The organism is Paraburkholderia sp. EB58 (assembly GCF_050436665.1).
GTDB lineage: Bacteria > Pseudomonadota > Gammaproteobacteria > Burkholderiales > Burkholderiaceae > Paraburkholderia.
Genome location: NZ_JBNDMQ010000026.1, coordinates 57,672 through 143,331, shown reverse-complemented (window position 1 = coordinate 143,331; position 85,660 = coordinate 57,672). Strand labels below are relative to the sequence as shown.

General features: G+C 60.9%; 72 protein-coding genes and 1 pseudogene (1 of these 73 running past the window's edge). 43 read left to right on the top strand and 30 right to left on the bottom strand.

Going from position 1 to position 85,660, the window contains the following annotated elements; all coding sequences use genetic code 11:
• Positions 1-368 precede the first annotated feature (368 nt).
• Entirely contained in the window at positions 369-2,057 is a 1,689-nt protein-coding gene (locus P3T40_RS30865) for a long-chain-fatty-acid--CoA ligase (RefSeq protein WP_429271494.1), read from the top strand.
• A 20-nt stretch (positions 2,058-2,077) separates the two neighbouring features.
• Here P3T40_RS30865 and P3T40_RS30860 read toward each other — a convergent pair whose 3' ends face one another.
• The 4 genes from P3T40_RS30860 to P3T40_RS30845 all read right to left on the bottom strand — a co-directional run bounded on the left by P3T40_RS30860 (position 2,078) and on the right by P3T40_RS30845 (position 7,902).
• Positions 2,078-3,751, bottom strand: coding sequence for an FAD-dependent oxidoreductase (locus tag P3T40_RS30860; protein ID WP_429271493.1), 1,674 nt, complete (start codon positions 3,749-3,751; stop codon positions 2,078-2,080).
• A gap of 182 nt (positions 3,752-3,933) precedes the next feature.
• A complete protein-coding gene (locus P3T40_RS30855; RefSeq protein WP_429271492.1) occupies positions 3,934-6,174 on the bottom strand; it encodes a xanthine dehydrogenase family protein molybdopterin-binding subunit in 2,241 nt (746 codons plus the stop codon).
• 35 nt (positions 6,175-6,209) lie between these two features.
• Positions 6,210-7,217 carry an FAD binding domain-containing protein gene (locus tag P3T40_RS30850; RefSeq protein ID WP_429271491.1) on the bottom strand — a complete coding sequence of 336 codons (1,008 nt, stop codon included), beginning with the start codon at positions 7,215-7,217 and terminating at the stop codon, positions 6,210-6,212.
• 13 nt (positions 7,218-7,230) lie between these two features.
• Positions 7,231-7,902 (bottom strand): (2Fe-2S)-binding protein, encoded by a 672-nt coding sequence (locus P3T40_RS30845; protein WP_429271490.1) that lies wholly within the window; start codon positions 7,900-7,902, stop codon positions 7,231-7,233.
• A gap of 453 nt (positions 7,903-8,355) precedes the next feature.
• On the opposite strand from P3T40_RS30845, the gene P3T40_RS30840 reads away from it, so the two are divergent.
• Entirely contained in the window at positions 8,356-9,756 is a 1,401-nt protein-coding gene (locus tag P3T40_RS30840) for a sensor histidine kinase (RefSeq protein ID WP_429271489.1), read from the top strand.
• Here the strand turns inward: P3T40_RS30840 and P3T40_RS30835 are convergent.
• Positions 9,725-10,696, bottom strand: a complete 972-nt coding sequence (locus P3T40_RS30835) for a mechanosensitive ion channel family protein (RefSeq protein WP_429271488.1) — start codon at positions 10,694-10,696, stop codon at positions 9,725-9,727. The genes P3T40_RS30840 and P3T40_RS30835 overlap by 32 nt on opposite strands.
• A 447-nt stretch (positions 10,697-11,143) precedes the next feature.
• Here P3T40_RS30835 and P3T40_RS30830 point away from each other — a divergent pair, with 447 nt between their 5' ends.
• The 4 genes from P3T40_RS30830 to P3T40_RS30815 all read left to right on the top strand — a co-directional run bounded on the left by P3T40_RS30830 (position 11,144) and on the right by P3T40_RS30815 (position 17,877).
• Positions 11,144-14,311 (top strand): efflux RND transporter permease subunit, encoded by a 3,168-nt coding sequence (locus tag P3T40_RS30830; protein ID WP_429271487.1) that lies wholly within the window; start codon positions 11,144-11,146, stop codon positions 14,309-14,311.
• Positions 14,312-14,313: 2 nt separating this feature from the next.
• Positions 14,314-15,498, top strand: a complete 1,185-nt coding sequence (locus P3T40_RS30825) for an efflux RND transporter periplasmic adaptor subunit (RefSeq protein ID WP_429271486.1) — start codon at positions 14,314-14,316, stop codon at positions 15,496-15,498.
• Between the two features lie 9 nt (positions 15,499-15,507).
• Positions 15,508-16,986, top strand: coding sequence for an efflux transporter outer membrane subunit (locus P3T40_RS30820; RefSeq protein ID WP_429271485.1), 1,479 nt, complete (start codon positions 15,508-15,510; stop codon positions 16,984-16,986).
• A 117-nt stretch (positions 16,987-17,103) separates the two neighbouring features.
• Entirely contained in the window at positions 17,104-17,877 is a 774-nt protein-coding gene (locus P3T40_RS30815; RefSeq protein ID WP_429271504.1) for an SDR family NAD(P)-dependent oxidoreductase, read from the top strand.
• 162 nt (positions 17,878-18,039) lie between these two features.
• Here the strand turns inward: P3T40_RS30815 and P3T40_RS30810 are convergent, their stop codons facing one another.
• On the bottom strand, positions 18,040-18,825 hold the full coding sequence (locus tag P3T40_RS30810; protein ID WP_429271484.1) for an AraC family transcriptional regulator: 786 nt from the start codon (positions 18,823-18,825) through the stop codon (positions 18,040-18,042).
• Positions 18,826-19,102: 277 nt separating this feature from the next.
• Here P3T40_RS30810 and P3T40_RS30805 point away from each other — a divergent pair, with 277 nt between their 5' ends.
• The 7 genes from P3T40_RS30805 (at position 19,103) to P3T40_RS30775 (ending at position 26,559) form a co-directional block, all read left to right on the top strand.
• Positions 19,103-19,897 (top strand): acetoacetate decarboxylase, encoded by a 795-nt coding sequence (locus tag P3T40_RS30805; protein ID WP_429271483.1) that lies wholly within the window; start codon positions 19,103-19,105, stop codon positions 19,895-19,897.
• A 15-nt stretch (positions 19,898-19,912) separates the two neighbouring features.
• Complete coding sequence (locus tag P3T40_RS30800; RefSeq protein ID WP_429271482.1) at positions 19,913-20,695, top strand: 3-hydroxybutyrate dehydrogenase; 783 nt, start codon at positions 19,913-19,915, stop codon at positions 20,693-20,695.
• A 10-nt stretch (positions 20,696-20,705) separates the two neighbouring features.
• Positions 20,706-21,959 (top strand): DUF3734 domain-containing protein, encoded by a 1,254-nt coding sequence (locus tag P3T40_RS30795; RefSeq protein ID WP_429271481.1) that lies wholly within the window; start codon positions 20,706-20,708, stop codon positions 21,957-21,959.
• Positions 21,960-22,082: 123 nt separating this feature from the next.
• Positions 22,083-22,871, top strand: a complete 789-nt coding sequence (locus P3T40_RS30790; protein WP_429271480.1) for a DUF3348 domain-containing protein — start codon at positions 22,083-22,085, stop codon at positions 22,869-22,871.
• Between the two features lie 10 nt (positions 22,872-22,881).
• Entirely contained in the window at positions 22,882-25,236 is a 2,355-nt protein-coding gene (locus P3T40_RS30785) for a DUF802 domain-containing protein (RefSeq protein ID WP_429271479.1), read from the top strand.
• Positions 25,233-25,880 carry an OmpA family protein gene (locus P3T40_RS30780; protein WP_429271478.1) on the top strand — a complete coding sequence of 216 codons (648 nt, stop codon included), beginning with the start codon at positions 25,233-25,235 and terminating at the stop codon, positions 25,878-25,880. Before P3T40_RS30785 ends, P3T40_RS30780 begins: the two co-directional genes overlap by 4 nt.
• 4 nt (positions 25,881-25,884) lie before the next feature.
• On the top strand, positions 25,885-26,559 hold the full coding sequence (locus tag P3T40_RS30775; protein ID WP_429271503.1) for a DUF2894 domain-containing protein: 675 nt from the start codon (positions 25,885-25,887) through the stop codon (positions 26,557-26,559).
• 109 nt (positions 26,560-26,668) lie between these two features.
• Here P3T40_RS30775 and P3T40_RS30770 read toward each other — a convergent pair whose 3' ends face one another.
• A complete protein-coding gene (locus P3T40_RS30770) occupies positions 26,669-27,637 on the bottom strand; it encodes a LysR family transcriptional regulator (RefSeq protein WP_429271477.1) in 969 nt (322 codons plus the stop codon).
• Positions 27,638-28,032: 395 nt separating this feature from the next.
• Here P3T40_RS30770 and P3T40_RS30765 point away from each other — a divergent pair, with 395 nt between their 5' ends.
• Together P3T40_RS30765 and P3T40_RS30760 are read left to right on the top strand one after the other, a co-directional pair.
• On the top strand, positions 28,033-28,761 hold the full coding sequence (locus P3T40_RS30765) for a response regulator transcription factor (RefSeq protein WP_429271476.1): 729 nt from the start codon (positions 28,033-28,035) through the stop codon (positions 28,759-28,761).
• Positions 28,762-29,313: 552 nt separating this feature from the next.
• Positions 29,314-30,435, top strand: coding sequence for a porin (locus P3T40_RS30760; protein ID WP_429271475.1), 1,122 nt, complete (start codon positions 29,314-29,316; stop codon positions 30,433-30,435).
• Positions 30,436-30,582: 147 nt separating this feature from the next.
• On the opposite strand, the gene P3T40_RS30755 is transcribed toward P3T40_RS30760, so the two are convergent.
• Positions 30,583-31,674 carry a porin gene (locus P3T40_RS30755; RefSeq protein WP_429271474.1) on the bottom strand — a complete coding sequence of 364 codons (1,092 nt, stop codon included), beginning with the start codon at positions 31,672-31,674 and terminating at the stop codon, positions 30,583-30,585.
• A 653-nt stretch (positions 31,675-32,327) separates the two neighbouring features.
• Between P3T40_RS30755 and P3T40_RS30750 the strand changes: the two genes are divergently transcribed.
• Positions 32,328-33,995 (top strand): ankyrin repeat domain-containing protein, encoded by a 1,668-nt coding sequence (locus P3T40_RS30750; RefSeq protein ID WP_429271473.1) that lies wholly within the window; start codon positions 32,328-32,330, stop codon positions 33,993-33,995.
• 45 nt (positions 33,996-34,040) lie between these two features.
• Here the strand turns inward: P3T40_RS30750 and P3T40_RS30745 are convergent, their stop codons facing one another.
• The 4 genes from P3T40_RS30745 to P3T40_RS30730 all read right to left on the bottom strand — a co-directional run bounded on the left by P3T40_RS30745 (position 34,041) and on the right by P3T40_RS30730 (position 38,378).
• On the bottom strand, positions 34,041-35,501 hold the full coding sequence (locus P3T40_RS30745; protein ID WP_429271472.1) for an MFS transporter: 1,461 nt from the start codon (positions 35,499-35,501) through the stop codon (positions 34,041-34,043).
• 120 nt (positions 35,502-35,621) lie between these two features.
• Positions 35,622-36,008 (bottom strand): VOC family protein, encoded by a 387-nt coding sequence (locus P3T40_RS30740; RefSeq protein ID WP_429271502.1) that lies wholly within the window; start codon positions 36,006-36,008, stop codon positions 35,622-35,624.
• Positions 36,009-36,195: 187 nt separating this feature from the next.
• Positions 36,196-37,311 carry a porin gene (locus P3T40_RS30735; protein WP_429271471.1) on the bottom strand — a complete coding sequence of 372 codons (1,116 nt, stop codon included), beginning with the start codon at positions 37,309-37,311 and terminating at the stop codon, positions 36,196-36,198.
• A gap of 167 nt (positions 37,312-37,478) precedes the next feature.
• Complete coding sequence (locus P3T40_RS30730; protein ID WP_429271470.1) at positions 37,479-38,378, bottom strand: LysR family transcriptional regulator; 900 nt, start codon at positions 38,376-38,378, stop codon at positions 37,479-37,481.
• A 257-nt stretch (positions 38,379-38,635) separates the two neighbouring features.
• Here P3T40_RS30730 and P3T40_RS30725 point away from each other — a divergent pair, with 257 nt between their 5' ends.
• The 3 genes from P3T40_RS30725 (at position 38,636) to P3T40_RS30715 (ending at position 42,932) form a co-directional block, all read left to right on the top strand.
• Positions 38,636-38,998: a DUF2946 domain-containing protein gene (locus P3T40_RS30725; protein ID WP_429271469.1), complete on the top strand. Its 363-nt coding sequence runs from the start codon at positions 38,636-38,638 to the stop codon at positions 38,996-38,998.
• Between the two features lie 182 nt (positions 38,999-39,180).
• Positions 39,181-41,421 (top strand): TonB-dependent receptor, encoded by a 2,241-nt coding sequence (locus P3T40_RS30720; RefSeq protein ID WP_429271501.1) that lies wholly within the window; start codon positions 39,181-39,183, stop codon positions 41,419-41,421.
• 47 nt (positions 41,422-41,468) lie between these two features.
• The gene (locus tag P3T40_RS30715) at positions 41,469-42,932 is read left to right on the top strand and encodes a PepSY-associated TM helix domain-containing protein (protein ID WP_429271468.1); all 1,464 of its coding nucleotides are present in this window, start codon (positions 41,469-41,471) and stop codon (positions 42,930-42,932) included.
• A 38-nt stretch (positions 42,933-42,970) separates the two neighbouring features.
• On the opposite strand, the gene P3T40_RS30710 is transcribed toward P3T40_RS30715, so the two are convergent.
• Together P3T40_RS30710 and P3T40_RS30705 are read right to left on the bottom strand one after the other, a co-directional pair.
• Entirely contained in the window at positions 42,971-43,390 is a 420-nt protein-coding gene (locus P3T40_RS30710; protein WP_429271467.1) for a secondary thiamine-phosphate synthase enzyme YjbQ, read from the bottom strand.
• A 114-nt stretch (positions 43,391-43,504) separates the two neighbouring features.
• Complete coding sequence (locus P3T40_RS30705) at positions 43,505-43,891, bottom strand: hypothetical protein (RefSeq protein WP_429271466.1); 387 nt, start codon at positions 43,889-43,891, stop codon at positions 43,505-43,507.
• A 282-nt stretch (positions 43,892-44,173) separates the two neighbouring features.
• Here P3T40_RS30705 and P3T40_RS30700 point away from each other — a divergent pair, with 282 nt between their 5' ends.
• Entirely contained in the window at positions 44,174-45,160 is a 987-nt protein-coding gene (locus P3T40_RS30700) for a chemotaxis protein CheV (RefSeq protein ID WP_429271465.1), read from the top strand.
• A 16-nt stretch (positions 45,161-45,176) separates the two neighbouring features.
• Here the strand turns inward: P3T40_RS30700 and P3T40_RS30695 are convergent, their stop codons facing one another.
• Positions 45,177-45,977 (bottom strand): hypothetical protein, encoded by an 801-nt coding sequence (locus tag P3T40_RS30695; RefSeq protein ID WP_429271464.1) that lies wholly within the window; start codon positions 45,975-45,977, stop codon positions 45,177-45,179.
• Positions 45,978-46,166: 189 nt separating this feature from the next.
• Here P3T40_RS30695 and P3T40_RS30690 point away from each other — a divergent pair, with 189 nt between their 5' ends.
• The 3 genes from P3T40_RS30690 to P3T40_RS30680 all read left to right on the top strand — a co-directional run bounded on the left by P3T40_RS30690 (position 46,167) and on the right by P3T40_RS30680 (position 49,082).
• Positions 46,167-46,454, top strand: a complete 288-nt coding sequence (locus P3T40_RS30690) for a DUF1330 domain-containing protein (protein ID WP_429271463.1) — start codon at positions 46,167-46,169, stop codon at positions 46,452-46,454.
• Between the two features lie 571 nt (positions 46,455-47,025).
• Positions 47,026-47,766: a response regulator gene (locus P3T40_RS30685; protein WP_429271462.1), complete on the top strand. Its 741-nt coding sequence runs from the start codon at positions 47,026-47,028 to the stop codon at positions 47,764-47,766.
• Positions 47,763-49,082: a sensor histidine kinase gene (locus tag P3T40_RS30680; protein ID WP_429271461.1), complete on the top strand. Its 1,320-nt coding sequence runs from the start codon at positions 47,763-47,765 to the stop codon at positions 49,080-49,082. Before P3T40_RS30685 ends, P3T40_RS30680 begins: the two co-directional genes overlap by 4 nt.
• 80 nt (positions 49,083-49,162) lie before the next feature.
• Here P3T40_RS30680 and P3T40_RS30675 read toward each other — a convergent pair whose 3' ends face one another.
• From P3T40_RS30675 to P3T40_RS30665, 3 genes are all read right to left on the bottom strand, one after another.
• On the bottom strand, positions 49,163-50,008 hold the full coding sequence (locus P3T40_RS30675) for a carbohydrate ABC transporter permease (protein ID WP_429271460.1): 846 nt from the start codon (positions 50,006-50,008) through the stop codon (positions 49,163-49,165).
• A complete protein-coding gene (locus P3T40_RS30670; RefSeq protein WP_429271459.1) occupies positions 50,005-50,892 on the bottom strand; it encodes a carbohydrate ABC transporter permease in 888 nt (295 codons plus the stop codon). Before P3T40_RS30670 ends, P3T40_RS30675 begins: the two co-directional genes overlap by 4 nt.
• 145 nt (positions 50,893-51,037) lie before the next feature.
• The gene (locus P3T40_RS30665) at positions 51,038-52,270 is read right to left on the bottom strand and encodes an ABC transporter substrate-binding protein (RefSeq protein ID WP_429271458.1); all 1,233 of its coding nucleotides are present in this window, start codon (positions 52,268-52,270) and stop codon (positions 51,038-51,040) included.
• Between the two features lie 395 nt (positions 52,271-52,665).
• Here P3T40_RS30665 and P3T40_RS30660 point away from each other — a divergent pair, with 395 nt between their 5' ends.
• From P3T40_RS30660 to P3T40_RS30635, 6 genes are all read left to right on the top strand, one after another.
• Positions 52,666-53,439, top strand: a complete 774-nt coding sequence (locus P3T40_RS30660; protein WP_429271457.1) for an SDR family oxidoreductase — start codon at positions 52,666-52,668, stop codon at positions 53,437-53,439.
• A 56-nt stretch (positions 53,440-53,495) separates the two neighbouring features.
• Positions 53,496-54,572: an ABC transporter ATP-binding protein gene (locus tag P3T40_RS30655; RefSeq protein WP_429271456.1), complete on the top strand. Its 1,077-nt coding sequence runs from the start codon at positions 53,496-53,498 to the stop codon at positions 54,570-54,572.
• 75 nt (positions 54,573-54,647) lie between these two features.
• A complete protein-coding gene (locus tag P3T40_RS30650) occupies positions 54,648-55,517 on the top strand; it encodes a MurR/RpiR family transcriptional regulator (RefSeq protein WP_429271455.1) in 870 nt (289 codons plus the stop codon).
• 341 nt (positions 55,518-55,858) lie between these two features.
• Positions 55,859-56,818, top strand: a complete 960-nt coding sequence (locus tag P3T40_RS30645) for an MBL fold metallo-hydrolase (protein WP_429271454.1) — start codon at positions 55,859-55,861, stop codon at positions 56,816-56,818.
• A gap of 46 nt (positions 56,819-56,864) precedes the next feature.
• On the top strand, positions 56,865-58,586 hold the full coding sequence (locus P3T40_RS30640; RefSeq protein ID WP_429271453.1) for an FAD-dependent oxidoreductase: 1,722 nt from the start codon (positions 56,865-56,867) through the stop codon (positions 58,584-58,586).
• A gap of 30 nt (positions 58,587-58,616) precedes the next feature.
• Positions 58,617-58,826 carry a DUF2783 domain-containing protein gene (locus P3T40_RS30635; RefSeq protein WP_429271452.1) on the top strand — a complete coding sequence of 70 codons (210 nt, stop codon included), beginning with the start codon at positions 58,617-58,619 and terminating at the stop codon, positions 58,824-58,826.
• A 264-nt stretch (positions 58,827-59,090) separates the two neighbouring features.
• Here the strand turns inward: P3T40_RS30635 and P3T40_RS30630 are convergent, their stop codons facing one another.
• Entirely contained in the window at positions 59,091-59,564 is a 474-nt protein-coding gene (locus P3T40_RS30630; RefSeq protein ID WP_429271451.1) for an Lrp/AsnC family transcriptional regulator, read from the bottom strand.
• Between the two features lie 737 nt (positions 59,565-60,301).
• Here P3T40_RS30630 and P3T40_RS30625 point away from each other — a divergent pair.
• From P3T40_RS30625 to P3T40_RS30610, 4 genes are all read left to right on the top strand, one after another.
• Positions 60,302-60,499, top strand: a complete 198-nt coding sequence (locus P3T40_RS30625; protein ID WP_429271450.1) for a hypothetical protein — start codon at positions 60,302-60,304, stop codon at positions 60,497-60,499.
• Between the two features lie 274 nt (positions 60,500-60,773).
• On the top strand, positions 60,774-61,304 hold the full coding sequence (gene phaP / locus P3T40_RS30620; RefSeq protein WP_429271449.1) for a TIGR01841 family phasin: 531 nt from the start codon (positions 60,774-60,776) through the stop codon (positions 61,302-61,304).
• 62 nt (positions 61,305-61,366) lie between these two features.
• Positions 61,367-62,110 (top strand): acetoacetyl-CoA reductase, encoded by a 744-nt coding sequence (gene phbB, locus P3T40_RS30615; RefSeq protein WP_429271448.1) that lies wholly within the window; start codon positions 61,367-61,369, stop codon positions 62,108-62,110.
• 242 nt (positions 62,111-62,352) lie between these two features.
• Positions 62,353-63,828 (top strand): NCS1 family nucleobase:cation symporter-1, encoded by a 1,476-nt coding sequence (locus P3T40_RS30610; protein WP_429271447.1) that lies wholly within the window; start codon positions 62,353-62,355, stop codon positions 63,826-63,828.
• Between the two features lie 31 nt (positions 63,829-63,859).
• On the opposite strand, the gene P3T40_RS30605 is transcribed toward P3T40_RS30610, so the two are convergent.
• The 4 genes from P3T40_RS30605 to P3T40_RS30590 form a co-directional block, all read right to left on the bottom strand.
• Positions 63,860-64,243: a hypothetical protein gene (locus P3T40_RS30605; protein ID WP_429271446.1), complete on the bottom strand. Its 384-nt coding sequence runs from the start codon at positions 64,241-64,243 to the stop codon at positions 63,860-63,862.
• 160 nt (positions 64,244-64,403) lie between these two features.
• On the bottom strand, positions 64,404-65,753 hold the full coding sequence (locus P3T40_RS30600) for an ATP-binding protein (protein WP_429271445.1): 1,350 nt from the start codon (positions 65,751-65,753) through the stop codon (positions 64,404-64,406).
• Complete coding sequence (locus P3T40_RS30595; RefSeq protein WP_429271444.1) at positions 65,750-66,463, bottom strand: response regulator; 714 nt, start codon at positions 66,461-66,463, stop codon at positions 65,750-65,752. The genes P3T40_RS30600 and P3T40_RS30595 overlap by 4 nt, the downstream gene beginning before the upstream one ends.
• Positions 66,464-66,600: 137 nt before the next feature.
• Positions 66,601-66,897, bottom strand: a complete 297-nt coding sequence (locus P3T40_RS30590) for an EF-hand domain-containing protein (RefSeq protein ID WP_429271443.1) — start codon at positions 66,895-66,897, stop codon at positions 66,601-66,603.
• Positions 66,898-67,252: 355 nt separating this feature from the next.
• Here P3T40_RS30590 and P3T40_RS30585 point away from each other — a divergent pair, with 355 nt between their 5' ends.
• Entirely contained in the window at positions 67,253-67,606 is a 354-nt protein-coding gene (locus P3T40_RS30585; protein ID WP_429271442.1) for a hypothetical protein, read from the top strand.
• Between the two features lie 333 nt (positions 67,607-67,939).
• On the opposite strand, the gene P3T40_RS30580 is transcribed toward P3T40_RS30585, so the two are convergent.
• The 3 genes and pseudogenes from P3T40_RS30580 to P3T40_RS30570 form a co-directional block, all read right to left on the bottom strand.
• Positions 67,940-69,043, bottom strand: a complete 1,104-nt coding sequence (locus tag P3T40_RS30580) for a glycosyltransferase family 9 protein (RefSeq protein WP_429271500.1) — start codon at positions 69,041-69,043, stop codon at positions 67,940-67,942.
• 118 nt (positions 69,044-69,161) lie between these two features.
• Positions 69,162-69,986, bottom strand: coding sequence for a class II aldolase/adducin family protein (locus P3T40_RS30575; protein WP_429271499.1), 825 nt, complete (start codon positions 69,984-69,986; stop codon positions 69,162-69,164).
• Positions 69,960-71,597, bottom strand: a pseudogene (locus P3T40_RS30570) (acyl-CoA synthetase); the annotation flags it as partial. The gene P3T40_RS30575 and the pseudogene P3T40_RS30570, both read right to left, overlap by 27 nt.
• Positions 71,598-71,817: 220 nt before the next feature.
• Between P3T40_RS30570 and P3T40_RS30565 the strand changes: the two are divergent.
• Positions 71,818-72,762 (top strand): LysR family transcriptional regulator, encoded by a 945-nt coding sequence (locus P3T40_RS30565; RefSeq protein ID WP_429271441.1) that lies wholly within the window; start codon positions 71,818-71,820, stop codon positions 72,760-72,762.
• Positions 72,763-72,955: 193 nt separating this feature from the next.
• Positions 72,956-73,207 (top strand): hypothetical protein, encoded by a 252-nt coding sequence (locus P3T40_RS30560; RefSeq protein WP_429271440.1) that lies wholly within the window; start codon positions 72,956-72,958, stop codon positions 73,205-73,207.
• Between the two features lie 294 nt (positions 73,208-73,501).
• Here the strand turns inward: P3T40_RS30560 and P3T40_RS30555 are convergent, their stop codons facing one another.
• On the bottom strand, positions 73,502-74,863 hold the full coding sequence (locus P3T40_RS30555; protein ID WP_429271439.1) for a leucine-rich repeat-containing protein kinase family protein: 1,362 nt from the start codon (positions 74,861-74,863) through the stop codon (positions 73,502-73,504).
• A 75-nt stretch (positions 74,864-74,938) separates the two neighbouring features.
• On the bottom strand, positions 74,939-75,541 hold the full coding sequence (locus tag P3T40_RS30550; protein WP_429271438.1) for a TetR/AcrR family transcriptional regulator: 603 nt from the start codon (positions 75,539-75,541) through the stop codon (positions 74,939-74,941).
• Between the two features lie 232 nt (positions 75,542-75,773).
• Here P3T40_RS30550 and P3T40_RS30545 point away from each other — a divergent pair, with 232 nt between their 5' ends.
• The 5 genes from P3T40_RS30545 to P3T40_RS30525 all read left to right on the top strand — a co-directional run bounded on the left by P3T40_RS30545 (position 75,774) and on the right by P3T40_RS30525 (position 81,615).
• Positions 75,774-76,667, top strand: a complete 894-nt coding sequence (locus P3T40_RS30545; protein WP_429271437.1) for an NmrA family NAD(P)-binding protein — start codon at positions 75,774-75,776, stop codon at positions 76,665-76,667.
• 377 nt (positions 76,668-77,044) lie between these two features.
• Entirely contained in the window at positions 77,045-77,698 is a 654-nt protein-coding gene (locus P3T40_RS30540; protein ID WP_429271436.1) for a peroxiredoxin, read from the top strand.
• Between the two features lie 194 nt (positions 77,699-77,892).
• Entirely contained in the window at positions 77,893-78,963 is a 1,071-nt protein-coding gene (locus P3T40_RS30535) for an MBL fold metallo-hydrolase (RefSeq protein WP_429271498.1), read from the top strand.
• A gap of 165 nt (positions 78,964-79,128) precedes the next feature.
• Positions 79,129-79,902 carry an SDR family oxidoreductase gene (locus P3T40_RS30530; RefSeq protein WP_429271435.1) on the top strand — a complete coding sequence of 258 codons (774 nt, stop codon included), beginning with the start codon at positions 79,129-79,131 and terminating at the stop codon, positions 79,900-79,902.
• A 15-nt stretch (positions 79,903-79,917) separates the two neighbouring features.
• On the top strand, positions 79,918-81,615 hold the full coding sequence (locus tag P3T40_RS30525; protein ID WP_429271434.1) for a long-chain fatty acid--CoA ligase: 1,698 nt from the start codon (positions 79,918-79,920) through the stop codon (positions 81,613-81,615).
• A 21-nt stretch (positions 81,616-81,636) separates the two neighbouring features.
• Here the strand turns inward: P3T40_RS30525 and P3T40_RS30520 are convergent, their stop codons facing one another.
• Positions 81,637-83,088, bottom strand: a complete 1,452-nt coding sequence (locus P3T40_RS30520) for an ATP-binding protein (RefSeq protein WP_429271433.1) — start codon at positions 83,086-83,088, stop codon at positions 81,637-81,639.
• Between the two features lie 13 nt (positions 83,089-83,101).
• Positions 83,102-83,815 (bottom strand): response regulator, encoded by a 714-nt coding sequence (locus tag P3T40_RS30515; RefSeq protein WP_429271432.1) that lies wholly within the window; start codon positions 83,813-83,815, stop codon positions 83,102-83,104.
• A gap of 170 nt (positions 83,816-83,985) precedes the next feature.
• Here P3T40_RS30515 and P3T40_RS30510 point away from each other — a divergent pair, with 170 nt between their 5' ends.
• Positions 83,986-85,218, top strand: a complete 1,233-nt coding sequence (locus P3T40_RS30510) for an ABC transporter substrate-binding protein (RefSeq protein WP_429271431.1) — start codon at positions 83,986-83,988, stop codon at positions 85,216-85,218.
• A gap of 11 nt (positions 85,219-85,229) precedes the next feature.
• On the top strand, positions 85,230-85,660 hold the start of the coding sequence (locus P3T40_RS30505) for a FecCD family ABC transporter permease (RefSeq protein ID WP_429271430.1). It continues 640 nt past the right edge of the window; 431 of the gene's 1,071 nt are visible here — the first part of the coding sequence; the start codon lies at positions 85,230-85,232; its stop codon lies beyond the right edge, outside the window.

Genomic DNA, 85,660 nt, shown 5'->3' with positions numbered 1-85,660 from the left:
AGTCTTACCCATGGCTGAAAGAGCCTCGTCACATCGCACGCGAGCGCATCCGAAAATATGGGCACGCGCCACGGGCTTAAGTAAGTGCCATTCGCACTAGAAGTTGATAGCATGGATTGGTGTCAGGAAGGGATGACCCATGTTGTTTGCGATTGCCGGCGATCTGGGCCGCCACGGTTGTCGATTCTCGAGATATTACAGGCGATGCCGTTCGAGCCCTTCGAACTGCTATTTGTCTGATGATGCCATAACCGATCATCGCTCCTCCTGATACTGGGGCCACCTTCGATACTGTGTCACGTCGCGGTTGACGTACTAAGCTTAATCAACCGCTGCAGGCAGCCGGGATCCCGCTGAAGGAGGCAAACGTGAACTATTCACCGTACTGGCCAGACGGCCTTGCCCACCACCTGTCATCGCCGCAGCCTTCGCTGTATGAAAACCTCGAAACCTCCGCCAGCCGATATCCCGGTAAAACAGCGCTTTACTACTACGGCGGGGCGCTGAGTTACGCGCAATTGCAGCAAGAAGTGGAGGCGCTGGCCGGTTTTCTGCAGCGTCAATGCGGCGTCGCGCGTGGCGATCGCGTCGCGCTGTATATGCAGAATAGCCCGCAATACGTCATCGGCTACTACGCAATCCTGCGAGCTAATGCCGTGGTGGTGCCGGTGAATCCTATGAACATTACCGACGAGCTTCGGCACATTATTGAGGACTGCGGTGCAAAGATCGTTCTGCTGGGTGAGGAGCTCTACGAGCATGCCCGGCCGCTTCTCGGCGACGCAATCAGTCATGCGATTGTGGCGCGGTACGCCGACTATCTTGCTCACAACACCGACCTGCGACTGCCGGCCGTGCTAACCGAGGCACCGCCCGACCTCGATGTCTATCCCGAGTTCTCCGCGACTTCGGCGCCGAGAGCCATACGCTGGCGCGCCGCGCTTGCGGCCGCCCAGCAGCCGTCGGCGTACGTCGCATCGGCAGAGGATCTCGCGGTGATCCCCTACACGTCCGGCACGACTGCTGCCCCGAAAGGATGCATGCACACCAATCGCAGCGCCGCGCACGTGGTCGCGGCTTCCGTGCAATGGTGTCAGTTGTCGCCCGACTCGGTCTTTCTATGCGCGATGCCGATGTTCCATGTCACTGGCATGCAGCAATCCATGAATGTAGCGATCTCTCTCGGTTCGACCATGGTGGTGATGACGCGATGGGACAGCCGGTGTGCCGCGCTTTTGATCGAGCGTTATCGCGTTGGGTTCTGGATTGCCATATCGACGATGATGATCGACTTCATGAGCCAGCCCGATCTCGAACGTTTCGACCTGAGTTCCATCGAGCGCCTGGCCGGTGGTGGCGCCGCCATGCCGAAGGCATTGGCGCAACGCATTGAAGCCCGTCTGGGCGCGCCCTATATGGAGGGTTACGGACTGTCCGAGACGATCTCGGCGACGCACATCAACCCGCCACAGCGCTGCAAGCGGCAGTGTCTGGGCATACCGATACAGGATACGGAATCGATTGTGGTCGATCCGGCCACGCTCGAGGTTCTCGGCCCGCAGGTAACGGGCGAGATTCTGATCAGCGGCCCGCAGGTGTTCAAGGGCTACTGGGGACGCCCCGACGCCACGCGCGACGCCTTTGTCGAGGTCGCGGGGATACGTTATCTGCGCACGGGTGACCTCGGCTATATCGACGAGGACGGATATTTCTTTTTTGTCGACCGGCTGAAGCGAATGATCAATGTGTCCGGTTATAAGGTGTGGCCCGCGGAAGTCGAGACCATGCTGTTTGAACACCCCGCGATTCAGGAAGCCTGCGTCGTGGCAGCGCGCGACGCGCGCCGCGGTGAGACGGTAAAGGTCTGGGTGGTCTTACGCGCCGGTTACGATGTCTCGGCAGAGCAGATCATTGAATGGGCGCACGCGCATATGGCTTCGTACAAGGTACCCCGGATCGTCGAATTCGTGGCCAGCCTGCCCCGAACAGCCAGCGGAAAGGTTCAATGGCGGCTGTTGCAGGAGCGCGAAAACACGTCATCCGCGCTCGCCCGCTGACTTAACGACGGCGGCAGATCTCACGCGTAGAGAGCAAGATATTGATGAACCGCCTGAATGGCGGCCGCTCCCTCGCCAACGGCTGCGGCTACCCGCTTGACGGAGCCGCTGCGCGCATCGCCGGCAGAAAAGACTCCAGGCCGGCTTGTCTCGAGATCATGCGGCGGCCGATTTGCTTTCCACTTGTCGCCGGTATCGGCGCCTGTCAGCACAAACCCATCCTTATCGAGCGCGACACAGTCGCCAAGCCAGCGGGTATTGGGCTGAGCCCCAAGAAAAAGGAAAACATGCCGGATAGGCTTGTGTTCGATCTGCCCCTGTCGATTCCACTTGATTCCCTCAAGTCTCGACTCGCCGCATAACTCGACGATCTGGGTCCTCGTGTGGAGCGTGATGTTAGACGCGGCGTCGATTCGTCTGATCAAATAGGTCGACATGCTCGCACTAAGTCCATCGCCACGAATCACGACGTGAACATGCCGCGCGAATCTCGCAAGGAATACCGCAGCCTGTCCGGCCGAATTTCCGCCGCCCACCACGATCAGCTCTTCGTTGTTGCAGAACGCACCCTCCATGAATGTCGCACTGTAATAGATGCCGCGACCCTCGAAATGCTCGAGACGGGGCAGGTCCGGCTTCCGATAGCGCGCGCCGGTGGCAATGACGACAGCACGAGCGTAGACGCACTCGTCCTGATTGAGGCCGATGTGAAACGATTGGGTGTCCGTGCAGTCGATGGCCAGCGCCTCGATCGGCACGCCGACCTCGGCACCGAACTTGCGGCATTGCGAAAGGCCGCGGCCGGCCAGCGCCTGCCCCGATATGCCCGTCGGAAAGCCAAAGTAATTCTCGATCTTCGAACTGGTTCCGGCCTGGCCGCCCGGCGCCTTGGCATCCAGAACCGCCACCTTCAATCCCTCCGACGCGGCATAAACGGCGGCCGCGAGCCCTGCGGGCCCCGCGCCCACCACCACGAGGTCGAAATGCTCGCCATCGAGCCTGTCCGGACTGAGGCCAATTGCATCTGCGACGGCCCTGTGGCTGGGTTGCTTCAGCGCAACGCCTTGCAACGTGATTACAACCGGAATGTCGGCTTCCGTTGCGTCATAGTGCGAAAGGAGTTCTTTAGCCTCGGTGTGCTCGACGATATCGAAGTAGGCGGAGGGCTGACCGTTGCGGCTCAGGAAGTGGCGCAAGCGTAGCGTGGGGCCGGAGGATGTACTGCCAATCACCACAACGCCTACATGCTGGCCCTGAATGAAAGCGACCCGGCGCAAGATATACGCGCGCATGATGGTTTCGCTCAACTCGGCCTCGGCGATTACGAGCGCGCGGAGCGATTCTTCATCAATGACGATGACCTCGCAATCGGAGATGGCGCGTGTCGTGGCGACCGCAGCCCGGCCGGCGAGTGTGGCGACCTCGCCGGTGAAACTGCCGGGGCCATGTGTGCCCAATAATACCGGCCCTTCAACGGACGCTCTGTACGCCTCGATCGTTCCGGAGAGAATGGCGAACATCCCGGTGTGCCGGTCGCCTTCGGAATAGAGGATGTCGTCGGGCTTCAGCTTGCGGCGCTGGCCGTATCCCTCCAATATCGCCAGCTGCCTCTCATCAAGCGTGGGATATACCTGATGGTAGCGGCTCCCTCCTGAAGACAGGTCGGGGATATTGCCTAAAGAGTCTTTGCCCATGGCGGATTCCATCAAGTCAGGACGCGGTCCTTGCAGTGAACTGCTGCGTCCGGTCTGACTATGATATCGCCGTTTGCGGGTGCTACTGAGACCGGGGCCTGTCTTGGCCTGCGGAGCAAGTGCTTAACCCACCGCTTTCGCAAGCGGTGGGTCGAACAACGGTTCAGGGCGGGGTGTTCCGGTTACACGGAGGCTTGAGTCGCTAACAGGTCCTCGATCCGAACCGGCAGATTGCGCACCCGTACACCCGTTGCGTGGTACACGGCGTTTGTAATGGCCGGCGCAATCCCCGCCATGCCAATTTCGCCGACGCCGCGCGCGCCGAGCGGGTTCAACGCGAGGTCCGGATAGTCGAGGAAGGTCACGTCGATCTTCGGCGCATCGGCATGCGTGGTCATGACGTAGTCGGCAAGGTTGCGGTTGATCGGGGCACCGCTGCGCGCGTCGTATTGCGTTTCCTCAAACAGCGCCATGCCGAGACCCATCACGACGGCTCCTTCGATCTGGTTGCGGGCCGTGCGCGCGTTGATAATCCTGCCGCCGTCGATCATGCTTACTACGCGGTTGACTCGCAACCGTGCCGTTTCAGGCTGCCACGTGACCTCGATGAAATTCGCGCAATACGAGTGAATCGACACTTTGGACGCGTCCGCATCGTTCGCGCTCGCGCCGGACCGTCCCCTTCCGACCACCATGTTGACGTTTGCCGGCGCAAGGATTCGCTCGAACGGTACGCCCGCGCCTGGCGATGTGCCTTTCCGGTAGACCATGCCACGTTCGAAGGCAAGCTCGGTGACCGGCTGGCCGTTGAACGGGGAATTGTCCGCCTGAGACGCTGCGACCAGAATCTGTTGCATCGCTGCTTGCGCCGCCTGCTCCACGGCCGGAATGACCGATGCGGTGGCCATCGAGCCGCCGGACATTGGCCCGGGCGGCAAGCGTGTGTCCCCGATGACCACGGAAACCCGCTCGAGCGGAATGCCGGTCACACTAGCGACCAACTGCGCGAGGATGGTATAGGTGCCTGTGCCGATATCCTGGGTCGCTGTCGACACGCGCGCCGTTCCATCAACGTGAAGTTCAACAATGGTTTCTGTCACAAGCCGCCGCGCGGCCCACGACCCCGCTGCCATGCCCCAGCCCACCACCAGGCCGTCACGCCGCATGGACCCGACCCCCGGAGTACGCTGTGCCCAGCCGAACTTTTCGGCGCCGGTCGTGATGCACTCCTTCAGGTGACGCGAAGAGAACGGCACCTTCAAGCCTTCGTCGATCGCGGGCTCGTTCATCAGGCGGAAGCGGACCGGATCAATATTGAGCTTGATGGCGAGTTCGTCGACGGCCGACTCGATGGCGAACAGGCCGGGAACGGCGCCTGGTCCTCGCATGGAGGTACTCGGTGCGACGTCCCGGCGGGCATACGCTGCGGTCGCGCGCAGGTTAGGCGAGCTGTACAGATAGCCTGTTGTCTCGCCGCAATTCTCCTTGCGCAATTCCCTGCGAGAGGTTTGGTAGACGTAGTCCTGCTGGAACGATGTGAAATGTCCCTCGGGCGTTACCGACAGGCGCATGCGCTGCTGCGTGTTGGTACGGTGGCCCACGTTGTGGAACATCATCTCGCGGGTCACCACCAGCTTGACGGGCCGCCGCAGATTGCGGGCCGCAGCGCCAGCGAGCAAGGAGTGCGACCACGGAAACAGCTTGCCGCCAAATCCGGACCCCAGGTATTTCATGATCACGCGTACCTGGTCTTGCGACACGCCGAGCATCTGCGCCATGACGAGGCGCTGGTTGACGATCGATTGCGACGTTTCGTAAAACGTATAGTTCGAGCCATCGAACACGGCCACTGTCGCATGCAGTTCGATGGGGTTGTGCGTTTCAATGGGCGTCGTATAGGTCTGGTCCAGCTTCAGCGCATCAGGGGCGGCCGCGAAAACGCTGTCCACGTCGCCTCGCTGCGTATCGACGCTCGGTGTCTGCTCTGCCGACATTTCAATGCGGACATCGGGGCGACTTGATTCGTACGCGACCTTGACCACTCGCGACGCCGCGGTTGCCTGTTCGAATGTGTCCGCCACCACCACACCGATGTACTGGCCGTAGTAGTAGATGTTGTCATCCTCGAACGGAGGGCGCTTTTCGTCGATGTGGATGTCGGTTGCAAAACTGACGCGATAGAACTTGCCGATGTTCTCGCGCGTATAGACGGCCCGGACTCCCGGCATGCCTGCAGCCGCGGCTGTGTCCAGACGCGTGATACGCCCCTTGGCGATCGTCGCGCAAACAGGCACGGCATAAAGCGTCCCGGGCAAGTTGATATCCGAGCTATAGGTGGCGGTGCCGCTGACCTTGAACGGCCCGTCAATTCGAGTAATCTCGCCGCCGATTATCGGCTGCGTTTTATTGCTGGCTAATTGCATATTCTCTCCGCGTCACGACCGTTGCGACCGTCGCATCAGGCAGTCTGTGTGGCAAGTGTGAGTGCGTGCTGGATGCACCGCTTGGCGAGTTCGACCTTGAAGCCGTTTTGGCTTTGTACGCGGGCCGACTGTAGCGCTGCTTCGGCCGCGGCCCGGAAGGCCGTGGCGTCTGGGCTTCGCCCGAGCAGTTGGGCTTCGGCCTCTTTTGAGCGCCACGGCTTGACGCCGACGCCGCCTAACGCGATGCGGATGTGATCGATCTTGCCCGACGAGACCCGCACGACGACCGCCGCCGAGGCCAGAGCGAATTCATACGATGCGCGGTCGCGTAGCTTGAGATAAACGCTGCGATTGCCGGGCACCGGCGCGGGGAGCGTCACGTGGGTAATGAGCTCGCCGGGGTTGAGCGTGGTTTCACGTTCGGGCGTGTTCCCGGGCAACAGGAAGAAATCGTCAATGGCGATGTCCCGCTTGCCCTGCGCGTTTTGCACGTGGATCGTGGCCTCGAGCGCGGTCATCGCGACGTTCATGTCCGAGGGATTAGTCGCAATGCAATGCTCGCTGGTCCCGAGGATGGCCAGATTCCGGTTATATCCATCAATCGCGGAACAGCCCGTGCCAGGTTCGCGCTTGTTGCAGGGCGTGACGGTGTCGCGAAAGTAGACACAGCGTGTGCGCTGCAAGAGATTGCCGCCGGTGGTCGCCATGTTGCGCAATTGGGCGGATGCGCCGGATAGCAACGCCTGCGACAGAACCGGGTAGTGGCTCTTGATTAACGGATGATTGGCGAGGTCGGAATTGCGTACCGTTGCGCCTATCGTGACGCCACCGCCGTCGATTGCCTCGACCTGATCGAGCGGCAGGCGATGAATGTCGATCACCTGCGTCGGACGTTCGACGTCGAGCTTCATCAGATCGAGCAGCGTCGTTCCTCCAGCGAGGAAGCGGGTCGACGCACCATTGGGTTGACCGCTAGCGGCAGGCTGTGCGAGTCCGATCGCCTGATCGACATTGGCGACGCGTTTAAGCTGAAAGGTTTCCATGTGTAAGCTCCGCTTAAACCTTGCGACGAACTTGCTGGATCGCGCACACGATGTTCGTATAGGCCCCACAGCGGCAGATGTTCCCGCTCATGGCTTCCTTGACATCGTCGTCGCTGTGACCGTAAGGCTCGTGGAGAAGCGCGACGGCAGACATGATTTGCCCAGACGTGCAGTACCCGCACTGGAAGCCGTCGTGTTCAACGAAGGCTGCCTGCATCGGATGGAGCGCGCCCGGCTTGCCGATGCCTTCAATAGTCGTGATTGCCTCTCCCTCATGGGTGGCGGCCAAACTCAGGCACGAGTTCACTCGCCTGCCATCGACATGGACCGTACACGCGCCGCACTGGCCGTGATCGCAACCCTTCTTGGTGCCGGTGAGGTGCAGATGCTCGCGCACGCAGTCGAGCAAGCTTGTGCGTGGATCGATATCCAGCTCGTGATTCGTACCGTTGACGTTCAACCGGACGTGTATATTGGCACTATCGTCAGACGCAATCGCCGCTGCCGGCGCTTCCGCTTCCTGGTTGGTATCGGAATCCGCGAGGGCAACTGAATGAAGCTGCCCGGTGCCGATTGCGACTCCGGCAGCACCCACGCGGGTCAGGAACGATCGACGCGTCGGACGTTCAAGCACCGCCGTAGAATCGTCTGCGCTGGGGTCCGGTTTCTGGGGCTCTTTGCTCATGAATCTAATTCTCCGCTGAACCACGGTGGATGGGATGCGGATGCCGCTTTAGTGTTCGGCACTCGGTCTGCTCATCATACAAATTTCAAGTGGCGCGAAAATGGCCGGGAACTGACGGTTATTTAAAACGCCGCGATTTGTGGGCTACATCCGTGCATATTCGGGCGCTGGCGTTGTTAGAAAAGATTCTTGTCGACGCGGACAATAGTGTTTCGCCCAATCACCCGTTAAATTTTATTTAATCAGGCGGCCACGCGGCTGTCCGGGTGAGGCCACTAATCTGCACCCTGTCCGCTGCAGAGCGAGATTTCGCAAAATGTGCTTTCCTACTGACCGTCGATTGTCTATCCGAATTCAGCGTGAATGATGCAAGGTAGGTGAATCGCGTAGCAGGTCGCGCAATATCGCATGCGATGCGCTGCGAAATCCACTCCCGCACGAACCATGGTTTCGATGAAATCTCCCTTCCCGACCGAACCGGCGGAGCGTCAGCGTCGCTGGACCTCGATGACCTCCCGGCTGTTATTCATCTATACAGTCACCTTTCTGTTTTCGTTGTTATTGCTGCTGGTCTTCGTCGAGCATGCGGTAACGGCGCAGATGGAACACGAGGTTGATGTTGTGATGGACTGGCAAATGATCTATTTCGATTCGACGCCGGACAACGTGCTGCCCGATTCGATCCGTAACCGCCTCGAAAACTCGCGCACGCACGAGAATTACTACGGTTTGTTTACGCCGGACGGCAGATACATCGCGGGCGACGTAACGGCGTTTCCTTCACAGTTAGCCGTCGACAGGGTTTGCGAGACGCTGACGCACACGCTGACGATTACCGGCAACCAACCGGCACCGTTGGTGCGCGCCATGGCGGAACGGCGCAAGAACGGAGACATTTTGTTAGTCAGCCGCGATGTCTCCCACATCTTTCGCGTCCGTAAGGCGATAATCAACGCATTCGCGATGGGCGGCATGTTTTGCCTGGCCGCAGGCATCGCTTTAGGCCTCGCCATGAGTGCGCGGCAGATGCGGCGCGTGAGGGCGATCCGTCGCGTCACGCAGCGTATCTCGCAGGGCGATCTGAACCAGCGTCTGCCGACTGGCGGCCGCGATGAAATCGACATGCTGTCGCATCTCGTCAATCGCATGCTCGATGAGATCGAGCGCCTGATTGCCGAGGTGAAGGGCACGTGCGATAGCATTGCCCACGATCTCCGCACACCGCTTGCGCATGTCATTGTGCTGCTCGGCAACATGGTGCAACGAGCCGAGTTCCTCAACGACCGGCCAATGTTGGACCTGATTGCGCGCGCGCGATCCGATACGGATCGTCTGCTGGAGCGGTTCCGGGCAATTTTGCGCATCTCGGAGATCGGGGCGCTGAAACGTCGCGAGGGGTTTGCGGACATCCAACTGGACGCACTCGTGCGGGAAGTCGGCGAGCTTTACGAGCCGCTAGCCGAAAGCCGGTCGATTCAATTCATCATGCACGTAGAGCCGATGCCGGACATCCACGGGGACCGCAACCTGCTGTTCGAGGCGCTCAGTAATCTGGTGGATAACGCAATCAAGTTCACCCCAGAGGGCGGCACCGTAAAGATGGAATTGCGGAAGACGCCAGGTGGCCCGCAGGTCAGCATCGCCGACACGGGTCCGGGTATTCCAGCCGCTGAGCGCGAGGTGGTGCTGCAGCGCTTTTACCGGAGCGAGAAGACGCAACATCTTCCTGGTTCGGGAATTGGTTTAAGCATTGTGTCAGCGGTGCTTCGTGTGCACGACTTTAAAATGAAGATGGCGTGCGCTGAACCGGGCGTCCGGGTGATCATTGATTGCTGGTCGCGGAGTCTGGGGTAAGGCCGATGGGAGATCGCGACACGCCAAGGGAGTCCAGATGCTGAAACGCCATGTCGAGGTATTGCGTTGATGCCTGCGCTTCGTTGGCCTGCCGCGAAATGAAAAAGCGCACCTCATAGTCGACGAAGCTGACCGTCGAGGATCGGATCGAAATTTGCGGCTCGGGCGCTTCAAGAATCTCGCTATGCTCCCCGGTGGCGCGAGTGAGTGCCGTGATGGCAGTGTTAGGGCGCACGTCGGGCCGCAACTGTAGACGGACAGTGACACCGCGTGGCGCCGCGGATGTACTCGTATTGATGAAGCGCGTCTTGGCAATCACGCTGTTCGGGACAATGGCGACGTTCCGCTCAACCGTCATGAGATGCGTCGCTCGCCAGTTCGTCTCGATGACCTGCCCCTCAAGCGTTGAGTCGACAACGATCCAATCACCAATCCGGTACGGCCGCGTCAGATTAAGCACGATTCCGGAAAACGCATCGCCTAACGCGCTCTGCAACGCTAGGCCCACCACGATCGCAACGGCGCCGGAAGTCGCAAGCAGTGCGCCTACCGGCAGGCCGAACACCTTGTCGCTGATCTGTAGCGCTGCGAGGATATAGGCGAGTGTCGCCACGATGTCCTGGATCAGCCGCTCGCGTGCGGGGCACCCGCGAACTATCAGTGATGCTCTAACGACGCTGTTGACGACGGCGGCGCCACCCAACCACCAGAACCCCACCAGTATCTCACCCACCCCGTGGCGGATGACCGACGGCCACGCGGGTATAGACCGGGTTGGCGAAATGCCGGCATGCAGCAGTGCGGCGGTCAGGACTGCAAATACGCTAATACGCAGCGCGGCCCGCAGAAACGGCAATTTCAGCGGACGCACAAACAGCGCGATTCCAAACAGCACGGACGCTACGCATGCCTGCGTAAGTGGATCGTTCAGATCGACCATTGTTTATTCTCCCGACGCGCCGCTGCGCTCGAATTCCGAGTCTGAAAACCTTCCTTTCATCGCCGGCACCTGGCTATACATCAAAAAGGGCTCACCCAAAAACAAGAGGGAGTCTAAAGGTGAGGTTTGTTACCACACATATTCCGCACGGAAAGTGATTCTTGTCGCTTCGGATAACTGTCGCTGCGCGGACTGGAAGAGTGCCCGTGCCTAGGCCCTTTGCCGGCGAACGGGCGGTTCACGGAGAAGCTTCAGCGCGGCCCGCGTGGCAGAGATACAGAAGTGTTTGTCCGGCCGACTCTTAGTAGGCCAAATACACTCCGGTCACTGATTCGACCTCTTTTTACCCTGCAGTTCAGTTGCCTGAGCCTGCCTGCCCCAATGATCAATCGCAACAATGGCGGAAGCGTTCAAGCGAAGGACTGACTTCTTAGGTGACCGAATGCCATGTGGATCGTCAATATCGCGTTACGGAGACCGCTGACATTTATTGTCGCGGCCATCCTCATTCTGCTAGCTACACCATTCGTACTCCTGCGGATGCCAACGGATATTTTTCCGGAAATTAACATACCCGTAGTCAGCATCATCTGGAGTTACAACGGACTCGATGCGACCGATATGGCGCAGCGAATCGTGACCGTGAGCGAGCGGAGCCTTACCACAACCGTGAACGACATCGATCACATCGAGTCATCGTCTCTCGCCGGCGTTGGGGTGATCAAGCTTTACCTGCGCCCGGGTGCCAGCGTACCGATGGCTGTGGCTCAGGCCGTCGCCAACGTGCAGCAGACGCTGCGTGTATTGCCGCCTGGCATCACCGCGCCACTCGTCATCAAATATTCGGCTTCGAGCGTACCGATTATCCAGTTGGGCCTGTCCAGCGACACGCTGTCAGAGCAGCAGTTGAACGACCTCGGGATGAACTTTCTGCGTCCCCAGCTCGTGACCATTCCCGGCACGGCAGTCCCGTATCCGTACGGCGGGAAATCGCGCGTCATTGCGGTCGACCTCGATACCCAGGCATTGCTGGCGAAGGGTATGACGCCGGCTGACGTCGTGAACGTCGTGACCGCGCAGAACCTGATCTTGCCGTCGGGAACAGCGAAGCTCGGCGCTACGGAGTACCAGGTCGACGTGAATGGTGCGCCTGAGGCCATTTCCGAGTTGAATTCCATTCCGGTTAGTACGAAAAATGGTTCGACCACCTACCTCAGCGAGGTGGCCCACGTGCGCGATGGCTTCTCGCCGCAAACCAACGTCGTCCGCCAGGATGGACGACGCGGCGTGCTTCAGCCAATCCTCAAGAATGGCGGTTCGTCGACACTGCAGATTGTGAGTGACCTGCGGAAGATGTTGCCGCTGGCGGCAGCCTCCTTGCCCAAGGAGTTGCGCATTACGCCGCTCTTTGACCAATCCGTGTTTGTCAAAAGTGCCATTACGGGCGTGATCCGCGAAGCGGCGATTGCCGCGGCGCTGACAGCTGCCATGATCCTGATGTTCCTCGGCAGCTGGCGCAGCACGGTGATCATCGCCGTATCAATCCCGTTGTCGATTCTGTCGTCCATCATCCTGCTCAGCATCTGTGGACAGACCATCAACCTGATGACACTCGGTGGTCTGGCGCTGGCCGTGGGGATTCTCGTCGACGACGCGACCGTGACGATCGAAAACATCGAGCGTCACCTGCATCTCGGCACACCCCTGGAAGAAGCCATCCTCACGGGTGCTGGTGAGATTGCGGTGCCGGCACTGGTTTCGACACTGTGTATCTGTATCGTTTTCGTGCCAATGTTTTTCCTGAGCGGCGTGGCGAAGTACCTCTTCGTGCCGCTCGCCGAGGCCGTAGTGTTCGCGATGATGGCTTCTTACCTGCTGTCGCGTACGCTCGTGCCGACGCTGGTCAAGTTTCTGATGGCCAACGTGTCGCACCATGAAGTCAATTCCAGCCCCAACCTGTTCCACCGTGTGCAGGGCCGCTTCGAAGCGGGCTTCGAGCGCCTGCGTGCTGGCTATGTAGCAGTGCTGCAGGCGGTGTTGGCTCGCCGTTCCCTGTTTGTCACGATCTTCCTTGGCGCTTGTATCGCCTCCTGCGGGCTCTTCCTGACGCTGGGACGCGATTTCTTCCCGAGTGTCGACTCGGGTCAGATCCGTCTGCACATGCGTGGACCGACGGGCATGCGGATCGAAGAGACGGCCAAACTGGCTGACGAAGTTGAAGGCACCATCCGCCAGGTCATTCCTGCTAGTGACCTCGACACGATCCTGGACAACATCGGCTTGCCGGTCAGCGGTATCAATCTGGCTTACAGCAACGGCGGCACGATTGGCAACGCGGATGCGGAAATCCTGATTGCCCTGAAGGAAGGCAAGCACGGCAACACGCGCGATTACGTTCGAACCTTGCGGACCGAACTGGCCAGGAAGTACCCCGGCGCCGAGTTCTTCTTCCAGCCGGCGGACATGGTGACGCAGATTCTCAACTTTGGCTCGCCGGCGGCAATCGACGTTCAGTTTGCCGGCAACGACCCGGTGAAATTGCGCAGTATTGCGAACAATCTGTCTTATCGGATGCGCAAGATTCCCGGTGCAGTCGATGTGCACGTCTACCAGCTGGATAACAACCCCGGTATCGACTTGCGCATGAACCGCACCCAGATCCAGCAAGTTGGGCTGAACGCGACGGACGTCGCGGAGAATATGCTCGATTCACTGAGCGGGAGCTTCCAGACTTCGCCGTCATTCTGGCTGAGCAAGAACGGGGTGGTCTACAACGTTGCCGTGCAGTCGCCGCAATACCGCATCAATACGCTGGATGATCTGCTGCGCACACCGGTGTCGCACGTTGGATCAGGGTATCCGACCCAATTGCTCGCCAATCTCGTGCAGGTCAAGCCGGAGATTCAGCCTGCTGTTGTGACGCACTACAACATCATGCCAACGGTCGATATCTACGCGGACGTCGACGGACGCGATCTGGGCTCAGTTAGCGGCCAGATTCAGAAATTGATCAAGCAGGTTCAGCCCACCTTGCCCCGTGGGGCACGTGTCACGCTGCGCGGCCAGGTTCAGACCATGAACTCGTCGTTTCTGGCGCTCGGCGTGGGGCTCGTGATGGCGATCGTGCTCGTCTATCTGCTCATCGTGGTCAATTTCCAGACCTGGGTTGACGCTTTCATCATCATCACCGCGCTTCCTGCTGCATTGGCCGGCATCGCCTGGATGCTGTTTTTCACTGAGACCACGCTGAGCGTCCCTGCATTGATGGGGGCAATCATGACGATGGGCGTGGCGACAGCCAACAGCATTCTGCTCGTCTCGTTTGCACGCGAACGCCTGGCGGCAGGTTGCGATGCGCTGACGGCGGCATACGAAGCGGGCGCTACGCGGATACGCCCCGTAATGATGACCGCGCTTGCCATGATCATCGGGATGATTCCGATGGCACTCGGCATGGGTGACGGCGGCGAGCAGAACGCGCCATTAGGGCGCGCGGTGATCGGCGGCCTGCTGTTCGCCACGTTCTCGACCCTGCTTTTCGTTCCTTCTGTTTTTGCGCTCCTGCACAGGAAGCGTTCCCAACACAATGCCGAAGCTCCGGCGCTTGGAGAATGACCATGTCCAATATCCATGATTCTGTTGTGCCGGTGTCCAGTCGCGACGCTGGGTCGAACAATGATTCAACCGCAGTAAAACGCGCCTCAAAGATTGCAGTGATGGTGGCTATTGCGTTTGCGCTGCTAGGCGTGAAGGCGATCTGGGATCGTTCGTCGCACGCCAATGCGCTCGAGAGGACGGCTAGCGAGAACGCCGAACAATTCGTGACGGCGGTCAAACCGAAAGCCGGACCCGCCGATCGGACGGTCACGCTGCCTGGTACGCTCATGGGCTACACGGAGTCGCCGATTTACGCCAGAAGCACGGGTTATATCGCGCACTGGTACAAAGACATCGGCGATACGGTCAAGCAAGGCGATCTGCTAGCGACGGTGGACACGCCTGAAGTTGACCGGGAACTGGCCGCGGCCGAAGCGTCGCGCGAGCAGGTGAAGGCACGCCTCGACCTCGCGAACATTTCGGCCAAACGCTGGCAGACCTTGCGTTCGGATGACGCGGTGTCGCAGCAGGAACTTGACGAGCGGCAGAGCGCACTCGCGCAGGCCCAGGCCGATTTCGACGCGGCGAATGCGGAAGTCGGCCGGCTCCAGGAACTCGAACGCTTCAAGAGCATCGTGGCTCCATTCCCCGGCGTGATCACGCGACGCAATATCGACGTCGGTGCGTTGGTCGATGCGGGTGCGGAAGGGGCGGGTAAAGAGCTGTTCATGCTGGCCAAAAACGACGTGCTGAAGACTTATGTGTACGTGCCCGAGGCCTTTTCGCAACGGGTGAGCAACGGCGATCGAGTGCGTGTCACGCTTAACGAACTTCCTGGAAAGAACTTCTACGGGGCCGTCGTGCGCACCGCTGATGCGATCGATACCGTCACTCGCTCGATGCAGATCGAGGTCGATCTTCCCAACCCCGACGGTGTGCTGAAGCCCGGCGCGTACGCTGACGTGCAACTGGATCTCCCGTCAACCGGTGCCGTCGTGATTCCGGCCAATACATTGCTGTTCCGCGCCGAGGGCTTGCGCGTCGCGGTGATTGACGCCAATGGCCAGGTTTATCTGAAACCCGTGACGGTCGGAGAAGACTACGGCACCACTCTGCAGATTACTCAGGGCGTGAATGCCACAGACCGTCTGGTACTCAATCCTCCTGATTCGCTCGAGGATGGCCAGCATGTCTCCGTCCGCTAAAGGTGCGCTATGAAACAGTCTGTCAAACACGCGTTGTCACTGGCATTGGTCGGTGCCTGCATGGGCTGCGCCGTTGGCCCTGACTACGTCAAACCTGTCGTTCAGACGCCTGCAACGTGGCATCCGGAGGCGCCGTGGCAGGCCGCGCAACCTCAGGACGATGCGATCCGGGGCGACTGGTGGACCCTCTTCAATGATCCGGCGCTCAACGGTCTGGAACAGAAGGCCGCTGCGGCAAATCCGACGCTGAAGTCCGCTTTCGAGCATTACACGCAAAGTGTGGCCGAGCTAGGCGAGGTCAAATCTGCCGAGATGCCGTCGGTGGGTCTGGGGGCGCAAGGAGACCGCAGTCGGATTTCGGCAAACCGGCCCTCGCAGGACTACGCGTTTCCCACTCCCTCAACCGTACAGAACAATATCCAGGTTGGCGTGCAGGCCAGTTATGAGGTTGATCTGTTTGGCCGTGTACGGCGGGAAGTTGAGGCGTCGAAAGCCGACAGCGAGCAGTCGAAGGCGGACTTCCAGAATATGGAGCTGGTGATTGCCGCAGAGGTTGCCACGACCTATTTCGATGTCCGAGAACTGGACGAAGAGACGGCGGTGGTGGATTCGATGGTGAACTACGAGCAGGCGGCGCTCAAATTCGTCACCAGTCGGTATCGCGATGGGGATGCGTCGGGTCTTGACTTGTCCCAGCAACAGGCCGAACTCGAGGCGACGACGACACAGCGGGAACTGCTCGCCGAGCAGAGATCGCGCGCGGAACATGCGCTCGCGACGTTGACTGGCACGCCCGCACCTGAGTTTCACTTGGCAGCGGGCACCATGCCGACGAGCATTCCGTCCGTTCCGGTTGGGATTCCTTCCGAGTTGCTGCAGCGGCGTCCAGACATCGCCGCCGCGGAACGCGCAGTGGCAGCCGCGAACGCCAGGATTGGCGTGGCACGCAATGCCTACTATCCGAACATCACGCTGAGCCCGTCTATTGCCTTCGAGTCCGTCGCCGGCGGCTCGCTGTTCACCGCGTCGAGCCTGCTGTGGTCACTGGGTGGCTCGGCCTTCGAGAACGTATTTGAAGGCGGCAAGATTGTTGCGATGAACCGCTTCGCCGAAGCGGGGTACCGGGCCTCCGTCGACGACTATTCGGCCACTGTCCTGAAGGCATTTCAGGAAGTCCAGGATGGCATGTCGAGCATGAATTATCTGGGCAAGGCGTCTGACGAGTCGGTCGCGGCGACCCACAGCGCGGATCACGTTCTGTCAATCGCCACCGAGCGCTACCGTGATGGACTTGCCAACTATCTCGACGTGATCGATGCCCAGCAGGCGCTGCTGACCCAGCGCCGTCTGAATACCACCATCCGCGGCGAGCAACTGGCTCAGAGCGTGTTTCTCATCAAGGCCTTGGGAGGCGGCTGGAGCGCTTCCTCGGCTGCGGTGAAGACGCAGCATGCTTCTCAGAGGGCTGGACACAGCCCGGCTTCGTAACGCGGCTGGCGACCTGGAGGAAACCCTGGGCTGGCAGAAACTCGAAAGTGGTTGTCCGCCCCGCGTTTCCTGAGGGGATAGCATCCAGATATGGCCTCGCGAAATTCATTGGAACCGATGGCCGATAACGCGGAGACTAAAGTGTCCAACGATCTCGAAGGAAAAGTGGCGGTCATTCTTGGCGGTACGGGTGGAATCGGCGCCGCTACGGCAACCCGGCTCGCCAATGCCGGCGCCACCGTCGTCGTCACAAGCCAGTCTGGTGTCGCCAAGGCGCAGCGTGTGGTCGATTCGTTGCCCGGCAGCGGTCATCTCGCGGCGGTAACGGCGATTACGGACAGCGCGTCGCTCGTCGAACTCGCGAGTAGCGTGAAGGCTCAGCTAGGACGGGTTGACATCCTTGTGAATACAGCCGGGTTTACGAAGCCGGTCAAGCACAGCGACTTCGATGCGCTGACCGACGAATTGATCGACGAAATCATGAAAGTCAACTGGCGCGCGCAGTTTGCGGCCATCCGGGCCTTTCGCGCGCTGCTCGACGAGTCCGGTGACGGTCTGGTCGTGAACGTCTCGTCGATTTCCGCTAGCACGGGCGTGGGCAGCAACATCGCCTACTGTGCGGCGAAGGCAGGGCTCGATGTGATGGCCGCGTCGCTGGCGCGCGCGCTTGCTCCACGCATCCGGGTTTTGAATGTTTCCCCCGGCGTCGTCGACACGAGCTTTGTGCCGGGACGTGGCGTGGACTTCAACGACAAGGTCGCTGCGACAACGCCCCTCGGACGCATCGGTACTCCTGAAGATATTGCCGCGGCGATCGAAGCGTGCGCGACCCACTTGCAATTCAGCACCGGCGTCACGATCGTGGTCGACGGTGGACGACGCCTGAACTGAGCTTAATCGTCTTGTCGCTCGGCGGCGAGGCTGCGACGGCACGCGAAGCGCGCGAACAACTGGGGTTGGTGAAATGAGCGGGATCACCGACTCTGATCGGCAGTCAGGTCACGATGGGGCATGGTGCGATTCTGCATGCGTGCACTATCGAAGACCTGGCTTTTAGTCATCGCGCAGTGTTTCGTCGGGGCGGAAATCGCTGGGCGCCACGCCCAGTTCCCGGCGGAACATATCGCTGAAGCTGCTCGGCCGATAGCCGAGCGAGCGTGCCACCGAATTGACGGGCTGGCCCCCCGCAAGCTTCGAGACGGCAATGGCCAATTGCACCTGGCGGCGCCACTCCGCAAATCCGAGGCCGAGCGCACGAGTGAACAGGCGCGAAAGCGTGCGTACGCTGGCGCCGACCGAAGCGGCATGTTGCTCGAAGCTGATGCCGACCGACGGGTTCTCGATCACCGCGCGGCAGAGTACATCGAGGCGCCGGTCTGATTCGTCGGGCAGTGGAATTCTCATTGAATAGCGCGCCGCGTGCCCGAGTTCCATGGCTGCGAAACGATAAGCGGTCTGCAGATACTCGTTGTCGCGCTCGAACTCCCGCTCCGCAATGGTGGTGATGAGCTCTCTCAACAGCCCATTGATCTCGAAGACGTCAGAGTGCTTGCTGAGATGCCGGACGTTGTCCTCGTGAAGATAGATGTTGCGCATCTTGACCGCGCTCATCATGTGAATGGAGTGCACGGTCCCCGGTGGCAGCCAGACTGCACGCTGCGGCGGGACGAGAAGCGCCTCCCGGCCCACCTCGACCCACATGACACCCGCGACCGCATAGAGGACCTGGGCCCAGGTGTGAGCATGAGGATCGATTCGCAACCCCTGAGGGTAATGCCGCGCCAGAGAGTGCCCTTGACCGGGTTCGTGGTGCAGATCAGGAGGTGTAGCGGTGGGCATGGTCGGGGGTTTGCATCGTGACGGTCAGATAGAACCTTAGCCAATCGGACGGCAGTTGAATGGCCAATCACTTTCGCGTTTCGGACAATTGTCTGTTGTCAACTCCGAATCGCCGTCCACGAATTGGCTGAAAGTTGAAAGTGATTTTTGCAGAAGTTCCATTCTCAGCGTTGCAGTTTAGTTAACGGTCTATTGATAAATGACGGCTCTTCTTGCGTAAGGATTGCCTCTAACATTGCACCGGCGCTGCATGCGTCGTTAGTCATAAAGGAGTCTCATGAATCTCGCTTCGATCCGCAAAGACGCCTTTGCGATGCCCGTTCACAATCCTGCTTATCCTCGGCCGCCGTACCGTTTCGTCAATCGGGAATACTTCATTATTTCCTATGAGACGGATTTCGATGCGCTGCGCGCCATCGTGCCGGAGCCGTTGCATCCGGAAAACGATCTTGTGCACTACGAATTCATTCGCATGCCGGACTCGTCGGGCTTCGGTGACTACACCGAAAGCGGTCAGGTCATCTCGGTGCGCGACCAGCAAGGGCGCCTTGGCAACTACACCCATTCGATGTATCTCGATGACGAAGGCCCGATTGCGGGCGGCCGTGAAATCTGGGGTTTTCCGAAGAAGCTTGCCCGGCCGACCTTGAGCGTCGACGGCAACGACACGCTGCTCGGCACGCTCGACTACGGCACACAACGTATCGCAACCGGCACGATGGGCTTCAAGCATGTGCCGCTCGATATCGAGGCTGAACGCAAGAAGCTTGCGGACACACCCAATTACCTGTTGAAAGTACTCCCGCACGTGGACGGTTCGGCGCGCGTATGTGAGCTCGTGCGCTTCTATCTGCGTGACGTGAGCGTGCTCGGTGCGTGGTCGGGTCCGGCTGCGCTCGAACTGCATCCGCACGCGTTGGCGCCCGTCGCCGATCTGCCGGTGAAGCGGGTGGTCGGCGCGCGGCATGTGATTGCCAATCTCACGCTAGATATTGGCGAGGTCGCTTTCGACTATCTCGCCTCTACTGAGTTGGCCTCAACCGAAACCGTGAAGCTCGCGGTCAATCAATAAGGGAAGGAAAGCAATATGTCGTTGAAAAATAAAGTCGCGCTTGTAACCGGCGCAGCAAGCGGTATTGGTGAGCAGTGTGCACGCAAACTCGCGAGTCTCGGCGCCGCAGTGGTGATCGCCGACCTGAATCTCGAGAACGCGCAGAAGGTGGCCAGCAGCATCGTCGCTGCAGGCGGCAAGGCGCTCGCAGTTGCCATGGATGTCACCAGCGAAGAGGCGGTGAATAGCGGCATTGAACGCGCGGTGAAGGAGCTCGGCAGTATTGATGTGCTCGTGTCGAACGCGGGTATCCAGATCGTTGCTCCCATCGAAGAGTATGAGTTCTCCAACTGGAAGAAGATGCTGGCGATCCATCTGGACGGCGCCTTCCTCACCACGAAGGCCGCGATCAAACATATGTACGCCGGCGGCAAGGGCGGTTCGATCGTCTACATGGGTTCGGTACATTCGCACGAGGCGTCGAAGCTGAAGGCCCCCTACGTGACCGCCAAGCATGGTCTGCTGGGACTGGCGCGAGTGGTCGCGAAGGAAGGTGGTCCGCGCGGCGTCCGCGCGAACGTGGTGTGTCCGGGCTATGTCCGCACCCCGCTCGTCGACAAGCAGATTCCCGAGCAGGCCAAGGAACTCGGTATCTCCGAAGCCGAAGTCGTCAAGAACGTGATGCTTAGGGAAACCGTCGACGGTGAATTCACCACGGTCGAGGACGTCGCCAATACGGTGGCGTTCCTTGCGGGCTTCGAATCGAATGCGCTCACCGGGCAGTCGGTGATCGTCAGCCACGGTTGGGCAATGCAATAAGGGGTTACGTATGCGCAGCAGCACAACAAAAACTAACCGGCAGCCGGATGCGTTCGTGCTGCCGCGCTACGACGAAATTGCCCTGGTGCTTCAGGGCGGCGGTGCGCTCGGGTCTTATCAGGCCGGCGTCTACGAGGGCCTCGCCGAAGCCGGTGTGCAGCCGCACTGGATTGCGGGCGTCTCGATCGGCGCACTGAACACCGCGATCATTGCCGGCAATGCGCCGGAGAAACGCGTGGAAGCGCTACGCGGTTTCTGGAATTCGATTTGCCATCCGCGCGACTGGGTGGGTGATCTGGGTGCGTGGATGCTTCCGGGGTTCGGCACGCAAGACCTGTCGCGCAAGTGGGCCAGTTTGTGGGCAGCCGGGCGCGCGCTGACAGAGGGCCAGCCGGGCTTTTTCTCACCGCGCAGGCCGTTGCCGATGGCCGGTTTCGGCAAGCAAAGCCCCAACGTGGTCAGCTACTACGACACCGCGGAGCTGAAGGAAACACTGCTGAAGTTCGCCGATTTCGATCGCATCAACGACGGTGACATCCGCGTTTCGGTGGGCGCAGTGAACGTGCGGACCGGCAACCTGGTGTACTTCGACAACACGAAAATGCGCCTGGAACCAGAGCATTTCATGGCGTCGGGCGCGTTGCCGCCGGGTTTTCCGGCGGTTGAGATCGACGGCGAGTACTACTGGGACGGTGGCCTCGTTTCCAACACGCCGCTGACCGAGGTGCTTCGCGACGCCGACCACAAGGATGCGCTGGTTTTTCAGGTCGACCTGTGGAGCGCGCGAGGCAATGCACCGGGGGACTTCCTCGACGTGTCCGAGCGTGCCAAAGACATCCAGTACTCGAGCCGCACGCGGGCGATTACCGGCATGTTGGCGGATCGTCAGAAACATGCACGTTTCATCAAGGAACTGCTCGCACACGTGCCGCCGGAGCTGCGCAAGACCGATCCGCTATTCCGTCTCGCCGAAGAAGCGGCCGACGGCAGCGCGATTAATGTGGTGCACCTCATCTATAAGAACAAGCCCTATGAAGGGCATTACAAGGACTACGAGTTCAGCATCGATACGATGCACGAGCATTGGGAAAGCGGTCTTGAAGACATCCGCGATTCGTTTGCGCATCGGGAGTGGTTCGATGTGCCGAGCCGCGAACAGGGTTTCGTGACGCACGACGTGCATCGCCGGCCTGGCTCGGTGCCGCAGTCGGATCGCAACCTGCCTGAATTGCCGCTCGGAGCGGAACGCAAAGTCGCCGCCTGAACTGGCGGGCGGCGTCTGGTCACAGACGCCGCACAAATCCCCTTTTACCTACCCCATTCCTCAAGGTTCGGCGGCGTCCCCCTCGACAGCGTGTAAACTGCTGACTTTTTAGAATCGAGTGGTATGTTGCAAGCCCCACAGCGCACAGCCTTCAGTGGTCCGGCGCTTATTCGCGTCCTTGCTCGCCTGACGGACCACGATGTCCCCGAATCAAGCCAATCGCTTTCGGACCGGCTCAGCCAATGGCTCGGCTGGACCGACGCCATTGGGCTGTCGACGGCGCTGAGCGGCCAGCTACCGAGCGGCACGCCCCAAGGCGGCCAGCCGCGGGGCGGTCAACCGCCGGCCGTGGCCGCTGGCGCGCGAGCCAACGGTCACGCTGAGGAGGCCGAGTGCACTCGCGTGCGCACCTCGCTGGCGAATGCCATCGTCGGCGATAGCACGTTCGCCGTCGCGAGGCGGCGAACGTCAGCGCAAGCCGCCGCCCAGGATGCCTCCGCGGATACGGCCGTCGACTACGCGGTTTTTCGTCAGCGCTATCTCTCCATTCAGCAGACGATTGAGGCGGCAGTCGGCAACCTGCGCGGTCGCCTACGCACCGTGCTGGCCACGCGGACGCCCGCCATGGCGCGGCTCGCGGTGGTGGATGCCGTGATGGAGCGCGCGCTGAGTGCCCGCGAGCACAATCTGCTCGCCACCGTGCCCGGGATGCTCGCAGGGCACTTCGAGCGTCTGCGCGAGGCCGAGCGGGAGACGCTGGCGGCCGCGGAGGCCGCGGGGGAGGTGGCAGGGATCAGAACCGGCGCATGGCTCGACGTGTTCCGCAAGGATATACAGAGCGTATTGCTCGCCGAACTGGATCTTCGTTTTCAACCGGTCGAAGGGTTGCTCGCGGCCCTTCTCACCCGCTAACTGAGACACTATGTCCAGATATCTCAATCTGTTTGTTTTCTTCGCAGGTCTGGCGGCGGTTTGCTGGATCGGCGCCGGCTACGTCAGCTCCAATCCGCTTGCGCTGGCCGTCACGATGTTGATTGGCGCCTGCTATCTGGTGGGTGCGCTCGAGTTGCAACGCTACAGTCAGGCCACCTCTACGCTGGCGCGCGCCGTCACGGACTTGTCAGAATCCCCGCGCAGCCTCGGCGCGTGGCTCGAGCCATTGGATCCCAGCTTGCGCAATGCAGTGCGGCTGCGCATCGAAGGCGAGCGCTCGGCGCTGCCGGGGCCGGCGCTCACGCCGTATCTGGTCGGCCTACTGGTGTTGCTGGGCATGCTCGGCACGCTGCTGGGCATGGTGGCGACCCTGAGGGGCACCGGGATGGCGCTGGAAAGCTCGACGGACCTGGAGGCTATCCGCGCGTCGTTGGCTGCGCCGGTTAAAGGGCTCGGGTTTGCCTTCGGCACCTCGATTGCGGGCGTGGCCGCTTCCGCCATGCTCGGGCTGCTTTCGGCGTTGTGCCGGCGCGAGCGGATCGGCGCGGGGCAGATGCTCGACGTGAAGATTGCTTCGGCGTTGCGCATTTACTCGCAGACCCATCAGCGTGAGGAAACTTTCAAGCTCCTGCAGCGACAGGCCGAGGTGATGCCCACGCTGGGCGACCGGCTGCAGGCGATGATGGCGACCATCGAGCGCCAGAGCCTCGCCATGAACGAGCAGCAGATCGCCGCCCAGAACGCTTTCCACGGCAGGACCGAGGCCGCCTACATGCGCCTTGCTGCCAACGTGGAGCAGTCGTTGAAGTCGAGCGTGGCCGACAGCGCCCGCGCCGCGAGCGTGGCGCTGAAGCCGGTCATGGAGGCCACGATGGCAGGTCTCGCACGCGAGACCGCCGCGTTGCACGACACCGTCACGCACGCCGTGCAGCGCCAACTGGACGGCCTGTCGACCGGTTTCGAAGAGACCACCACGACCGTGGCGAATATCTGGAGCCAGGCATTGGCCGGGCAGCAGCGCTCGAACGAGGCGCTCACCGAGCATCTGCGTGGCTCGCTGGACCGCTTCACCGAAACCTTCGAGCAACGCTCGGCCGGCCTGCTGGACGGCGTCTCAGCGCGTCTGGACGCCACGGCGGGCAGGGTGTCGGAAGCGTGGAGCGAGGCGCTGACGCGGCAAGAGCAGGTCAGCGAGAAGCTGGCGAGTCACAACGAGCAAGCCCTGGCGGCCGCAGCAGCGACCTTCGAGCAGCACTCGGCGTCGCTGCTGCGCACCGTCGGCAGCTCACATGCGGACTTGCAGACCGAATTGGCTTCGCGCGACCAGCAGCGGCTGGCGGCCTGGACCGAGACGCTCGGTTCGATGGCAGCCACCTTGAGCCGCGAGTGGGAGCAGGCAGGTGCACGCACCGCGAGCCGCCAGCAGGAGATGAGCGAGACGCTGGCGCAGACCGCACGCGATATCTCGGCCCAGACGCAGGCGCACGCCAGCAACACGATCGCCGAAATCGACCGGCTCGTGCAAGCGGCTTCGGAGGCTCCCAAGGCTGCGGCGAACCTGCAGGCCGAATTGGCCTCGCGCGACCAGCAGCGCCTCGCCGCCTGGACCGAGACACTCAGTTCGATGGCTGCCACGTTGAGCCGCGAGTGGGAACAGGCGGGCACGCGCACAGCGACCCGCCAGCAGGAGGTTTGCGACACGCTGGCGCAGACCGCGCGCGATATCTCGGCCCAGACCCAGGCGCACGCCAGCAATACCATCGCCGAGATCTCCCAACTCGTGCAAGCTGCCTCGGAAGCGCCGAAGGCCGCTGCCGAAGTCGTCGCCGAACTGCGCCAGAAGCTCTCGGAGAGCATGGCTCGCGACACCGCCATGCTGGAAGAGCGTAGCCGCCTGCTCGCTACGGTGGAGACCCTCCTCGATGCCGTGAACCACGCCTCCACCGAGCAGCGCTCGGCCGTCGACGCGCTGGTCACCACGACGGCGGATCTGCTCGATCGTGTCGGCACGCAGTTTTCCGACAAGGTCGAGCTCGAGACCAGCAAGCTGGGTACCGTTGCTGCACAGGTCACCGGCAGTGCGGTGGAGGTGGCGAGCCTCGGTGATGCGTTCGGCGCGGCGGTCCACGTGTTCGGCGAGTCGAATGACAAGCTGGTGACCCATCTGCAACGTATCGAAGCCGCGCTGGACAAGTCCCTCGCGCGCAGTGACGAACAGCTCGCCTATTACGTGGCGCAGGCACGGGAGGTCATCGATTTGAGCATGATGTCGCAGAAGCAGATCGTCGAAGACCTGCAGCGGCTTGCCGGCAAGCGGGCGTCCGCCGGAGTTGGGACGGCATGAGCGAGGAAATTGACGGCGGCGTGGAGACGACGGCGCCGATATGGCCCGTCTTCGCCGACCTGATGTCGGTGCTGCTAGGCGCCTTCGTGCTGATCCTGGTGGGCGTCATCGGCGTGCAACTGGAACTCTCGACCCGGCTCGATCAAGAGGTCAAGCAGCGGCAGATGGAAACGCAGCGCCGCAAGACGCTAGAGCAGGCGTTGGCGGTGCCGCTGGCAGCGGGTCGAGTGACGTTGGTGAACGGGCGCATCGGCATTAGTGGCAGCGTGTTGTTCGCGCTCAACTCCGCTCAACTGCAGCCCGAAGGCCGGGAAGTCCTGAAGAGCCTCGCTGGGCCGCTGACCGCGTATCTCCAGGCGCGTGGCGAGATCCTGATGGTGAGCGGCTTTACCGACGACCGCCAGGTGGGCGAGGCCAACCGTCGCTTTGCCGACAACTGGGAACTGTCGGCGCAGCGCGCGTTGACGGTGACGCGGGCCTTGATCGATGACGGTATTCCTGCCGCGTCGGTCTTTGCGGCCGCGTTCGGTTCGCAGCAGCCCGTGAGTTCGAATGCCGATGACCAGGGCAGGGCCAGGAACCGGCGAGTCGAACTGGCGCCGGTTCCGAGGCCGTCTACCGCAACGGCGAAGCCCGGTGAGTAGCGGCATGGGTGTCGAGAGTGATGTGACAGGCGCGGCCCGCGCGACGCTCGACGCATGGCGCGAGCGTGGCGCCGATCACATGGATCCCATGCGCTTTCATTTCATCGAGGCGCTGGACCGGCGTGCGGCCGGCCATAGCGGCGAGGCGCGACGCATCCTGGACGACCGGTTGGCTAGCCTGCTCACGGCTTATGCCGAAGATCTTGAGAAAGCTGCATTCACGTCTGACGACGTGGGCGCTGCAGACAGCGCGGCACAGCTAGGCACGCCCGCTCGCGGAGCGCTAGGCGAACTGCTTGATCATATTGCCGGCCGTGCAACGACCGCGAAGGCAGACGGCCCCGCAGCGGGTCATGTCGCGCCCCAGTCGGCCCGCTGGCCGGAACCCGAGGTGCTCGATTACTTCAGGGAAGTCTGGTCGAGGCTCAGTACGGAGAGACAGCTGCGGCAGTCGCAGCAGCAAGTGCCGGGCAATGCTGGTCCGCTCAACTCGAGCAGCCTCGTGCATCGGTCGCTCTCGCTGATGCGCGAGTTGTCGCCTGGGTATCTCCAGCAGTTTCTCTCGTACGTCGAGGCCCTGTCTTGGATGGAGCAGATGAGCTGGGGCGCGGCGTTGCCGGGTAAAGAAGTGCCTCGCGCTACGGGGGCGAAGAAGGGTACGCGCGGCACGTCGCGCTAGCGGAGTGAGCCCGGAGGCAAGCGCGGTTGCGTCGCCGTGCGCTCCGACCAGGCAGGTTGGCCCACGCTGGTGCAACGAATGCGTTCCGGCTTCGGACTGCCGGGCAGCTTCAGATCGAATACGGTTCGCGCACGAGGCTCTGGTTCTCCCCAAGCGCCAGCAATTCCCCATCCTGTTCAGCCAGCGCAAGCGGCACCTGGTCCCGCAAGAACTCGACGAACGTCTTGATCTTGGCGTCGAGGTAGCGTCGCGATGCATACATCGCATAGATGTTATTGGCCCGCAGGCGATGGCTGGGCAACACGCGAACCAGGCTGCCGTCGCGCAAGCCCGGCAGTGCCACTGCGATCGGCAAAGGCCCGATTCCCATGCCCGCGCGAATGACCTCTCCGAGTGCCTCCGCGACATTGACCGTGAGCGGTGCGGGCCGCACATGACGGAACACCGATTCCTCCACGCCCTCGAAATACCATTGCCCGAGCGGAACATCGGGCAGGATCAGTTGCAGGCAGGTGTGTTTGTTCAGGTCGGCTAGCCGGACCGGCGTGCCGTGTTTCGCCAGGTATCGCGGGGAGGCGCAGAGAATCGTATACACACTGCCAATGCGTTGCGACACCAACGCCGAATCCGCCAGTTCCCGCGCCACCACCACCGAGACGTCGAACCCTTCGTCGACGAGATCGGGCACCCGTTGCGCGAGCACGAGATCGATCACAACTTCGGGGAAGCGCTTGCGGTACCGCGCGATGAGCGGCGCCAGATGATGCTGGCCGAAACTCGTCGTTGCATGAACCCGCAACTTGCCGGAAGGCTGGGCCCCGGCCCCGGCCGCCTCGGCCTCCGCCAGATCGACTTGCGCCAGAATCTGTTCGCAGTGTTGCAGATAGCGTTCGCCGGCTTCGGTGAGCGACAGATGCCGCGTTGTTCTGTGCAGCAGTCGTGTATGCAGCCGCGACTCCAGATCGGTGATCGCGCGTGATGCCTGGGGCGTGGTCACGGACGCAAGGGACGCGGCCTTTGTGAAGCTGCCGGCCTCTACGACGCGAGCGAACATTCGCATGCTTTCCAAAGTGTCCATCGGAATCCTGACTGCAAATAGAAGGTTTGGCACAGGCCCACATCATGGCGATGGGCTTCCGGCCGTTTCCGTCACGAGGGGGACCCTGGCTGCGCATACAACTGCAATGCATTGAGCCGGTGGGCGGGTTGAACAGTTGGGCGCTCAGGCGGAGAAAGCGCCAAGGCGCTCATTCGGAGACGGCATTATTGTATCTTGATGACGATTTTCCTAATTGCTGCGATATCCGGCAAAACAGTTTTTCACGCAATGGCAATAATATCGTCTAAATGACCATGCTGCTCGTGGCCCTCGGCTTGACACCTGAATTGAATGCGCCTAAATAAATCTACGCAGCGACGTACTACGCTTCCCGCGCGTGCGGTTCATGCGAGTTTATATATGCGATTAGACCGATGAAACTGGTAACACTCGAAAATGATCCCGATAATTCGTGGTCGATGAACAATACGCTTCGACAAGCTGGTTATCACTGTCGAGGCTATTACAGTATTGATGCGTTGCTCGAAAGCCCCTGGGCCGCGGAGTCCGATCTGGCCATTATTGATAGCGATGGGCTCGACAAGGGGCTGCTCGCGTACGTTGCGCAAACGCTCTCGCCGGACCGGCCGATGCTTTTCGTCGGCAATGACGAGCGCCAGCCAGGCGGATTGCCCCGGGACGAAGACGCCTATCTCCTCAAGCCCGTGTCCGCGCGAGGGCTGGTTGCGAGCGTCAAGAGCACCCTCAGCAGGGCGTGGGACGGGTACGCGACTTCGGGGGCGACGGAGTTCGGCGGGTACGTCTTCGAGACGCACGGGCACAGCGTCCTCGTAGGCGGAAGGCGCGTCCCGCTTACCCACAAGGAGTTCCAGCTGGCCTTGCTGCTGTTCCGGAACCTCGCGAGGCCCGTTTCGCGGGTCTATCTCGCGGGTTCTGTCTGGCGTCACGATGAAAGGATCAATGCGCGCACGATGACGGCGCATATCTCCGCGATCCGCTCGAAGCTGGAGTTGCGCGCCGACGCCGATTTCGCCATTACCCCGATCTACAACTACGGTTACCGGCTCGATCCGGTCCGCCGGAACCGGACGCTGAACACAAGGCAAGCCATGCCCTTGATGCCTGCCGCAGCATCCCGCTGATCACGGCGTCCCGCGTTCGCCTACGCAAAGCGCGTTGCGTCCGAATACTCGCAGAACACGAAAATATCTATTCCTGAATTAGAAATAAAATTCGTGTGAGGGTGTTCTTTTATCCAATTGTTATCAAATTCGATAATCCTCTTTTTCGAAATCTTCGCACAATCGCCACATTGCGAAAAATTTGGTCGATTTTTACGAATGCTTACCGTGTTTCACCACTATTTAGGTATTCGGGGCGATACCCCGCATTCGGCTAGTCTGTGTTGCGGGATTGGGACATCTATTCGATTCGCGTGTGCCCAAAAGAGTGTTTTGGTAGACTCGAAATCAAAGTAGTAAACGAATCCCAAATAAATGTAGTTTCGCTCCACGCTGGGCGGAGCGCAGACAGGAGACCGGATGCGGGTGCAACGCCTGCAAATCCGTGACGAATTCTGTGTAGTCCCTCCGTGAGCGCCCGTGAATAAATTGATGCCTGCCCGCGCCGCCAGCGTCGGCAGTATCCCGCGTAGTTGGTGTTTCATTTAACAGGGTATGGAGGAGATGATGAGGTTGAAGAGGACTTTGCTTGCCGTCGCGCTGATGTCGGCCGGCGCTGTTGCACACGCTCAAAGCAGCGTGACGCTGTATGGCCGCCTGGATGCCGGTATCGAGTACATGAGCGGCTTGCCGGGCAATAACGGTACGGGTTCCACCTCGCGCTGGCGGCAGGAAAGCGGGGACTGGGGCACCAGTCTGTGGGGTTTGAAAGGGGTAGAGGACCTGGGTGGCGGAAATAAGGCCGTTTTTCAACTGGAAGGAGCGTTTAGTACTGCTACAGGCTCTCTGGGTCTATCGGGTTCGCTGTTCGACCGGATCGCAAACGTAGGCCTTGCCAATGACACCTTCGGTACGGTGCTGTTGGGTCGGCAACTGCAGATCGCCAACGGCGACTGGGACTTCGATCCGTTCGGCCAGTCCAACTGGTCGTCGGCTTCACTGGTTCGCGGCCGTAACTGGGAGCACACCAGTAACAACATTTCGTATCAGTCGCCCAAGATCGACGGCTTCGACGTATACGGTCAATATGGACTGTCGAACTCGACGGACTTCAACGCCGGCGTCCCGGGCGCAGCAACCGGCCGTACGGACGGCGCGCAAGTGACCTATACGAATTCGTTGTTCCAGGTCCGCGGCATCTACGACGAAATTCGCGACCCGCTCAATGGTCAGTTGGACAATCCGTTCACGGCATCGCGTGAGTACTTCGTCGGCGCGAACCTGTTTCTGGGGCAATTCAAGGTGCAAGCCGCTTACACGGCTGAGCGAACCTCGGGTGGTGTGATCACGCCGACAGGCTCGCCGACTGCACCGACGACGGCCGATATGGAATGGGGTGGTGTAACGTACCAGGCCACGGCGGCTGCTGCGCTGATCGCAGCGGTCTATCACGTCAATACGAACAACGGCGGCGGCAACGCGACCATCTATACGATTGGTGGCGCGTATAACCTGTCAAAGCGGACATTGTTCGATATCCAGATCGCTACGGTGCGTAATAGCTCGACGGCGAACTTCGGTCTTGATGCCAACAACGAAGGGCCTGGTGGCCTGACCGACGGCGCGTTCAATGAGAATCCGGTGCCGGGACACAGCCAGACCGGCGTGTACGCGGGTATTCAGCACTCGTTCTAACTTTGTACCGGCAGCCTGGCTGCCGATGCTTTTCACGCAGCCACGAGAGGCGCGTCTCGGCGTATTGCCATATGGCAATGCGCCGTTTTTTATGCCCGACGAGACGGCGTGAATCAAACCGTCGCCCGTCGGCCAGGACGTGTTGCGTTAGAAAATATTGCGCAGGCCGATTGCGACACCGGTCTGGTTATTACGGCCCGGGTAGTCGGCGAGGAACGCGCCGTTGCCGCGGGTGAAGTCGACCGTGCCGTACACTTCGGTGCGCTTGGACAGCGAGTATTCGGCGAGGAACGTGGCGGAGTAGTTGATACCCACGCCGAGGCCGCCGTCGAGCATGGCTGCGTTGCGGGCGTGGTCATAGTAGCCCGCCAGCGTCAACGCGAGCGGCGGCGTCACCTGCCAGGTCGAACCGACGTAGAGGCTGTCGTCGATACGGTTCGGGCTCACGCTCGGGAGCGTCGGCGCGCCGGCCTGCTGCATGTCGACATCGGCGAGGCCGGTTTGATCCTGCGAGTGCAGCCAGCCTGCGAGCACTCTCACGGTCGGGGTAAACGTGTAGACGGCGCCCACGTTCACGATGTTGAACTTCTTGCCCGAGACGTCGTTCTGCTGGAAGCCTACGTCGGCCGACAGCGGCCCCAGCGCATACGATGCGGTCAGGCCGTACATGCTGTTCTCGCCCGTGCTGCCCGGCACACCGCCGAAGCCATACATGCCCTCGACATTCAGGCCGCCGAAATGACCGTTGTATTTGACGGAGCTGTTCGTGAACAGGAACGGACCGACCGGGTTATACACCCAGCTGTCTTGCCAGAAGTCACCGACGGTCAGCGGATCGTAGGTGTTGCCCATCTGGTCGAAGAACGGAGTCTGCTGGCGACCCAAGGTAAGCGCGCCGTACTTGTCGCTCGACAGCCCAACGTAAGCATTACGCTGGAACAGCGTGTTATTGCTGTTGTCGAGCTTGCCCGACCAGAGCTGGAACTGGTTTTCCAACTTGAAGATAGCCGACAGGCCGCCGCCCAGATCTTCGCTGCCCTTCAAGCCCCAGCGGCTAGGAGTTTCAACGCCTTCGCCCATCGCGACCTGGCCGTTGTTCGCCGAATCTGCGTTCGTCAGGTAACGGACGGTCGTATCGACGAGGCCGTACAGCGTGACCGAACTCTGGGCGAACACATTGGGGGCAAACAGGATGAGTGCCGCTGCACTCGTGGCTGTCATGATGTGGGTTTTCTTCATCTGTCTCTCCATCTGTTTCTTGTAGAAGAATGGGTTTCTTTTGGATGGCGTTCGAGACACCTGCGATGGCCCTGTGGGTGAAACGGCGAGGCCGTGATCACCCACCATCGCATGCGCTTGATGCTCATTGAATTTGAGCGAATTGAATTTCAGGGCATGCCTGACTGGCTGGCGCAAGGGTCCGGGCAACTTCCTTCGAGGGAAGTTACCAATGGACATTAGTGCCTTTTTGCACGAGCGCGACATGGTCCCCTTAGTGTCTCTTTAGCCGCGGTCAGATTTTACGATAAGGATGTGCATTGCAATAAGTTCCGGTAAGGAGTGTCGTTTTTTTGACAAAAGCCTGCTGAAAATGTCCCACGTTGTTAACGAACTAGTGCGGACCATCATCATCCCCATCTTTAGCTGCGTATATTTAGCCGCGTAAATTGTTAAGACGTCCGAACGGAAACAGACCCGGATTCGTGGCGGTTTGATCGCATCCGGGTTGACGCAGTTGCGTGCCATCGCATAGCATTCCGAGTAGCGGTGCAGGCCGCTTCCGGGTCCGCGGAAAGGGTTGAACCCACCTGTTGCAGTGCGTCACATATCTCACCATCCTTTGTGCTGGCGGTATTGCGGACCTTCGGCCATTCAATGCACGAGGATTCGCAATGAAAAAGCTGCCTCCCAAGGCCAATCTCGATCATTTGAAGAAGCAGGCGAAGGAGTTGTTGCGTCTCTATCGCAACGGCAACGCAACAGCGAGCGCGCGCTTCGCCCAAAACCTTCCCGCCGCCGCGCACCGCACAGATAGTGAAGTCATGGCTCTGCAACTTCGGTTGCATGATGCGCAGTCCTGCATCGCGCGCGAATATGGCTTTTCTTCCTGGGCGGATCTCACCCTGTATGTCGAAACAAGCGCCTTCGCGCATCACGAACAGGCGGTGCTGATTCGCCGCTGGCTTGGCCTCGCCTATGGCGGCGACGTCACCGGCACCTATAACGCGGCACGGCCACGCGTCGCAGTTCAGCTTTTGCGGGAACACCTTGACCTTCTCGCGACCGACGCTTATGTCGCCTGCGCAGCGGGGCAGCTCGAGGTGGTGTCCCGGACAATCACAGCCGATCCGGATTGGATCAACCGCGCCGGGGGAGCGCTGAACCTGCCGCCGCTTGTCGCCGTGACACAGTCGAGCCTGGGACTACTGCCGGAGTTCACGGCACGGCTGCGCGAGTGCGCGCAGCATGTTCTACAGGCCGGGGCCGATCCCAATCAGCGTATCGGTAACCGGCTTCCACCGGCCTCCCTGGCATCCCCCGACGAGATGGAGCCACTGTCTGCCCTTTACGGTGCGGCTGGCGTTATCCGCGATCCGACTCTCACCGAGATGCTCCTGAAGGCCGGCGCCGATCCCAATGACGGGGAATCGCTCTATCACTCGCTGGAGAACCCGGATTGCACGCGCCTGCTGCTCCGGTACGGCGCGCGCGTTGCCGGCACGAATGCGTTACGGCGAGCGCTTGATGTGCCGGATCCGGTCGCGCTCGAACTGCTGCTGGCTCATGGCGGCGACCCTGACGAACCGGCCGGAGAGGGGCCCACGAAAGTGTGGGGGGCTCCGCTCCTCCGTGCGATCGCCGTGAGCCGATCGCCTCGCCATATTGCCGCGCTGCTTGCGGCCGGCGCCGATCCCACGGCGCGCACGCCTGCTGGCGTCAGTGCCTGGCGGCTGGCGACGCAGGTCGGTCTAACGGAGGTCGTGGAGCTCTTGCGCGCCTACGGGGTAGAGGAGAGCCTAAGCGTGGACGATGAGTTCGTGGCGGCTTGTTCCCTAGCTGACGCGATCGAGGCGCGTCGCATTCAGGCCCGCCATCCGGAGCTGCCGGGCTCGCTGCCGGAGGATCGGCTTAGGCTACTGCCCGACGCCGCAGCATGGGGATCCAGCGCTACGGTCAAGGTCATGGTCGAACTCGGCTGGCCGATCGCCGCGCGGGGAGGAGACTGGGACGCCACAGCGCTAAACCACGCGGTCTTTCGTGGCGATGCGGAGCTCACGGCCTTTTTGCTCTCTCACGGAGCAAGCTGGCGTGAGACGCAGGGCTTCGGAGACGATGTGCTCGGTACGCTGTCGTGGGCCTCGGTCAACGAGCCAACAGGGCCAAAGAACCCCGACTGGATCGGTTGTGCCCGCGCGCTTGTGGCTCATGGACTCCCCAAGGTGGAGCGGGATCCGTCAAACCCGGAACGGCTACTTGTCGAAGGTCGGCCCAAACGGTTTTCCGAGGAAGTGACGGAGGTGTTGCTGGGAGGCGCAGGCGCAAGCCGTGAATCGAGTTGATCCGTGTCATGGCTATGTCGGGCACGCCGCGGTTGCCTGCGCTCTTCACACCGGATTAATCTCGTCCTGACTACGCCGCGTGGTGCAAGGGCCCAGCACGCGCACGGTGATGGCCACCGTCAGCAATGCAGCGGCAATGATGCCGAACATTGCACCTGCGCCCTGATCGTTCAATACCGGAAGCAGGACGAATGGCAGAATGCCGCTGACGATGCGCGACAGCGAATAGGTGCTGCCGATAGCAGTGGAGCGCACGCCCGCCGGGAATATCTCAGACTGATACACATGGTATGCATTACTGAATACATTCGATGCGCAGGTAGTCAACAAGCCAAAGAAAACGATCAACGCGGAGTTGTTCGAATAGGCGAAACATAAGCCACAGGCTGCGATGGACAGGATGGATGCGATCACCAGGGTACGGCGTTCCATCCAGTTGAGAAGCGGAATCGAAAGCAGAGAGCCGACTGGGTAACCCAGAAACGATAGCGCAATAAACAAGGTTCCGTCGGTGACATCGTATCCGCGGCTTTTCACTACCGTGCTGGCTAATGTGCCAAAGCCGTAGTAACCGAATCCCTGCAGCAGGTGGAAGATGGTCAGCATCAGGTAGCGCTTGCCGTAGGGTGAGCGGCACAGCAAGCCTACGCGCTCGCTCAACGTAATCGGGTGCTGCGTGTTCGGCGCTTCAGGGAGGATGCCCGAAATGGTCACTCCCGCGCTTGCGGCGAACCGCCGAAGCATGGCGTGCGCCTCCTGAACGCGTCCTTGCGCCAGAAGCCAGCGCGGGCTTTCGGGCAGTTTATGCTGCACGATCAGAACCAATACGGCACCCAGGCTGCCGATGGCCAGAATAACCCGCCAGCCCGCCACTGCGCCGAAGTGCATCGGATTGAGCCACACTGCGAGAAATCCCACCAGCGGCACAGCAACATATGACGTGGTGTAGGCCCACGCGGCCAACCGGCCTCTGCGTTCCTTGGGCAGGATCTCGGACAGGAAGCTATCGGCGACGGGGTAAATCGCACCCACGCCGATGCCTGTCAGCACACGGCAGATCACCAGCATCTCGGCGTTCACGGAGAACGCGCCGGCCAATGAAAAGGCGCTGTACCAGACCAGGTTGAACAGGAATGCCTTGCGCCGGCCAATCCGGTCGGCCATGCTGCCCAGACAAAGGGAACCGAAAAACATGCCGATGAAAGCTGATGCTAGCAGGAGCTTAAAGTCGGTGCTGTGCCTGTCGATACCGTATTCGCCCTGCAGCGCCGTGCCGATAGAGCTGACGAGGAAGATCTCGTACATGTCGAAGAACAGGCCGATGCCGATCACCAGCACGACAAATCGATGCAGCGAGCCCACCGGCATGTTGTCCATCCAGCCGCCCACCGTCAGCGCATCGGAGTTCGGCGAGGGTGCCGCATCGAGTGCTGCGCCGGGGGCGGACGCAGGGGAAGCGGACTGGGCGCTCGCTCCGCGGCCCAGGTCCAGATTGTTGGCGCTCATGGCGTCTCCTTGATTTATCGGGTCATGCTGTTATGCCGCCCACGGTCTTATGCCTGGTGCGGTGCTGGCTGTGCAATCAATCGATCAGCCTGGCGACTTCAGTTGAATCGAAATGGCGACTCAGTTCAAAAGCTCTGAAATTTCGATCAGGTTGAGATCAGGGTCTCGCACGTACACCGAGCGGATTTTCTGCGTGGCACCGGTTCGTTCGACCGGTCCCTCGATGATTGGCCACTCCACCTGGTTCAGATGCTTGATCACGTCGTCGAGCGGAACCGAGGCAATGAAACACAAGTCGAGTGCGCCAGGCACAGGGACGTGCGCCTTGGGTTCGAATTCGGATCCCCGGACGTGGAGGTTGATCTTCTGGTTGCCGAACCGGAACGCCAGCCGGCCGGCGCCGAACGTCTCAAGCTCCATTTGCATGACCTTTGTGTAGAAATGCCGGGTCGCGTCGGGGTCGACGCAAGTCAGGACTAGATGATCAAGGTGGTCAATCAATGGCATTGCAAACTCCCTGTTGAACGAAAGCACGCTGTTCCGGAAGACCGCGTCTTGGCTTTCATCCTGCTGCATTTCAAGGGGCGTGATAATCGATGGATTCTCAAGCAGGGTTTCCTGCCAGGAAAGGCTACGGCGGAGGCATGCTGGAAGGGCGCTGCAGGGAGGTGGCGGTCGAGGTGGACGTGCGGCGTCAGAAGGTGGTTTGCATGCCTATACGTCCAATCGCCTGGCGCGTTGAACTGGACGGATCGGTCCCGTTGATCCATGCGTTGTGTCCACCGCTCACGTCGCCGCCAGTCCACTGATAGGCGCCCTCGACATAAAGGATCGTCCGCTTCGACAGTGAGTACTGCAGCGCGGTGGTGATCTGCTGCGCCTTGTTGTGTTCAAGCTGGGCGTTGCCTGACCAATACTGATAATTGGCGCCAAGGCGCAGCACATGGTTGAACGAGTAGAGGCCGCCGACCTGCTCGACCTGGACGACGCCGCCGGTTAGCGTGTTCTTCGTACTGGTATAGAGGCCACTCAGATAGAGGTTGCCAAAGGTCTCGTGAATGCCCGCTCCAAAGTTGCGGATACCGTCGTGGCCATCGTCAAGCGATGCATAGCGGGTCTCGTTGTACGCCGCGCCAAACCCGAAATTGCCGCGAGTGTAGTCCGCCGCAAGGCCGACTGTGTTGTCCGTCGAGAGCGAGCCGGCGGCACCGCCGAAACCATACAGGGCGGCGAATTTAAAGCCGTCGAATGTCGCGCTCGTGAACTTCACCGAGTTTGATACGCGGGAGGTTTGCCCCATCTGGTCGAGATCCGAGGCCCCGGTTGGATTGTCAGGAATGCCTAGCGCGGCGAAAGGCCCTTGGCGCATGTTGTAAAAGCCACCATACAGGAACGACGCATCAAATTGGCCTGGTGGAAAGAACAGAAAGTCCGCCATCAGGTTGTACTGCTGGCCAAACGTGAGCGTGCCGAGGTCGTTTCGACCTAGTCCTACGTACGCTTCACGGCTGAAGTCGGCGCCCGGACCGGGAATGCCGGCACCCGTATCTGGCGAAAACTGCGACATGAATTCGAACACCGCCTTGTAGCCACCGCCCAGATCCTCCGAGCCACGTAATCCGATCAAGCTTGGCGTGTAGATGGAATCACTCGCTTCGAGGGCGTGGCCGCCGCCCTCATTCGACACATAGCTCACACCTACGTCGAGCATTCCGAACAGCGTCACACTGCTCTGTGCATGGGCGTTTGAACTAACGAGGAGTGCTGCTAACGAAGCCAGCACCGCCATTCGTATTGGTGCGTGTTCCATGGGATCGCGTTTTAAATTTAGAAATGAGCGGCTGTCGCGCCGATACTTCTCGCATGGGAAATTGTCTGTTGTCCGCGCGCTCATTTTTCGACGATCGTAGATTTCGTAGACTCCTCTCATCGAAGCGAAATCAATAACGCCGACGCGGCGTGCGCAGAGCAGCAGCTTTATTCGTTTGCCTGACGGAAATGCTCGACGGCGATATCGATGAATGCCTTGACTTTGAGCGACTGGAATTTCCGCGACGAGTAGACGATTCGAAACTCTCTATCGGCCAGGTGATACTCAGGCATGATGCGTTGCAAGCGGCCCGTTCGTATGTCGTCTTCAACGAGGTAGGCTGAGAGCGTAGCGATACCCATCCCAGCCAGTGCGCTCTCACGCACCATGCCGATGTTGTTGCACACAAAGGCCGTTTTTGGCTGCACCACGATCGGCGTACCGTCGGCCGCATGGAAAACCACGTCTTCGCTGCTGTGCTCGGTGCGGAAGGCGAGATACGGATGATTGGCCAACTCCGACGGGTGCACTGGGGATCCGTGCTCGGCGATATAGTTCGGTGCCGCGCAGATGTAATAGTCCGTGGTCGCGAGGTGGCGCGAGACGAGGCTCACGCTATTGATGCGACGCGCAGCGAGAATGCCAAGATCGAATTCTTCTTCGATCAGATCCACGGGGCGATCCGCAAGGACAAGGTCCACGATGACATCGGGGTAGGCGCGCTGGTAAGCGGCCAGCACTGGAGCGAGCTTGCGCTGGGCAAAGAGCGCAGGCGCGGCGACCCGGATACGTCCAGATGTGCTGACCGCATTCGCCGAGAGCATGAGGTATGTCTCTTCGATTTCGCCAAGGATCTGCCGGCAGCGCTCCAGATAGATCCGCCCGGGCTCGGTCAGCGACATCTTGCGTGTGGTTCGTTGCAGCAACCGGGTGCCAAGGTGATCCTCGAGTTCGGAAATGACCCGGCTGGTTCTCGGCACGGCCATATCAAGCGCTTCCGAGGCCCGCGCGAAGCTGTTGAACTCCGCGACTTTTACAAAGACTCGCATCGAATTCAAAGCATCCACGTTGCATTCTCCCGAGCGTAGTTGAGCGTGGGCAGGTTGGTGCGTTACCGTGCCCTGATTACCTGACGCACTCTATCGCGCGGGGTTTCGGTCGATAGGTCAAGCACTTTCGAATTTCGGACATTTGACGTTCCGGGGCGTTCTACAGGCCGCCAGGCCGGTCAGGCAGCGTGTCAAAATGCCGCGCAACCAAACCTTTCATCTAGAAATGTTCGTATCGAGGTGATAGACTTCGCCGCGTTATTGCGCCCAAAAACATGACCTTCTACAACCGCAAATACCTGACCGCATGGCTTGGCCTGATCGCCATGTGGCTCATCGTATTCGCGCCGGTCGTAAGCCAACTGGTCGCCTCGGCACGCGCGGATGAACCCGTCGCCGCGCTCTGTTCTGCCGCTCAATCCAGTACTCCCGAACATCACGACCCCGTCACTTCACTGGACGCCTGCGGTTATTGCAACCTGCTGACGCATCATGTGGCGGCGCCGCCAATTCCCTCCGTCGCGCTCTCTATCCTGGTGCTCGTCAGCGCGGCTGCCACGCCGGTGCTGGACACCCGTTTTACGCCACTCGGCGCCTTCCCTTCCGGTCGTCCACGCGACCCGCCTGCCGTTTCCTGATCGCCGTTATTACTACTGGCCGTGCATAGCCATGCGTCCATGGAGGGCGCGCGCGGCCGCTTGTCCAATGCACTCAGGAAACTTCCATGTTCAACTTCGCCTGGCGAAGGCGGACCCTTTGCGCGCGCAAAAGGGCGCGCCATGTCGCGCCTGTCACACTTGGTCTGCTGCCGCTTTCCGTCATGCCGTCATTCGCTCAGGCCGACAATACGGCGAGCGGCGTTACGTTGCCCTCGGTGACCATCACGGCGAGCGCGCCCAACCCGGTCACAGTTGACCCTAACCTACCGGCCACGGTTGAAACGGTGACGCCCGCCCAGTTTCAGAACTGGAATGTGGTGAACAGTGAGGACGTGCTGCAGTACATGCCCAACCTCGCGGTTCGCAAGCGTTTTATCGGCGACCTGAATTCGATCATCGCCGTTCGCGGTACCAGCAACAGTCAAAGCGCGCGAGGACTCGTCTACGCGGACGGCATGTTGCTGAGCAATCTGCTCGGTAACAGCTATTCGTTTCCGCCGGAATGGTCGATGGTGTCGCCTGATGAGATCCAGCAGGTAAGCGTTATCTACGGCCCGTTCTCCGCCGCTTATCCGGGCAATTCGCTCGGCGCAACGGTGCTCATTACCACGCGCATGCCGACGCATTTTCAGGTCGAGGCGGACATCAAGGGATTTACGCAGCATTTCAATCTGTTCGGCGTGAACGGGAACTTCAACGGCGGCGAGACGAGTGCGTCGATCGGCGACAAGATCGGCAAGTTCTCGTATCTGCTCGACGTGAATCACCTCGAAAACAGCAGCCAGCCGCTGCAGTTCGGGACAATTGCCAAATCGAATACGCCGGCGACTGCCAGTGACATTCCCGTTACCGGCGCGTATTTCTACAACAACCAGACCAACACGCCGACAGCGGTACTCGGTGTGAATGGAGAAGGTGTCGAGCACTCGATCAATGACCAGTTCAAGCTGAAGATGCAGTACGACTTCACGCCGACGCTGCAAGGCGGTTTTACGCTTGGCTACTGGCATCACAGCTATAACAGCCAGACGTCGACGTTTCTGCGCAATGCCAACGGCAACCCGGTCTATAGCGGCAACGTCAACATCGGCGGCTATGAGTACAAGATTCCCGCGGCCGAGTTCGCCCCCAGTTCGGGCTACAGCGAAAACTGGCTCTATGGCGTGACGCTGAAAACGCGCAACACGACGGGCTGGAATGGCGAAGCAATTGCCTCCTACTACGATATTGGAAGCAGCGTCGCACGCACTGCCAATTCTGGGGCGCCGGGCAACGGCCCTGGGAGCGTGACGTTCGGCGACGGCACTGGCTGGAAGACGCTCGATCTGAAGACAGCCTATATGCCCGCGACGCCGGCCGCGGGTCTTGCGAATCATGCGCTGAGCTTCGGCTACCACTACGACAACTACTTCCTCGACAACGCCACGTACAACACGCTCAACTGGCGCGACGGTGCAGGCGCCGCATTTGCCAACGCGTTTGCGGGCAAGACCCAGACTCAGGCGCTATATGCGCAGGACGCATGGCGTTTTCTACCTCGCTGGAAGCTCGTGTATGGAGTGCGATATGAGGATTGGCGAGCCTACGATGGCTCACAAGCGATCGCCGGCGCGCGGGTTCCCTACAGCAATGTGAGCGACCAGCATGTCTCACCCAAAGCATCGCTCTCATTCGACCTCACCGACGATCTGACGTTACGTGCATCTGTCGGTCGGGCCTACCGGTTTCCGACCGTCAGTGAGCTGTTTCAAGGGCAAATCAACGGTTTCTCGATCGTCAACAACAATCCGAACCTGAAACCGGAAAACGATCTTTCGAAGGAGCTCACCGCAGAATGGGCTCACTGGAACGGCTTGTTTCGCTTCACGCTGTTCCAGGACGACGTCAAGAATACGATCTTCAGCCAGACCGATACGACGGTCGTGCCTAACGTCACCAACTTCCAGAACATCGGCAAGGTGCGCTCGCGCGGCGTCGAGACGAGCTATGAGGGGGAGGACGTGTTGGTGCGAGGGCTCGATCTGATGGCGAGTCTCGCCTATACGCAATCGAAGATCCTTGCGAATGCCCAGAACCCAGCAACGGTCGGCAAGTACTTCTACCGCATCCCGCTGTGGCGTGCCGACCTCGTGGCGAGTTACCACCTGGACGGCCGCTCGACGATCACCGCCGGCGTGCACTACTCGGGCCGGCAATACAACACGTTGACCAATACCGACACCAATCCGGACGTCTTCGGCGGGACCAGTACCTACACCGTTGCCGACGTGAAATACACCTTCAAGCCTTCGAAGCTCAGTGAGATTGGTATCGGCATCGATAACCTCTTCGATGAGCGGTACTTCGTCTATCACCCGTACCCAGGCCGCATGTTCTACGTCGAAGGCAAATTGCGGATGTGAAGTTTGGTCCGAGTACCGGCCTACGTATAGCTAATCAGGAGAATTGAATGTCTGTGACCACGACGCGCCCGGTATCTCCGGCAAGCAGCATGACCGGTTCCGGCTATCGAACCTTATGGCGATGGCATTTCTACGCAGGTCTGTTCGTGATGCCGTTCCTGGTGATTCTCGCGATCACTGGCACGCTTTACTGCTTTCAACCGCAGATCGAACCGCTGTTGTATCAGGATCGGTTGATCGTTGAACCGCAAGCGGCGCCGCGACTGAGCGAAGACGTGTTGCTGAATCGCGCCCGCAAGGCGATGCCCGAAGGCGCGCTGTCGACGACCGCTACTATCAACCAGGATCCGGCGCGCAGTGCCGAATTTGTGTTTCGCTTACCCAGCGGGGAAAAGCAAAGCGTCTATCTGAATCCGTATACGGGAGAGCTGCTCGGGACGCTTAGCGTCGAGCACCGTTTCATGCAGGTGGATCGCATGCTTCATCGCAAGCTGCTGCTGGGCAAACCCGGCGAACTGCTGATGGAACTGGCCGCCTGCTGGACGCTCGTGATGATCGGTACCGGCATCGCCCTGTGGTGGCCCCGCGAGACAACGACTCTGCGCGAAACGCTATGGCCGCACTTTGCGCTCAAGGGCCGTGCGCTCTGGAAGAGCGTGCACGCGGTGCTAGGCATCTGGCTTGCGCTTGGCGCACTGGCTTTCGTGCTGACCGGGCTGCCCTGGTCGGGGTCATGGGGAAAGCAGTTCAAGGCGCTAGCGACCAGCGCCAACCTCGGTGCGCCGCCCGGCTCGTGGGGTGGGCTGCCGATGCAGTCCACGCTGCCTGGGAACCATGCGGAAGCTACCCCTGCAACTACCGCTCATCACGAATCCACCATGGAGTCGATGCCCGGTATGACGATGGACGACCTGCCGCTGCCCACTATGCCGTGGGCGGTCGGTAACGTCCCCGTGCCCCGCTCGCGTGGCGATGACGCTCAAGGGCGTTTTCCGCTCGAGCGCGTAGTGGCGCTGATGGCGTCGCTCGGTGTGGCAAGAACGAGCGGCTACGAAATCGTGCTGCCCGCATCGGCGACGGGCGTCTACACCGTCTCCTACTTTCCGCCTGACCCGAAGCAGGAGCGCACGCTTTATATCGATCAATATAGCGGCTCCGTGCTCAAGGACATTCGCTATGGCGACTATGGTGCGGTGTCGAAAGCGGTGTCTTACGGCACCTCGCTTCATATGGGTCGCTATTTCGGCTTGGCCAATCAGATGTTGTGCGCGCTGATCTCGCTGGGTCTTGCAGCGATGGCCGTGACGGGTTGCGTGATGTGGTGGAAACGCCGCCCTGCACGTTCTCTCGGCGCACCAGGCCGCGAGCGCACTGCACCGCCCATGCGTGCATGGAAAGCGGGTCTGGTATTCCTTGGCGTCCTGTTTCCGCTGATGGGCACTAGCATGCTCGCAGTATGGATTGCCGATCGAACCTTGTTTGGACGTGCGGCGCAGCGTCTGGGCTCCTAAGTGTCCTGACTACGACCGATATCGTCCCTCGTCGCCGCTCATTCGCCGATGATATGCGCGACGATGTCGCGGCTTTGAGGGTGGCGCCGATGTTCGAACAGGTAGATGCCTTGCCATGTGCCGAGCGTCAAGCGCCCGTGTTCGATCGGCACGGATAGCTGCACCTGCGTGAGGGCGGTACGCAGATGCGCGGGCATATCGTCCAGCCCTTCCGTATCGTGCTCGTAGCGATTGCGGTCTTCCGGCGCGAGCGTGCCGAAGTAGGTTTCCAGATCGCGTCGCACGGACGGATCGGCATTCTCCTGAATGAGGAGCGAGGCCGATGTATGACGGCAAAACAGCGTCAGGATGCCAGTCTCGATCGACTGCTCGTGGACAAACTCGCGTACGTCCGCCGTGAATTCGACGAGTCCGCGTACGGGCGCCTTGACGTGCAAATGGCGAATGGCTTGCTGCATTGAATCGACTCCTGCCTGGCCGGTTTCATGGGGTGCGAGGCACGGGCGCCGGCACTCGATGATGAGGGCGGCAACCGCGCCAGATGCTCAAACGAGTATGCCACGCCACGTGGCTTACAGCGCCGGACACGACAGCACGTTCAGCGGCTGAAGCGTCGTGCCGGGCTGTCCGTCGCCGGCAGGTTCACCTTGCGGTGGCGTCGAAATCAGGCGGGTGCTATTGGTGCCGGCGCTCGCGAGGACATAGAGTTCGTGGCTACCCTCGGGCTTCCAATAGGCGCGATACACGCTGCCGTCAAAGAACACCTGCAACGCCCCGTGCACGGTTCTGCCGCCGCCGACGAAGTCGACAGTTTCGCCGCCGCGCAGCCGGAAGCTGCCGCCGGGCTGTGCCGCGCCGCTTGCGCCTACGAGCCTGCCGCACGCGGAGCCTTGACCCTCGGCGAGCGCAACGGATGAAACCAACGCAAGAACCAACGGGGCAAGCGTGCAGAGTTTCATGACTTCCCTTGTCGATATCGTCGTAATTTCAAAGAACGCCAGCAAGAATCGTGACTGCCCTTTGATCAGGACTCCCGGTACTTTTGTCTAATGATTGACCGTAGAGCGCAATCGTTTGCGCGTTGCTCGCACTCTGAATCTGCGCAAAAAGCCGTATCAAATGACTTTCAGCGCTGAACTTTGCGCGTTCCGGGCCGATAACCCACTATGAGGGAGGCGTTCGATCGGTGTCGCGGCGACATCAATGCGCTGTGCCCGGAAATCGAACCCGGAGAAAAAGGTATGGCGACAGATCTGCGCGTGGCTGACGAACGCACAAGCTTGACCAGCTCGAACAAGTTCGAATTGCTGCTGTTTCGCCTTGGATCGGTCCCCGACAGCGATGCGCACGAGCTATACGGAATCAACGTCTTCAAGATCCGCGAGATTTCGACGATGCCGTCTGTGACGCCGATTATGGGCGCATCGGAGTTTGTGATGGGCGCGGTCGACATTCGCGGCCAGATCATTCCCGTGATCGATCTGCCGCGGCTGATGGGGTGCGAGCCGACGCGTGGCTTGAACATCCTGCTGGTGACGGAATTTGCGCGCTCCACGCAGGCGTTTGCGGTTGAAGAGGTGGACGACATCGTGCGCCTCGAGTGGAATCAGGTGCTGACCGCCGAAGGCGCCACCGCCGGTAAGTCGATCACGAGCATCGCGCGTATCGACGGCAACACCGGCGACTCGCGTCTCGCGCAGGTCATCGACGTCGAGCAGGTGTTGCGCGATGTCTTCCCGGCACAACATCCGGCGGTCGATCCCAAGGCGGTCGGCGATCACCTGCGCATGCCTGTTGGCGCAAAGATTCTCGCGGCCGACGATTCGGGATTTGCACGCAAAATGATCGAGCAGGCCTTAGGCGCGATCGGCGCCGAGTACATCATGGCAAAGACCGGGGCAGAGGCGTGGACCATGTTGCAGCAGATCGCCCGTGAAGCCCAGACCGAGAAGGTGAGGGTGCGAGACAAGATTGCACTCGTGCTCACCGACCTTGAAATGCCGGAAATGGACGGCTTTACGCTGACGCGGCATATCAAGGGCGATGCGCGGACCCGCGACATTCCGGTGGTGATTCATTCGTCGCTTACGGGGGCGGCCAATGAAGCGCACGTCAGGAACGCAGGCGCGAACGGTTATATCGCCAAGTTTGCCGCCGGCGAACTGGCGCAGGCGCTGCGCCAGGCACTCGCGGGGACGACAGCGGAGTTCCAGATTCAACCGGCCTAAGACGTGGCGGGGGCGCTCAATTCGACAAATGCAGGTTCTTCGATAGCACCATGCCCGTCTGCGGGCTGATCAACCAGACCGCGTGAACGTCGGTGTAGAGGAACGAGGTGCGGGTCGTGATGTCGGTCGGTTCGTCGTCGGTCGGATCGCTATGTTCGCTCTGATCGTTCAGGTAAGGCGGGCTCAGGCTGCATATCAGTGCAATCGCGAAGTCGCCATCCACTTTGCTGAACACCGACTGCGGGAGCGTGAGGTGTCCGCGGATCCGGGTTTTGCTGGTTGCGTCGACCTTGAGCCCGATGAGATCGACCTGCTGGATGTATCCCTTCGCCTTCGCTTCCGCCGCCACTGTCAGTCCCCGGCCGTCTGGGCCGGTGACGGTTTTCTTCAGCAGTATTGCGCCCGGGGCGTCCTCGCTTGACAGGTCCACGTTGATCGTCAGCACGTGGGTCTGCGAGCGGTACAGCACGCCGTAAGGTATCGGTACGACGAAGACCAGTTCACGGTCGAGGCTGGCTTTTGTCAGGTCGCGCTCTTGCGGGGTCTTTCGGGACGGAATCAGCGCGCGGATGCGGTCACGCAATGACGGTGCGTTGCCATGGATGCTGTGTTTCGCCAGGGCGTCTCTGATGACAACGGGGTCGTCGCCTACGATGGGCCGAGCCGACAGGACCTCCGCGATGGCAGCGCTCGCTGCCGCGCTCGTAGCACTGGCGGTGGAGGCCGCCGCTGGCGACGCAGCATGCGCAAGGACCGATACGCAGGCCAGGATGCAAGCAATGTTGCAGCGAAGCAGTCTGGATTTTAGGTTCGACACAGTGACACCCTCCGGTACGACTGCAGTCTATCGCAACGGCCGGGCATTCGTGGCGGCATGCGCCGCGCGGCGGGCACGCTCCACATGCGTGAATGCCCTTGCCTGAACCGCTGACTGCGCGAGCCGACGCGAAATCAGCCTTCGTGGCATCATCTAACGCACCTTCACAGCACGGCAGGAGCGTACGCCATGGCGACTTATATCGTCTTCACACGGGAAAGCACGCAGGACCAGAGCGAACTCGATATTTACCAAAGCAAGGTCGGCCCCACGTTCAAGGGTCATCCGGTCAAGATTCTCGCCGCCTACGGGCCGCAGCAGGTGCTCGAGGGCGACGCGCCCGAAGGTGTCGTGATCGTGGAATTTCCTTCCACAGCGGAAGCGCGCGCGTGGTACGACAGCCCCGCCTATCAGGAAGTCGCGCAGCACCGCTTCAAGGGTTCGCGCTATCGCGCCGTTCTCGTCGAAGGCGTGTGACATGTGACATGTGACGCTCGCGCATTGCGCCATCTGAACGACGCGCAATGCGCGGTCCGTTTTGAGTCACGTTGACCCTGCCGCGTGTCGCTTTCGATTACCGGCAGTACTGCTTAGTGAAACACGCTGCCGTCTTGCATGTGTCCGTCATCCGGCGTTGATGCATTAAAACGCCCGTTCGTATCCGACATGGGCCGCCCACGCCGTATGGGTGCAATGTTTTGTGTCAGGGGAAGGTCCAGATACATTGGGATACAAAGCGTACTCCAAGCCAGGCTATAAAGCAGACATGCCTTTATCCTGGAGCGCTTTATGACTACCGAGTCGACACAACGTACCGTCGCCCTTGTCCGCACACGCGGCTTGCCTGTACAGCATCGATCCGTATACGCTGGAGGTCATTCTGACCGGGTGCACGAGCCCGTGCGCCGTGGAGGACGGATGCGCCGGCTGCTAGCGATGCTCGTCTTTCTTGCAGGCGGATTTGCAGCGGAAATGGCGCATCCCGTGCAGTGTTCGCTGGTCAACGTAAACCGCGTGCGCCTGAATCTCCGGAAGGAATAATCGCTTGATGGAAAACATCGACCATGTGCTGATCGTCGACGACGATCGCGGCATCCGCGAATTGATCGCGGGCTATCTGGAGAAGAACGGCATGCGCGTCTCGCTTGCCGCGAACGGTCGCCAGATGCGTGCCGTGCTGGAGCAGGGCGCGCCCGATTTGATCGTGCTGGATCTGATGTTGCCGGGCGAGGATGGCCTCGTGCTGTGCCGCGAATTGCGCGCGGGCAAGTTCCGCGCGGTCCCTGTACTCATGCTGACCGCCCGCAGCGAGGAGACGGATCGTATCGTCGGGCTGGAGATGGGCGCCGACGATTACCTTGCCAAGCCGTTCGCAGTGCGCGAATTGCTGGCGCGCATCCGTTCCGTGCTGCGCCGCGCGCGCATGCTGCCGCCCGGCATGCAGGTGACGGAAACCGCGCCGATGATCGCCTTTGGCGACTGGCGGCTCGATACCACCGCGCGCCACCTGCTCGACGCCGAGGGCACCATGGTGGCCCTGAGCGGCGCGGAGTATCGCCTGCTGCGCGTGTTTCTCGATCATCCGCAGCGCGTGCTCACGCGGGATCAATTGCTCAACCTGACTCAGGGCCGCCAGGCCGATCCGTTCGACCGCTCGATAGATCTGCTGGTCAGCCGCTTGCGGCAGCGCTTGCAGGACACCGCGCGCGAACCTCGTTACATCAAGACGCTGCGCAGCGAAGGCTACGTATTTTCGGCAGCCGTGACGATGATCGAGGGCAATCCATGAAGCCGAATGCCTGGCTGCATTGGCCACGCACGCTATTCGCACGGCTCGCGCTGATCCTGTTCGTCGGTCTCGCGCTGGCGCAGACCATGTCGGTCTGGCTCACCATGACCGAGCGCGATCAGACCATGAACAATGTGATGATGGGGTACATCGAGCGCGAGGTCACGAGCTCCGTCGCTCTGCTCGATCATCTGCCGCCTAACGAGCGGGCCGAGTGGTTGCCGCGCCTCGCACGGCGCTCGTATCGCTTCATTCTCGGCCCGGGTGTTCCCGGCGCTGCGCCGGATGCTGAGTTGTCGGCGCGAGTGGCTCGATCGATTGAAAGCGGTATCGGCAAGCGCTATCCACTGACCGCCAATGCCGTCCCGGGCGACCCCGACCGTCTGCAGGTCCATCTGCAGTTGAGCGACGGCGCGCCGCTGACCATCGATTATCGGCCGATGGCGGGTGCGCCGTTGTCGCCCTGGCTGCCAGTGGTACTGGTGTTGCAACTGCTCGTGCTGGGCACGTGCTGCTGGCTGGCGGTCCGGGTGGCGACGCGCCCGCTGAGCCACCTGGCACGCGCGGCCGATACGCTAGGTCCTGATCTGAAAGCAGAGCGTTTGCCTGAAGACGGCCCAGACGAAGTGGCCCGTGCGGCGCGCGCTTTCAATGCGATGCAAGACCGGGTGAAGATGTACATGACCGAACGCCTGCAGATCCTGGCGGCGATTTCGCATGACCTGCAGACGCCGATTACCCGTATGCGTTTGCGGGTCGACGTGATGGACGACGACGTGCAGGGGGCCAAGCTGCAGCAGGATCTGCACGAAATGGAAACGATGGTGAAGGAGGGTGTGACGTATGCCCGCACCATGCACGGCGCGAGCGAAGTGCCGCTCCGCATCGATCCGGATGCGCTGCTCGACAGCCTCGTTTTCGACTATCTGGATGCGGGAAAGGAAGTGTCGTTGCAGGGCCAGCTTCACACTGCACTGGTTACGCGTCCCCAGGCGTTGCGCCGGATCGTCGGCAACCTGGTGGATAACGCGCTGAAGTTTAGCGGCGCGGCTGAAATCGCAGTCGCGGCGTCTCAGGAAGGGCAGGTGACGATCTCCGTACTCGATCGTGGGCCCGGCATTCCCGCTGAATCGCTGGAAGCGGTGTTCGAGCCGTTCGTCCGGCTGGAAGGATCACGTAATCGGCAGACGGGTGGCACCGGCCTCGGGCTCGCCATTGCACGGCAGCTCGCACTCGCGATGGATGCAACGCTGTCCTTGCACAACCGCTCGGGCGGTGGTCTGGAAGCCCGCCTCGTGTTGAAAAACGCGGGCTGAAGCGGGGTTTCGATTGCTGAGGTTTCAATTCGACGCAGGCAGGCGTTGCGAAACCACGCCGCCTGCGCCGCCCATGATGCCTATTTCACGGCCCCCAAAGCCAACCCCTTGACCAGATACCGCTGCAACCACGCGAACACGACCGAAATCGGCAAGGTCGCACACAACGTCGCGGCCATCACCAGCTGCCATTCGACGACGTATTTGCCGGCCACCATATCGGTGACCTGCACGGTTAGCGTCTTGTTCTCAGGCGAACGAATCAGCGTATAAACCACCGCGAACTCATTCCAGGCGTTGATAAACGTAAAGATTGCGGTGACCACAATGGCGGGCACGGCCAGCGGCAAAAACACCTTGAACACGGCCTTGGCCCGGCCACAGCCCTCGAGCCACGCGGACTCCTCAAGATCGCGCGGCACGGTCTGAAAGTACGAGGACAGCATCCACACCGCGAACGCAATGTTGAACGCCGCATACGAGACGATCACCGCGAGCTTCGAATCCACCAGATTGCCGTCGCCATACGGAATCATCGCGGCGAGCCGGAACAGGCCCACCACCAGCAAGATCGGCGAAAGCATCTGCGTGACGAGCAGGAACTGCCGGTACAGGCCGCGGCCCTTGAACGGAAAGCGCGCCAGCGCGTAGGCCGCAGGAAGGCTGACCGCAAGCGCGAGCGCCATGGAAAGCAGGCTGATCACCACACTGTTGCGTAACGCCACACCGAAGTTGGCTGCCGTCCACATGTCGACGAAGTTGCTCCATTGCCAGTGCACCGGCAACCAGCGCGCCGGATAAACGAACACCTCAGTGGCGGGTTTGAGCGCGGTAAACAGCATGATCGCGAACGGGAACAGCACGAGGACGATCAGCGGAGACAGCGCGAGCCAGCACCACAGCGTGCGTTTCATCTTGAGGCTCATGCGTTTTCTCCTTCCTTCGGCTGCATGCGCAGATACAGCATCGAAAACACGAACAGCATCACCAGCATGATCAGCGACACCGCTGCCGCCTGCCCCGGACGGCCTAGCCGGAAACCGACTTCGTACAGATAGGTGACGAGAATGTGCGTGCTTTCATCCGGTCCGCCTTGGGTCATGACCCAGATGATCGGGAACGAGTTGAACACGTAGATAACGTTTAGGAGGATCGCCATGTTGACGAACGGCCTGAGCAGCGGCAGCGTCAGCTTGCGGAACTGCTGCCATGCGCTCGCGCCGTCGATACGCGCGGCTTCGTAGATATCACCCGGTACGGACGACAGGCCGCCTAGCAGAATCGTCACCGTGAATGGAATCGACACCAGAATCCCGACGCCGATCTCCACCGGAAACGCGAGTTCCGGCGTGGCTAGCCAATGGATGGGCCCGTTGATCAGCCCCAGCCGATGCAGCGTGACGTTGACCATGCCGTAGTCGTCATTGAAGGCCCAGCGCCACACCACGGCGGTCATGGTCAGCGAGACGGACCACGGCAACATGACGATGGTGCGCGCCACACCGCGTCCATAGAAGTCCTGATTGAGGACGAGAGCAACCGGCACCGAGATCAACACGGTGCCGCCCACCACAAAGAACGTCCAGTAGATGGTCCGCCTTAGCGCGCCGAGAAACTCCGGGTCTGCGAAGACGGTATAGAAATTCTTCAGACCGGTGAAGTCGCGAATCGCGCCAAAGCGCGACACATCGTGCAGCGATTGATACACGATGTTGAAAATCGGATAGCTGATGATAAACAGCGCGAGTATCAGGCTCGGCGCAATCAGCAACCAGGGCGCCGACAGGCGCGGGGAAGCAGGACGGCTCATGCGTGCTCGATCGTAAGTCGCGCCTGGCCTCTGGCCTGGCGCAACGGGATGGGCCGGGTACAACGCGGCGCGCGCCACCTGTCAGCAGCAGCGCGCGCCGGTCTACATTAACGCGGTACTACACCCACTCAGCATTGCCTCGGCGTTACTTGCCGAGCGACTCGTTAGCCTTCGCGGCAGCCGCGTTGAGGGCTGCTGCCGGCTGGGCCTTGCCGAGGTAGATCGACTGCATTGCATCCGATACGGCCTTCGCGGTGTCTTCCCAACCCGTGATGGTCGGGGCGAACTTCGCGCTCGGCAGCAGCGCGATGAATGCCTTTGTATCAGGATTGTCGAACGCCGGGTCGGTCGCTTCGGCCTTGGTGGTCGGCAGGAAACCTTCCGTGCTGGTGAACTTCACGCGCGGTTCCTTCGTGAACAGATAGTCGAGGAACTTCCAGGCTTCCTTCTTCACCTTCGAGTTCTTGAACATCACGATCGAGTCGGTCACTGCATACGTGGCGTTCTTCGTGCCCATCGGGATCGGAGCGATGCCGTACTTCAGGTTCGGCGCTTCCTTCGCGATCTGCTTGGCGAGGAACGGTGCTGAGATATCCATTGCAACACGGCCTTGCTTGAACAGATTCTGCACGTCCTCGCGGCTGTAGCCGGTCACGCCCGGTTCCGTCAGGCCTTCGTCGATCATTGTCTTGTACATCGTCGCGGCCTTCACGCCAGCCGGCGAGTTGAACGCGGCCTTGCCGTCCTTGCCCACCACGTCGCCGCCGTAGCTCCACAGGGCGTAGTAAAAGTAGACGTCCGTTTCGATTTCCTTGCCTTGCAGACCGAAGCCGGCAATGCCTTGCGCCTTCAGTTTCTTCGACGCATCGATCACGTCATTCCAGGTCTTCGGGCCGTTCGGGTAGCCAACCTTCGCCAACATATCCTTGTTGTAGTACAGCGCACGAGCCGAAGCGGCGATCGGCAGACCGTAGACCTTGCCGTTGATCTCGCCCGGGGCGAGGAACGGGCCGATGAAGCGGCTCTTGAAACTTGCGTCCATGTAGCCGTCGAGCGGCTCAGCCACGTCGTCCTTCACGAAATCGAGCAGCCAGCGCGTGCCGACAATCGCCAGGTCGGCGTTGGCGCCACCCGTAATGTCCGTTTGCAGCTTCTGTTGCAGCGTGTCCCAGCTGACGTCCTCGATCTTGATGGTCGTGCCGGGGTTGGCCTTTTCGAATTCCTGGGCCACTTGCTGGAAGTACGGTGCGGTCGCATCGCTGTAGTGGGCGACGGTGACGCGGACCGTGTCGGCGTGCGCCGCCACGGCCATACCTGCACACGCAAGCGCTACGGCAATTTTGCCGAGCGCGAAGGAAGCACGGGCTTGCAACGACATTTCTCTCTCCTGGGGTGGTCTGCTGCCGTCGCCGGCTGCTGGGTTGTCAAATTGTTTGAAAAAATCCTACAGGAGTTAAAAAATGTTGTCACGTAGGGTCTACGATATTTTTTCTCCAAGCCTTTTTTGCATAAGATGCTGTAAAGAAGGCGTATTTTGTGCGGTGCAGAGGCGGGCGGCACGTTCGCCAGAACGCTCCCAGTATGCGGAATAATTGGTTTGTGTTGGAAATTTACAGCGGCTGAAGGCTGTGTACAGGAGCCTAAGAGCGGGTGACGGCTAGTTCCGGCGCCGGTTGGCAGGTAAGCGGTGACTCCGTAATCCGGTCCGCCGGCGGCAACGGTACTGGAAAGCGGTCTGGCAAGCGGCACTGGCAAGTAAAGGTGAGGACAGACATGAATCGAGTGGTTTTGGTCACCGGCGCCTGTGGCGGGATCGGTAGCGCGCTGTGCCGGCGTTTCGTCGAGTTGGGCGACACCGTGCTCGCGCTCGACGTCGACGCGGCGGCGCTCGAGGCGCTCGCCGCCGGGCTGGGCGCGGATCGTGTCACGCCGGTCGTGGCCGATCTGGCGGACGCCGCGGCGGTTCAGCAAGCGGTTGCGCAGGCGGTCAAGCTGCGCGGGCCAGTCGACGTGCTGGTCGCCAACGCGGGCGGCGCCAAGGCGGCGACGCTTGCCGCGACCGACGTTGCAAGCTGGCAGCACGACGTCAACCTGAACCTGAACGGCACGTATTACACGGTGGAAGCCGTGCGCGCATCGATGGTCGAGCGCCAGCAGGGCGTGCTGGTGCTGATCGGCTCGGTGAACGGTATGGCTTCGCTCGGCCACCCGGCTTACAGTGCGGCCAAGGCCGGTCTGATCAGCTACACCAAGGCGCTGGCGCTGGAACTGGGCAAATACGGCATCCGCGCCAACATCGTGTGTCCCGGCACCGTGAAGACGAAGGCGTGGCAGGCGCGGGTCGACAAGAATCCGCAGGTCTTCGAGAACCTGAAGAAATACTATCCGCTGCGCGACTTCGCGACGCCGGATGACATCGCCGATGCCGTGCAGTTTCTCGCCTCGCCGATGGCGCGCGTGATTACCGGTGTGGCCCTGCCGGTCGACGGCGGCCTGATGGCGGGCAACCGGCTGATGGCCGAGGAATTGACGCTCGAGACACTTTGAACCAGTGAACGTGGTGCGCCCGCCTCGCGGTGGCACCGGACGACGATGAGGACAGCATGGCAGCAGTGCAACTGAGCGGCATTTTCAAGCGTTACGGCGACACCCAGGTGGTGCATGGCATCGATCTGGACATCGACGACGGCGAATTCGTCGTGCTGGTCGGGCCGTCGGGTTGCGGCAAGAGCACGCTGATGCGGATGGTGGCCGGTCTCGAAGAGATCAGCGGCGGCGATCTGATGATTGGAGGTACGCGCGCCAATAGCCTCGCGCCGCAGCAGCGCAACATCTCGATGGTGTTCCAGAGTTACGCGCTGTATCCGCATCTTTCGGTCTACGAAAACATCGCGTTCGGACCGCGTATCCGCAAGGAGTCGTCCAGCAGTTTCAAGCCGCGCATCGAAGCCGCGGCGAAGATGCTCAACCTGGGTAGCTACCTCGACCGCTTGCCGCGCGCGCTGTCCGGCGGCCAGCGCCAACGCGTGGCAATGGGCCGCGCGGTGGTGCGCGAACCGTCGCTGTTCCTGTTCGACGAACCGTTGTCGAATCTCGATGCGAAGCTGCGCGTACAGATGCGCACCGAGATCAAGGCGCTGCATCAACGTCTGAAGAATACGGTGATCTACGTCACGCACGATCAGATTGAAGCGATGACGATGGCTGACCGCATCGTCGTGATGAACGCAGGCCGTATCGAGCAGATTGGCCGGCCGTTGGATCTGTACGATCGCCCGGCGAATCTGTTTGTTGCCAGTTTTCTCGGCTCGCCCTCGATGAATTTTGCCGAAGGCGTACTGGTGAGCGGCGCGGGCGGTCTCGCGCTGAAACTGGCTGACGGCACCGAGGTGGCCCTGCCGCAGACGCCGGCTTCCGCGAAAACCGGCGCGAAGGTCACACTTGGCATTCGGCCCGAGCATATCGAAACGCCGGCGCCGCTGGATGGCGTGTCGATGGAAGTCGAAGTGGTTGAGCCGACTGGCGCCGAGACGCATTTGTACGGGAAAATAGGCGGCAGCACGTGGTGCGTGACGACGCGCCAGCGCTCGACGATCGAGCCTGGCCAGCGCGTGGCGCTCCGCTTGCCGGCCGGGCATATTCATCTGTTCGATACGGAGAGTGGACGCAGGCTTGCCTGAAACCGCGTGTGGCCGCCGTTCTCCAAAAGAACCAAAACGCGGATTCCAGACCTTGAACCCATAAGGAACACACGGGTGTCCGCTCCCAACCTGATTCCCCACATTCGCGGCGCATTGACCCAGCTACGTCCGGCTGAGCGCAAGGTCGCCGACATGGTGCTGAGCGACGTCGACTTTGCGATGCGCGCGAGCATCACCGAGCTCGCTCAGCGCGCGGAGGTGTCCGAGCCTTCGGTGACGCGCTTTTGTCGCGCAGTCGGTGCGAATGGTTTGCGTGACTTCAAGATGCAACTGGCGCAGAGCGTGGCGGGGGGCTTGCCGTATGCATCGACGGCCGTCGCGCGGGATGACGATATCCAGACCCTGCTCGACAAGGTGGGCGAAGCCGCCGTCGAAGGGATCACGCATGCGCGCGGAGCGCTCGATCCGGTGGTCGTGGAGACGGCGATTGCCGCGTTGGCCGGCGCGCGCCGCGTGTATTTCTTCGGCGTGGGTTCGGGCTCGGGACTGGTGGCCCAGGACGCGGCGTTGCGTTTCCTGCGGCTCGACATCGCCGCGAGCGCGTTCACCGATGGTCATTTGCAGCGGCTTTACGCTGGGTTGCTCGAGCCAGGCGATGTCGCGTTTGCGGTTTCGCACTCGGGACGCAGCGTCGAGGTGAACGAAAGCATCCAGATCGCCAAGGAGCGCGGCGCGACCACGATTGCGTTGACCAATGTTGGCTCGCGGCTCGCATGGCTCGTCGATATTCCGCTGCTGCTGCGCGTGCCGAGCGCGATCGATCCGAACACGCCGGGCGTCTCGCGGCTAGTGCATCTGTGCATCATGGATGCGCTTGCCATTGGTGTGGCGCTCAAGCTTGGGCCCAAGACGCTGGAGAAGATGCGGCATGCGAAGGCGCGGCTTTCGCATGAACCGGAGCCGGCGGCGGGGGAGTCGTCTTAGTTAGTGACTTTGCCTGTCGGAAAACGCCGAAAAGGGGCGACCTCATGCGCCGAAAGTCCGGCCGGCTCACTCATTTCGATTAATCGGCTGCCAAAACGATTAGAAAAGTCGGTTTTTCGCTCAAAACGATTACAGCTCGTGGCACATCGTTTCGATTCCAGCATTTCGCTGGACAGAAAATCTGGTGTAGCCATAAGATGCCTTCACCCCGACACACCAGCGCAGCTACAGAGTCAAAACGGGGCGAGACAATCCTCTAATACCGTCCTCCTGCGCGCCCGTCCTGAATGGCGCCCACGCCGGCCGTCTCGCCTCACGTCCAACTTTTGAGGGAGACAAGCATGGCAAAAGCATTCGCATCCCAGGCCGATCTGGAAGAAAAGAAAGTCACGTGGACGCGACTCTCCGAGAACGCCTACGCCTACACCACGGAAGGCGATCCGAATTCGGGGGTGATCGTCGGCGACGACGGCGTGCTGATCGTCGATACCACCGCCACGCCGGCCATGGCGCAGGACCTGATCGCGAAGATCCGCAGCGTCACGGACAAGCCCATCAAATATGTCGTGCTCTCGCATTACCACGCGGTGCGCGTGCTCGGCGCCTCCGCGTATTTCGCTGAAGGCGCGCAGCAGGTGATCGCGAGCCGCGGCACCTACGAAATGATTGTCGAGCGCGGCGAGCAGGACATGAAGTCGGAGATCGAACGTTTCCCGCGCTTGTTTGCCGGTGTCGAGACGGTTCCGGGTCTGACTTGGCCCACGCTCGTGTTCGACAAGGAAATCACGCTGTTTCTCGGCAAGCTGGAAGTGCGGATCGCGCATCTGGGCGCGGGTCATACGAAGGGCGACACGATCGTCTGGCTGCCGTCGCAAAAGGTGTTGTTCTCAGGCGACCTCGTCGAATACGACGCCGCCTGCTATTGCGGCGACGCGCAGCTCGAGCAATGGCCGGCCACGCTCGAAGCGCTGCGCGCGCTGAACGCGGACAAGCTGGTGCCGGGCCGCGGTCCGGGGCTGACCACGCCCGAAGACGTCAACAAGGGCCTCGATTACACCAAAGACTTCGTGACAACGCTGCTGCAGCAGGGCCGCGAAGCCGTCGAGCAGAAGCTCGATCTGAAGGCGGCCATGGCGCATACGCGCAAGGCAATGGACCCGAAGTTCGGCCACGTCTTTATCTACGAACATTGCCTGCCGTTCGACGTTTCGCGTGCTTTCGACGAGGCGAGCGGCATCACGCATCCGCGTATCTGGACGGCGCAGCGCGACAAGGAAATGTGGGACGCGCTGCAGGCCTGACAAGAACGCATGGCGGGCAAAGCCTGCAGAAGGACGGAGACAAAGGATGAGTATCGACTACCAGACGCTGTCGTTCGATTACCAGCCGTGCCGCGAGCAGCAGGGCGGTACGCAGGCGACGGCGTATCCGGTGATCGTGGTCGGTGCGGGTCCGGTGGGCCTCGCCACTGCAATCGACCTCGCGCAGCAGGGCGTGCCGGTCGTGCTGGTCGACGACGACTGTTGCCTGTCGACCGGATCGCGGGCGATCTGCTTTTCGAAGCGCTCGCTCGATATTTTCGATCGGCTCGGCTGCGGTCAGCGGATGGTGGATAAGGGCATTAGGTGGAACGTCGGCAAGGTGTTCCTGAAAGATGAACTGGTCTACATGTTCAATCTGCTAACGGAGAGCGGTCACAACCGGCCTGCTTTCATCAATCTTCAGCAGTACTACGTGGAAGGCTATCTGCTGGAGCGAGCGCGCGAACTGCCGAATCTCGAGATTCGCTGGAAGAGCAAGGTGGTGGGTTTGCAGCAGGATGGCACACCCGGCAGCGAGGACGCCAACGTCGCGCTTTCGGTCGAAACGCCTGACGGGGAATATTCGCTGTGCGGCCGTTATGTGGTGGCGGCGGACGGCTCGCACAGTCCGATTCGCAAACTGATGGGGCTCGACACCCACGGCCGCACGTTCAATGACCGCTTCCTGATCGCCGACGTCAAGATGGAAGCGGACTTTCCCATCGAGCGCTGGTTCTGGTTCGATCCGCCGTTTCATCCGAATCAGTCGGTGCTGTTGCATCGCCAGCCGGACAATGTGTGGCGCATCGATTTCCAGCTTGGCTGGGATGCGGACCCCGTGCTCGAAAAAACGCCAGAACGCGTGATTCCGCGTGTACGTGCGTTGCTCGGCCCTGATGCGAAGTTCGAGCTGGAGTGGGTGAGCGTCTATACATTCTCGTGTTTGCGGATGGACCGCTTTCGTCACGGCAATGTGCTGTTCGCCGGCGACTCGGCGCACGGCGTCTCGCCGTTCGGCGCGCGCGGGGCGAACAGCGGTGTGCAGGACGCGGAGAACCTCGCGTGGAAGCTGGCGATGGTGCTGGCGGGGCGCGCGTCGGATGCCTTGCTCGACACGTACGCAAGCGAGCGCGAGTATGCCGCCGACGAAAATATCCGTAACTCCACTCGCTCCACCGATTTCATCACACCCAAAAGTGCTGTTAGCCGGTTGTTTCGCGATGCCGTGCTTAAGCTCGCACGGGATCACGCGTTCGCGCGGCAGCTGGTGAATAGCGGGCGACTGTCGGTGCCTGCGGTGTTGCGCGATTCGGCGCTTAATACTGCTGACAGCGATAGCTTCGCTGGTCAGATGGTGCCCGGCGCGCCGTGTTGCGATGCGCCGCTTCAGGTTGGTGGACAACCGGCCTGGCTGCTGCAACAGCTTGGCCAGCAGTTCACGGGCGTGCTGTTCTGCGGCAATGATGGTGTCGATATGGCGACGCGTGAAGCGCTTCACGCGCTGCAGCGCGGACCGGTTGCTTTGAAGCTTGTCGTGCTGGCGAGTGCGGACGACGCGGAGATGACGTTTGCTCTCGATGTTGCGATGTCCCACGCGACGGTTTTGCACGACACGGAGGGCCTGGCGAGGACACGCTACGACGCTGCGCCTAGTACTTTCTATCTGATTCGCCCCGATCAGCACGTTTGTGCGCGTTGGCGTCGCGTTGACGCCAGCAGCGTTGAGCAGGCATTGAAGCGCGCGTTATGCGTGGCTGGCGCGGCGTGAACGCGGCGTCGCATCGAACAGGAGATAACGATGACACTCAACACGCAGCCGAATCTCGCACGTCCCGACGATTTCTACGAAGCACTGATCGATATGCATCGCGACTTTGACGATGCGCAGAGCCAGTTGGCTAACGCGCAGTTAATCCTGTTGCTGGCAAACCATATCGGTGATCACGCCACCTTGCTTGAGGCGATGGAACATGCGCGCGCGGGTGCTGCGCAGGGAGGCGGGAAGTAGCAGGGCGCACCCCCGCCGCTTTGTGCCCGAACTGGCGGCGAATGGCATGCTGTACAGTAGCCGCTTTCGCGCATGTCCAAGCTCACTCGAAAGCGAAGCATTGCGCGGAGCGTGCAGTTCGGTATGCAGAAGATGTTACGTGTTCCCGTCACGTGCGACCTAACCCGGCCGTTACATCACATGCGGCCGCGATCTATCAGACAATTCGGTGCACGAAGATATTACGGAGTGCGAGACATAAACCAATGCGTTCGAAACGCATGCTTAGATTTGCACTGACGGAATGCTCTTCATGCAGCGCAATGCGAACATCGATCGGCTGTGACGGATGCCGGAGATCCGATACAGTTTCTCGCGCAGAAAACGCTCGTATCCGGCGGTTCCGTCTACCGCTACCTTCACCAGATAGTCGTATTCGCCCGAAACCAGATACGCCTCGAGCACTTCGGACAGCGTGGCCAATTCGGCACCGAAGCGCGCGAGCGCGTCCTCGTCGTGACGGTCCAGTGTCACCTCGAGGATCACCACGTCAGCGAAGCCCAGCTTCTGCTGATCGAGCAACGCTACGTACCCTCGAATGTAGCCTTCGGTCTCGAGTTGACGGGTGCGATTCCAGCACGCGGTGGTCGACATGCCGACCAGCTCCGCAAGCTCTGCATTCGAGAGCCGTGCGTTCTTCTGCAGCTCCCGCATGATCTTTCGATCCTGGTTGTCCAGTGGACGGTTTCGGGTTGTCATCGTGAGCTCGGAAGAGTCTTCAAGTAAATATCATTTTACAAGAAGATTGTTCCGAGGGCAGCAGCTGGCGGTGAGCATTTAAGAAGCCCGTCCATCCGTGCTACAGGTATATTTTCAGGGTGCTTCCATGCCCGGGACAAGCTTCCGGTTCGGCGGATATTCGTTCCGCTAAACCGGTGCGGCCACAAGCGGCAACCTGGTGTCGCGCCGCCTCCACCGTAGGCGGCGTGGCGGGCAGTCTCCGGTGTGACCGACGCCGAACGATGTGCTCGTCGGGCATGGACGCATTTCCCTGACCAACTGCCGATCTCTGCGGCACGCCCAACGTCTGCGTGTAAAACTGAAAACGTTTTCCACCAGCGGCGTCGAGCACTCTTCTCTGCGGCGAGAGCGCACTCGAGCGTCTGCCGCACCTGTTTACCCTGGCAGCGCCTTGTCTAACGGCGTCTCAGCCGTCCTACCCGACCACGTTCAAACGCCTGTCTGCACGGGGCGAGCGCATATTGCGCGGTTGCCGCACGTCCGAATCATCAGACGGAATTCATCTCAAAAAGATTTTTCCCACATATTGATCATTTGCGCTGTCCCGAATTAAGATGACTTCTCTCGATGCGCTGTGCGTGTCGAGTCGGGGAAGAGTCATATTTGCGGTATCCGTTCAACGAGTCAGGTTCGGGACGCGACGGTAGGCCGTCAGGATCCCGTCGACGCAGCACCTAAAAACTTGGGAGACGAAGATGCTGAGCCCTCACGAATTCGCCACGCTGATGCTGGTCAAGGACGCTACGGAGCAACTGGAGGTAGACCGGGCCGATCTCGACGTGCTGCTGTCACGCCGACTCGTCAGCCTTGAACATGCTTCGTCGGGTCAGGCGCTGCCGCGATTGACCCACGAAGGTCATTCGTTCCTGAAGGCCGCCGGGCGGATTCACTGAACGAACGTCCTTGCAACGCAATGTGGTCCGCACCGCTCAGCCGAGGATTCCATAGGACGATAAAGTGAACGCACGTGCTGTTATAAAACCTGAGAGATCGTAGAGTTAGTTTGTTATGCTTATTTAAAACAAGACAATATCGCGGGGACGAACGAGACATTGCGATGCCAGCGTGCTGCAACACGCTCGTCGTCCCCTCCTAGCCATTCCATGACTCGTGCGTGCCTCGCCAATCCAGGGAGCGTAACGGCGAATCGATTTCAGGAGAGTTACGATGAACGAGTGGTTTCCGGAGCAGCTTGCCGCGGCTCAAAAGGCCAACCTCGAAGCGTTTTACAGCGTGGCCAATTTGGCCTTTGCGGGTTTTCAAAAGCTGACGGAGTTGAATCTGCAAACGGCCAGGTCAGCGATCGCCGACACGCACACGCTGCTATCCGCGAGCGACCCGCAAGCGTTCGTCGCGCAGCAAGCCGGCCGCAATGGCGCGCTCGCCGAACGGGCACAGTCGTACTACCGCGGTCTGTACGAGATCGCCCTCAGCACGCACACGGGTTTCGCAGCGATTGCAGGGGCGCAGTACGAAGCGCACAATCGCCGGGTGCAGGCGCTCTTCGAGGACGTATCGAAGCAGGCGCCAGCCGGCTCCGAAGCAGCCGTTGTTGCGCTTAAGAAGCTGATCGACTCGAGCAGCGCGCTCTACGACAGTGTCAACAAGTCGGTTCGGCAGGCCGTCAACATGGCCGAAGGCGGCTTCGAAGCGGTGCTCTCGCACACACCGAAAGCATCGGGTGCAACGACCGGGTGAGCGGCCGGCCAGGCTGAACGCGCGGTGACCGGATCAGGATCCTCTCACGCGAGGCAGTCGCCATGACAAACCAGATCGCATTAGTCACCGGTGGAATGGGCGGGATCGGCGAAGCCATTGCCGTCAAGTTGCACGACGCGGGTTATACGACGGCTGTCACCTACTCGCCCGCCAACACCGGTGCGCGCGCCTGGCTGGAGCGGATGGAAGCGGCGGGGCGCCGCTTCCACGCCTTCGAGGTGGACGTCGCCGATTATGGCTCGTGTCAGGAGGGCGCGCAGCGGCTTCAGGCCGATGTGGGCAATGTCGACATTCTCGTCAACAACGCCGGCATCACGCGCGACGCCAGCTTCAAAAAGCTCGACAAGGTCAATTGGGACGCGGTGCTGCGTACCAACCTCGATTCGCTCTTCAACATGACGAAGCCGCTTTGCGACGGCATGGTGGAGCGCGGGTGGGGGCGCATTATCAACATCGCCTCCATCATCGGCTCCAAGGGCGGCTTCGGCCAGACCAACTATGCTGCCGCCAAGGCCGGCATGCATGGATTTACGAAGTCGCTGGCGCTCGAAGTGGCTAAAAAGGGCGTGACGGTCAATACCGTATCGCCTGGTTTCATCGCCACCAAAATGGTCATGGCCGTGCCGCAAGACGTACTCGACAGCAAAATTATTCCGCAAATCCCGATTGGGCGGCTCGGGCAACCCGACGAAGTAGCGGCACTCGTGCTCTATCTGTGCTCGCGGGAGGCGGCCTTCGTCACCGGCGCAAACATCGCCATCAACGGCGGTCAGCATCTGCAGTAGAGAGCAAAAAAGAGCGCGCCGCGCTCTACTAGCACGCCTAAGCATCGAACCGGCCGTCTATCCCACAGTTTGCACTTTGCGGGCATTGGCGCTGGTCGATTATTTCGGCGCAGTCTTTTTTTTCGTGGAACCATCTATATTGTTGCAATGGCGAGCGGCAGGCCGGTTGGCACGCGACCCATCCACAGCCCGGCAGCGGATAGCGCCGGGACCACTCGTCAGGCACAGCAAGAGGGGGAGACATGTCGACCTCACCGCTTATCGATGGTGGCGCCCCGCGCGATGCGGGTGGGCATGTCCCACAGACCGACGAACGTCTGTATAACCACGACCTTGCGCCGGTTCCGCTCAACAAGCGCACCTGGACCGGCTATTGCATCTTCGCCATGTGGATGTCGGACGTGCACAGCGTCGGCGGGTACACGTTTGCGGCGAGCCTGTTCCTGCTCGGCATTTCCGGCTGGCAGGTGCTGATTGCGCTGACCATAGGCATCCTGATCGTCTACGTGCTGATGAACCTGGTCGGCAAACCCAGCTTCGTGCACGGCATTCCGTTTCCGGTGATGGCCCGCGTCAGTATGGGCGTGATGGGCGCGAACCTCGCGGCCGTGATCCGTGGCGTGGTTGGCATTGTCTGGTACGGTGTGCAGACCTACTTTGCGTCGAAAGCGGTGGCGACGCTCGTCATCCTGTTCTTCCCGGCGGCCACGGCGCTGCACGACTTCAGCTTTTTGCGGCTCGATGGACTCGGGTGGGTTAGCTTCCTGTTCATGTGGGTATTCCAGTTGATCATCTTCCAGCGCGGCATGGAGACGATCCGCAAATTCATCGATTTCTGCGGGCCAGCCGTGTACGTGGTGATGTTCGCGCTGATGGCCTGGATCCTCTCGCAGGCGGGCTTAGGCAGTCTGAGCCTGACGCTTGGCGGCAAGGTGCTGTCCGGCAGCGAGCAATTCGCCAGCATGGGCAACGCCACGCTGCTGGTGGTGAGCTACTTCGCCGCGCTGCTGCTCAACTTCGGCGATTTCTCGCGCTTTGCCAAAAGCGAGCGTCAGATGAAGGTGGGCAATTTCCTCGGACTGCCAGTCAATTTCATCGTCTTCGCCATCATCACGGTGATCGTGACCTCGGGGAGCGCCACCGTGTTCGGCTCGATGATCATGGACCCGGTGTCGATCGTCGCCCACATCCAGAACAAGGTGGCCGTGGTGATCGGCAGCCTGACCTTCATCGTGGCGACCATGGGCATCAATATCGTGGCCAATTTCGTGTCGCCCGCTTACGACATCGCGAACCTGTTTCCCAAGCATATCGACTTCAAGAAGGGTGGTCTCGTGGCCTCCATTCTCGCGGTGCTCGTGTGTCCGTGGATTTTCGTCGATAGCCCGAAGGCGATTACGATCTTCGTCAGCGTGTTCGGTTCGGTGCTCGCGCCGCTGTATGGCGTGATGATGGCGGACTTTTACCTCATCAAGAAGCAGCAGGTCGAAACGGCCCAGCTGTACAGCATGTCGCCGCAAGGGCGCTTCTATTACGACGGCGGCTGGAACAAGGTGGGTATTTCCGCGCTCGTCATTTCCGGAGTCATCTCGGTGGGCTGGGAGCTCTGCACGCAACTGCTGCACGTCTTGCCGGACAACAACTTTGGCTGGCTGATCGGTGCAGTGGCGGGCGCTGTGCTCTACGTGGCGATGATGCGGGCCGCGCGGCGTACCTAGCGGGCGGCCTGAAAACGACCGCCTCAGACATTTATTTGTGTTGTGTGCGCAGGTCGACCGCGGTCGAGGCGGTGGCCGGCCTCGCCGCGTCATCGAGACGAACCGCGACGTTGCGGTACACATCGCGGCAAAACTGCATGCCGCTGGGTGCGTCGGGCGTCTTCCCGGCCATCGGTTTGATTTTTCCCGGGTTGAGGAGCGCCGCGTTCACCGCCATCTCGTCGCTGGGATCCGCTTTCATGATGCCGATGCCTTGAATCGTCACCGCTACGCACGGGTCCGGCGCGTCCTTGCCGTGTGTCGCGGCAACGTTGAAGTTGATATTCAGGCGCCAGAATCCCTCATGAATGTCCTGATGAATGATCACGGCCTTGACGAGGTCCTGATGCGATAACAAATACTCGGTGTTCGCCATGATGTGCTCCTCGAAGGGGGTCATCTTTCGAGTGCCGTGTCGCTTGAAGCACTGCATCCGCTCCGCGTGACACCGCGTGCCGGTACTCATTGTACGAGGCTGAAAATCCCAAGCAAGACGCATGCATGCAATCATGCGATACGTTGTGACCTGGTGCTGTTTAACGGCCTGACACTTCCGCGACGAGTGGCAACACCACCCAAACCTCGAGCCCGCCTCCTTCACGTGCATGAAACTGCAACGAACCACCGTGCAATCGCGCGATACGTTCGACGATAGCGAGCCCGAGTCCTGTTCCACCCGCCCGGGACCGTGCGTTGCGGCCGCGCTGAAACGGTGCCTTCAAGGCTTCGAGTTCGTGCGGCGCGAGCCCTTCGCCGCGATCGCCGACCGCGACGTAAGCGTTGCCGCTCTGCACCCATGTGCGCACGGCTAGGCCCACGCGGCCGTAAACTACGGCGTTCTGCATCAGGTTCATCAAGAGCCGCATCATGGTGATAGGACGAAACGGAAATGCCGGAACTGAACCCAGCGAGAGCTCGAATTCGTGACCCAGCCCCGCAAAATCTGCGGCGAGCCGGCTGACTAGCGCATTGAGGTCGCCGGGTTGGGGCGTCTCGCGCTCGCCACTGCCGGCATAGTCCATGAATTGCTGGAGGATGGTTTCGATCTGGTCGAGGTACGCTTCGGCGGCCACCACAAAGCTGTCGTCGCCGTTGTCGGTAATCGCCATGGCCATCGCCAGCCGCAGTTTGGTGAGCGGCGTGCGGATGTCGTGCGAGATGCCGGCCAACATCACCGCGCGCGTCGCTTCGGCCTGCTGCAACGCTTGCGTCATCTGATTGAAGGCGCTACTCACCTCGGCGATTTCTGTGGGGCCGTCGGTCGGTAGCGGCGGCGGTGCCTCACCCGAACTTACGCGCCGCGCCGCATGCGCCAGATTTTGCAGCGGCCGGTTCAGGTGCCGCTGGATCAGATAGCCGGTGAGCGCGGCCGCTGCGGCGAGGCCGAGCGAGAGGAAGATGGCCGCGTCGAGACCTGCGCCACGGGCATCCTCAGGAATTGGCAGCGCGATCCAGTAGGGCAGGTCATGCGCATGAATCCGGATCCACAGACGCTGCCCCCCCAGGGTTTGCCAGCGCACCAGCATATCGGCAGGCAGATGTTGGCGCAGGGCGTCCAGAAACACCTCGCGCTGATAGGTGATGTAGAAATGCGGCAGGCTCGACGTCGTCTCAAGCTCGTCCGCGCCCGGCGGCTGTGCGCCGTGGTTGAGACGCGCTACCAGCGCATCGCGCGCACTGTCGGGGGCGGCTTCGAACAGCCCATCGAGCGTGATGACGTAGTTGGCGAACACAGCGGCCGTGCGCTCGACGCGCGGTTTTTGCACGTAGTGCAGCAACACGGCGAGTGAACAGACCTGCGACAGCATGACCAGTACGATCAAAAGTGCGATGTTGCGCGCGAGCAGGGTTCTGGGCAATCCGAGGCGCCTCAAGGCCACGCTCATGATTCGACGTCGGCGATCAGCATGTAGCCAACGCCCCAGACAGTCTTGATGAAGCGTGGCTTGGACGGATCTTCCTCGACGATCTGGCGCAAGCGCAATACCTGCACGTCGATGCTGCGATCGAGCGCATCGTGGTCGCGGCCACGCGCGCGCGCAATCAGGTTGTCGCGGCTGACGGGCCGGTTTGGCGACGACGCAAGCGCAACCAGCAGCAGCATCTGCGCGGAGTGAATGTCGAGTGGCTCGCCCTTGCGCGAGAGCGATTGCCTGGCGATGTCGAGGCTGAAATCGCCGAAGCGCACGCTCTGCGAGACGACCGTCGGATCGCCAGAGGCGATTTTCTGGCGCCGCAGCAATGCGCGGATTCGCGCCACCAGTTCGCGCGGCAGGAAGGGTTTGGCGAGGTAATCGTCGGCGCCTGTTTCGAGCCCCACCACCTTGTCTAGCGGGTCGCCCTTGGCGGTCAGCATCAGGATAGGAAGCGTTTGCCCTTCTGCGCGCAGGCGGCTGCATATTTCAAGGCCGTTCTCCTCGCCGATCATCAGATCGAGCACCAGCAGATCGTACGGCTCGCGCTGCAGGTAGCGATCGAGCCGTTTGCTGTCCTCGACGACGCGCACTTCGAAGCCATGGCCGGTGAGGAAGCGCTGCAACATATTGCGCAATTCGGCCTCGTCGTCGAGCACGATGATTTTCGCGGGTCGATCCATGCGTAGGCTCCGTAGTGGGCTCCGTGGTGGGCTCTTTAGGCGCGCATCCGGGTAACAGAATAGCGGTTTTCGGGGACAGTGCGATCATATCCACCGGACGCCTGACGCGCCTACGATCCCTCTGATGAATGCCTCATTCAGTGCGCTGCCGCGCGCTGCTGCATGAATGCTTCGATCTGCGGCAAGGTCACGTAGCCGGCTTTCGCCGTATCGATCTGGTCGAAATACCGCGCGACCATCGGCATGCCGGCTGCCGCCTGTTGCCGGGTCAGCTTGCCGTCTTGCGTGGAATTCGCGCTGGCAAAGCGGGTTTGCAACTGCTGGGCCATCTGTGCCATGCGCTGCGGGTTGCCGCCCATGGGCTGCGTCGTGGTTTGCGCAAAGGCGCCGGTGCAAGCCAGGGACAGCGCCAGAATCGTCAACATCTTCTTCATCTCGTTCTCCGAGGAGTTTGCCATCGTGCGTCGTCAGCGTTGTGCCGCGATCCGTTCAATGACAGGCCGAATTCTTGTCGACTCTGGCGGGGAAGGCAATTTGGAAATCATGTCACCGTATGTCGCGGTTCGGTGCAGGACGCAGGGGTGCTGTGAAAGCGGTATATGCGGTTCGCGCGACATGGAATGAAACAAGTTATCGCTGTTTGAGCGTGGGCGTTTTGCGTATCTTTCGTCGGTCGCCGCCACGAGCGGACCGATCGATCGGATCCAGTACATCAGCAATCCGAATCATCCGGTCTCGCTTCTTCAGAAGCGAAGGCGACCACCTTCGTTCATTGCACCGGGAGTTCACGTGAAAATTCGTTTTGTCTGCGCATCCGCCGCGGCGGCATTTGGTTTTGCCTGTTCGTCCAGCGCGTTCTCGCGGGTGGTCGTGGCCTATGCGCCTGCGGCCGTCGTAGTGGCTGAGCCGCGTCCGGTCTATTACTACGGTCCGCCTGTGCGGCCCGCGTATTACTACACGCCACCGCCGCCTTATACGGTTCCAGTCGTTTTGCCGGTCCCTGTCGCCGTGGCTGTGCCGCCGCCTGTGCCGAAGCCACTGCCGGTGTACACGACAGTTGTCGTGCCGGCTCCCACCAACTATGGGCCGATGCCCGCAGCCAATGTGATGTACGCGCAGCCGGTTGTTGTCGTGCCGCGGTAACGCGGCTTGACGAGAGAGTCGACCGGAGAAGTTGCGCGGTCCGCAACCGCGCCGGACCGTGCAGGGCTAATATCGAGCCACTAACAAGTTTCCGCCGTTGCGTTCGCAGAACGCAACGGCGGAAAGCCATGACGCGCGCGCGAGATTGCCGCGCGGGCGCCAGTAGGCACTGTGCTTCTTAGGGCGTCACGTCAATGGAAGATCAGATACAGGATGACGAGGACGATGAGCGGCACACCGAGTAACCAGCCAAGGATATAGGGCATGAGAGTTCTCCTCCGATTGATGGTTGCAGTACCACCGCTAACCAGCATCCGGCGTGCCTACCCCTGGTCATGGCTGGCTCGACTCCGTTGCCGCCCCCTCAATCGACGCTGTGCGCTGCAGCGCAAAAGGCAGTTCCCCGCTTACGGCCGCCTCATACGCCGCGTTCAAGCGCGCCACGTCCTGCTCGCGATCGCTCGCCTGCACGTTGCGTAACTCGGGTAGATCTAGCGTGACAGGCTGGCAATACGGATAGTCCCGCACCCGCAGTTCAGGCGCGATGGTGGTGAAAAATGCTGTGGTAGGAACATCAAATCCGGCGGCGATATGCACGGCCGCGGTGTCGGAGGTCAGCACGTAGCGAGCGTGTCTGATCCAAGCAAGAAAGTGCGCAGTGCTTGTAGAGATGTCCGCCACATCGACGTAATGCGGATGATCCATAGGTCCAAAACCGAGCACAGGCAGACCGAAGCGTTCAATCAGGCGACTCACCAGTGTGGCGCGCACCGGCTGCGGAATGCTGCGGATCGACGTGCTGGCCGTCGGGCAAAACAGCACATAAGGCTGGTCCCGCCAGGCCTCTGGCAAGTGTGGCAACTCGAGCATCTGCAGCCAGCGATTAGCCTTGTTCGCAGACGGGACGCTCTCGGGCGGCACGCCGAGCGCACCGAGGAAAAAGTCGATCATCGGCAATGACATGAAGCCCGGCCAGAAGAGGTGGTTGCCCATGTCGATGCGCGTTTCGTCGGACGGAATATCGGCGAGCGGCCACGGCAACCGACGTATTTCCGCGACCTTACCTGCGGCCAGAGCGTAGATCTGTTCGACGTAAGGCGGTGAGAGTTCAGGCCGGTAGACCACGAAACGCACTTGCGGATGGGCGTGCCGGATCGCATTTAATGCAGTCAGGCCGATGATCGAATCGCCGAGCGTCACGCCCATGCCATTGATCACATGGACGGCGGCGATCTTCGAGTAATCGAGTTTGAACGGCTGCGCCGCTGCGTTGAGGATGCCGGGCTGGCTCGCGAGTGCGACGTGCTCGCCGATCTCCGTATCGCGCTGCTCAAGGTCGTACGGCGCGACGATGCGCCCGTCGAGGGCAAGCAGGGATCCGGGGTGGGTCAGCGCTTCGTCTGCACGTAGGCTTTGCAATTCGAGGGTTCCGTTGATTGTGCCGAGGCTTGTTGAGCGACTTCGCAGCCTGAGCACGTAGCTCCTGCTGCTAAGCACGTTGATTGCTGCGACGGCGCGCAGCACCAGGAATTATGCCCGTTTGCGGCCAAGGCCGTTAGCGTCGGTAGTCTGAACCCGTATTGTCGATCAGACGCAGCGCGGCCAGCCACGCCAACTCGGTGATCCCCTCGGAGTCGTCGCGATTGAACTGGCTAGCCGTCAGTTCGCACACTGACGCTGGCGGAATCCGCAGCGTCGCGCCGCCCGCGAGCGCCGCAATCTGCGCCTGGCAGGCGCGCTCGAGAAAATAAATCTCGTGAAACGCGGCGGCCGCACTCTCGCCACCGGCGAGCAGACCATGGTTGCGCAGGATCATCGCCTTATGCGGACCGAGGTCGCGCACGAGGCGCTCGCGTTCTGCGAGATCCAGCGCAATGCCTTCGTAGTCGTGATAGCCGAGCTTGCCGTAGAACTTCAGCGCGTGCTGGCTGATCGGCAGCAGGCCATGCTCTTGAGCGGCGACGCCGATGCCGGCGGCCGTATGCGTATGGACCACGAAGTGTAGGTCCTCGCGCGCCAAATGGACGGCCGAGTGGATCGTGAAGCCGGCGGCATTGACGCGAAAGCGCGCGGGCTCGGTTTTGGCGCGTTCGTCGATGACGCGACCCAGGTGGTCGATCTTGACCAGGTCCGACGCACACATTTCATGAAACAGCACACCGTAGCGGTTGATCAGAAACGTCGGCGTGGCGCCTGGCAAGCGCGCGGTAATGTGCGTGTCGATCATGTCCGTCATGCGGAAATGCGCGACGAGGCGGTACAGCGCCGCCAGGTCCGTGCGGATTTTCCATTCGACATCGGCGTTGGCGTTGACATTGGCGTTGGCATTGGCACTGGATGAGGCAGGCGCAATGAGACTCGCACGCAGCTCCTTGCGCATCACCTTGCCCGTCGCCGTCATCGGCAAGCTATCCACGAAGCGTATCTCGCGCGGATACTCGTGCGCGGCGAGGCGCGTCTTCACGTGCTGCTGAATCTCGCGTACCAGATCGTCGCCAGGGTTGAAGCCGGCATTCAGCACTACAAACGCCAGTACGATCTCGGTGCGCTGTGCATCCGGTGCGCCGACCACCGCTGCCATGCAGACCGCCGGATGCTGGAGCAGGCAGTCCTCGATCGAGGCTGGCCCGATTCGATATCCAGCGCTGGTAATCACGTCGTCGTTGCGCCCGACAAAGCGAATGAAGCCATCGTCATCGCGTTGGCCCAGATCGCCGGTGAGCAGATAGCGGCCGCGGAATTTGTCGCGCGTGGCGGCCTCATTGCGCCAGTAGCCGAGAAACATCACGGGATCGGGGCTGGCAATCGCAATGTTGCCGATCGCGCCGTTCGCCACGGGCTGACCGTCGTCGTCGACAATCTCCACCTCGTGGCCCGGCACCGCCTTGCCGATGGCGCCGATTTGCGGCGGGAACAGCGACGCACACGACGACACCACGACGTTGCACTCGGTCTGCCCATAGAACTCGTTGATGGTCACGCCGAGCGCGGCGCGTCCCCATGCGATCAGTTCTTCGCCGAGCGATTCGCCACCGCTTGCCACCGCGTGCAACGATAGTTTCCAGCGCTCAGGCTGCGGCACGGTGCGCATCATTTTGAGGGCCGTAGGCGGCAGGAACGTATGCGTGACCGCGTGGCGAGACATCAGGTCGAACGCCGCCTCGCCGTCGAATTTGTCGAAGCGGCGCGCGAGTACGGTCACTCCGTGATGCCACGCGGGCAGCAGGACGTCGAAGAGACCGCCGATCCACGCCCAGTCTGCCGGGGTCCAGATCACCTTGGCGTGCGCAGGAAAGTACGCTTGCGACAGCTCCACGCCGGGCAGGTGCCCAAGCAGGACGCGCTGCGCGTGCAACGCGCCTTTCGGTTTGCCTGTGGTGCCCGAGGTATAGATGATGACGGCGGGATCTTCCGATGAAGTGTCGACCGGCGTGAACGCCTCGGGCTCGGCATTGAGCGCGTCCCAGAAGGCGTGGACGTCGCTCGCCGCGGCGTCCTGATCGGCGTGTGCGGCATGTTCGCCGCCAACGCAATACACCGCTTTTAGTCCGGGCAGCGTGTGGCGGATTTCAGCGAGTTTTTGCAGACCTGCCGCATCGGTGATGAGCGCCGCTGCGGCGCTGTCCGCGAGCCGATACTGAATCGCGTCGACGCCGAACAGCGCGAAGAGGGGCACCGCGATGCAGCCCGCCTTGTAGGCCGCCAGATGCGCAATGGCGGTTTCGGGCGATTGCGGCAGGAAGATCGCCACGCGGTCGCCTTGCACGACGCCACTGCGGCGCAGCGCGTTGGCGAACTGGTTGGAGCGGGCCTTGAGATCGTCGAAGCTATAGCGTGTGGCGCTGCCGTCGCGCTGCTCGTAGATCAATGCAAGGCGGCCCGAGCCATTGGCCCATTTGTCGCACACGTCCACGCCGATGTTGTATCGCTCGGGAATCTGCCATGCAAAGGTTGCCGCCAAAGTCTCGTACGTCTGTGCTGTTGGAAGCATCGCTTCCTCCTGGTATCCGTGAAAACTGCTGCGCGCGGCAGCCTGCGCTATACGCTTTAATGCGTAGCCGGATTTGAGTAGAGCCTGGCTATGGGTGGTGAGTCAAGCAGGAGGAATGGATCACCTTACAAACTCAAGGAGTGCAACGCATCTTTACCGGATTCGAGAAAATCGCAGGCGTTATTCATGCAACAATCCCAACGGGTTTTTGAAGGATCGTATGGATACGCTACAAAAAATGCGCGTGCTCGTTCGCGTCGTCGAAGCGGGCAGTTTCACCGGTGCTGCGCAGCACCTCAACACCACCACCGCTTATGCGTCACGCGCGGTCTCGGATCTCGAAGCGCGTCTGCGTACGCGCTTGCTTAACCGTACGACGCGCCGCATCGCACTCACCGAAGCGGGCGAGCGCTATCTGCATCGTTGTGAAGAGATTCTCGCGTGTGTCGATGAGGCCGAAGCCGAGGCGAGCGATGCTCAGGCACGTCCGTCCGGCAAGCTGAAGGTCCACGCCATGACGGGTATTGGCCAGCATTGCGTGGTGCCCGCTGTGGGTCGTTATCAGCAGCGTTATCCGGATGTAAAGGTGGAGCTGACGCTCGCACAGCGTGAGCCCGATCTGCTCGACGAGGGCTATGACGTCGCGCTCGTGCTTGCCGAGGAGTTGCCCGACTCGGGGCTGATCTCGCAGCGCCTTGGCAACACGTTCAGCATTGCCTGTGCGTCGCCGGCGTACCTCGAACGCAACGGCGTGCCGAGGACGCCCGCGGACCTTGCCGCGCACAGCTGTCTGCTAACAGTCACGCCGATCTTTCCGGCGCACGAGTGGGTGTTTCAGGGGCCACGCGGCCGGGAGACGTTCGCGCATGGCGGGGCGAAGTTCTGCGTCAATGTCGCGGAGGCGCTGGCGGTTGCGGTGGGCGAGGGGATGGGCATTGGGTTGTTGCCTTTTTACTCTGCGGCTAATGGCCTGCGGAGCGGCGAACTGGTGCGCATTCTTCCGGAGTACACATCGCAGCACACGAACGTCTATGCGTTATATCCGTCGCGCCAGTATGTCGATGCGAAGATACGCACGTGGGTCGAATTCCTGCGTGATGAGTTGCCTGCCGCGCTCGACCACGAGTGCCTGGACGCTGTCACGGCGAATGATCGGCCGTACTAACAGAGAATTTGCTGCGGCGCATTTACTGCGATGCAACATGGGGTCGTGACAGTTTTGACGAAGGGAAAACCCGTACTCGGTAAAGTGCGGCGTCCTTATTGACTCAGGTCATCCGACTTCGCCCTAATCGGGAAAGCCCTAACACCGTCTGAGCAAGGTTCGCGCTAGTCTTCTCGTCAAGAGGAGGCTACTCATGAGACGCGTATTTAATATTGCTGTACTGATGCTCCTTGCGTATTTGACAGCGGGCCGCGCACTGACCCATGCACAAGCCGGGGAAGAAGGCTCGATATCGTGCGAACGAGGGGCCGAGATGGTCCGGCTGGGCGCGATGGACAAGGGCTTCTCGGACGCGGCGTCCAGCGGGCAAGGCCAGAACTTCCTCTCGAGCTGTCTCGTGACAGGCGAGGCACGCGTCAATGATCAGATTGTGGCGCGCGATTAGCGGCTAGGAAATGCGGGCTGCATCGTGCCCCTGATTGCCGACGTTTCGATCCGTGGTGCTTGGGCGCCACGTCCTTTACTGCGTATATCACCGTACATGATCCGGTTCCTTATCGGGGCCGGATATGTTTAATTCGTGCGACGAATGAGTCGGTTTTTTATTTCTCATTTCGAAACGCATAGAGGCGGCGTCGTTAGCGTGACGCGCCGCGGCGATCAAAAAATGCTGCGTCGCGCTAAAACTGATCCTCGTGTCGGCAATTGACGAGAATTGCGGCGACGCTCGCCGGCGTTGTCACACACCGCCAGGATCTTGCCGCGTACCCCTCAATGTGGATAACGTATCCACGATCTCATCGAATGACGGCCGGCCCGCAACCGCCTCGCTCATACAGGCGTCCCTGAGTTGCGCCAAGGTGGCCTGGGCAGTGGACGCTGATACCGACTGAAGTTCATCGCATCGCGCGATCAACTCTTCGAGCAGGCAACCGAAGGCCCGTACTTCAATGCGCTGAAGCGACGGGGCCAGCGCTTGATCATCCGGTGCGTAGAAGGATGCCGCGCCAAAGTCTCCAAGCAACGCCCGTCCTTCTCCGCAATGCAGAATATTGTGGGCGTACAGGTCGCCGTGCATGATGCCTTGCTCGTGCAAATGACCGGCGGCCAAAGCGATACCGTGTGCGATGCGCAACGCCGAGGCGAGATCGAAGTGGGTGCCTTCGCTATAAACGTCTCGCGTGCACGACTCGAGGCTAGGTGGCCCGGCCAGGTTTCTGAATTCCGGATCGACCAACTCCATCACCAGGCCGTGGCTGTCTTCAGGATGGTCCTTCAACTTGCCGAGCACCCGAATCAGGTTGGGATGGGAGCCTGCGTTGATGCAGGCGGCCATCTCGGAGTGCGGCAAGCCGTCGCTTGTAACGTCGCCTTTGAACAGCTTCACGGCAACATGGCGATCGTCTTCGTTAGGATGCCGATGCGCTGCCCGATGGATGACACCCGAGGCGCCCTCGCCAAGTTGATGATGCAGTTCCAACGCTTCCCAATGCATTTCCGCGATGGGTGTTTCGTCCAGTGCAGCGGCTTCCAGCGACGCCGTGAACGGATTGCCCGCGTAGGCGAGCCATGAGAGTCGAGGTAACGCGAGCAACCACGCGGGCAGTTCCGTAAGCCGATTCGCCGCGAGCCGAGTCAGTTCAAGACGGGAGCATGCAGCCAACTGCGACGGCAACGTCTGCAGGCGGTTGCCCGCCAGCATCAGTTTTTGGAGTTGCGTGCAGTTGCCGATTTCAGGCGGAAGCGCCTCCACTTCGTTGTCCGTCAGGATGAGCCAACGAAGCGCGTGCGGCAGCGATTTGCCTGACACCGTGCGGATCTGGTTCGCCTTGAAGCCCACCATGCTCAACTGCTTGCACCGACCGAGGACTTCGGGCAACTCAGTGAACCGATTATCGGAGCAGAAGAGAATGCGCAGTTTATGCAGGCGCGGCAAGTCGTCCGGTAGCGACGAGAGCGCGTTGCCGGAGAGATCGAGGATTTCCAGCGTGTCCGCCAGATCGAAAATTTCACGCGGAAATTCGCTCAGTCCGCAGGCTAACTTCAGGCGCTGCGTACCTGCTAATTGTCCGGCGAGCAGTTGGTCGAGGGTGGTGGTCACTGTGTTGAGGCGAGCGTGGCGCGTGCCAGCAGGTTGGTTCCGTAAGGCTCGATTCTACCGGCATGTGGCTTCTCCTCAGGCGCACCGTGATCCTTCCGGAGACTGCAAGAGGACGCCAACCACGAATTGCGCGTTGGCGAGCATGGCCTTCGCCTTGGTGGCATCAGGTGCGAGTTGGGACAGCGTCACCGCGCCCACGATCGTGGATACGATCGCGTCGGCAACGCGTTGATGATCTCGAATCTCGAGGCGCTCCGTTTGCGCGGCCACAAGTCGAACGAGACGCTGATATCCGTCCATGGCGCCAGCCTTGACCTCGTCGTTCCAACGCTGCAATTCGCTGCCCAGATTGGCCAAGGGGCAAAGGAACACGGGATCCTTGCCGCGGCGCTGATGGAGGTAGAGACGCACGATCGTATCAAGCGCTTCGCGTGGCGGTTTGCCCGCCATTTTGGTCTCGAACATCGTGAGTAGCTCATCGAACGCGGCGCTATTCGCCTCGGCGATCAACTGTTCCTTCGAGTCGAAGTGACGATAGAAGCCGCCCTGGGTGAGCCCCGCGGCGGCCATCACATCGGCTATGCCCGTTGCGGCTATCCCTTGATCCAGAAACACCTGCGCTGCCGTCGAGACGATGCGCTTCCTTGTTTCTGCCGTATCGCTTTTCGACTTTCTCATCGCTTTCTCCCTGTCCCTCACAAATAAACCTTGTGCCATTTAGATGTCGAGTATACTCTAAATAATCGGCGAACAGATGAGCATGGTCGAACCCGACAATCGCCGGATCAAACGGCAAGGACGAAGCAGCAAATTGAGCACGGCACGATATGTGCATATACACGTGTTACTTGCCGTGACCTCGGCGATCCAATGACCGCTGTTCCTACGCAATACCATTCTGGAGAAGCAAATGAGTCGTGATCTATATCTGATAACTGGCGCAACAGGCGATACCGGCGGCTACGCTATCGATAGCTTGCTGGCAAAAGACGCAAGCGTGCGAGCCTTTGTGCATAACGAAGATGATCGGGCCGCGGCGTTGCGGCGTAAAGGCGTTGAGGTCGTTACGGGCGATCTTCTCGATGGGCGGGCAGTTCGCGCTGCGTTACAGGGGGTAACGGGCGCGTACTTCGTATACCCGGTTCAGCAGTCGCACCTCGTCGATGCCACCGCGTACTTTGCGGAGGCGGCGAGGAGCGCAGGCGTCCGTTCAATCGTCAACATGTCGCAGATTTCTGCAAAGGTTGATGCCGTGAGCGATTCCGCGCGTTCGCATTGGTACGGGGAACGCGTATTCGACTGGGCTGGCGTTCCGGTTACGCATCTGCGGCCGACGTTTTTCATGGAATGGTTGACGTACGGGTTTCAACTACCGCTCATCGCTAATCACGACCTTATCAAGGTTCCGGCGGGAGAAGGACGTCACGCGCCCATCTCGGCGCAAGACCAGGGTCTCGTCATCGCCAATATTCTGCTGGACCCGGCTCCGCATGCCGGCAAGGTCTATCCGCTCTTCGGCGCAGTGGAAATGAGTCACGATGAACTCGCGAGCGCCGTCGGGGAGGCATTGGGCCGAAAGATCCACTACGAACCGGAAAGCTTCGAGGACTTTGGCGCGCGGCTGAAAACGATTGGAATGCCGGAGCATTTTATCCAGCACATCGTCGCGGTTTACCGCGCCTACCAGAACGGAGAGTTTGCAGGCACCAACAATGTGGTTGAGGCCGTGACGGGTAGAAAGCCTATGACGGTCGACGAATACGTCAAAGCCAACGCCACGCTCTTCCAGCCGAAGGCGCATTGATCGTGTACGCGAGATGCCCCAGTTAGTTATGCAAACGCATACCACGACCGCGCTACAGACATCAAACAGGGGTAGCGAGTAAATGACCTTCGGATGCATATGTGTAAACGGCGGATTCGCAATGTGAAAGTCTTTTTTTGTCCTACGCTATAAGCGCGACCGCAGAGTATCCCGGTGCTCGCCCCGCATCACGGCTATTTGGGGAGGGCCTCTGAATCTACTGCGTCCGCCGATGGTGGCCTCCCGCGCATTACAGTTCAACGAGCCGGAGGCTGATCACGAGTTAAACCAATCGCCTGACTAAACAGCCACGCAGCCCGGGGCCGGCGCTTCGACAGCGGCGCGAGTACCCTGGCGCCCCTCAATGGAGGATGAAGATGTCAATTCGACTTGGAGAGGAAGCTCCCGATTTCACCGCGGAAACCACCGAAGGGACGATCCGTTTTCACGAGTGGATCGGCGACCATTGGGTGGTCCTGTTTTCACACCCGAAGGATTTCACGCCCGTTTGCACCACTGAGCTTGGATATCTGGCCGGACTCAAGCCGGAGTTCGACAAGCGCAACACCAAAATTATCGGACTGAGCGTGGATCCCGTCAGCGACCACCAGAAGTGGATGGGGGATATCGAGGAGACCCAGGGACATGCGATCAACTACCCGCTGATCGGCGATTCGGACCTGACTGTCGCGAAGCTCTACGACATGATTCACCCGAACGCGAGCGGCGGCCCGCGCACCGCCGTGGACAACGCGACGGTACGCTCAGTGTTTCTCATCGGGCCGGACAAGAAAGTCAAAGCCATGCTCGTGTATCCGATGAGTTCAGGCCGCAATTTCGACGAGGTGCTGCGTCTGCTTGATTCGCTGCAGCTGAACGCGAAACATACGGTGGCGACGCCGGTGAACTGGAAGCCGGGCGAAGACGTCATCATTCCGACATCGGTTTCGAACGATGCAGCGATGCAAAAATATCCGCAGGGTTTCAAAACTGTGAAGCCTTACCTGCGGTACGTGGCCCAACCGAAGTAAGATTCGCGTAAAGTGAAGCAGCGAGCGCGAGGTACTCCCGAGGCCGGCGCCCGAAGTGAATCCGGGTGCGCCTGCGTGCCCGGTCTTCTGAACTGGCGCTGGCGAATCCGACTTCCTGCAGGACGGTTTGTCGAAGCCTCGCTTAACCCCATTTTCAGGTCCTCGCGGAGGCGAGGCGACGGAGCGAAACCGTGTTGATCTTCCGGCAGCTATTCGATCAGCAATCGTCTACCTACACCTATTTGCTTGCCGATAGCGCAACGGGAGAAGCTGTGCTGATCGATCCGGTATTTGAACAGGTGCGCCGGGACACCGCACTGATCGATGAACTTGGATTGCGCCTGCTATACACCATCGACACCCATGTCCACGCCGATCATGTGACCGGCGCATGGATGCTGAAGCGCCGCACGGGCAGCCAGATTGCAATATCGGCCGCGAGCGGCGCCGAAGGCGCGGGCCGCTATCTGAGCCATGGCGACCGGTGTGAGTTCGGTGCGCGGCACCTGGAAGTGCGCGCGACACCTGGCCATACGAATGGATGCGTCAGCTTTGTACTCGACGACGAGACTATGGCGTTTACCGGAGATTGCCTGTTGATCAGGGGCACGGGCCGGACCGATTTCCAGCACGGTGATGCGCGCGCGATGTTCCGGGCGGTCCACAGCCAGATTTTCAGTTTGCCTGAAACATGCCTGCTTTATCCGGCCCACGACTACCGCGGCTTGACGGTCACGAGTGTAGGCGAGGAGCGGCGCTTCAATCCGCGCCTCGGCGGTGAACTGTGCGAAGAGGATTTCACCGGATACATGACGAACCTGCGCTTGCCGCATCCCAAGCAGATTGATGTCGCGGTGCCGGCCAACCTGAAATGCGGCATGGCCGCAAGCGACCCCACGCAGACGGCCGAGCCCGATTGGGCGCCGTTGACGTACACCTTTGCGGGCATCTGGGAAATCAACCCCCAATGGCTCGAAGAAAATCTCCGTTCGGTCCAGATCGTCGACGTGCGCGAGCCTGACGAGTTCGACGGGCCGCTGGGGCGCATTCCCGCAGCCAGACTCATTTCACTCGGCAATCTGGCTGGGCGCGCTACTGAACTCGCGAAGGAACGCCCGATCGTGACGGTGTGTCGGGCTGGCGGACGTTCGGCGCAAGCCACGGTCATATTGCGGCAGTCAGGATTCGAGGCCGTTGCCAACCTCGCGGGCGGCATGCTGCGTTGGCGTGCAGAAGGCCGGGTTGTCGAAAACGCTAGCCTGTAGCCGTCTCGCCGACAGTCGGGTAATTCCCGATGACAAGAACTCCCCACCGGTTTAGATAGAAATAAAACGATCATGCTTTTATTTACACGGCGAATCTCCACACGTATGATGGGTTGAAAAAGCAGACCTATCTGCCTAGCAGAACCCTCATCAAGGAGACGCCGGATGCACGTGAAAGACCTGTTTCAACTGGAAGGGAAGGTGGCACTGATTACCGGCGGCTCGCGCGGGCTCGGTCTGCAGATGGCCGAGGCGCTCGGCGAAATGGGTTGCCGTGTGGCGATCACCGCGCGCAAGGCCGACGAGCTTGCGGGGGCGAAAGCGCATCTGGAAGGGCGCGGCATTGAAGTCCAAACTTTCGTCAACGACCTCGGCAAATTCGAGAGGATTCCCGATCTTGTCAGCGACGTGCTGGCCGCCTACAGCCACATCGATATTCTCGTCAACAACGCCGGCGCCACATGGGGTGCCCCAGCGGAGGACTATCCTGACGAAGCGTGGCACAAGGTCATGAATCTGAACGTCAACGCGCCGTTCTTTCTCGCGCGTGAAGTCGGCAAGCGCAGCATGATTCCGCGCCGCACCGGCAAGATCATTAACATCGCCTCGATCGCGGGCCTGAAGGGCGCGCCCGCGGGCATGAATACGATCGCCTACAACACTTCGAAGGCCGCGGCGATCAACTTTACGCGGGCGCTGGCCTCGGAGTGGGGCCGCCACAATATCAACGTCAATGCGATTTGCCCGGGCTTTTTTCCGTCGAAGATGTCGGCGGGTCTGCTCGCCTCGATGGGCGAATCGATCGTCGCGCATTCGCCGCTGCATCGGCTCGGCGGCGAGGAAGACCTGAAGGGCTCGGTGGTGTTTCTCGCAAGCGAGGCATCGCGCCATATCACGGGCCAGTATCTGGCGGTGGACGGCGGCGCAAGCATCGTGTGACGAGAGGAAACACCCATGAATGCCCTTCATCACGCACATTGGCCGGTTGGCGTGCCACGCCATTTGAGCTTGCCGCAAACCAGCCTGTTTTATAACGCCGAGGTTGCGGCGACCCGGTTTCCGGACAAGCCGTTCATCATCTTCTACGACACGCCGGTCAGTTTCGCGGAGTTCAGGGATGAGGCCGAGCGAATCGCCGGTTTTCTGCAACAGGAGTGCGAAGTAAAGGCCGGAGATCGCGTGCTGCTGTATATGCAGAATAGTCCGCAATGGGTGCTGGCCTATTACGGGATCTTGCGTGCGAATGCGGTGGTCGTGCCGGTCAATCCGATGAACATGACCGACGAAGTACGCCACTACGTGGAGGACAGCGGTGCGACGACCGCAATCGTGCCGCAGGACCTCTATCCGCAGATCGAGCCATTGCTGGGCGAGGCGCCCGGGCAGGGATTGAAGTATGCAATTGTCGCAACGTATAGCGACTACCTGAAACGCCCGTCGTCGATCACGCCGCCCGAATTCGTGGCGGCGCCGAAGCGGTCGATCGAACGTCCCGGCGTGACAGCCTGGAGTACGGTGCTCGAACGCCGCCTCGCACCAGGGCCTTTGACCGCGGGTCCGGACGACCTCTGCGTGATGCCCTACACGTCGGGCACGACGGGCAAGCCGAAGGGTTGCATGCACACGCATCGCAGCGTTATGAGCACCCTGGTCGGCTGCAATGTCTGGTTCTCGGGGTCGCAGGACAGCACGCATCTGTCGGTGTTGCCGCTGTTTCACGTCACCGGCATGCAAGGTGGCATGAATGGACCGTTATATGCGGGCGCAACGATCGTCATATTGCCGCGCTGGGATCGCGACGCAGCGGCGCAATGCATGCAACGTTATGGTGTCACCTCGTGGCAGTCCATTTCGACGATGATGGTCGATTTTCTGTCCAACCCTAAGCTTGGCGAATACGATCTTTCGAAACTGAGCGGCACGCGTGGCGGCGGCGCGGCGATGCCCGCCGCGATTGCCCGCAAGCTCAAAGATCTGACTGGCCTCGACTATGTGGAAGGCTACGGCATGTCCGAGACGATCGCGGCGACGCACATCAACCCGCCGCAGCGTCCTAAGCCCCAATGCCTTGGCATCCCGGTGTTCGATCTCGATGCGCGGGTGATCGACCCGGCCACGCTGCAGGAGTTGGCGCGAGGCGAGACCGGCGAGATTGTCGTGAATGGGCCGCAGGTGATGCAGGGTTACTGGCGCAATCCGCAGGGTACGGCGGAAGCCTTCGTCGAGCTCGACGGCAAACGCTTTTTACGCACCGGCGATCTGGGACATGTCGACGAGGACGGCTATTTCTTCATGACCGACCGCCTCAAACGGATGATCAACGCGTCGGGCTACAAAGTCTGGCCTGCGGAGGTGGAGGCGCTGATGTACCGGCATCCGGGCATTCACGAGGTCTGTGTGATCGGCGTGCAGGACGAGCGCCGCGGCGAGACCGTGAAGGCGCTGGTGGTGCCCGCTGCGAGCTACGCGGGTAAGTTGACCGAGAGCGAGGTCATTGCCTGGGCGCATGAGCAGATGGCGCCTTATAAGGCGCCGCGGCTGGTCGAGTTCGTGACGTCGCTGCCCAAGTCCGGTAGCGGCAAGATCCTGTGGCGCAAACTACAGGAAGAGGATGCTGCACGCGCGGCGGCAGCAGAGGGCAAGAAAGGGTGATTCGGGTCGCTGCGTGCATGCTCATCGGATTCGCCACGACAATTCAGCGGCGCGGCCATCGCGTGGCAACGCGAGCGTCGCCTCCAATCCTTTGACCGCGCCGTTGCGTAGTGTGAGCGTGCCGCCATGCGCGGCAGCCACGCTGCGCGCAATGGTCAGCCCGAGGCCGGTACCGCCGCTTGCGCCGTTACGCGAACTCGAGACACGAAAGTACGGTTCGAACACGCGTTCGAGCAAGGCCTCGTCGGCAATGCCGGGGCCCTGATCGCTCACGACGATGCGCAGCGTGACGTCGCCGTCGCTAACGCTGATTCGTGCCACTCCACCATAGCGGATCGCATTGTCGAGCAGGTTCTGCAAGCACCGCTTCAGATTTCGCGGATACCCTGACAACGGACGATCCGCGCGGCCTTCTACATGGACGTCATGGCCCGCTTCACGTGCGTCCTCCGCGAGCCCTTCCAGCATCGAATTGATGTCGATCTCATGACGTGCCTCTGTAATCTCCACGCCCTGAACGGCGTCGAGCGTCGCGCTCACCATGGCCTCCATCTCGTCGAGATCACCGCGCAGGCGTTCCCGCGATTCGGCGTCGGGCAGCATCTCCATACGCAGCCGCAACCGGGTGAGCGGCGAGCGCAGATCGTGCGAGACGGCCGTCAAAAAACGGGTGCGTTCAGCGAGGCTGCGGGTGAGTTGCTCCTGCATCGAATTGAACGACTGCGCGGCGGTTCGTACTTCCAACGGTCCCGTCACCGGCAGCGGCGGCCGATAGATGTTGCGGCCAAGCGCCTCGGCCGCTTTGGCAAGTTCCTTCAACGGTTTCACTGCGAAACGCACAGCCACGAGTGCGAGCAGGAGGACCGCCGTTAGCCGCACCAGATAGATCCGCAACAGATAATCGAGCACGAGCGAGCCCGGTTCGGTCAGCATTCCTGCCTGTCCTTCGTTGGCCCGCACATCGAGCCATTCGCCCTGCGGCAGCCTCAACTGCAGATGAAAATCGCCGGACGGCATGCGCGAATTGAACAGACTGAGGATGCCGTCGTGATGGCCCGTTTCGTCGCGCAGCTGAACGTCGAGCAAGCGGACCTCGATCGGCTCGCCGAGCCGCCGGTGAATCACACCTGTTATCAGATCGCCGACCGTGCGCTGCGCGAGCGAGCCTGCGGGTGCAGCGGCGGGCGCATCGATCCATTGCAGGCGGTAGCGCTGATCGGCGAGCTCCGCGGCGATCGTGCGGCGCGTGGTTTCATCCGGAGCTTGCTGCAGCAGCCGGACAGTATCGGCGAGGCGGCTGGCAAAGAGCCGTGCGGGAATTTCGAGCGTGCGGTTGTCGTGGGTCTCGAACCAGATCGTGCTGGTGAGGAATTGCCCCGCAAACATGCCGACGACGAGAATCAGCACGAGCCGTCCATACAGCGTATCGGGCCAAAGGCGGAGCCAAAGACGGGACCAAATGCGTAGTTTCATCGCCGTGCGCCGCTCAGGCTTCGTGCGTGACATCGGCCACCAGCATGTAGCCTTCGTTGCGCATGGTGCGGATCAGCCCGGCGCCGCGTGGGGAGTCCTTAAGATGTTGGCGCAGGCGGCTGATGCAAACGTCAATAGAGCGGTCGAGTGGCGTGCGCTCCTTGCCGAACACGCGGTCCAGCAAAAACTCGCGTGAGAGCGGACGGTTGGGGTGATCGAGCAGCGCGCGCAGCGCGCGATAGTCGGAGCCGCCGAGTGACACGACCACGCCATCGGGCGAGAGCATCTGCTTCATGCGCGTGTCGAGTTTCCAGCCGGCGAAGCTCACGAACGCAGACGAATCCGTGAGTCGTTCGCCCGGTACGCTGCGCGTGCGTCGCAACACCACCTTGATCTTGGCGACGAGTTCGCGTGGATCGAAGGGCTTGGGCAAATAGTCGTCGGCGCCCATTTCGAGGCCGAGGATGCGGTCGAGCAAGCCGCCGCGCGCACTCAGGATAATGATCGGCACGGCGTGCGTGCGTCGCAGATCGCGCGTGATATCGAGGCCGTCCTCGCCTTCGAGCATCAGATCGAGTACGACAAGATCGATTTGCGACGTGTTGATGGCCTGCTTCATCTGCACGCCGCTTTCGACGGCAATGACCCCATAGCCCATGCTGCGCAGGTAGTCCTGCAGCAACTGGCGAATGTTGGGGTCGTCGTCGACAACGAGTATGTGGTCCATCGTTAAGTTCTTGTGTGCGCCTCGCATGCTATCCGCAGGGCGTTTTTTCGCTCGCGGCCACGCCAACACATTCCATTACAAAACAGCCGTGTTTCAACACATTGCCATTACATTGCGCCGCTAAAGTGGAGCGGCCAAAATGGCAATCATTCTCATTTACGCACTATACCATGTCGATTTTCCGGTTTCAGTCGCTCGCACGCCGGCTCGGCGCAGCCACTCGCGCCTTGACCGCCTGCGCGGTGTTCAGCTGCGCGATCCTCGGGGCCGGTGTGGCGGCGCATGCCGTGACGCCGCCGGCTGCGGCCGCGGCACCGGCGCAGACCGTGACCGATCTGGCGGGCCGCACGATCCGTATTCCGGCGGAGCCTCACCGTATCCTGCTTGGCGAAAGCCGCCTGCTGATGGCGGTCGCGCTGCTGGAAGGAAAGCAGCCGCTGGCGCGGATCGTCGGTTGGCAAGGCGATCTGCCAACGATGGATCCGCAGACCTTCGACGCTTACGCCGACAAATTCCCTGGCATCAAGCAGATTCCGTTGATCGGCAAAGCCACGGAAGATAGCATCAGTGACGAGAAAGCGTTGAGTCTCAAGCCCGACCTCGCCATTTTCAGTGTCGCGGGTCACGGCCCGAGCCGCTATAACGCACTCGTCAAGCAGTTGGAGGCAACGGGGACGACTGTCGTATTCGTCGACTTCCGGCTGCACCCGATGCAGAACACCTTGCCGAGTGTCGAACTGCTCGGCAAGGTCATGCATCGCGAGCAACAGGCCAACGCTTACGCGCAGTTCTATCAGCAACATCTGGCGCGGGTGCAGGCGGTCGTCAACCAGATCCCGATGCAGCAGCGGCCCAAGGTCTTTATCGACCTGCTCGCCGGCGTGTGGGATGCGGGTTGCTGCCACACCGCCGGTGACGGCAATTTCGGTGAATTCATCCAGGCCGCGGGTGGGCGCAACATCGCGGCTGGGTTGGTGCCGGGTGTGCTCGGCGACATCAGCATGGAGCAGATCATCGCTGCACAGCCTGATGTATATATCGCCACCGGCAGCCGCACTAAACCGGGCCTCGCTTCACTGCGGGTCGGCGCATTGACGAGCGAGCCGGATGCGCAGGCTAGTCTGGCAGCGCTGGTCGCGCGGCCGGGCTTCGACACCATCAAGGCGATTCACGATGGCCGCGTGCATGGGATCTCGCACAACTACTACGACTCGCCGTACAACATCGTGGCGATCGAGGCCTTCGCGAAGTGGTTTTATCCGCAACAGTTCAAGGATCTGGACGTCAATGCGACGCAGTCCGAACTGTATAGCCGCTTCCTCGCGGTGCCCCCGGACGGCGCTTATTGGGTCGATGGAGTGGGTGGTTCCACTCGCGGTGCTGCGCCGGTAGCCTTGCACTGAACGGGCGGTTCATGGCAACTCTTCCGCATCAGGCCGCGCCGCACGATATCGGCGTGCGGCATTACCGGCGTCTCACGCACCGACGCGTGATGTGCCTCCTCGCCGTCATGGCGCTGATTGTCGGCTCCCTGCTGTTCGATTTGCGCACCGGACCATCCGGCTTGCCGCTGATGGCACTGTTGCGCACGGTTTTCGATCACGCCTCGGCTGATCCGGCGACGAGTGTGATCGTCTGGCAGATTCGCCTGCCATATGCGGTGATGGCGCTGCTGGTGGGCGCATCGCTGGGTTTGTCGGGCGCGGAAATGCAGACCATCCTCAACAATCCGCTCGCGAGTCCCTATACGCTGGGCGTGTCGGCGGCGGCCGCGTTCGGTGCATCGCTTGCGATTGTGCTGGATGTGACCATTCCCGGCGTGTCGCAGACGTGGATCGTCTCCGC

Excerpts from the sequence above, each read along its gene's own strand:
- P3T40_RS30860 (WP_429271493.1), bottom strand. The coding sequence starts at position 3,751 with ATGGGCAAAGACTCTTTAGGCAATATCCCCGACCTGTCTTCAGGAGGG.
- P3T40_RS30855 (WP_429271492.1), bottom strand. The coding sequence starts at position 6,174 with ATGCAATTAGCCAGCAATAAAACGCAGCCGATAATCGGCGGCGAGATT.
- P3T40_RS30850 (WP_429271491.1), bottom strand. The coding sequence starts at position 7,217 with ATGGAAACCTTTCAGCTTAAACGCGTCGCCAATGTCGATCAGGCGATC.
- P3T40_RS30845 (WP_429271490.1), bottom strand. The coding sequence starts at position 7,902 with ATGAGCAAAGAGCCCCAGAAACCGGACCCCAGCGCAGACGATTCTACG.
- P3T40_RS30840 (WP_429271489.1), top strand. The coding sequence starts at position 8,356 with ATGAAATCTCCCTTCCCGACCGAACCGGCGGAGCGTCAGCGTCGCTGG.
- P3T40_RS30835 (WP_429271488.1), bottom strand. The coding sequence starts at position 10,696 with ATGGTCGATCTGAACGATCCACTTACGCAGGCATGCGTAGCGTCCGTG.
- P3T40_RS30830 (WP_429271487.1), top strand. The coding sequence starts at position 11,144 with ATGTGGATCGTCAATATCGCGTTACGGAGACCGCTGACATTTATTGTC.
- P3T40_RS30825 (WP_429271486.1), top strand. The coding sequence starts at position 14,314 with ATGTCCAATATCCATGATTCTGTTGTGCCGGTGTCCAGTCGCGACGCT.
- P3T40_RS30820 (WP_429271485.1), top strand. The coding sequence starts at position 15,508 with ATGAAACAGTCTGTCAAACACGCGTTGTCACTGGCATTGGTCGGTGCC.
- P3T40_RS30815 (WP_429271504.1), top strand. The coding sequence starts at position 17,104 with ATGGCCGATAACGCGGAGACTAAAGTGTCCAACGATCTCGAAGGAAAA.
- P3T40_RS30810 (WP_429271484.1), bottom strand. The coding sequence starts at position 18,825 with ATGCCCACCGCTACACCTCCTGATCTGCACCACGAACCCGGTCAAGGG.
- P3T40_RS30805 (WP_429271483.1), top strand. The coding sequence starts at position 19,103 with ATGAATCTCGCTTCGATCCGCAAAGACGCCTTTGCGATGCCCGTTCAC.
- P3T40_RS30800 (WP_429271482.1), top strand. The coding sequence starts at position 19,913 with ATGTCGTTGAAAAATAAAGTCGCGCTTGTAACCGGCGCAGCAAGCGGT.
- P3T40_RS30795 (WP_429271481.1), top strand. The coding sequence starts at position 20,706 with ATGCGCAGCAGCACAACAAAAACTAACCGGCAGCCGGATGCGTTCGTG.
- P3T40_RS30790 (WP_429271480.1), top strand. The coding sequence starts at position 22,083 with ATGTTGCAAGCCCCACAGCGCACAGCCTTCAGTGGTCCGGCGCTTATT.
- P3T40_RS30785 (WP_429271479.1), top strand. The coding sequence starts at position 22,882 with ATGTCCAGATATCTCAATCTGTTTGTTTTCTTCGCAGGTCTGGCGGCG.
- P3T40_RS30780 (WP_429271478.1), top strand. The coding sequence starts at position 25,233 with ATGAGCGAGGAAATTGACGGCGGCGTGGAGACGACGGCGCCGATATGG.
- P3T40_RS30775 (WP_429271503.1), top strand. The coding sequence starts at position 25,885 with ATGGGTGTCGAGAGTGATGTGACAGGCGCGGCCCGCGCGACGCTCGAC.
- P3T40_RS30770 (WP_429271477.1), bottom strand. The coding sequence starts at position 27,637 with ATGGACACTTTGGAAAGCATGCGAATGTTCGCTCGCGTCGTAGAGGCC.
- P3T40_RS30765 (WP_429271476.1), top strand. The coding sequence starts at position 28,033 with ATGAAACTGGTAACACTCGAAAATGATCCCGATAATTCGTGGTCGATG.
- P3T40_RS30755 (WP_429271474.1), bottom strand. The coding sequence starts at position 31,674 with ATGAAGAAAACCCACATCATGACAGCCACGAGTGCAGCGGCACTCATC.
- P3T40_RS30750 (WP_429271473.1), top strand. The coding sequence starts at position 32,328 with ATGAAAAAGCTGCCTCCCAAGGCCAATCTCGATCATTTGAAGAAGCAG.
- P3T40_RS30745 (WP_429271472.1), bottom strand. The coding sequence starts at position 35,501 with ATGAGCGCCAACAATCTGGACCTGGGCCGCGGAGCGAGCGCCCAGTCC.
- P3T40_RS30740 (WP_429271502.1), bottom strand. The coding sequence starts at position 36,008 with ATGCCATTGATTGACCACCTTGATCATCTAGTCCTGACTTGCGTCGAC.
- P3T40_RS30735 (WP_429271471.1), bottom strand. The coding sequence starts at position 37,311 with ATGGAACACGCACCAATACGAATGGCGGTGCTGGCTTCGTTAGCAGCA.
- P3T40_RS30725 (WP_429271469.1), top strand. The coding sequence starts at position 38,636 with ATGACCTTCTACAACCGCAAATACCTGACCGCATGGCTTGGCCTGATC.
- P3T40_RS30720 (WP_429271501.1), top strand. The coding sequence starts at position 39,181 with ATGCCGTCATTCGCTCAGGCCGACAATACGGCGAGCGGCGTTACGTTG.
- P3T40_RS30715 (WP_429271468.1), top strand. The coding sequence starts at position 41,469 with ATGTCTGTGACCACGACGCGCCCGGTATCTCCGGCAAGCAGCATGACC.
- P3T40_RS30710 (WP_429271467.1), bottom strand. The coding sequence starts at position 43,390 with ATGCAGCAAGCCATTCGCCATTTGCACGTCAAGGCGCCCGTACGCGGA.
- P3T40_RS30705 (WP_429271466.1), bottom strand. The coding sequence starts at position 43,891 with ATGAAACTCTGCACGCTTGCCCCGTTGGTTCTTGCGTTGGTTTCATCC.
- P3T40_RS30700 (WP_429271465.1), top strand. The coding sequence starts at position 44,174 with ATGGCGACAGATCTGCGCGTGGCTGACGAACGCACAAGCTTGACCAGC.
- P3T40_RS30690 (WP_429271463.1), top strand. The coding sequence starts at position 46,167 with ATGGCGACTTATATCGTCTTCACACGGGAAAGCACGCAGGACCAGAGC.
- P3T40_RS30685 (WP_429271462.1), top strand. The coding sequence starts at position 47,026 with ATGGAAAACATCGACCATGTGCTGATCGTCGACGACGATCGCGGCATC.
- P3T40_RS30680 (WP_429271461.1), top strand. The coding sequence starts at position 47,763 with ATGAAGCCGAATGCCTGGCTGCATTGGCCACGCACGCTATTCGCACGG.
- P3T40_RS30675 (WP_429271460.1), bottom strand. The coding sequence starts at position 50,008 with ATGAGCCTCAAGATGAAACGCACGCTGTGGTGCTGGCTCGCGCTGTCT.
- P3T40_RS30670 (WP_429271459.1), bottom strand. The coding sequence starts at position 50,892 with ATGAGCCGTCCTGCTTCCCCGCGCCTGTCGGCGCCCTGGTTGCTGATT.
- P3T40_RS30665 (WP_429271458.1), bottom strand. The coding sequence starts at position 52,270 with ATGTCGTTGCAAGCCCGTGCTTCCTTCGCGCTCGGCAAAATTGCCGTA.
- P3T40_RS30660 (WP_429271457.1), top strand. The coding sequence starts at position 52,666 with ATGAATCGAGTGGTTTTGGTCACCGGCGCCTGTGGCGGGATCGGTAGC.
- P3T40_RS30655 (WP_429271456.1), top strand. The coding sequence starts at position 53,496 with ATGGCAGCAGTGCAACTGAGCGGCATTTTCAAGCGTTACGGCGACACC.
- P3T40_RS30645 (WP_429271454.1), top strand. The coding sequence starts at position 55,859 with ATGGCAAAAGCATTCGCATCCCAGGCCGATCTGGAAGAAAAGAAAGTC.
- P3T40_RS30640 (WP_429271453.1), top strand. The coding sequence starts at position 56,865 with ATGAGTATCGACTACCAGACGCTGTCGTTCGATTACCAGCCGTGCCGC.
- P3T40_RS30635 (WP_429271452.1), top strand. The coding sequence starts at position 58,617 with ATGACACTCAACACGCAGCCGAATCTCGCACGTCCCGACGATTTCTAC.
- P3T40_RS30630 (WP_429271451.1), bottom strand. The coding sequence starts at position 59,564 with ATGACAACCCGAAACCGTCCACTGGACAACCAGGATCGAAAGATCATG.
- P3T40_RS30625 (WP_429271450.1), top strand. The coding sequence starts at position 60,302 with ATGCTGAGCCCTCACGAATTCGCCACGCTGATGCTGGTCAAGGACGCT.
- phaP (WP_429271449.1), top strand. The coding sequence starts at position 60,774 with ATGAACGAGTGGTTTCCGGAGCAGCTTGCCGCGGCTCAAAAGGCCAAC.
- phbB (WP_429271448.1), top strand. The coding sequence starts at position 61,367 with ATGACAAACCAGATCGCATTAGTCACCGGTGGAATGGGCGGGATCGGC.
- P3T40_RS30610 (WP_429271447.1), top strand. The coding sequence starts at position 62,353 with ATGTCGACCTCACCGCTTATCGATGGTGGCGCCCCGCGCGATGCGGGT.
- P3T40_RS30605 (WP_429271446.1), bottom strand. The coding sequence starts at position 64,243 with ATGGCGAACACCGAGTATTTGTTATCGCATCAGGACCTCGTCAAGGCC.
- P3T40_RS30600 (WP_429271445.1), bottom strand. The coding sequence starts at position 65,753 with ATGAGCGTGGCCTTGAGGCGCCTCGGATTGCCCAGAACCCTGCTCGCG.
- P3T40_RS30595 (WP_429271444.1), bottom strand. The coding sequence starts at position 66,463 with ATGGATCGACCCGCGAAAATCATCGTGCTCGACGACGAGGCCGAATTG.
- P3T40_RS30590 (WP_429271443.1), bottom strand. The coding sequence starts at position 66,897 with ATGAAGAAGATGTTGACGATTCTGGCGCTGTCCCTGGCTTGCACCGGC.
- P3T40_RS30575 (WP_429271499.1), bottom strand. The coding sequence starts at position 69,986 with ATGCGCAAGGAGCTGCGTGCGAGTCTCATTGCGCCTGCCTCATCCAGT.
- P3T40_RS30565 (WP_429271441.1), top strand. The coding sequence starts at position 71,818 with ATGGATACGCTACAAAAAATGCGCGTGCTCGTTCGCGTCGTCGAAGCG.
- P3T40_RS30560 (WP_429271440.1), top strand. The coding sequence starts at position 72,956 with ATGAGACGCGTATTTAATATTGCTGTACTGATGCTCCTTGCGTATTTG.
- P3T40_RS30550 (WP_429271438.1), bottom strand. The coding sequence starts at position 75,541 with ATGAGAAAGTCGAAAAGCGATACGGCAGAAACAAGGAAGCGCATCGTC.
- P3T40_RS30545 (WP_429271437.1), top strand. The coding sequence starts at position 75,774 with ATGAGTCGTGATCTATATCTGATAACTGGCGCAACAGGCGATACCGGC.
- P3T40_RS30540 (WP_429271436.1), top strand. The coding sequence starts at position 77,045 with ATGTCAATTCGACTTGGAGAGGAAGCTCCCGATTTCACCGCGGAAACC.
- P3T40_RS30530 (WP_429271435.1), top strand. The coding sequence starts at position 79,129 with ATGCACGTGAAAGACCTGTTTCAACTGGAAGGGAAGGTGGCACTGATT.
- P3T40_RS30525 (WP_429271434.1), top strand. The coding sequence starts at position 79,918 with ATGAATGCCCTTCATCACGCACATTGGCCGGTTGGCGTGCCACGCCAT.
- P3T40_RS30520 (WP_429271433.1), bottom strand. The coding sequence starts at position 83,088 with ATGAAACTACGCATTTGGTCCCGTCTTTGGCTCCGCCTTTGGCCCGAT.
- P3T40_RS30515 (WP_429271432.1), bottom strand. The coding sequence starts at position 83,815 with ATGGACCACATACTCGTTGTCGACGACGACCCCAACATTCGCCAGTTG.
- P3T40_RS30510 (WP_429271431.1), top strand. The coding sequence starts at position 83,986 with ATGTCGATTTTCCGGTTTCAGTCGCTCGCACGCCGGCTCGGCGCAGCC.